107 protein-coding genes (2 of these 107 only partly in view) are annotated in these 113,990 nt (G+C 65.7%); 61 read left to right on the top strand and 46 right to left on the bottom strand.

What is annotated here, in order from left to right:
* The 6 genes from NV382_RS06850 to NV382_RS06825 all read left to right on the top strand — a co-directional run.
* Positions 1-871 carry the 3' portion of a glycosyltransferase family 4 protein gene (locus tag NV382_RS06850; RefSeq protein ID WP_260599763.1) on the top strand. 152 nt of this gene lie to the left of the window's left edge, so 871 of the gene's 1,023 nt are visible here — the last part of the coding sequence; its start codon lies beyond the left edge, outside the window; it ends in the stop codon at positions 869-871.
* Between the two features lie 119 nt (positions 872-990).
* Positions 991-1,674 carry a DUF1013 domain-containing protein gene (locus NV382_RS06845; RefSeq protein WP_260599762.1) on the top strand — a complete coding sequence of 228 codons (684 nt, stop codon included), beginning with the start codon at positions 991-993 and terminating at the stop codon, positions 1,672-1,674.
* Between the two features lie 59 nt (positions 1,675-1,733).
* Positions 1,734-2,024 (top strand): GIY-YIG nuclease family protein, encoded by a 291-nt coding sequence (locus NV382_RS06840; protein ID WP_260599761.1) that lies wholly within the window; start codon positions 1,734-1,736, stop codon positions 2,022-2,024.
* Between the two features lie 164 nt (positions 2,025-2,188).
* Complete coding sequence (locus tag NV382_RS06835) at positions 2,189-3,259, top strand: MBL fold metallo-hydrolase (protein WP_260599760.1); 1,071 nt, start codon at positions 2,189-2,191, stop codon at positions 3,257-3,259.
* Between the two features lie 198 nt (positions 3,260-3,457).
* Positions 3,458-4,318 carry a dienelactone hydrolase family protein gene (locus NV382_RS06830; RefSeq protein WP_260599759.1) on the top strand — a complete coding sequence of 287 codons (861 nt, stop codon included), beginning with the start codon at positions 3,458-3,460 and terminating at the stop codon, positions 4,316-4,318.
* Between the two features lie 68 nt (positions 4,319-4,386).
* Entirely contained in the window at positions 4,387-5,010 is a 624-nt protein-coding gene (locus tag NV382_RS06825; RefSeq protein WP_260599758.1) for a glutathione S-transferase family protein, read from the top strand.
* Between the two features lie 125 nt (positions 5,011-5,135).
* Here NV382_RS06825 and NV382_RS06820 read toward each other — a convergent pair whose 3' ends face one another.
* The 3 genes from NV382_RS06820 to NV382_RS06810 form a co-directional block, all read right to left on the bottom strand.
* The gene (locus NV382_RS06820) at positions 5,136-5,324 is read right to left on the bottom strand and encodes a DUF1289 domain-containing protein (RefSeq protein WP_260599757.1); all 189 of its coding nucleotides are present in this window, start codon (positions 5,322-5,324) and stop codon (positions 5,136-5,138) included.
* A gap of 2 nt (positions 5,325-5,326) precedes the next feature.
* Positions 5,327-6,844, bottom strand: coding sequence for a DEAD/DEAH box helicase (locus tag NV382_RS06815; RefSeq protein ID WP_260599756.1), 1,518 nt, complete (start codon positions 6,842-6,844; stop codon positions 5,327-5,329).
* A gap of 327 nt (positions 6,845-7,171) precedes the next feature.
* The gene (locus NV382_RS06810; RefSeq protein ID WP_260599755.1) at positions 7,172-7,627 is read right to left on the bottom strand and encodes a hypothetical protein; all 456 of its coding nucleotides are present in this window, start codon (positions 7,625-7,627) and stop codon (positions 7,172-7,174) included.
* A 102-nt stretch (positions 7,628-7,729) separates the two neighbouring features.
* Between NV382_RS06810 and NV382_RS06805 the strand changes: the two genes are divergently transcribed.
* Complete coding sequence (locus tag NV382_RS06805) at positions 7,730-9,178, top strand: FAD-binding oxidoreductase (RefSeq protein ID WP_260599754.1); 1,449 nt, start codon at positions 7,730-7,732, stop codon at positions 9,176-9,178.
* 55 nt (positions 9,179-9,233) lie between these two features.
* Entirely contained in the window at positions 9,234-10,019 is a 786-nt protein-coding gene (locus tag NV382_RS06800; protein ID WP_260599753.1) for a SapC family protein, read from the top strand.
* Between the two features lie 362 nt (positions 10,020-10,381).
* On the opposite strand, the gene NV382_RS06795 is transcribed toward NV382_RS06800, so the two are convergent.
* Positions 10,382-11,374, bottom strand: coding sequence for an alpha/beta fold hydrolase (locus NV382_RS06795; protein WP_260599752.1), 993 nt, complete (start codon positions 11,372-11,374; stop codon positions 10,382-10,384).
* Positions 11,375-11,463: 89 nt separating this feature from the next.
* On the opposite strand from NV382_RS06795, the gene NV382_RS06790 reads away from it, so the two are divergent.
* Positions 11,464-12,393, top strand: a complete 930-nt coding sequence (locus NV382_RS06790; protein WP_260599751.1) for a LysR family transcriptional regulator — start codon at positions 11,464-11,466, stop codon at positions 12,391-12,393.
* Between the two features lie 92 nt (positions 12,394-12,485).
* Positions 12,486-15,419: an excinuclease ABC subunit UvrA gene (gene uvrA / locus NV382_RS06785; RefSeq protein WP_260599750.1), complete on the top strand. Its 2,934-nt coding sequence runs from the start codon at positions 12,486-12,488 to the stop codon at positions 15,417-15,419.
* A gap of 15 nt (positions 15,420-15,434) precedes the next feature.
* Here uvrA and NV382_RS06780 read toward each other — a convergent pair whose 3' ends face one another.
* Complete coding sequence (locus NV382_RS06780; protein WP_260599749.1) at positions 15,435-15,860, bottom strand: hypothetical protein; 426 nt, start codon at positions 15,858-15,860, stop codon at positions 15,435-15,437.
* Between the two features lie 133 nt (positions 15,861-15,993).
* Here NV382_RS06780 and NV382_RS06775 point away from each other — a divergent pair, with 133 nt between their 5' ends.
* From NV382_RS06775 to NV382_RS06740, 8 genes are all read left to right on the top strand, one after another.
* Entirely contained in the window at positions 15,994-16,302 is a 309-nt protein-coding gene (locus NV382_RS06775) for a hypothetical protein (protein WP_260599748.1), read from the top strand.
* On the top strand, positions 16,299-17,411 hold the full coding sequence (locus tag NV382_RS06770) for a helix-turn-helix domain-containing protein (RefSeq protein ID WP_260599747.1): 1,113 nt from the start codon (positions 16,299-16,301) through the stop codon (positions 17,409-17,411). Before NV382_RS06775 ends, NV382_RS06770 begins: the two co-directional genes overlap by 4 nt.
* A 9-nt stretch (positions 17,412-17,420) precedes the next feature.
* Positions 17,421-17,900, top strand: coding sequence for a hypothetical protein (locus tag NV382_RS06765; protein WP_260599746.1), 480 nt, complete (start codon positions 17,421-17,423; stop codon positions 17,898-17,900).
* Between the two features lie 318 nt (positions 17,901-18,218).
* Entirely contained in the window at positions 18,219-19,370 is a 1,152-nt protein-coding gene (locus tag NV382_RS06760; RefSeq protein ID WP_260599745.1) for a hypothetical protein, read from the top strand.
* A 76-nt stretch (positions 19,371-19,446) separates the two neighbouring features.
* Entirely contained in the window at positions 19,447-19,905 is a 459-nt protein-coding gene (locus NV382_RS06755) for a hypothetical protein (RefSeq protein WP_260599744.1), read from the top strand.
* 11 nt (positions 19,906-19,916) lie between these two features.
* Complete coding sequence (locus NV382_RS06750) at positions 19,917-20,153, top strand: hypothetical protein (RefSeq protein WP_260599743.1); 237 nt, start codon at positions 19,917-19,919, stop codon at positions 20,151-20,153.
* Between the two features lie 42 nt (positions 20,154-20,195).
* Complete coding sequence (locus NV382_RS06745) at positions 20,196-20,648, top strand: hypothetical protein (RefSeq protein WP_260599742.1); 453 nt, start codon at positions 20,196-20,198, stop codon at positions 20,646-20,648.
* Positions 20,649-20,734: 86 nt separating this feature from the next.
* On the top strand, positions 20,735-23,275 hold the full coding sequence (locus NV382_RS06740) for a penicillin-binding protein 1A (protein WP_260599741.1): 2,541 nt from the start codon (positions 20,735-20,737) through the stop codon (positions 23,273-23,275).
* 77 nt (positions 23,276-23,352) lie between these two features.
* Here the strand turns inward: NV382_RS06740 and NV382_RS06735 are convergent, their stop codons facing one another.
* The 4 genes from NV382_RS06735 to NV382_RS06720 form a co-directional block, all read right to left on the bottom strand.
* Positions 23,353-24,279 carry a bifunctional riboflavin kinase/FAD synthetase gene (locus NV382_RS06735; RefSeq protein ID WP_260599740.1) on the bottom strand — a complete coding sequence of 309 codons (927 nt, stop codon included), beginning with the start codon at positions 24,277-24,279 and terminating at the stop codon, positions 23,353-23,355.
* Positions 24,280-24,319: 40 nt separating this feature from the next.
* On the bottom strand, positions 24,320-24,796 hold the full coding sequence (locus NV382_RS06730) for a dihydrofolate reductase (protein WP_260599739.1): 477 nt from the start codon (positions 24,794-24,796) through the stop codon (positions 24,320-24,322).
* Between the two features lie 209 nt (positions 24,797-25,005).
* A complete protein-coding gene (locus tag NV382_RS06725) occupies positions 25,006-25,911 on the bottom strand; it encodes an NmrA family NAD(P)-binding protein (protein ID WP_260599738.1) in 906 nt (301 codons plus the stop codon).
* Positions 25,908-26,342 carry a pyridoxamine 5'-phosphate oxidase family protein gene (locus NV382_RS06720; protein ID WP_260599737.1) on the bottom strand — a complete coding sequence of 145 codons (435 nt, stop codon included), beginning with the start codon at positions 26,340-26,342 and terminating at the stop codon, positions 25,908-25,910. Before NV382_RS06720 ends, NV382_RS06725 begins: the two co-directional genes overlap by 4 nt.
* A gap of 74 nt (positions 26,343-26,416) precedes the next feature.
* Here NV382_RS06720 and NV382_RS06715 point away from each other — a divergent pair, with 74 nt between their 5' ends.
* The gene (locus NV382_RS06715; RefSeq protein WP_260599736.1) at positions 26,417-27,088 is read left to right on the top strand and encodes a TetR/AcrR family transcriptional regulator; all 672 of its coding nucleotides are present in this window, start codon (positions 26,417-26,419) and stop codon (positions 27,086-27,088) included.
* Positions 27,089-27,226: 138 nt separating this feature from the next.
* Here the strand turns inward: NV382_RS06715 and NV382_RS06710 are convergent, their stop codons facing one another.
* Positions 27,227-29,497: a TonB-dependent receptor plug domain-containing protein gene (locus NV382_RS06710; RefSeq protein ID WP_260599735.1), complete on the bottom strand. Its 2,271-nt coding sequence runs from the start codon at positions 29,495-29,497 to the stop codon at positions 27,227-27,229.
* 90 nt (positions 29,498-29,587) lie between these two features.
* On the opposite strand from NV382_RS06710, the gene NV382_RS06705 reads away from it, so the two are divergent.
* A complete protein-coding gene (locus NV382_RS06705; protein WP_260599734.1) occupies positions 29,588-30,637 on the top strand; it encodes a phytase in 1,050 nt (349 codons plus the stop codon).
* A 51-nt stretch (positions 30,638-30,688) separates the two neighbouring features.
* On the opposite strand, the gene NV382_RS06700 is transcribed toward NV382_RS06705, so the two are convergent.
* Positions 30,689-31,585 carry a thymidylate synthase gene (locus tag NV382_RS06700; RefSeq protein ID WP_260599733.1) on the bottom strand — a complete coding sequence of 299 codons (897 nt, stop codon included), beginning with the start codon at positions 31,583-31,585 and terminating at the stop codon, positions 30,689-30,691.
* Between the two features lie 140 nt (positions 31,586-31,725).
* On the opposite strand from NV382_RS06700, the gene NV382_RS06695 reads away from it, so the two are divergent.
* On the top strand, positions 31,726-32,130 hold the full coding sequence (locus NV382_RS06695) for a JAB domain-containing protein (protein WP_260599732.1): 405 nt from the start codon (positions 31,726-31,728) through the stop codon (positions 32,128-32,130).
* A gap of 12 nt (positions 32,131-32,142) precedes the next feature.
* Here NV382_RS06695 and NV382_RS06690 read toward each other — a convergent pair whose 3' ends face one another.
* Both NV382_RS06690 and prfB read right to left on the bottom strand, forming a co-directional pair.
* Positions 32,143-32,874, bottom strand: a complete 732-nt coding sequence (locus NV382_RS06690) for a class I SAM-dependent methyltransferase (RefSeq protein ID WP_260599731.1) — start codon at positions 32,872-32,874, stop codon at positions 32,143-32,145.
* 5 nt (positions 32,875-32,879) lie between these two features.
* On the bottom strand, positions 32,880-34,007 hold the full coding sequence (prfB, locus tag NV382_RS06685) for a peptide chain release factor 2 (RefSeq protein WP_260599730.1): 1,128 nt from the start codon (positions 34,005-34,007) through the stop codon (positions 32,880-32,882).
* A gap of 541 nt (positions 34,008-34,548) precedes the next feature.
* Here prfB and ileS point away from each other — a divergent pair.
* The 3 genes from ileS to NV382_RS06670 are packed head-to-tail and all read left to right on the top strand — an operon-like array spanning position 34,549 to position 38,493.
* Complete coding sequence (gene ileS, locus NV382_RS06680) at positions 34,549-37,563, top strand: isoleucine--tRNA ligase (RefSeq protein WP_260599729.1); 3,015 nt, start codon at positions 34,549-34,551, stop codon at positions 37,561-37,563.
* Complete coding sequence (gene lspA / locus NV382_RS06675) at positions 37,560-38,087, top strand: signal peptidase II (protein WP_260599728.1); 528 nt, start codon at positions 37,560-37,562, stop codon at positions 38,085-38,087. The genes ileS and lspA overlap by 4 nt, the downstream gene beginning before the upstream one ends.
* Positions 38,080-38,493: a DUF3035 domain-containing protein gene (locus NV382_RS06670; protein WP_260599727.1), complete on the top strand. Its 414-nt coding sequence runs from the start codon at positions 38,080-38,082 to the stop codon at positions 38,491-38,493. Before lspA ends, NV382_RS06670 begins: the two co-directional genes overlap by 8 nt.
* A 64-nt stretch (positions 38,494-38,557) precedes the next feature.
* Here the strand turns inward: NV382_RS06670 and NV382_RS06665 are convergent, their stop codons facing one another.
* The 4 genes from NV382_RS06665 to NV382_RS06650 form a co-directional block, all read right to left on the bottom strand.
* A complete protein-coding gene (locus tag NV382_RS06665; protein ID WP_260599726.1) occupies positions 38,558-39,406 on the bottom strand; it encodes a TorF family putative porin in 849 nt (282 codons plus the stop codon).
* Between the two features lie 427 nt (positions 39,407-39,833).
* Positions 39,834-41,030: a cystathionine beta-lyase gene (gene metC / locus NV382_RS06660; RefSeq protein WP_260599725.1), complete on the bottom strand. Its 1,197-nt coding sequence runs from the start codon at positions 41,028-41,030 to the stop codon at positions 39,834-39,836.
* Positions 41,027-41,866, bottom strand: a complete 840-nt coding sequence (gene sseA, locus NV382_RS06655; protein ID WP_260599724.1) for a 3-mercaptopyruvate sulfurtransferase — start codon at positions 41,864-41,866, stop codon at positions 41,027-41,029. The genes metC and sseA overlap by 4 nt, the downstream gene beginning before the upstream one ends.
* Before the next feature lie 30 nt (positions 41,867-41,896).
* Entirely contained in the window at positions 41,897-43,438 is a 1,542-nt protein-coding gene (locus NV382_RS06650; RefSeq protein WP_260599723.1) for a cryptochrome/photolyase family protein, read from the bottom strand.
* A 134-nt stretch (positions 43,439-43,572) separates the two neighbouring features.
* On the opposite strand from NV382_RS06650, the gene queF reads away from it, so the two are divergent.
* From queF to NV382_RS06635, 3 genes are all read left to right on the top strand, one after another.
* Complete coding sequence (gene queF / locus NV382_RS06645) at positions 43,573-44,019, top strand: preQ(1) synthase (RefSeq protein WP_260599722.1); 447 nt, start codon at positions 43,573-43,575, stop codon at positions 44,017-44,019.
* 164 nt (positions 44,020-44,183) lie between these two features.
* Positions 44,184-46,457, top strand: coding sequence for a glycosyltransferase family 4 protein (locus NV382_RS06640; RefSeq protein ID WP_260599721.1), 2,274 nt, complete (start codon positions 44,184-44,186; stop codon positions 46,455-46,457).
* Positions 46,458-46,503: 46 nt separating this feature from the next.
* A complete protein-coding gene (locus NV382_RS06635) occupies positions 46,504-47,781 on the top strand; it encodes a glycoside hydrolase family 130 protein (protein ID WP_260599720.1) in 1,278 nt (425 codons plus the stop codon).
* Positions 47,782-47,791: 10 nt separating this feature from the next.
* Here the strand turns inward: NV382_RS06635 and NV382_RS06630 are convergent, their stop codons facing one another.
* Positions 47,792-49,738: an OPT family oligopeptide transporter gene (locus NV382_RS06630; protein WP_260599719.1), complete on the bottom strand. Its 1,947-nt coding sequence runs from the start codon at positions 49,736-49,738 to the stop codon at positions 47,792-47,794.
* A 42-nt stretch (positions 49,739-49,780) separates the two neighbouring features.
* Here NV382_RS06630 and NV382_RS06625 point away from each other — a divergent pair, with 42 nt between their 5' ends.
* Positions 49,781-49,957: a hypothetical protein gene (locus tag NV382_RS06625; RefSeq protein ID WP_260599718.1), complete on the top strand. Its 177-nt coding sequence runs from the start codon at positions 49,781-49,783 to the stop codon at positions 49,955-49,957.
* Between the two features lie 777 nt (positions 49,958-50,734).
* Here NV382_RS06625 and NV382_RS06620 read toward each other — a convergent pair.
* From NV382_RS06620 to hflK, 5 genes are all read right to left on the bottom strand, one after another.
* Entirely contained in the window at positions 50,735-51,946 is a 1,212-nt protein-coding gene (locus NV382_RS06620; protein WP_260599717.1) for a M20 metallopeptidase family protein, read from the bottom strand.
* Positions 51,947-52,116: 170 nt separating this feature from the next.
* Positions 52,117-53,796, bottom strand: coding sequence for a DUF853 domain-containing protein (locus NV382_RS06615; protein WP_260599716.1), 1,680 nt, complete (start codon positions 53,794-53,796; stop codon positions 52,117-52,119).
* Positions 53,797-54,005: 209 nt separating this feature from the next.
* A complete protein-coding gene (locus NV382_RS06610; RefSeq protein WP_260599715.1) occupies positions 54,006-55,547 on the bottom strand; it encodes a Do family serine endopeptidase in 1,542 nt (513 codons plus the stop codon).
* 111 nt (positions 55,548-55,658) lie between these two features.
* Positions 55,659-56,537: a protease modulator HflC gene (gene hflC, locus NV382_RS06605; protein ID WP_260599714.1), complete on the bottom strand. Its 879-nt coding sequence runs from the start codon at positions 56,535-56,537 to the stop codon at positions 55,659-55,661.
* Positions 56,534-57,709: a protease modulator HflK gene (gene hflK, locus NV382_RS06600; RefSeq protein ID WP_260599713.1), complete on the bottom strand. Its 1,176-nt coding sequence runs from the start codon at positions 57,707-57,709 to the stop codon at positions 56,534-56,536. The genes hflC and hflK overlap by 4 nt, the downstream gene beginning before the upstream one ends.
* Positions 57,710-57,780: 71 nt before the next feature.
* On the opposite strand from hflK, the gene NV382_RS06595 reads away from it, so the two are divergent.
* Genes NV382_RS06595 through NV382_RS06585 form a run of 3 tightly spaced genes read left to right on the top strand, consistent with a single transcriptional unit; the run spans position 57,781 to position 59,673 of the window.
* Positions 57,781-58,746 (top strand): Mrp/NBP35 family ATP-binding protein, encoded by a 966-nt coding sequence (locus NV382_RS06595; RefSeq protein WP_312026768.1) that lies wholly within the window; start codon positions 57,781-57,783, stop codon positions 58,744-58,746.
* A 21-nt stretch (positions 58,747-58,767) separates the two neighbouring features.
* Positions 58,768-59,199 carry a CoA-binding protein gene (locus tag NV382_RS06590; protein WP_260599712.1) on the top strand — a complete coding sequence of 144 codons (432 nt, stop codon included), beginning with the start codon at positions 58,768-58,770 and terminating at the stop codon, positions 59,197-59,199.
* A gap of 33 nt (positions 59,200-59,232) precedes the next feature.
* A complete protein-coding gene (locus NV382_RS06585) occupies positions 59,233-59,673 on the top strand; it encodes a hypothetical protein (protein ID WP_260599711.1) in 441 nt (146 codons plus the stop codon).
* A gap of 302 nt (positions 59,674-59,975) precedes the next feature.
* Here NV382_RS06585 and NV382_RS06580 read toward each other — a convergent pair whose 3' ends face one another.
* From NV382_RS06580 to NV382_RS06565, 4 genes are all read right to left on the bottom strand, one after another.
* A complete protein-coding gene (locus NV382_RS06580) occupies positions 59,976-61,265 on the bottom strand; it encodes a homoserine dehydrogenase (protein ID WP_260599710.1) in 1,290 nt (429 codons plus the stop codon).
* 183 nt (positions 61,266-61,448) lie between these two features.
* The gene (locus tag NV382_RS06575) at positions 61,449-62,402 is read right to left on the bottom strand and encodes an isopenicillin N synthase family dioxygenase (protein WP_260599709.1); all 954 of its coding nucleotides are present in this window, start codon (positions 62,400-62,402) and stop codon (positions 61,449-61,451) included.
* A gap of 64 nt (positions 62,403-62,466) precedes the next feature.
* Positions 62,467-62,976, bottom strand: coding sequence for a hypothetical protein (locus NV382_RS06570; RefSeq protein ID WP_260599708.1), 510 nt, complete (start codon positions 62,974-62,976; stop codon positions 62,467-62,469).
* Between the two features lie 62 nt (positions 62,977-63,038).
* Positions 63,039-63,425, bottom strand: coding sequence for a DUF3597 domain-containing protein (locus tag NV382_RS06565; RefSeq protein ID WP_260599707.1), 387 nt, complete (start codon positions 63,423-63,425; stop codon positions 63,039-63,041).
* A 121-nt stretch (positions 63,426-63,546) separates the two neighbouring features.
* Here NV382_RS06565 and NV382_RS06560 point away from each other — a divergent pair, with 121 nt between their 5' ends.
* Both NV382_RS06560 and NV382_RS06555 read left to right on the top strand, forming a co-directional pair.
* On the top strand, positions 63,547-64,797 hold the full coding sequence (locus NV382_RS06560) for a multidrug effflux MFS transporter (RefSeq protein WP_260599706.1): 1,251 nt from the start codon (positions 63,547-63,549) through the stop codon (positions 64,795-64,797).
* 99 nt (positions 64,798-64,896) lie between these two features.
* Positions 64,897-65,241 (top strand): DNA primase, encoded by a 345-nt coding sequence (locus tag NV382_RS06555; RefSeq protein ID WP_260600334.1) that lies wholly within the window; start codon positions 64,897-64,899, stop codon positions 65,239-65,241.
* A 173-nt stretch (positions 65,242-65,414) separates the two neighbouring features.
* On the opposite strand, the gene NV382_RS06550 is transcribed toward NV382_RS06555, so the two are convergent.
* Positions 65,415-65,939, bottom strand: a complete 525-nt coding sequence (locus tag NV382_RS06550) for a thermonuclease family protein (protein ID WP_260599705.1) — start codon at positions 65,937-65,939, stop codon at positions 65,415-65,417.
* A gap of 168 nt (positions 65,940-66,107) precedes the next feature.
* On the opposite strand from NV382_RS06550, the gene NV382_RS06545 reads away from it, so the two are divergent.
* Positions 66,108-66,275, top strand: a complete 168-nt coding sequence (locus NV382_RS06545; protein WP_260599704.1) for a hypothetical protein — start codon at positions 66,108-66,110, stop codon at positions 66,273-66,275.
* A gap of 6 nt (positions 66,276-66,281) precedes the next feature.
* Here NV382_RS06545 and NV382_RS06540 read toward each other — a convergent pair whose 3' ends face one another.
* Entirely contained in the window at positions 66,282-67,571 is a 1,290-nt protein-coding gene (locus NV382_RS06540; RefSeq protein WP_260599703.1) for an MFS transporter, read from the bottom strand.
* 148 nt (positions 67,572-67,719) lie between these two features.
* Here NV382_RS06540 and pgsA point away from each other — a divergent pair, with 148 nt between their 5' ends.
* Genes pgsA through NV382_RS06525 form a run of 3 tightly spaced genes read left to right on the top strand, consistent with a single transcriptional unit; the run spans position 67,720 to position 68,968 of the window.
* Positions 67,720-68,271 (top strand): CDP-diacylglycerol--glycerol-3-phosphate 3-phosphatidyltransferase, encoded by a 552-nt coding sequence (gene pgsA / locus NV382_RS06535; RefSeq protein ID WP_260599702.1) that lies wholly within the window; start codon positions 67,720-67,722, stop codon positions 68,269-68,271.
* Positions 68,272-68,273: 2 nt separating this feature from the next.
* The gene (gene moaD, locus NV382_RS06530) at positions 68,274-68,531 is read left to right on the top strand and encodes a molybdopterin converting factor subunit 1 (protein WP_260599701.1); all 258 of its coding nucleotides are present in this window, start codon (positions 68,274-68,276) and stop codon (positions 68,529-68,531) included.
* Positions 68,528-68,968, top strand: a complete 441-nt coding sequence (locus NV382_RS06525; RefSeq protein WP_260599700.1) for a molybdenum cofactor biosynthesis protein MoaE — start codon at positions 68,528-68,530, stop codon at positions 68,966-68,968. Before moaD ends, NV382_RS06525 begins: the two co-directional genes overlap by 4 nt.
* Positions 68,969-69,521: 553 nt before the next feature.
* Here NV382_RS06525 and NV382_RS06520 read toward each other — a convergent pair.
* On the bottom strand, positions 69,522-70,187 hold the full coding sequence (locus tag NV382_RS06520) for a fasciclin domain-containing protein (RefSeq protein WP_260599699.1): 666 nt from the start codon (positions 70,185-70,187) through the stop codon (positions 69,522-69,524).
* Positions 70,188-70,311: 124 nt separating this feature from the next.
* Positions 70,312-71,211: a hydrogen peroxide-inducible genes activator gene (locus tag NV382_RS06515; RefSeq protein WP_260599698.1), complete on the bottom strand. Its 900-nt coding sequence runs from the start codon at positions 71,209-71,211 to the stop codon at positions 70,312-70,314.
* Positions 71,212-71,359: 148 nt separating this feature from the next.
* Here NV382_RS06515 and NV382_RS06510 point away from each other — a divergent pair, with 148 nt between their 5' ends.
* Both NV382_RS06510 and ahpD read left to right on the top strand, forming a co-directional pair.
* Entirely contained in the window at positions 71,360-71,902 is a 543-nt protein-coding gene (locus NV382_RS06510) for a peroxiredoxin (RefSeq protein WP_242137481.1), read from the top strand.
* Between the two features lie 187 nt (positions 71,903-72,089).
* Positions 72,090-72,611, top strand: coding sequence for an alkylhydroperoxidase, AhpD family (gene ahpD / locus NV382_RS06505; RefSeq protein ID WP_260599697.1), 522 nt, complete (start codon positions 72,090-72,092; stop codon positions 72,609-72,611).
* 78 nt (positions 72,612-72,689) lie between these two features.
* On the opposite strand, the gene NV382_RS06500 is transcribed toward ahpD, so the two are convergent.
* Positions 72,690-74,114, bottom strand: coding sequence for a helix-turn-helix domain-containing protein (locus tag NV382_RS06500; RefSeq protein WP_260599696.1), 1,425 nt, complete (start codon positions 74,112-74,114; stop codon positions 72,690-72,692).
* A 105-nt stretch (positions 74,115-74,219) separates the two neighbouring features.
* Here NV382_RS06500 and NV382_RS06495 point away from each other — a divergent pair, with 105 nt between their 5' ends.
* The 12 genes from NV382_RS06495 (at position 74,220) to NV382_RS06440 (ending at position 88,745) form a co-directional block, all read left to right on the top strand.
* Complete coding sequence (locus tag NV382_RS06495; protein ID WP_260599695.1) at positions 74,220-75,746, top strand: acyl-CoA carboxylase subunit beta; 1,527 nt, start codon at positions 74,220-74,222, stop codon at positions 75,744-75,746.
* 45 nt (positions 75,747-75,791) lie between these two features.
* Positions 75,792-76,325: a hypothetical protein gene (locus NV382_RS06490; protein WP_260599694.1), complete on the top strand. Its 534-nt coding sequence runs from the start codon at positions 75,792-75,794 to the stop codon at positions 76,323-76,325.
* Entirely contained in the window at positions 76,322-76,756 is a 435-nt protein-coding gene (mce, locus tag NV382_RS06485) for a methylmalonyl-CoA epimerase (protein WP_260599693.1), read from the top strand. Before NV382_RS06490 ends, mce begins: the two co-directional genes overlap by 4 nt.
* Complete coding sequence (locus NV382_RS06480) at positions 76,757-77,539, top strand: enoyl-CoA hydratase-related protein (protein WP_260599692.1); 783 nt, start codon at positions 76,757-76,759, stop codon at positions 77,537-77,539.
* Positions 77,540-77,909: 370 nt separating this feature from the next.
* Complete coding sequence (gene scpA / locus NV382_RS06475) at positions 77,910-80,051, top strand: methylmalonyl-CoA mutase (RefSeq protein ID WP_260599691.1); 2,142 nt, start codon at positions 77,910-77,912, stop codon at positions 80,049-80,051.
* A gap of 2 nt (positions 80,052-80,053) precedes the next feature.
* Positions 80,054-81,166, top strand: a complete 1,113-nt coding sequence (bioB, locus tag NV382_RS06470) for a biotin synthase BioB (protein WP_260600333.1) — start codon at positions 80,054-80,056, stop codon at positions 81,164-81,166.
* 127 nt (positions 81,167-81,293) lie between these two features.
* Positions 81,294-81,656 (top strand): lysozyme inhibitor LprI family protein, encoded by a 363-nt coding sequence (locus tag NV382_RS06465; RefSeq protein ID WP_260599690.1) that lies wholly within the window; start codon positions 81,294-81,296, stop codon positions 81,654-81,656.
* Positions 81,653-83,749, top strand: a complete 2,097-nt coding sequence (locus NV382_RS06460) for an acetyl-CoA carboxylase biotin carboxylase subunit (protein WP_260599689.1) — start codon at positions 81,653-81,655, stop codon at positions 83,747-83,749. Before NV382_RS06465 ends, NV382_RS06460 begins: the two co-directional genes overlap by 4 nt.
* A gap of 188 nt (positions 83,750-83,937) precedes the next feature.
* Positions 83,938-85,392 carry an efflux transporter outer membrane subunit gene (locus NV382_RS06455; protein WP_260600332.1) on the top strand — a complete coding sequence of 485 codons (1,455 nt, stop codon included), beginning with the start codon at positions 83,938-83,940 and terminating at the stop codon, positions 85,390-85,392.
* Between the two features lie 5 nt (positions 85,393-85,397).
* On the top strand, positions 85,398-86,819 hold the full coding sequence (locus tag NV382_RS06450) for an efflux RND transporter periplasmic adaptor subunit (protein WP_260599688.1): 1,422 nt from the start codon (positions 85,398-85,400) through the stop codon (positions 86,817-86,819).
* 1 nt (position 86,820) lies between these two features.
* Complete coding sequence (locus tag NV382_RS06445; protein ID WP_260599687.1) at positions 86,821-87,537, top strand: ABC transporter ATP-binding protein; 717 nt, start codon at positions 86,821-86,823, stop codon at positions 87,535-87,537.
* Entirely contained in the window at positions 87,537-88,745 is a 1,209-nt protein-coding gene (locus NV382_RS06440) for an ABC transporter permease (RefSeq protein ID WP_260599686.1), read from the top strand. The genes NV382_RS06445 and NV382_RS06440 overlap by 1 nt, the downstream gene beginning before the upstream one ends.
* 152 nt (positions 88,746-88,897) lie before the next feature.
* On the opposite strand, the gene bfr is transcribed toward NV382_RS06440, so the two are convergent.
* The 6 genes from bfr to aroQ form a co-directional block, all read right to left on the bottom strand.
* On the bottom strand, positions 88,898-89,383 hold the full coding sequence (gene bfr, locus NV382_RS06435; RefSeq protein WP_260599685.1) for a bacterioferritin: 486 nt from the start codon (positions 89,381-89,383) through the stop codon (positions 88,898-88,900).
* Positions 89,384-89,479: 96 nt separating this feature from the next.
* Positions 89,480-89,650: a (2Fe-2S)-binding protein gene (locus NV382_RS06430; RefSeq protein ID WP_260599684.1), complete on the bottom strand. Its 171-nt coding sequence runs from the start codon at positions 89,648-89,650 to the stop codon at positions 89,480-89,482.
* Between the two features lie 260 nt (positions 89,651-89,910).
* Positions 89,911-92,130 carry a phosphoribosylformylglycinamidine synthase subunit PurL gene (purL, locus tag NV382_RS06425; RefSeq protein ID WP_260599683.1) on the bottom strand — a complete coding sequence of 740 codons (2,220 nt, stop codon included), beginning with the start codon at positions 92,128-92,130 and terminating at the stop codon, positions 89,911-89,913.
* Positions 92,131-92,199: 69 nt separating this feature from the next.
* Positions 92,200-93,549, bottom strand: coding sequence for an acetyl-CoA carboxylase biotin carboxylase subunit (gene accC, locus NV382_RS06420; protein WP_260599682.1), 1,350 nt, complete (start codon positions 93,547-93,549; stop codon positions 92,200-92,202).
* A 5-nt stretch (positions 93,550-93,554) separates the two neighbouring features.
* Entirely contained in the window at positions 93,555-94,037 is a 483-nt protein-coding gene (accB, locus tag NV382_RS06415; RefSeq protein WP_260599681.1) for an acetyl-CoA carboxylase biotin carboxyl carrier protein, read from the bottom strand.
* Between the two features lie 33 nt (positions 94,038-94,070).
* On the bottom strand, positions 94,071-94,505 hold the full coding sequence (aroQ, locus tag NV382_RS06410; RefSeq protein ID WP_260599680.1) for a type II 3-dehydroquinate dehydratase: 435 nt from the start codon (positions 94,503-94,505) through the stop codon (positions 94,071-94,073).
* Positions 94,506-94,667: 162 nt separating this feature from the next.
* Here aroQ and thiS point away from each other — a divergent pair, with 162 nt between their 5' ends.
* Both thiS and NV382_RS06395 read left to right on the top strand, forming a co-directional pair.
* Complete coding sequence (thiS, locus tag NV382_RS06400) at positions 94,668-95,672, top strand: sulfur carrier protein ThiS (protein WP_312026767.1); 1,005 nt, start codon at positions 94,668-94,670, stop codon at positions 95,670-95,672.
* 98 nt (positions 95,673-95,770) lie between these two features.
* A complete protein-coding gene (locus NV382_RS06395) occupies positions 95,771-95,941 on the top strand; it encodes a CsbD family protein (protein ID WP_260599679.1) in 171 nt (56 codons plus the stop codon).
* 75 nt (positions 95,942-96,016) lie between these two features.
* On the opposite strand, the gene NV382_RS06390 is transcribed toward NV382_RS06395, so the two are convergent.
* Positions 96,017-96,919 carry an SDR family oxidoreductase gene (locus NV382_RS06390; protein ID WP_260599678.1) on the bottom strand — a complete coding sequence of 301 codons (903 nt, stop codon included), beginning with the start codon at positions 96,917-96,919 and terminating at the stop codon, positions 96,017-96,019.
* 100 nt (positions 96,920-97,019) lie between these two features.
* Between NV382_RS06390 and NV382_RS06385 the strand changes: the two genes are divergently transcribed.
* Positions 97,020-97,838, top strand: a complete 819-nt coding sequence (locus NV382_RS06385; RefSeq protein WP_260599677.1) for a helix-turn-helix transcriptional regulator — start codon at positions 97,020-97,022, stop codon at positions 97,836-97,838.
* A gap of 3 nt (positions 97,839-97,841) precedes the next feature.
* Here NV382_RS06385 and NV382_RS06380 read toward each other — a convergent pair whose 3' ends face one another.
* The 4 genes from NV382_RS06380 to NV382_RS06365 form a co-directional block, all read right to left on the bottom strand.
* Positions 97,842-99,491 (bottom strand): thiamine pyrophosphate-binding protein, encoded by a 1,650-nt coding sequence (locus NV382_RS06380; protein WP_260599676.1) that lies wholly within the window; start codon positions 99,489-99,491, stop codon positions 97,842-97,844.
* Between the two features lie 242 nt (positions 99,492-99,733).
* A complete protein-coding gene (gene grxD, locus NV382_RS06375) occupies positions 99,734-100,069 on the bottom strand; it encodes a Grx4 family monothiol glutaredoxin (RefSeq protein ID WP_260599675.1) in 336 nt (111 codons plus the stop codon).
* 10 nt (positions 100,070-100,079) lie between these two features.
* Positions 100,080-100,313 (bottom strand): BolA/IbaG family iron-sulfur metabolism protein, encoded by a 234-nt coding sequence (locus NV382_RS06370; protein ID WP_418066764.1) that lies wholly within the window; start codon positions 100,311-100,313, stop codon positions 100,080-100,082.
* 4 nt (positions 100,314-100,317) lie between these two features.
* A complete protein-coding gene (locus NV382_RS06365) occupies positions 100,318-100,641 on the bottom strand; it encodes a DUF1476 domain-containing protein (RefSeq protein ID WP_260599673.1) in 324 nt (107 codons plus the stop codon).
* A 182-nt stretch (positions 100,642-100,823) separates the two neighbouring features.
* Here NV382_RS06365 and NV382_RS06360 point away from each other — a divergent pair, with 182 nt between their 5' ends.
* A complete protein-coding gene (locus tag NV382_RS06360; RefSeq protein ID WP_260599672.1) occupies positions 100,824-102,332 on the top strand; it encodes a CoA-acylating methylmalonate-semialdehyde dehydrogenase in 1,509 nt (502 codons plus the stop codon).
* A gap of 145 nt (positions 102,333-102,477) precedes the next feature.
* On the opposite strand, the gene NV382_RS06355 is transcribed toward NV382_RS06360, so the two are convergent.
* Positions 102,478-102,795 (bottom strand): GIY-YIG nuclease family protein, encoded by a 318-nt coding sequence (locus NV382_RS06355; protein WP_260599671.1) that lies wholly within the window; start codon positions 102,793-102,795, stop codon positions 102,478-102,480.
* A 113-nt stretch (positions 102,796-102,908) separates the two neighbouring features.
* On the opposite strand from NV382_RS06355, the gene NV382_RS06350 reads away from it, so the two are divergent.
* The 6 genes from NV382_RS06350 (at position 102,909) to alr (ending at position 110,187) form a co-directional block, all read left to right on the top strand.
* Positions 102,909-104,054, top strand: a complete 1,146-nt coding sequence (locus tag NV382_RS06350; RefSeq protein ID WP_260599670.1) for an acyl-CoA dehydrogenase family protein — start codon at positions 102,909-102,911, stop codon at positions 104,052-104,054.
* A 97-nt stretch (positions 104,055-104,151) separates the two neighbouring features.
* Complete coding sequence (locus tag NV382_RS06345; protein WP_260599669.1) at positions 104,152-105,195, top strand: enoyl-CoA hydratase/isomerase family protein; 1,044 nt, start codon at positions 104,152-104,154, stop codon at positions 105,193-105,195.
* 100 nt (positions 105,196-105,295) lie between these two features.
* Complete coding sequence (locus NV382_RS06340) at positions 105,296-106,072, top strand: enoyl-CoA hydratase (protein WP_260599668.1); 777 nt, start codon at positions 105,296-105,298, stop codon at positions 106,070-106,072.
* A 117-nt stretch (positions 106,073-106,189) separates the two neighbouring features.
* On the top strand, positions 106,190-107,083 hold the full coding sequence (gene mmsB / locus NV382_RS06335; RefSeq protein WP_260599667.1) for a 3-hydroxyisobutyrate dehydrogenase: 894 nt from the start codon (positions 106,190-106,192) through the stop codon (positions 107,081-107,083).
* Between the two features lie 385 nt (positions 107,084-107,468).
* Positions 107,469-109,106 carry an MFS transporter gene (locus NV382_RS06330; protein ID WP_260599666.1) on the top strand — a complete coding sequence of 546 codons (1,638 nt, stop codon included), beginning with the start codon at positions 107,469-107,471 and terminating at the stop codon, positions 109,104-109,106.
* A 58-nt stretch (positions 109,107-109,164) separates the two neighbouring features.
* Positions 109,165-110,187 carry an alanine racemase gene (gene alr / locus NV382_RS06325; protein WP_260600330.1) on the top strand — a complete coding sequence of 341 codons (1,023 nt, stop codon included), beginning with the start codon at positions 109,165-109,167 and terminating at the stop codon, positions 110,185-110,187.
* Positions 110,188-110,292: 105 nt separating this feature from the next.
* On the opposite strand, the gene NV382_RS06320 is transcribed toward alr, so the two are convergent.
* Together NV382_RS06320 and NV382_RS06315 are read right to left on the bottom strand one after the other, a co-directional pair.
* Positions 110,293-113,403 carry a TonB-dependent receptor domain-containing protein gene (locus NV382_RS06320; protein ID WP_260599665.1) on the bottom strand — a complete coding sequence of 1,037 codons (3,111 nt, stop codon included), beginning with the start codon at positions 113,401-113,403 and terminating at the stop codon, positions 110,293-110,295.
* A gap of 400 nt (positions 113,404-113,803) precedes the next feature.
* Positions 113,804-113,990 carry the final stretch of an acetyl-CoA C-acetyltransferase gene (locus NV382_RS06315; RefSeq protein WP_260599664.1) on the bottom strand. Its footprint extends 986 nt past the window's final position, so the window shows 187 of its 1,173 coding nt (coding positions 987-1,173); its start codon lies off the right edge, out of view — the gene reads right to left on this strand; the stop codon is at positions 113,804-113,806.

The raw sequence follows: 113,990 nt of genomic DNA, 5'->3' as shown, positions 1-113,990 counted from the left end.
CCCCGAGATCCGGCTGGCCTTTGCGCGCACCGCGGCGGTCGGGCGGATGCTGCAGGCGTTCGGGCCGCAGGCGGTGCATCTGGCGACCGAGGGCCCGGTGTGCATCGCCGCGCGCCGCTGGTGCCTGGCGCGCGCCTTTCCGTTCACCACCGCCTATCACACGCAATTCCCCGATTATGTCGCCGCGCGCACCGGCGTGAACCCGGAATGGATCTGGCGCTACATCCGCTGGTTCCACGCCCCCGCGCAAGCGATCCTCGCCTCCACCCCATCGATCGCGGCGACGCTCGAGCGGCACGGCCTGCACCGGGTGCGCCATTGGGGCAGGGGCGTCGACCTGGCGATCTTTTCGCCCGCGGTACCGCGCCATCCACGGCTTGCCGGCCTGCCTGGCCCAGTCCAGCTCTATGTCGGGCGTGTCGCGGTGGAGAAGAATATCGAGGCGTTCCTGGGATCCTCGCACCCCGGCACCAAGGTGATCGTCGGCGAAGGTCCGGCGCGCGCCGCGCTGGAGACGCAATATCCGCAGGCGATCTTCCTCGGGCCATTGTTCGGCGCCGATCTCGCTGGCGCCTATGCCGCTGCCGACGTGTTCGTCTTCCCCAGCCGCACCGATACGTTCGGGCTGGTGATGATCGAGGCGCTGGCCTGTGGCACGCCGGTCGCGGCCTACCCAGTCACCGGCCCGATCGACGTGCTGACCGAGCAGGTCGGCGCGATGCACGACGTCCTCGACCACGCCATCGCCGCCGCGCTGACCCGCGATCGCCAGGCCTGCGCCGCCTACGCCGCCGGCTTCACCTGGGAGGCCAGCGCCCACCAGTTCGTCAGCGCGCTGGTCCCGTTCGATGCGGCGATGCTGGCGGCCTGACCCCAGTCTGACGCCAACCCGACCCACCGCTTGCCACTCATCGCCAGAAGGGCTAGATCGTTCACCATCACGCGGCCGCTCCGAAAGGGGCGGCCCTTTCTGTTTCTGAGGAGTTCACCGTGGCCCAGCCGCTCATGCCCCATGCCACCGCCGCCTGGTTGGTCGACAACACCGCGCTCTCGTTCGAGCAGATCGCCGAGTTCTGCGGCCTGCACATCCTGGAGATCCAGGCCATTGCCGACGATACCGCCGCGACCAAGCTCACCGGCCGTGATCCGATCCGCGCGCACGAGCTGACGCAGGAGGAGATCGACAAGGGCCAGGCCGATCCCGATTACAGCCTGAAGATCATCAAGGGGCCCGAACAGGTCCGCCGCACCAAGGGCCCGCGCTACACGCCGGTGTCCAAGCGTTCGGACAAGCCCGACGGCATCGCCTGGATCATCCGCAACCATCCCGAGATCACCGACGGCGCGATCGGCAACCTTATCGGCACCACGCGCACGACGATCGCCGCGATCCGCGACCGCAGCCACTGGAACATCGCCAACATCACGCCGAAGGACCCGGTAACCTTGGGCCTCACCACCCAGCGCGAGCTCGACGCCGCCGTCGCCAAGGCGGGCAAGGCCGCGGGCCTCGAGCCGGTGGTCGACACCAAGCTCGACGGCGACCGCGAAGCCCTGATCACCGAACTGCGCGCCCAGCGTGCGCAAGCGGCACTGGATGCCGAAGCGGCAGAAGCCGGTGAAGGCGAAGCGGCCCCGATCGAGCGCACCGCGGAGAATTTGTTCAAGAGCTGAGCGTCTCGCGCTAGACTGATCCCCGGCCAAGGCCGGGGCCCAGTAGCGGAGGTCGGGCGGTGGAGAAGAACGGCTTCGTCTACATCCTGGCAAGTGCCCGCAACGGCACGATCTATATCGGGGTGACCAGCGACCTGCCGAAGCGCGTCTGGGAACACCGCACCCAGGCCGTCCCGGGCTTCACCCGCCAGCACCGTTGCCACACGCTCGTCTGGTACGAAGCGCACGACTCGCTCGAAGAAGCCCGCAAGCGCGAACTCCAGATGAAGGAGTGGCGCCGCGCCTGGAAGATCCGCGAGATCGAGGGGCTCAACCCCGAATGGGCGGATCTGTACGACACGATCTTGTAGCCGATAGTTGCGATACCCTACTTGTTCCCCGGCGAAGGCCGGGGCCCAGTCGGAAAGGTCGATGGTACCGGCGTAACGCCAGCAATCTTCTGTTCCACGACTGGACCCCGGCCTCCGCCGGGGAACGGGTGGCACTATTGGCAATCCGTTGCTACTCGCAACCTATGTCACCACCCCAGCCCCCATCCCCAACCCACCACAAGGGCCTGACCTATCCCTTCGGCACCGCCGAGCCCGCCCCCGGCACCATCACGCAAGTCGTCCCCGGAATCCGCTGGGCCCGCCTGCACATTCCCGGCCCGCTCAAACACGTCAATTGCTGGCTGATCGACGACCGCGACGGCCGCGGCGATGGTGTCGCCCTGGTCGATACCGGCATGAACACGCCCGAAGCGCGCGCCGCCTGGAAGGCCATCTTCGCCGGCCCGCTCGCCGGCGTGCGTGTGACCAAGATGATCGGCACGCACATGCACCCCGATCATATCGGCCTCGCCGGCTGGATGTGCGACCATCACGCCGCGCCCTTGATCATGGCGCGCGGCGAATGGCTCACCGCGCAGATGCTCATCGCCGATGCACGCGAAACGATCCCGCCGGAGGTCACCGCCTTCCGCATCGCCGCCGGCTGGAACGAGGAGCAGATCGCGCATGCCGCCGCGCGCGGCTGGGCCGGCTTCCGCCGCATCGTCGCGCCGCTGCCGCTTGGCTACACGCGGATCAAGCATGGCGACACGCTGGATCTCGGCGGCACGGCATGGCGGATCGTCGTCGGCTCCGGCCATAGTCCCGAACATGCCTGCCTGCTCAACGAACGCGACGGCGTGCTGATCGCCGGCGATCAGGTCCTGCCGCGGATCAGCCCCAACGTCTCGCTCGGCGTCACCGAACCGACCGCCGATCCGCTGGGCGAATGGTTCGCCTCGATCGCCAGGCTGAAGATGCTTCCCGCCGACCTGCTCGTCCTGCCGGGGCACGGCGACCCGTTCACCGGCCTGCACACGCGCCTCGACGCGATGGACCGCGAACATCGCGAGCGCCTGAACGAACTCCAAGCCTTCCTCGGCGACGGCAAGCGCGCCGTCGACGTGTTCGGCCGCCTGTTCCGCCGTGCGATCGGTCCCGACATGCTCGGCATGGCAACGGGCGAAGCACTGGCACATCTCCGCCGGCTGGAGATCGAGGGCAGGGCGGCCAAAGACGTCCGCGAGGGCGTCTGGTGGTACCGCGCGATCTAGGCGCAGCAGCCGCCCAACCTGCTCCCCGGCGAAGGCCGGGGCCCAGGAGCGAAGGTCCACGTAACGGCACGCACCAGCCGTTACCGACCGTTCCACAACTGGGCCCCGGCCTTCGCCGGGGAACAAGTTTCGCGACGGGCAGGTGACGTTCACCATCGCAGGCGCTAGCCTGCGGCTACTCAACCAGGAGAGACGCGCATGTGCGACGAACATACCGCCGAGGACAACGCCCAGCACCTCTCCCGCCGTCAGTTCGGCGCCGCCGCCGGCGCGGTCGGCATGGCCATGCTGCTGCCCAGCCCAGCTAACGCGATGGCCGTCACCGGCCGCGACGTCTCGATCAAGACCGCCGACGGCACCGCCGATTGCTGGTTCGTTGCCCCCACCAGCGGCAAGCATCCCGCGGTGTTGGTCTGGCCCGACATCATGGGTCTGCGGCCCGCATTCCAGCAGATGGGCCGCCGCCTGGCCGAATCCGGCTATGCCGTGCTGGTCGTCAATCAATTCTACCGCTCGACCAAGGCGCCGTTCCTGAAGGCGGGCGAATCTTTCGACCAGCCCGAGGTGCGCGGGCGTATCATGCCGTGGCGCGAACCGCTCACCACCGCGGCGACCCAGCGCGACGCGCAGGCGTTCACCGACTTCCTCGATGCGCAGCGCCAGGTTGATCGCAGCAAGGGCATGGCCTCCACCGGCTATTGCATGGGCGGGCCGATGACGATGATCACCGCCGCGCTCCGCCCCGATCGCGTGCGCGCCGGTGCCTCGTTCCACGGTGGCGGCCTCGTCACCGACAAGCCGGACAGCCCGCATCTGATGGTGCCGAAGATGAAGGCCGGCTATCTGTTCGCCATCGCCGAGAATGACGATGCGCGCAGCCCGACCGACAAGGATGCGCTGCGCACCGCCTTCGCCGCGGCCAAGCTGCCGGCCGAGATCGAGGTCTATCAGGGCACGATGCACGGCTGGTGCCCGCCCGACAGCAAGGTCTACAACGCGGCGCAGGCCGACCGCGCCTGGGCCCGGATGCTGGCGTTGTTTGAACGGACGTTGGCGTAACGACTTGACGCGCGGCCCAGCGCCGTTCCACAAATGTTCCCATAAAAAGCGAGTCGGAGGACGCCCCCATGAGCCTGACATTCTACACCAACCCGATGTCGCGCGGCCGCATCGCGCGCTGGATGCTCGAGGAGACGGGCGCGCCGTACGAAACGGTCGTGCTCGATTACGCCTCGACGATGAAGGGCGACGAGTATCGGCAGATCAACCCGATGGCGAAGGTCCCGGCGATCGTCCATGACGGCAAGGTGGTCACCGAAGGTGCGGCAATCTGCGCCTATCTCGCCGATGCCTTCCCCGAGGCAGGCCTCGCTCCGCCGACGACTGAGCGCGCCGATTACTATCGCTGGCTGTTCTTCGCCGCCGGCCCGGCCGAACAGGCGATCACCAACAAGTCGTTCGGCGTCGCGCCCGACGAACGCCAGCAGCGCATGGCCGGCTACGGCAATTTCGACCTGATGGTCGACGTGCTCGAAAGGGCCGTGTCACAGCACGACTATATCGCCGGCGACAGCTTCACCGCCGCCGACGTCTATGCCGGCTCGCAAGTCGCCTGGGGCAAGCAATTCGGCAGCCTGCCACAACGCGACGCCTTCGACACCTATCTCGCCCGCATCCTCGCCCGCCCCGCCTACAAGCGCGCCGCCCAGATAGACGACGCCTTGATCGCCGCGGCCCAGGCGGCGGCGTAGCGGTCTACCTAGATTGAACTGTTCCCCGGCGAAGGCCGGGGCCCAGGAGCGGAGGTCGAGGTAACCGGCACAGCATCAGTTACCAGGCGTCTCGCGACTAGGCCCCGGCCTCCGCCGGGGAACAGCTAAGACCGTCGCCCCGGCAACGCGGCCATCACCGCAGCGCGCCATTCGGGCGTGCCACCGCTCCACCCGCCAATCTCATCCAGCGTTCGCCAGCACCCGACGCACAGCCCGCACGCATCGATCTTGCAGATGTTGATGCACGGGCTGTCGATCTTCACCACCGGCACCGTCTCGACCAAATCGCGCAAGATCAGTCGACGATCAGCCGCGCGTTGAGGAAGTTGGGTAGCGGGCCGTTCCAGCCGCCGTCATCCACGTCCGCATCCTGCAGCGCACGCTGCGGGCGGGCAGGGCGATCGTCGCGCGCCGGGCGCTCACGCGACGGTCGGGCGGCGCGCTCCTCGCGCGGTACCCGCTCTTCGCGCTCCGGTCGCGCAGCGCGCTCGGGACGCGGCTCCCGCGCTGGACGTTCTTCCCGCGCCGGACGCGGCTCCCGTGCCGGACGTTCCTCCCGCGCCTCAAGCTCGGACGCCGCCTCCTCGACCGGCGCCGTCTCACGTGCAGCCGGCCGACGCCGCCCGCGCGGCGCCCGCTCGGCGCGCGGCGCTTCCGCCGTTGCGGTCGCCGGCACGTCTTCGGCTTCGGGCGCCGCCTCGATCGCGCCATAACGCTCGATCTTCATGCCGGTCAGCTTCTCGATATTCTGGATGTTCTCCGCATCCTCCGGCGTCACCAGGGTGAACGCCACGCCCGTCGCGCCCGCGCGCCCCGTGCGGCCGATGCGGTGCACGTAATCGTCCGGATGCCAGGGCGCGTCGAAGTTGAACACATGGCTCACGCCCTTCACGTCCAGCCCGCGCGCGGCGACATCGGACGCCACCAGGATGTTGACGTCGCCCGATTTGAACCGGTCAAGCTCGGCGATGCGCTGCGACTGTTCCATGTCGCCATGAATCTCCGACGAGCGGAAGCCCAGCCGCTGCAGCGACTTGTTGAGCTCGCGCACCGTCGTCTTGCGGTTGGAGAAGATGATCGCCGTCGTCACGTCTTCCGCGCGCAGCAGCTTGGTCAGCGTGTCGCGCTTCTTGGCGCCCGATACCGGCACCAGCCATTGCTTGATGTTGACGTTGGCCGTCGCCGGGCGCGCAACCTCGATCGTCTTGGGATTGCTCAGGAACTTGTCGGCCAGTTTCTTGATCGGCGGCGGCATCGTCGCCGAGAACAGCAGGGTCTGGCGGCTCTTGGGCAGCTTGGTGCAGATTTCCTCGATGTCCGGGATGAACCCCATGTCGAGCATCCGGTCCGCCTCGTCGATCACCAGCAGGTCGCAGCCGTTGAGCAGGATCTTGCCGCGCTGGAACAGGTCCATCAGCCGCCCCGGCGTCGCGATCAGCACGTCGACGCCTTTTTCCAGCGCCTTCTGCTGGTCGCCCATCGATACGCCACCGATCAGCAGCGCCATGCTCAGCTTGTGATACTTGCCGTATTTCTCGAAATTCTCCGCCACCTGCGCGGCGAGTTCGCGCGTCGGCTCCAGGATCAGCGAGCGCGGCATACGCGCGCGGCTGCGGCCTTCGCCCAGGATGTCGATCATCGGCAGCACGAAGGCGGCGGTCTTGCCCGTGCCGGTCTGCGCGATGGCGACCAGGTCCTTCATCATCAGGACGCTGGGGATCGCGCTCGCCTGGATCGGAGTCGGCTCGGTATAGCCGGACTCATCGATGGCTTTGAGCAGTTGATCGGAAAGGCCGAGATCGGCGAAGGTCATGCAGTGTCCGGAGCAAAAGGGGGGCAGGGTAAAGGGCCGCGCCGTCGGCACGTCTGCCGACCGTTGAGCGCTTGCCGATCGAGCCTCAAAAGTCAAGGTAAAGGGGTCAAGAGAGCCCGGCAATCCGACCGGATCCAGCATTCAGGGCGTCGCAAACGCTGCCGTTCGTCCTGAGTAGGCGTCGAGTAGCGCGACGCGCGTATCGAGAGGCCGTATCGAAGGACAGGCACTTCGCGCTCCAACGGTGCTTCGATACGAGCCCTCGATACGGCCTGTGGCCTACTCGGTCTCTACTCAGCACGAACGGGCGGAGGAAAGGTCCATGCTCTAATCGTGCCGCTTCAGCTTCTTGAACGACGATATCGGGCACGCCCGGCCGGAACGCGCGCGGATCGTGTCGCGGTCGGCGCACAACATGCCGTCCGGCGTCGGCTTCAGGTACAATCCGGCATAGAAATCCAGCGCCGGGCAATCGTCGCCCAGTTTCGCGCGCATCATGCTGCCGTCGCTCAGCAGCAGGTCGACGCTGCTCTTGCGCGCCACGCCCGATCCGGCGAGCTTGGTGATCGGCACGCATTTCGGGCCCTTCTTCTCGTCCAGCTTCACCGGCGGCGGCTGCGGCACGGGCGAGGCGGCGCTGCGGCTCGGCTGCGGCACGCGGATGATGATGCGCTGCCGGATCGTCAGCTGCGCCACTTCCACCCCGTCCGGCTCGGGCGCAGCGGCAACGGCAGGGGGCGCGGCAAGCGCAAGCATCAGCATGGGGGTGAGGGGATTCGGCATGAACATCGATGCGTTACGCTAAAGGTTTGAACGCCCGATGAATTGGGTAATCGACCGGCGCCGAATTGGCGCGTGGCCCGCACCATGATAGCGGGGGCCGCCATGACCCCCGCGCAAGACCGCTTCATCCATGCCGTCCGCATGGCACTCGGCGACAAGGCCGTCATCACCGATCCCGCCGATATCGATCCCTGGCTGCACGATTGGCGCGGCCGCTATCACGGGCGCAGTCCGGCGATCCTCGCCCCCGCCGACACTGCCGGCGTCGCCACGATCGTCACGCTCGCCGGGGAGCATCATGTGCCGCTGGTGCCGCAGGGCGGCAACACCTCGATGGTCGGCGGTGCCACGCCGCCTGACGACGGATCGGCGCTGGTCCTGTCGCTGCGCCGCATGAACCGCATCCGCCGCCTGTCCGCCGAGGAGAATCTGGTCGTCGCCGAAGCCGGCGTGATCCTCGCCGATCTGCACGCCGCCGCGCTTAGTGCCGGCCGCCGCTTTCCGCTGACACTCGGCAGCCGCGGCAGCGCCACGATCGGCGGTCTCGCCGCGACCAATGCCGGCGGCACGCAGGTGCTGCGCTTCGGCACGATGCGCGCGCTGATCGCCGGGGTCGAGGCAGTGCTCCCCGATGGGCAGGTGCACGATGGCCTGTCGGCGCTGAAGAAGGACAATCGCGGCTACGATCTCGATCATCTGCTCGTCGGTGCCGAGGGCACGCTCGGCATCATCACCGCCGTCACCCTGCGCCTGGTTCCCCAGATCGCTGCACGCGCCGTCGCCTGGGTCGGCCTGGCCAGCCCGCAAGACGCGCTGACCCTGCTGCGACGGATGGAGGTGACCACCCAAACGATCGAGAGCTTCGAGCTCCTGCCGCACGAATCGCTCGCCGCGGTGCTGCGCCACATCCCGGGCACCCGCGCGCCGCTCGGGCAGGACCAGCCATGGCACGTGCTGATCGAGGCGGTCGCGACCGATCCGGCCGCCGAGCCGCCAGCAGTCTTGCTCGAACGCCTGCTCGCCCCCGCGCTGGCCGACGGCCTCGTCGCCGATGCGGTGATCGGCGCCAGCGAAACGCAGGCCGAGGAATTCTGGCGCATCCGCGATTCGATCTCGGCCGCCGAACGCGCCTCCGGTCCCGCCGCACAGCACGACATCTCGGTCCCCGTCGCTGCCATGCCGCGCTTCATGGTCGAGGCGGCGGCGGCGTGCGACGCGGCGTTCCCCGGCACCCATGCCAGCGGCTATGGCCATCTCGGCGACGGCAACGTGCATTTCCACGTCCGCGCCGCGCCCGGCGCCGATGCCGCTTATTGGTATGCCGAGGATGCGCCACGCGTCACCCGCTTCGTGCATGATCTGGTGACGGCGGCGGGCGGCTCGATCTCCGCCGAACACGGCATCGGCCAGATGAAGCGTGCCGAGCTCGAACGCCTGTCGCCGCCCGCCCGCCTCGCCGCGCTCCGCGCGATCAGGGCCGCGCTCGATCCACAGGGCCTGATGAACCCGGGCAAGCTCGTTACGCTTGCGCCCGTCGCGCCCACGCCATAGAGCCAGCGACCATCCGGCCCGTGCGAGGCCGCGACACGTTTCGATGGAGATACCCATGGCCAGCGCGCCGCAACAGTCGCAGCTTCCCCTGTTCTACAACGCGCTCGAACCTTTGTCGTCGGAGGCGCACGCCAATTTCAAGGTCCGCCAGTCGGATCGCGCACCGTTCCTCGCCGGCCAGCATGCCGTGCCGGTCACGGTCGACGAATTCACCATGGTGCAGCGCCACATGCCGATCGTGTTCACCGTCGGCGACGCGCCGGTGCCGATCGCGCTGATGGGCATGAACGAGGGCGTCAACGTGTTCATCGGTGATGACGGCGCGCTGATCGAACAGTCGCTGTACATTCCGGCCTATATCCGCCGCTATCCCTACATGCTCGCGCGCCTGACGCCCGACGCGCAGGAATTGTCGCTGTGCTTCGATCCGACGACCGACACGATCGGCGCGTTCGAGGATGGCGAGCCGATGTTCGAGAACGGCCAGCCGAGCGAACTCGTCCGCAACATCCTGGCGTTCAACGAATCGTTCGAACAGGCCGGCGCCCGCACGGCGAGCTTCATGACCGAATTGCAGGAACTGGGCCTGCTGATGGACGGCGAAATCACCATCCAGCCCGATGGCGCCGAACAGCCGTTCATCTATCGCGGCTTCCAGATGGTCAACGAAGAGAAGTTGAACGACCTGCGCGGCGATCAGCTGCGCAAGATCCACAAGAACGGCATGCTGCCCCTGCTCTACGCCCACCTCTTCTCGCTCTCCCTGATGCGCGACATCTTCGCCCGCCAGATGCAGCTCGGCAAGGTGCCCGCCAACGTGCCCGAACTGTCGCTGCAATAACGAGGGCGGCAGTAGCCGACCCCCGATCCCGCTCGTCCCCCGGACTAGTTCCGGGGTCCACGGTGCCGCACTCTTCAGGGCGTCTGAGTTCGCGGCACCGCAGATCCCGGAACAAGTTGTCAGTCATGCCGACTCAAAAAATACTATCGTCATCCTGAACTTGTTTCAGGATCCAGGCGCGGTCAGCGACCACAAAGACGGTGTCCGTTAGGCGCGCGACCGCGCCTGGATGCTGAAACAAGTTCAGCATGACGGTACTTGCTTGGCGGGCTAGGCCCCCGAACAAGTCCGGGGTGACGGCGATGGTACGCCGCCACCCCGCACCGCGCGCGCAGCGACCAACGGATGGGGCAAAGACCCCGCTACCCCGCTACCCGCCGAGCCAGGAAGTCCCGCATCAACCCGGCCACCTCCGCACAATGCGTCTCCAGCACGAAATGCCCGGCATCGAGCAGATGCACCTCGGCATCCGGATTATCCCGCCGATAGGCCATTGCCCCGGGCGGAATGAAGAACGCATCGTTCTTCCCCCATACCGCCAGCACCGGCGGCCGATGCGCACGAAAATACGCCTGAAAGGCCGGATACAGCGCCACGTTGGTCCGGTAACTCAGAATCAGATCGAGCTGGATCTCCTCCGCCCCCGCGCGGTGCATGTAGAAGGTGTCGAGCAGATACCCGTCGGGCGACACCGATCCCGCCGGCGCGCCATGCTCGTGCTGGAAGCGGATCGCCGCGTCGCTCAGCGACACGCGCGTCGCCGCGCGGTGCGCCGGCGTCGGCTCGCGCCAATAGGTTTCCCACGCCCCCCAATCCTTGCTGAACCCCTCGACATAGGCGTTGCCGTTCTGCGTGATGATCGCGCTCACCCGTTCTGGATGCTGCATGGCCAGGCGCAGCCCGACCGGCGCACCATAATCGAAGATGTAGAGTGCATAGCGCACCAGCCCGATCGCCTCGACGAACCCGCCGATCACCGCTGCCAGCGCATCGAAACTATAGTCGAACGTGCCGCGCGGTGGCGCCTTGGTCTGGCCGAACCCCGGCAGGTCAGGCGCGATCACGTGATATGTGTCCGCCAGCGCCGGGATCAGGTCGCGGAACATGTGGCTCGAGGTCGGGAAGCCGTGCAACAGCAGGATGACGGGCGCGCCCACTGACCCTGCCTCGCGGTAGAAGACGTCCACGTCCCCAACGCGCTGGGTGCGATAGCGGACGGCGGACATTGCGGCTTCCTTTGAGATGGAGGGCAGGCCGCGCGCCTCGGCGATGCGCGGCGTGGCCATGACGGCCGATCCCGCGGCGAGCGTGGTCAGGAGCGTGCGGCGTGACGGCGTAGCGGTGGCAGGTGACATGGCTTTTCCTTCGTTGCCACCAAGATAGACCTTTCTGGATCCGGCAGAACGCTTGCATTCCGGTCGGCTCGGTTGCAGCAATCGCAACGATGGATCGGCTCGAGGCAATGGCGCTGTTCGTGGCGGCGGTGGACGATGGCTCGCTCGCCGCCGCCGCCCGGCGCCATGGCCGCTCCGCCGCCACCGTCACGCGCGCAGTCGCGCTGCTGGAAGGGCTTGCCGGCGAAACCCTGCTGCTGCGCTCGACGCGCCGCCTGAGCCTGACCGCCGCGGGCGACCGTCATGTGACGATCTGGCGCGAGGTGCTCGCCAGGCTCGCAGAGATCGCGCCGTCAGCCGCTGCTGGCCCGCTCCGAGGCGGCATCGTCCTGACCGCCCCCGAACTGTTCGGCCGCCTGAAGGTGATGCCGGTGCTCGAACCCTTCCTGCGCCGCGAGCCGCTGGTGTCCGCCCGCATCGTGTTGGTGAACCGGCTCGTCGATCTGGTTGGGGAGGGGATCGATCTGGCGGTCCGGCTCGCCCCGCTGCCGGATTCCACGATGACCGCGATCAAGCTCGGCGAGCTGCGCATCCTGGTCTGCGCCGCACCCGATTATCTCGCCCGGGCCGGCGCGCCCGCAAGCCCGCAGGAGCTGGCGCAGCACGATTGCATCGGTCTGAACGCGGAGGGCGATGGCGAGCTCTGGCCGTTCGGCGCGGCGCAGGCCGGCGCGCGCGTGCGCTCCGTCCGGGTGCCGACACGGCTCAGCCTCAACAATGCCGGGGCGGCCATCGATGCGGCATTGCGCGGGCATGGGCTGATCCGAGCCCGGGCGTATCAGGTGGCGGAGGATGTCGCGGCGGGGCGCCTCGTTGCTATCCTCGACGCCTTCGAGCCGCCGCCGGTGCCCGTTCACTTGGTGTTCCACCCGGAGCGCGGCAGGGGTGGGCCCGTCCGCGCCTTTGTCGACCATGCCGTGCCGGCGTTGCGCATGGAGCTACGCCGCATCGCTTCGATCCTGCACCGCACGCCCCAATAGCCGCGCGCCGTTCGCGGCCGCTGGCAACCGCAGCCCCGGCGCCCTATCTTCAACACTGGCATCCCGATCAGAACAGAAGTAGAACTCCCCGCATGCTGACTCATATCTCCGTGCGCGGTGCGCGCGAACATAACCTCAAGGATGTCTCGATCGACATCCCGCGCGATACGCTGACGGTGATCACCGGCCTGTCGGGCTCGGGCAAATCGAGCCTGGCCTTCGACACGATCTATGCCGAGGGCCAGCGCCGCTACGTCGAATCGCTCTCGGCCTATGCCCGCCAGTTCCTGGAGTTGATGCAGAAGCCCGACGTCGATCATATCGAGGGCCTGTCGCCCGCCATCTCGATCGAGCAGAAGACCACCAGCCGCAACCCGCGCTCCACCGTTGCGACGGTCACCGAAATCTACGATTACATGCGCCTGCTGTGGGCGCGCGTCGGCATCCCGTACTCGCCCGCGACCGGGCTGCCGATCGCCGCGCAGACCGTCAGCCAGATGGTCGATCGCGTCATGGCGCTGCCCGAGGGCACGCGGCTGTATTTGCTGGCGCCGGTCGTGCGCGGGCGCAAGGGCGAGTATAAGAAGGAACTGCTTGAGTGGCAGAAAGCCGGCTTCACCCGCGTCCGCATCGACGGCGAGATCTACGAGATCGACGAAGCGCCGGCGATCGACAAGAAGTACAAGCATGACATCGAAGTCGTGGTCGATCGCCTGGTCGTCGGCGAGGGCGTCGCCACGCGTCTCGCGGAATCGTTCGAAGCCGCGCTGAAGCTCGCCGAAGGCCTGGCCTATGTCGATCCCGCCGATCCGGTCGAGGCGCACACGCCCAAGCAGGAAATCCTCGGCGACAACGCGCCCCCGGGCCGCATCGTGTTCAGCGAAAAGTTCGCCTGCCCGATCAGCGGCTTCACCATCGCCGAGATCGAGCCGCGGCTGTTCTCGTTCAACGCCCCGCAAGGCGCGTGCCCGGCCTGCGATGGCCTCGGTGAAAAGATGCTGTTCGACGCCGATCTCGTCGTCCCCAACCACGCGCTCAGCATCAAGAAGGGCGCGGTCGTCCCCTGGGCCAAGTCCAACCCGCCCAGCCCCTATTACATGCAGGTGCTCGGCAGCCTCGCGCGAGAATTCAAGTTCGACGTCGACACCGCCTGGGCCGACCTGCCGCCGGAGATCCAGGACACGATCCTCTACGGCACCCAGGGCAAGCCCGTCACGCTCACCTTCATCGACGGCAAGAAGTCGTACGACGTCAAGAAGCCGTTCGAAGGCGTGATCGGCAACCTCAACCGCCGCCTGATGCAGACCGAATCCGCCTGGATGCGCGAGGAACTGAGCAAGTACCAGTCCAGCGCCCCGTGCGAGGTCTGCCACGGCGCCCGCCTCAAGCCCGAGGCGCTGGCGGTCAAGATCGGCATGCGTGACATTTCCTCGGTCACCCGCCTGTCGGTGGTCGACGCGCTCGCCTGGTTCGAACAAGTCCCGAGCCAGCTCGGCGACCAGCAGAACGCCATCGCCGAACGCATCCTCAAGGAAATCCTCGAGCGTATCGGCTTCCTCAACAATGTCGGCCTCGATTACCTCAACCTCAACCGCACCAGCGGCACGCTCAGCGGCGGCGAATCGCAGCGCATCCGCCTAGCGTCGCAGATCGGCTCGGGGCTCAGCGGCGTGCTCTACGTGCTCGACGAGCCCAGCATCGGCCTGCACCAGCGCGACAACGACATGCTGCTCAAGACGCTCCGCCGCCTGCGCGATCTCGGCAACACCGTGCTCGTCGTCGAGCATGACGAGGACGCGATCCGCACCGCCGACTACGTCATCGATATGGGCCCCGGCGCCGGCGTCCATGGCGGCGAAGTCGTCGCCCAGGGCACGCTGGAGGAAGTGCTGGGCACCGAAGGCAGCATCACCGCCGATTACCTGATGGGCCGCCGCGAAGTCGCCGTGCCCACCACCCGGCGCAAGGGCAACGGCAAGAAGATCACCGTCCACAATGCCGTCGCCAACAACCTGCGCGGCGTCACCGCGTCGCTCCCGCTCGGCACCTTCACCTGCATCACCGGCGTCTCCGGCTCGGGCAAGTCGAGTTTCACCATCGACACGCTCTATGCCGCCGCCGCGCGCGAGCTGAACGGCGCGCGCATCGTGCAGGGCAAGCACGACAAGATCACCGGTCTGCAATATCTCGATAAGGTGATCGACATCGATCAGTCGCCGATCGGCCGCACCCCGCGCAGCAACCCCGCCACCTATACCGGCGCCTTCACGCAGATCCGCGACTGGTTCGCCGGCCTCCCCGAATCCGCCGCGCGCGGCTACAAGCCCGGCCGCTTCAGCTTCAACGTCAAGGGCGGCCGCTGCGAGGCATGCCAGGGCGACGGCCTGCTCAAGATCGAGATGCACTTCCTCCCCGACGTCTACGTCACCTGCGACGTGTGCCACGGCGCGCGCTACAATCGCGAGACGCTGGAGGTGAAGTTCAAGGGCAAGAGCATCGCCGACGTGCTCGACATGACGGTCGAGGATGCGGTCGAATTCTTCAAGGCGGTGCCGCCGATCCGCGACAAGATGGCGATGCTGGTCGAGGTCGGTCTCGGCTACGTCAAGGTCGGCCAGCAGGCGACGACCCTGTCGGGCGGCGAAGCGCAGCGCGTCAAGCTCGCCAAGGAACTGTCCCGCCGCGCCACCGGCCAGACGCTCTACATCCTCGACGAACCCACCACCGGCCTGCATTTCGAGGACGTGCGCAAGCTGCTCGAAGTGCTCCACCAACTGGTCGAGCAGGGCAACACGGTGGTCGTCATCGAACACAATCTCGATGTCATCAAGACCGCGGACTGGGTGCTCGATCTCGGCCCCGAGGGCGGCGTGAAGGGCGGCGAGATCGTCGCGCAGGGCACGCCCGAGCAAGTGGTGAAGGTCGCGGCGAGCTTTACCGGGCGGTATTTGAAGCCGTTGCTGGAGCCGCGCGCGGCGATCCCCGCCCCCGCCAAACCCCCCAAGGCACGCGCGGCGGCGAAGTGACCCCAAGCCGGCGCGCTACGGCGCGTCGGCCGGGTCGAGTTCCTCGAACGGCGGGGCAGGGCAGGCGGTGCAGACCATATAGCGGTGTGATCCGTCACGCCGCACCAGCACGCCCCGCCGCGCCCGGTCGATCGACCACGTGCCGCCTTCCCCACCGGGCAGGCGAACCGTACCGGTAGCGTAGCAGCGCGACATATTGAGATCATGGTTATACGCCCGGTCATCGACCGTCGTTGCCTTCATGAAATAGCCCCGCACCTGTCGCGCGGTCAGGCGAAACCTCGCACAGGACGCGACCGTTTCGTCGCCTGACACGCTGTCGGAACGCAGGCCGTTGCCGGTGACGGTCACTGTGATCTTGTCGCTACGCCCCTCGGCCAGTGCCGGGGCGAGCGGCGCTTGCGCCATGAGGGCCAGAAAAAAAGGAGCGGATAATGCCATTGCTGATCTTCCTGCCTTGTACCGGAACGTACTGTCGCACGCACTCAAAGTCACTGGCGCCGTAAAACGCTACTTAACGCCTTCCGTTAAGTAGCGTCTTGCAAAAGGCTCGGGGAGCGGCTACACGGCGAGGATGGAAGTTAGCTTTGCCGATCCGCAGCTTGAGCTGATTGAAACGCATCGGGCGGCTGAAACGTCTCTGCCCTTCGCCGTTATAAGCACCGCGCGCGCGCGCTTGAGTATTATTCGAGCTTCTCCAGACTTGGTGACCCTTAGACAATGGCGAAGTTTTGGGCTGGCGCCAAACGCCGAACTGCCGGGCCAGCACTCGGTACCCATCACCGATAAATGGCTGATGACCGTCCGATTTGATAATTTGGAGGGTCCTCGGACCGTCGTGATCGCTATCAAGAAAATTGAACCTTCCGGGGAAGTGTTATGAAGACCAGCAAATCTGTAGAGCTACGAGCTCCAGGTGAGTTTATTAAAGATGAGTTGAATGCTCGCCAATGGTCACAGCGTGATCTGGCGTTCATCCTAGGTCAGACTGAGCAACAACTTAACCCTCTGTTGTCGGGTAAGCGTGCGATTAGTGCAGATATGGCAAAGTTGCTCGGAGATGCCTTTGGTGTAGATGCCCAGTTTTTTGCCAACCTTCAGAGTCAGTATGACATCAGTCGTGCCAAAGAGCCCGATCCTGGGGTGAGGACGAGAGCGGTTCTTCAAGGGGCCTTCCCAATTCGCGATATGATCCGACGGGGATGGATAGCGGATGCTGAGGGATCGTTGCTTGAGCTTCAGGTGAATCGGTTCTTTGAAAATGCGAATGATAACGGCAGTGCGAAGGTAGCATTTGCCGCAAAGCGTACTCATTATGACGAAAATACGCCAAGTCAGATAGCTTGGGTTTTTCGAGTTAGGCAGATCGCGCGTGTTGTCACGGTGGCCAAATTCGATCCAGCCAAGTTACGAGCTGATTTACACCGGCTGAGAGCTCTAATGATTCAGCCCGAGGCAGTTTCCGAGGCCATCGAATTGCTGGCTGAGTGCGGTGTGCGGGTAGTGGTTGTGGAGGCTCTACCAGGAGCTAAGATCGACGGGGTTTGCACTTGGCTTGCGGATGATGAGCCGGTGATTGGCCTTTCTAATCTTCACGACAGGCTTGATAATTTCTGGTTCGTCGTGAGGCACGAGATTGAGCATGTTTTGCTTGGTCATGGAAAAGGTACGATCGGAATCATCGACAATCTCTCAGAGATGAACGATGGTATAGAAGAAGAGGTCCTTGCGAACGACGCTGCTGCAGAATTCTGTGTCCCTAAGAAAAGTATGAACTCCTTTTACGCAAGAAAAGCCCCTTACTTTTCTGAGAAAGATGTTGTTGGATTTGCTAGTATTAACAACGTACATCCGGCGATTGTAGTCGGACAGCTGCAGAAAAGAATGGGACGATATGATTATCTAAGAAAGTATCAGGTTTCGGTTAGACGCTACCTGCTCGCGGATGCTCCCGCTGACGGATGGGGCATTGTTCCAGAAATTCATTTGTAGAGGTACGTGGTGGCAAATTATAAAGAGCAAATGCAACATATTTTTGGTGCATATATGGACAAAGTCGGGTCCGAACCAGTGTCGCTGGACGCAGTAGCGGAGTGGGCGATAACGGAAGGAATGTTCTCTCCTACTCCCCGTAGTGTCCTCAAGTTGTGCAGAGAGGCGCTTGCAGACAGTCTGCGCGAGGAAAAGAGGCTCGATAGCGACGGCCGTCTTTATAGAGCCAAACATTCGGTTCGGCAAAGCATCGGAGGTGTGCAACTAGTCCTTTGGGCAGATATCGACAGCGCGCCACGGGTCTTCATGGAGAAGTCGTTCTCTCAACGTCGCAAAGCAATCGCTAACGATTGCTATCAGGTGAAGCAGGACGTTGATCATTTTAATTCTGCTCGAGCGGCGGGTAGGCCAATCCAGATGATCTTGGACTTCACCGATGACGTAGCTGAAATGGAAGCTGCCAGAGACCTGGATGACAAGGCAGCCTAACACCGTCACCAGCCCGCAGAGCCTCCGCGCAAAGGACAGGGATTTTCGATGGGCGGCAAAGGAAAGCCGGCGGCCAAGTCTACTTCGACCAACCTTGGAAAGCCGTGAGTAATCTCAGCGAGGGTCGCCCGCCCTGCCAATACCAAACATCCGTTCTCGCGCACATAGCCGCGCCGTCGGTCGTCGCCCGAGCGACCCCGGCCGGCCCCGCCTAATCCGTGCGGATTAGCTGCCGCTAAATCCAACACCGGCGGGGCTGTCCTACAAGCCCCATCCTGACATACATAGTTCGCCTTCTGTTCCCATGAGGAGGCACGCATGACCGTCCACATCCCCACCGCCACCTTCGCCGCCGCCGCCCCCAACCCGGCCGACGCCACGCCCGACGACACCATTCCGCTCACCGCGTCGCGCCGCCAGGACGGCTGGTCCGCCGCCGCGCAGCGCATGTTCCTGGAGGCGATCGCCGAGGGGCTCGGCGTCGAGGTCGCCTGCGCCTGTGTCGGCCTGTCCACCTCCTCCGCCTACGCGTTCCGCCGCAGCCCCAGGGGCGCCGCCTTCGCGCTCGGCTGGCGCGCCGCCACCTTGCTCGCGCGCGAAGCCGTCGCCGAACGATTGATGGTTCGCGCGCTCCACGGACAGGTCGATACCATCACCCGCGACGACGGCAGCACCATCACTCGCCACCGCCTCGACAATCGCCTCGGCATGAGCCTGCTCGCGCGGCTCGATCGCCAGGTCGAACAGGCGCCCGATGCCGATGTGAAGGCAGCGCGGCTCGTCGCGCAGGAATTCGACGCCTTCCTGGGGCTGGTCGATCAGGATGACGGGCCCGCCCGCGCCGGCCTGTTCCTCGCCCGCCGCTGCCAGGATTTCGCCGAGGACCAGCGCGATCTCGCGCCGATCTATGCGCTGGCCGCTGCCGATCGCCTCGTCCGCACCGGCGTCGCCACGGCAGGGGAGGTGGCCATCGCCGATCTCGATCCCGCCGCCCGCGCAGACTGGACCGCCGAGCAATGGGCCCGCGCCGAAGCCGCCGGCCTCGTCGCCTTTGCCGAGGCGCCGCCCGAGCAAGAGGAAGACGCGCCGGACACACAAGAGTCTCAACATTCGGAGCTGCTCGACCCGGCACAGGCCGGTGCCGACCACATCTGGTGGGAGCGCCGGGCCAATGAATGGCGCACCGATTTCCCGCCGCCGGCCGATTTCTGCGGCATCGAGGATGGCGTGTTCGGCATGGAGACCTACGAACGCCAGTTGAGCTTCTACGAACAGGAGCTGTACGGCGATCCCGAGGACGAACCCACCCCCGAGGAGGCCTATATGGCCGAGGTGCGCGACGCCTTCTTCGACCTGCTCCTCGCCGAGCGCCGCCGCGAACATGCCGAGGCCGCGGCCACGCTGGCGGCGGAGGCGGATGCCGAGGAAGCGGCCCATGCCGCGGAGCAGGCGGCGCTCGCCCCCGCCTGATCGATGCGCAGGCGATACGGAACGGCCACGCGTCCCGCCCGTTGAACGCCCTGTCATCATTAAAGGGAGCCGCCGCATGGCCACCACGCCCACCACCCGCAAACCTCGCCAGCCGGCCGCCGGCAGAACCACCGCCGCCAAATCGGCTGCCGCCAAGTCCGCCGCCGCCAAGCCGGCCACGCGCACGCGCAAGCCTGCGGCGAAGGCGGCGCCGGCGCGGACGTTCGACACCACGACGGTTCTGTCGATTGGCGGGGCGTTGGTCGCGGTCGGTGCCGCAGTCGCCGGTTTCCTCGCCCGTCGTCAGATCTCCGCCTGGGTCGCCCCCGGCTCGGCCGAGCATGCCGCGCCGGATCTCGCCGCCGACAAGCCGCATCCCGGCCCGGACGATCGCGCGCCCGTCGCCTTCCGTCCCGACATGGACGCGCCGATGTCCCCCGCCGAGCGCGAGGCGCTGCGCCCCGCCACTGGCCCGGCGCCCAGCCTCGTCGCCGAAGCGGGCACGATGAACAGCCAGACCGGCGCCTCCAACTGAAGGACGTGATCATGACCGACGACGCGACCCGGCCGACGCCGACCGAAACGCAACCGGCGCCCAACCTCTCTACCGAGCAGGAAAAGACCGCGGGCGCCAACACGCCGACCGAGACGCAGCCCGCGCCGAACATCTCGACCGAGCATCAGGAGGCGGGCGGCGCCCGTTTCCCCGGCAGCAGCCTCGATCGCGGGCAGGAGGACGAGGGGGACGTCGCGCGCAAATCGTCACTGACGCGGAACGAATAGCCTCGGGGCGGCATTGGCTAGTCATTCAACAGGAGAATGATGATGCGCGCTCTGACTCTCGGCCTCGCCGCCGCTGCCTCGACCCTGGTCGCCGGCTGCAGCACCTATGACAATGGTGGTCGTCCCGGCTATTCCAGCGACTATAGCCGCTACGATTACAACAATCCGGATCCCGCCTACGGTGGCTACGATGCCGGCCGTTACTACCGCGAAGATAACCGCCGCTACCGCGAGCGTGAATTGTCCTCCAACGACCGCGTCTATCGCGGCAATGACGGCCGCTATTACTGCCGCCGCCAGGACGGCACGACCGGCCTGATCGTCGGCGGTGTCGCCGGTGGTGCCCTGGGTGCCGCGATCGCGCCCGGCGGTTCGGGCCTGCTCGGCGCGATCATCGGTGCCGCCGGCGGTGCGCTGGCCGGCCAGGCGATCGACAAGAGCGACGACAATCGCGGCCGCCGTGGCCGCAACGGCAACGGCACCCGCTGCCGCTAATCGCCGAAGTGCACGGGCGGCATCGCGCCGCCCGTGCGCCTTGGGCTGGCATGCCCCGGTAAAGTTGCTAGAGGCTTGGGGTTCATATGGCCGCAAGCGAATCCGATACCGTCAATTTCCGCCTCCGCCGCGATGTCGGCGGCTTCCGCGGTGCCGTGCAGCGTATCTGGGGGCGGTGGTGGGTCCGCTGGCCGATCTATCTGGCGCTGCTGGCGGCGATCGGCCTGCTCGCCCTCTGGCTGCTCGTCGCCCGTGATCTCCCCTCGGTCGACAAACTCCGCGCCTACGAACCGCCACTCCCCACCAACGTCCGTGGCATCGATGGCGTCCCGATCCACAGCTATGCCCGCGAACGCCGCGTCGAACTCAGCTACGCCGAATATCCGCCCTTGCTGGTCCGCGCCTTCCTCGCCGCCGAGGACCGTACCTTCTTCGAGCATCACGGCGTCGACTATCCCGGCATCGCCGCCGCCATCGTCAGCAACATGCGCAGCAACCGCCGCCCGGTCGGCGCCTCGACGATCACGCAGCAGGTCGCCAAAAACCTGCTGATCGGCAACGAGACGAGCTATATGCGCAAGGCCAAGGAAGCGATCCTGGCCTACCGCATCGAGGATGCGCTGACCAAGCAGCAGATCCTGGAGCTTTACCTCAACCAGATCGCTTTGGGCCGCAACGCCTTCGGCGTCGCCGCCGCTAGCTACGCCTATTTCGGCAAGGATCTGAACGACCTCGATCTGGCACAGATGGCCTATCTCGCCATCCTGCCCAAGGGCCCGTCCAACTACGATCCGATCCGCAACACGCAAAAGGCGTTGGACCGCCGCAACTATGTGCTGAGCGAGATGGTCAAGAACGGCTTCATCACCGCCAGCCAGTACCAGACCGCCAATGCCGAACCGCTCGGCACCGTCCCCCGCCAGTCACCCAAGCAGCAGGTCGCCGGTTCCGGCTATTTCGTCGAGGAAGTCCGCCGCCAGCTGATCGACAAGTTCGGTGAGGACGGCAAGGTCGGACCGTACAGCGTCTATGCCGGCGGCCTGTGGGTGCGCACTTCGTTCGACGTCAAGCAGCAGCAATATGCGCAGGAAGCATTGCGCGACGGCCTGCTCCGCTTCGACCGCGGTCGCGGCTGGTCCGGCCCGCTGCGGCATGTCGAGATCGACGGCGACAATTGGCAGAGCGTCCTGCTCAACACCAATATCGGTCTCGATTACCGCGACTGGCGCGCAGCGATCGTCACCTCGACCGGTGGCAGTGCGGCGACGATCGGGTTCAGCAACGGCCAGACGGCGGAACTGCCGCGTTCGGCGGCGCAGATGCCGGTGCGTGGCGAGGGGGGCAATGCCTTCAACGCGCTGAAGGTCGGCGATATCATCGCGGTCGCACCCGAAGGTGGCACGTTCTCCTTGCGCAGCGTGCCCAAGATATCGGGCGGCTTCGTGGTGGAGGAACCCGCCACCGGGCGGGTGCTGGCGATGCAAGGCGGCTTCGACGCGCGGCTCCAGTCTTTCAACCGCGCCACCCAGGCGCAGCGCCAGCCTGGATCGACGATCAAGCCCATCGTCTATGCAGCCGCGCTGGCGAACGGCATGACGCCGGCCTCGATCGTCGTCGACGGTCCGTTCTGCGTCTATCAGGGCGCCCGGCTGGGGCAGAAATGCTTCCGCAATTTCGGCAACATGCGCGGTGCGGGGCCGCACACCATGCGCTGGGGTCTGGAACAGTCGCGCAACCTGATGACGGTCAAGATCGCCAACCAGACCGGCATGGACAAGGTCGTTGGGCTGATGGACCGGATCGGCGTGGGCAAGTACCCGTCCTATCTGTCGTTCGCACTCGGCGCCGGGGAGACGACCGTGTCGCGCATGGTCAACGCCTATACGATCCTGGCCAACCAGGGCCGCGCGCACCCGGCGACGCTGATCGATTTCGCCCAGGACCGCCATGGCAAGGTGGTGTGGCCCACCAACTGGCGCGCCTGCGACGGCTGCAACGCGCCCGACTGGAACGGCAAGGCGATGCCGCGCCCGATGATCCGCGGCAAGCAGGTGCTGGACGCGATCAGCGCCTATCAGATGGTCCACATCGCCGAGGGCGTGATCCAGCGCGGCACGGCGACGGTGCTGCGCGATCTCGATCGTCCGATGTTCGGCAAGACCGGCACCAATTCGGGGCCGACCGACGTGTGGTTCATCGGCGGGACGCCGCAGATGATCGCCGGCGTCTATATCGGCTACGACACGCCGCGGAAATTGGGCGGTGCGGCACAGGGCGGCACGGTCGCCGCGCCGATCTTCAAGCAATGGGCGATCAAGGCCTATGAAGGCATGGAAAAGCTGCCTTTCCGCGGCCCCCCTGGCGTGCGCATGGTGCGCGTCGATCGTGCCAGCGGCAAACCGGTCTACGGCGCCTGGCCCGGCAACGATCCTAAGGCCGGCGTGATCTGGGAAGCGTTCAAGCCGGAAAGCGAACCGCGCCGCGCGATCCGTCGCGCCGGCGTAATGGCCGACCCAGCACTCGCCGCCGCCGTCGCCCGTGCCCGCGCCGACAAGGCCGCCGCCGCCAGCCGCGCCGAACAGCGTCGCGACACGGACTTCCTGCAACGCGAAGAAGGCATCTATTAAGCGGCGCTGCCGCGACCGACCTCTTGCTCAAGTCACGCCCATCCGTTTGTGTCGAGCGAAGGGTCGATGTAAGCAGCCTAGCCCGCCAGGATCATCCGCGCCCGCGCGCAATCCAAGTCCATCTGCGCGGTCAGCGCGTCCAAGCTGTCGAACTTGGCCTCGGCGCGCAGGAAGTCGATCAACTCGACCTCGATCGTCTGGCCGTAAAGATCCTCGGCAAAGTCGAAGAAGAACGGCTCGAGCAGCTCCTTGGGCGGGTCGAAGGTCGGGCGGATACCGAGATTCGCCGCCCCGGCCAACACGCGTCCATCCGCCAGCCGGCCGCGCACGGCGTAGATGCCGTACGCAGGGCGCAGGTAATTGGCCATGTCGACATTGGCGGTGGGGTAGCCGATCGTCCGCCCCAGCTTGTCGCCATGCTGCACCGTGCCCCGGATGGCATACGGACGGGTCAGCAGCCGCGCCGCGCCGCGCGGGTCGCCGGCGATCAACGCATCGCGGATGCGGCTCGACGACACGATCTCGCCGTCCAGTGTCACCGGAGCAACGGTCTCGACCGAGAAGCCAAGCCGGTCGCCTGCCTCGGCCAAGGTAGCGATCGTGCCGCTTTTACCCTTGCCGAAGGTGAAGTCCTCGCCCGTGACCACGCCCTTGATGTCCAGCGCACCGATCAGACGTTCGGAAATAAATTCAGCCGCAGTCAGGCTCGCCAAGGCCTGGTCGAAGCCGAACACGACCATCGCGTCCGCGCCCGCCGCGGCAAACAGGGCCTCGCGCTGGTCGAGCGTGGTCAGCCGGAATGGTGGACTATCGGGCCGGAAGTACCGCACCGGATGCGGATCGAACGTGGCGACGAGCGCAGGGCGCCCCTCGGCCCGCGCACGCGCGATCGCCGCACCGACCACCGCCTGGTGACCGAGGTGGAACCCGTCGAAATTGCCGAGCGCCACGATGCCGCCTGCCAGATGCGAGGGGACCGCCGCGCTGCCGTCCAGCCGCTGCATGGCACGGGCTATAGGGTCGCGCCGCCCGCGGCGCTAGGCCTCAGGCCGAGGATCGTTCGAGCGTCACGAAGCTGTATGCAGGGCGATCGCCCTCGGCGGCATGATCTTCCCGCGCCACTTCACGCCATCCCGTAAAAGCGGGCACCGCTACATCACCTTTCGGGGCGGCATGCACCTCGGTCAGTTCGATCCGGTCGGCCTGCTCGATCAACAGCGCGTACACCTCCGCCCCCCCGATCACCGCGATGTCGCCCGCACCGGCCAGCGCCAAGGCGGCCGCCGGCGAATGCGCCACCTCCGCTCCATCGGCGGCCCACGCCGGATCGCGCGTCAGCACGATATGGCGGCGCCCAGGCAGCGGTGCCGGAAAGCTTTCGAACGTCCTGCGGCCCATGATCATCGGCTTGCCCATGGTCCGCTGCTTGAAGCGTTTCATGTCCGCGGGCAGGCGCCAGGGCAGCGCCCCGTCGCGACCGATCACGCCATTGTCGGCCCGCGCCAGATGCAGCGTGATCATACCGCCGCTTTACTCGCCATGGTCATCATACATCCTCTTGCGACCCTGTCGTGCTGAGCAGCGACAACGGTCGCCTTCTTAGTCGAACCAAGACCATCACCGCCAGCGCCCCGCAATCCGCGTGCCAACGCGTTAGCCGATCGCAGATTCCGCGCCCTCGATCGGGAAGACAGTAACGGCGTCGCTCGTGCAGGCGCCGGGTTCGAGGATCACACGGTGGCAGCAAGGATGTCCTCGGCGCGCGTCCAGTCGGTCTTGCCGTACCGCTCATTGTCGAGCGGGAAGAGCTTGCCGCGCCCACTCGACATGTCGCGGAGATATTGCATCCCCTGCCAGGCCGGGAAAGGCGCGTCGCTCTTGGGCGACAGCGCTCGGGCGATCCGGATCACCCCGCTCAGGCGACCGATCCCACCGGCGTGCAGCGGCTTCCACGGGCGGCTGTCGAGCCGCGTCATCAGCGCGCTCAGCTCGCGCGGGCTGACCTCGTCGCCTGCAATGCGCAGGAAGCGCGGCGCCTCGGGATCGAGCGCCGCGTCGGCGGCATAGTCGGCGACATCGTCCTTGGTGGTGAAGTCGAACGCCTGGTTCGCATCGCCCCAATACAGCACGCGGCGGAACTTGTGCAGGATGATCGGCGCCTCGCCCGTTAGCAGGTCGGCAAAAGCGCCGTTGAGGATCGAGGTCATGCGGATCGGCGCCGCATCGACGCGCGCCATGAAGGCGCGCCGCAAATCCATGTTGCGATTGTCGCCAGGCCGGGTGTGGGTGAAATCGAGCGAGAAATCGGACGGGATGAAGCGCGGCACGCCCGCTGCCACCGCCGCATCCAGCACCCGCCCCTGCAAGTCGAGCATGATCGGGGCAAGCCCGTTTAGCGCCGAGACGACGCACGCCGCCCCCGCCAATGCGCGCGTCAATGCCGCGGCATCATCGAAGTCCACGGGCAGCGGCGTCGCACCGGCAGCACGCAAGGCATCCTGCCTGGCGGCAGGCGTGCCGATGCGGATCGGTGCCCGGACCTCGACCCCGCGCCGTGCCAGCGCGGCGGCGATACGACCACCCAGATCGCCGGTCGCGCCGACCAAGGCGACCGTCCGGCCAATGCCGTCCGTCACAATGCGACCTCGCCTTCGTCGCTGCCATTCCAGTAATGGATGCGGTCGGCATGCACCTGAATCAGCACGATGCCGGGTGTATCGACGCCCTGTTCGAACCAGCGATCGAGCCCGTCCGTCCAATGTGCGGCGAACGCCGCCTTGTCGCGGATCAGGGCGGCATGGCCTTCTACGGCGATGAACAAGGGCGGCCCGCCAAGCAGGCCGGCCGCGCCGGTGAAGGTCAGGCCGACCTGCGCATCGCCCTCGATATCGGCGACCGTGCGCGCCTCCTCGTAGGTGAAGAAGAAGCTGTCACCCTGAAACGCCACCTCACCGTTATTGCTCATCGGTCGGCTGGCAATGGTGCCGCCTGCGGTGCGGGTCGATAGCATGGCGAAATCGATCTTGCCCATGCGCGTTGCCAGCGCGCTCAACGTCATCTCACTCATATGAACCTCCCGGGATTTACTGAACTACGCCGTTCAGTTCCTATAGACGGCGCGATGGCCTATATGGTTGCGTCATGCAAGCTCTCCCCGATCCCGCCTCCCGGGCAAGCACGCGCCGCAGCCGCGGCGGCCGCCCGCCCGCCGAGCAGGCCGGCGAAGTCGACCGCCGCATTCTGGATGCCGCCACGGCGTTGTTCTTGCAGCGCGGCTTCGATGCCACGAGCTGCGATCAGGTCGTGGTGCAGGCGGGGGCGGGCAAGGCGAGCCTCTATGCGCGCTATGCAAATAAGGAAGAGCTGTTCGCCGCCGTGGTACGCCGCATGGTCGATCGCACGCTCGTGCCATCGGGCGACGTGCCCTGGCACCTGCCGCTCAAGGACCGCATGCGCGTCGTCGGGCACAATCTGCTGTCTTATGCGCTCGCCCCCGAAGCGATCGCGCTGATGCGCGTGGTGGTGACCACCGCGCACCGGATGCCCGACCTCGCCTGCCTGTTCGACGGCATCGGACGAGATGGCGGCGTGCGCTGCGTCGCCCTGGCGATGGCGGGCAAGGATGCCGCACCCGAGGCAGTCGAGCATGCCTCGACCGTGGCGGGCAAGTTCATCGACCTGGTCTTCATCCCCCAACAGATGCGCGCCCTGATCGGCGACGATCAGCCGACGCTTGCCGCGGACGCACCACGCCGGATCGACGAGGCGATCGAGATGCTGGACGGCGCGGGGTGGCTCGCCGACTGGAGATAGCGGCGCAGACACAACCTCCACCGCAAGACGAGCCGGAGTCATGCCCTGTTCGTAATGACCTGCGCGCGCCGGATTTGCCCGTCCGGCAGCTACAATTCGCAACGATCTCCGAACCGCAGGCCCCCGCTACGGCAATCCTCAAAAAGCCGCGCGCAACGTCACCTGATAGAGCGGGCCGGCATTCTCGCGCTCCAGCTCATATTCGTCGATATCGCCGGCGCGTCGGTTGGCGAGCACCTCCTCGACGGAGTCCCCGTCATATTTACGGAATGTCTCGGACTTGGTCCGGCGCAGGATATCCTGCACCGAGAAACGCAGCACGAAATTCTTGCCGATGCGCTTCTCGACGAACGCCTCCAGATCGGGATCGTACTTCAGCGCAACCGTCTCGTCGAAATTGGATTCGAGAGACTTGCTACGCCCGGAGATCGTGGCACCAAAGCTCGCATCGGCCACGCGCACCGTCTGGATGAAGCCGACATTGTAGACGTGGTGCGGCTGGTTGTTGAAGCGACGCTTCTCCCCCGTGAAGGGATCGCGGATCGAGCTGTCGAGATAGGTATAGTTGGCAAACAACCCGGTGTCCGGCATGCCGACCACGTCGAGCGGCGCGGAGAAATCCACCTCGATGCCCCATACCTTGCCGTCCCCGACGTTGCGCGGCTCCAGGATACGCAGCCCGTCGTCGGTTTCCTCGCCAATCGAGACCAGCTCGGTGACATCGGTGATGTCGCGGTAGAACAGGTTGGCGCCGATGATGCCACGGCGGCCGAGCTTGCGCTCATAGCCGACGTCCACGCCCCAGGCACGTTCGTTGCGCAGTGCCGGATTGCCTTGCGTGGCATTTTCGTCCGCGGGTTCTTCTTCCTGCAGATAGGGCGTGATCAGATCGTAATCGGGTCGCCGCACGGTGCGCGCGATCGAGGCGCGGAACTGATCGACGCCGGTTGGTTCGTAGCGCAGGTGCAGCGAGGGATTGAGCGATTCCGTCTTGTACTTGGCGCTTTGCGTCAGCGCATTTTCGTCGGCCTCGTTGCTGCGTACGGTGCGGCGCGTGATCTCGTAGCGTAGCCCGGCATCCAGCGTGAACTCAGGCGATGGCTTGAAGGTCAGCCGGGCATAGGGATCGTAGCGCTTCTCGCGGATGCGGAACACGGCGCCGGGCAGCAGATCGTCCGCTTCGCCTTCGTCGTCGAACGCCAGGTTGGCGCCATTGCGCGTCTTGTTGAGCAGATCCACGCCGACCTTGAGGCGAAGCGCATCAGCGCCGATCGCATAATAAACGGTGCCGGAATATTCATCGTCCTTGATGTCCAGCGTCTCGGTGCCGGCGAGTTCCGCCTCGGCCACCGTGTCACCTTCGTCGGAGCGGACATCGCTATTCTCGCGATAACCCGACCAGCTGGCAGCCAGGCCAAGCTGCCCGCTGCCGACTGGAATCACGCCATCGGCGTTGATCGCATAAGTCTTCTGGTGAATGTCCTCGTGCTGGATTTCGACCCCGTCACCATCCAGATCCGGCCCTTCGAACGTCAGCGAGGTCTCGTCCTCGTCGCGATTGGTGTCGACGAAGAAGCCCTGCAGCCGGATGAAGCCATCGCCATGGAAATCGTGGCGGATCTCCGCGCTGCCAGAGAGATCGCTGCCGTCGCGCGTGTCGGATTGCAGCTCGGTATTGTTGAACACGTCGTTGGTTTCGTCGAGCGGCCCGCTGGCCACGTCATCGAAGCGCAGCGACACCTTCTTCTTCGGGTTGCGGCGCTCCTGATAGTTGAGCGCGCCCCAATAGGAGGTGTCCTCGCCGATCCGCCCGGCATAGGCCGCGGCAAGCGATGGGCGAACCTTGCCGTCCTTGTTGATCAGCGCGCCCGCCTTGGCGAACCCACCCTCGAACGTCGCGGCTTCCTTGGTGACGATGTTGAGCGAGCCGGCCACGCCTTCGCTCGGCTGGTCGGCGCGGGGGCTGCGCACGATTTCGATTTTCTCGACCAATTCGGCCGGAATGCGATCGACGAAGAAGCTGCGATCGGACTCGCCACCGGGCGCGCGGCGACCGTTGATCAGCACCTGCGTATAGCCGGCCGGAAGCCCTCGGAACTGCACACCGTCATATTCGAGCACGTCCGACGTGAAGGTGACTCCCGGCACGCGCTTCAGCATTTCGCCGACCGATACCGGCTCGAAACGCTGGAAATAGTCGAGATCGTAGGACAGCACCGGGTTGACGTCTTCGGTACGGTTGCGAAACGCGATCGTGCCGGTGACGATGATGTCGCTCGCTTCTTCCGGTGCGGCGGCCTCGGTGGCCGGTACCGATGGATCCGCCGGTATGGTCTGGCCGATCGCCGCGAGCGGCAGCGTCAAGGCCGCGACTGCGCAGCCGCAAAGAAGTGTGCGTACGTTGCTCATAGGAGCCCCCCAAAGATCTTTTTCGATATTTGACCGCCGGCTGCTCTGCTGCCACGGCCCCCCGATGAGGTGGGCAGGTAGGGTTCAATTATGACGCGTTGGCGCAAGCTCCGTTTCAATCTGATGACAGCGGTGCTACTTCCCGGGGCTCTCCCGGCCTGCAGCCGGAGCGAAATCCCGCTCGAAACGCGCATCGCCAATGCGTTGCCGGCCCAGACCGTTCACGCCTCGGGCGAGACAATCGCCGTAGCGACCGCCAATGCCGATGCAGCGGACGATCCCGCGATCTGGCGCAACGCCGCTGATCCGGCGCAGAGCCTGATCGTCGGTACCGACAAGAAGGCCGGGCTGTACGTCTACGGGCTGGACGGCAAGGTGCGCGACTTCACCGATGCCGGGCGCGTCAACAATGTCGATCTCGCCGAGCATGACGGTCGCATCATCGTCGCGGCCAGCGACCGCAACGATCCGCTGAACGCGCATGTCGCACTATATGCACTCGACAAGGCGACCGCGAAGCTCAGCCCGATCGGCCGTGTGCCAAGCGGCGCTGGCGAGGCCTATGGCATCTGCCTGTATCGCGACGCCGCCACGCTCTATGCCTTCATGGTGATCAAGGACGGCACGATCCGCCAGGTCGCGCTGGATCTCACCGGCGGCACGCCCACCGGCCGCATCGTGCGCACGATGAAGCTCGGCACCCAGTCGGAGGGCTGTGCATTCGATCCCGTCAGCGCCCGGCTATACGTCGCCGAGGAAGATGTCGGGCTGTGGCGCTTCGATGCGCGTGCCGGCGGCGCGGTCGATCCGGTCAAAGTCGCGGCCGCCGATGGCAAGGCGATCGTCGCCGATGCCGAGGGCGTGGCGGTCGCCGACGGTTACGTCGTCGTCTCCAGCCAGGGCGACAATGCCTATGCGGTGTTTCGCTTGTCGGACGAGGCCTATGTCGGCCGCTTTCGCATCGCCGCGGGTACCCTCGGCGCGACCGAGGAAACCGACGGCATCGAGATCGCTGCCGGCGATTTCGGCCCCGCCTATCCAGATGGCCTGATGATCGCGCAGGACGGCGCCAATCCCCCGCGCGCGCAGAACTTCAAGCTGGTACGCTGGGGAGAGATCAAGGCGGCGCTCGGCTTGTAAGATACGCGGTATCGTTGGTCCGGGCGCGATCCGCTCCCCGCGGCCTGGCGATCAGACGGCCACGTCACCGTGGATCGAGGGGTGAGGCGTATAATCGCTCACCTCGAAGTCCTCGATCCGATACGCGTCGATCGAGCTCGGCTGTCGCGTCAGCCGCATCGTCGGGAAGGGGCGGGGCGCCCGCGAAGTCTGTTCGCGGACCTGTTCCTGATGGTTGAGGTAGACGTGGACGTCACCACCGACCCACACCAGCTCGCCGGGCGTCAGGCCAGCCTGTTGCGCCAGCATCACCAGCAAGGCGGCACCGCCGGTGAAGTTGAACGCCGCTCCCAGGAAGAGGTCGCACGAGCGCTGGAAGATCAGGCAGTTGAGCTCGCGGCGTGAGTTTACGTGAAACTGATAGACCATGTGGCATGGCGGCAGCGCCATCTGGTCCAGCTCGCCGACGTTCCACGCATGGAACAGCATCCTCCGGCTCGACGGATTGTGCTTCAATGTGTCGACCAGGGTCGCGATCTGGTCGTGCTCGGCACCTGAGCTGTCCACCCATCTGCGCCACTGCTTGCCATAGACCGGGCCAAGGTCGCCCCATTGCTGCGCGAAACCGTCGTCACCCAGCACGCGCGCCTCGAACTCGGCCTGGGTGATGTCGTCACCCGTTTCCCGCTTGTAGCGGGCATGCGGCCAGTCGCTCCAGATATGCACATTGTCCTGCAGCAACTCCCGGATGTTGGTGCCGCCCTTCAGGAACCACAGCATCTCCTTGACCGCCGTCTTCCAATAGACCCGCTTGGTGGTGATGATCGGCACCTGGCCGCCACTCAGATCGAAGCGCAGCAATTCACCGAACAGCGATCTGGTCCCGATACCCGTCCGGTCCATCCGCTCGTCGCCTTTGTCGAGCACGCGTCCGAGCAGATCCAGATATTGTTGTTCGGGGTGAGCCACGCCAATCTCCACTACGTCACGATTCCCCTTGTACCGCGTCGCGGTGCGATCGCCAGCATCGCCGTGCGCTCCGCCCGAAACCGCCGCAATGGAGCCGCCCGCGCTTTACGACCGTGTCGTTGCCCGCGCAGCGTGAGGCCATGAACCCCGCCGCCACCGCCAGCCGCGACACGCGCCATGTGCCCGATCTCGCCGCGGCGCTGGCGCTGTTCGAACCGCTGGCGCACCAGCCGCACGAGATGCTCGCCTTTGCCTATCTTGATCCGGAACGGAGGGTTCTCGGCATGCGCCATACGCATCCCGGCGGCACGGCGGCTGTGCTCGTGCCAGTGCGCGACGTGGTTGCCGACGCGATCGCGTTCGACACCGTTGCCGTGGTGATGGCGCATAATCATCCAAGCGGCGATCCGACGCCCAGCGAAGCGGATCGCGCCGTCACCCGGCGGCTGGCCCAGGCGCTGAATGCGATCGGCGTATCCCTGGTCGACCACGTCATCCTCGCGCGCGATCGATCGGCGAGTTTCCGCATGCTGGAATTGCTGTAGGCCCGCGCCCGCTCAGCTCTTGGCCATCTTGCACGCACGGATCGTCTTGGGCGCAGGCCGCGGCCCCTCGGCCCGGAACGTCGCCAGATAGCCGCCGGCCGAGGGCATGTCGTACATGCCGACCTGGGTATAGCCGACGCGCGCGAACTCGCATTTCAGCAGGGCAGGCGGCGTGCCATGGTCCTGCGTGGGGCGATGGGCATCCACCACCACCACCTGTCCGCCCGCGCGCAGCGCCGGGCGCAAGCGCCACAGGAATTCGTACGGCTGCTCGATCTCATGGTACATATGCACCAGCAGCACGCGGTCGAAACTATTGTCGGGCAGCTTGGGATCGGCCGGCGCGCCCAGCTTCACGCTGACATTGTCGAGCCGCTCGCGCGCCACGCGCTCGGCCAGTGCATCGCGCACCTCGCCGACGATATCCTCGGCCAGCACACGCCCCTCCTTGCCGACGCGCTGCGCCAGGCGGATCGTGTAATAGCCTTCGCCGGCGCCGATATCGGCGACGGTCATGCCCGGCGTGATGCCGGACTTGGCCATCACCTGGCCCGCCTCGTTCATCCGGTCGCGCGCTTCCTCGGTCGACCAGCGCGACGACACGATGTGCGCGACCGGGCGGTCGGCGGTGGGGAAGGGGCCGATCTTGTCCTTCGTCACCTTGGGGGCGGAAGGCGCGACCTCGCAGGCGGCGAGCGCGATCAGCCCTAGCGCCGCCAAGCCGGCCAAGCGAAGGTTGGGCATCACGCTCAATCCACGTCCTCGATCTCGACGGCCTCGCCGGTTACCCGCTGCGACAGCGCCGCCGCCATGAACGCGTCGAGATCGCCGTCCAGCACGTCCGATGGCGCAGTCGACGTTACGCCGGTGCGCAAATCCTTCACCATCTGGTACGGCTGCAGCACATAGGACCGGATCTGGTGGCCCCACCCGATATCGGTCTTGCCGGCATTCTCGGCATTGGCCGCTGCCTCGCGGATCGACAATTCGCGCTCATACAGCCGCGCGCGCAGCTGATTGTACGCCTCGGCCTTGTTCTTGTGCTGCGATCGCTGGTTCTGGCACTGCACCACGATGCCGGTCGGGATATGCGTGATGCGCACCGCGGAATCGGTCGTGTTGATGTGCTGGCCGCCGGCACCGGATGCGCGGTACGTGTCGATGCGCAGGTCGCTCTCGTTATACTCGACCTCGATATTGTCATCGACCACCGGATAGACCCAGACGGAGGCGAACGACGTATGCCGCCGCGCCGCGCTGTCATACGGGCTGATCCGCACCAGCCGGTGCACGCCGCTCTCGGTCTTGGCATAGCCGTAAGCGTTCTCGCCCTTCAGCAGCAATGTCGCCGATTTGATGCCGGCCTGCTCGCCCGAATGCTGGTCGATCAGCTCGACCTTCAGCCCGTGGCGCTCGCCCCAGCGCGAATACATCCGGCTGAGCATCCCGGCCCAATCCTGGCTCTCGGTCCCGCCGGCACCGGCATTGACCTCGATATAGGTGTCGTTGCCATCGGCCTCGCCCGCCAGCAGCGCCTTCACCTTGTCCTTGTCGGCCCGCGCCGCCAGTTCGGCGAGCGCCGCCACGCCGTCCGCCTCCATCGCAGCGTCGCCCTCGGCCTCGGCCATTTCGATCAGCTCGGACGTGTCGCTGAGCTCGCTCTCGATCGCGCGCGTCGCGGTGATCGCTTCCTCCAGCCGCCGCCGCTCGCGCATCACTGCCTGCGCCGCCTTGGGGTCGTTCCACAACGCCTGGTCCTCGACGCGCGCATTCAGCTCGTCCAGGCGGCGCAGCGCGCGATCCCAGTCGAGGAAACGGCGCAGCAATTCGAGCGCCTCGTTGATCGTGTCGGCATGTGCCTGCGCTTCGGCGCGCATGGGGTAACTCCGGGTCAGTGCATGGACCGGTACGGCCAGCGCCGTCCGATAGATGTCATATAGGGTGTCCGTCCCGTATCAGCAGGGCGCCCGGTTAGGAAGTCCCGTTGCCAAGCACGCCGGCGTGATGCCGTCGCTATCCGCTGGCGCGCAACTGGCGCAACAAGTGTAACAAGCACAGCAGGTACAACCCGCGCAACCAGTTCCCCGGCGAACGCCGGGGCCCAGTCGCGATGTCAGTAGTTACCGGCGCGGCGCCAACCAACATCTGCCCGGCGACTGGACCCCGGCCTTCGCCGGGGAACAAGCGCAATCCAACGATCCACGAGCAAGCGGGGGAAACGCTGTCCTACACGCCACCCGCCAATTACATCTCATCGATGATGCACTTCCGCTTCCCTCCCCACGACGTTCAACCAACCGGTTCAACGTCACACGAGAAAACGCGCCGAGCGTCCACATCCTCAACATTCGCGCCCGCCATTGGCCCGCGCCATTTGCTTTGCGCGCCTCCCCCGATGGCGCTAGAGCCTGCGCCCTCATGAGCGACACTCCAGATACCTCCGCCCACAGCGCCCAGACTGACTGGCGCGATACCGTCTTCCTGCCGAAGACCGACTTTCCGATGAAAGCCGGCCTCGCCGCGAAGGAACCGGCGATCCTGGAACGCTGGGAAAAGATCGGCCTGTACGCGTCGTTGCGCGAGCAACGCGCTGGCCGCGAGCGCTTCATCCTGCATGATGGCCCGCCCTACGCCAATGGCGACATCCATATGGGCCATGCGATGAACAAGGTGCTAAAGGACATCATCGTCCGCAGCCAGTCGCTGATGGGCAAGGATGCGCCATACGTGCCGGGCTGGGACTGCCACGGTTTGCCGATCGAGTGGAAGGTCGAGGAAGCGTATCGCGCCAAGAAGCTCAACAAGGACGAGGTGCCGGTCGCGCAATTCCGCGCCGAATGCCGCGCCTATGCCGAGAAATGGGTCGCGGTGCAGCGCGCGCAGTTCGAGCGCCTGGGCGTGATGGGTGACTGGGCCGATCCGTATCTGACGATGAAGTTCGAGGCAGAAGCGTCGATCGTCGGCGAATTGCTCAAATTCGCGACAAGCGGCCAGCTGTATCGCGGCGCCAAGCCGGTGATGTGGAGCCCGGTCGAGAAGACCGCGCTCGCCGAGGCCGAGGTCGAATATGAGGACGTGGTCTCGACGCAGATCGACGTCGCCTTCGAGATCATCGACGCGCCGAACGCGCCCGAACTGGTCGGCGCGCACGCGGTGATCTGGACGACCACGCCGTGGACGATCCCGGTCAACCAGGCGCTGAGCTATGGGCCAGAGATCGAGTATTCGCTTGTCAATGTGATCTGGAATCCGAGCACGATCGGCAACTACTATTTAGTCGCAGCCGATCTAATCGAAAGCTTTGTCGCCCGGCTCAACGCCGCGCCGACGGCGATGGATAGCAACGATAAGTCGGTCGAGTATTCGATTGGGCGAACCTTCAAGGGCTCGCAGCTCGAAGGCGCCACCGCCCGCCACCCGATCTACAACTTCCTCCGTCATTCCCGCGAAGGCGGGAATCCATGTTCCGAGACGTCCGCGACTATGGATCCCCGCCTCCGCGGGGATGACGAAGAAGCGGACAAGCGGTTGGCCTTCTTCGCCAAGCCTCGCCCATTCCTGCCCGGCGATTTCGTCACCACCGATGCCGGCACCGGCCTCGTCCACATGTCGCCGGACCATGGCGAGGACGATTTCCTGCTGTGCAAGCAGTACGGCATCGATCCGGTGTTCGCGGTCGATGGCGCCGGCATGTACCGCGCCGACTGGGCGTGGCTCGGCGGGCAGGGCAGTGTGATCAACAAGAAGTTCGTGAGCGCCGACGGCCCCATCTGCGCGGACCTGCGCGCAGCCGGCGCCTTGCTCGCGGCCAGCGACGACTACCAGCATAGCTACCCACATTCATGGCGCTCCAAGGCCAAGGTCATCTTCCGCGCCACGCCGCAATGGTTCATCCCGATGGATCGCAGCGCGTCGGACGGTTTCTCGACTTCGCTCGAAACGAGCGGAGGAGGGGATGACACGATCCCCAAACCGTTCGCTTCGAGCGACGTCAAGAAGCCCCTCTCCAATGGCGCAACCCTGCGTGAGACGGCCCTGGACGCCATCGCCCGCACCCGCTGGGTTCCCGCCCGCAGCGAAAACCGTATCCGCGCCATGGTCGAAGGCCGCCCCGACTGGGTGATCAGCCGCCAGCGCGCCTGGGGCGTCCCCATCGCGCTCTACGTCAACCGCGCCACCGGCGAGTATCTCAACGACCCGGCCGTCAACGCCCGCATCACAGCCGCGTTCAAGGAAGGCGGCGCCGACGCCTGGTTTGCCGCCGATCACCAGACGCTGCTCGGCCCCGACTACGACCTCGCCGACTATGAGGTCATCACCGACATCCTCGACGTCTGGTTCGACAGCGGCAGCACGCACGCCTTCGTGATCGAGGCGCGCTACGGCGAAGGCACGCGCGCCAATTTGTACCTCGAAGGCTCCGACCAGCATCGCGGCTGGTTCCAGTCCTCGCTGCTGGAATCCAGCGGCACCCGCGGCCGCGCGCCGTACGACGCCGTCCTCACCCACGGCTTCGCGCTCGACGGGCAGGGCCGGAAAATGTCCAAGTCGCTCGGCAACGTCGTCGATCCGCTCAAGATCATCCAGGAATCCGGCGCCGACATCCTGCGCATGTGGGTCGCCTCGACCGACTATTTCGACGATGTGAAGATCGGCAAGGAAGTGCTCGGCACGGCGAGCGACGCCTATCGCAAGCTGCGCAACACCTTCCGCTATCTCCTCGGCGCGCTCGACGGCTTCGACGAGGCCGAGCGCGTTGCGGTCAAGGACATGCCGGCACTGGAGAAATACGTCCTCCACCGGCTGGGCATGATCGATCTCGAACTGAAGACGGCGGCCGAAGGCTATGAGTTCAACAAATACCTGCGCCTGCTGACCGATTTCGCGCAGGACGATCTCTCGGCCTTCTTCTTCGATATCCGCAAGGATTCGCTGTATTGCGACGCGCCGGGCGACATCAAACGCCGCAGCTACCGCACCGTGCTCGACATCCTGTTCCATGCGTTGGTGCGCTATGCCGCGCCGATCCTGTGCTTCACGGCCGAGGAAGTATGGCAGGCGCGCTATCCGTCGGAAGACGGTTCGGTCCATTATCTCGAATGGCCCGAACTGCCGGCGCTTCCCGGCGACGATGCCGTCTCCACGCAGTGGAGCGATGTCCGCCGCCTGCGCGAACAGGTGACCGAGGCGATCGAACCGCTCCGCCGCGAGAAGCGCGTGCGCTCCAGCCTCGAGGCCGAGGTCACCGTGCCCGAGCCCATCCTGTCGCCCGCGGCACTGGCCGAATTGTTCATCGTCGCCAAGGTGACCCAGGGCGATGCGATCAGCGTCGTGCCGAGCGACTATCATAAATGCGGTCGCTGCTGGCGCCTCCTGCCCGAAGTCACCGAAGACGGCACGTTGTGCGCGCGCTGCGATGAGGTGGTGGCATGAACCGTCCGGCAGGTCTCGTCGCCGCAGCGCTCGTGTTCGCGGCCGATCAGGCGATCAAGCTGTGGGTCACCGGCCCGCTCGGCATCGACCAACTGGGTGCCTACCGCGAGATCGCGTCCTTCTTCGATCTGCGCTTCGTGCCCAATATCGGCGTGTCGCTCGGGCTGCTGCCGGCCGGCAGCAATGCCATGCGCTGGGGCATCGTCGCGCTCACCGCTGCGATCGCTGTCGGCGTGCTGGTGTGGATGCTGCGCGAGGAGAAGCGTCCGGATCGTATCGCGCTCGGGCTGGTGCTCGGCGGGGCGATCGGCAACATCCTCGATCGCATCCGCTTCGGCTATGTCGTCGATTTCGCCGATCTGCATTTCTGGACGCCCTGGAATCCCGCGTGGCGGCCGTTTTTGGTATTCAATGTCGCCGATGCGGCGATTACGATAGGGGTGGTCGTGCTGCTTGTGCGCGCGCTCCTGGTGCGCGACAAGCCGCGCGAGGCACCGGCTTCAGTGGAGAATCAGAATGCGTAAAGTGGCGTCGATCGCAACCGGCCTCGGCCTGGCGGTCCTTCTCGCAGGGTGCGGTGCCAACCAGCGCGTCCGTCCCGACGAATTCGCCGTCGCGCGCCAGGCGCCGCTGGTGATCCCGCCCGATTTCGCGCTCGTGCCGCCGGCCCCCGGCGCTGCTCCCTCGACCGCGGGCAGCCCGAATGCCGTCGCGCTCGACGCGCTGTTCGGCGGCACCGCCACCCGCAGTGCTTCGGAAAGCGCCGCCGTCAGCGCCGCCGGTGGTGACGCCGCGGCCGACGGCATCCGCTCCGATGCCGGCGATCCCGGCACCACGGTGGTCGACAAGGCCGGCACCACGCGCGACATCGTCGCCGCCCCCGAAGGCGACGGCCAGGACGCGCGCGCCGTCACCCCGGCACCGCAATAACGAAAAAGGGAGCGGGGCCGCGCGCGGTCCCGCTCCCGTGTTGGTCGCCGCTCGAAAGATCAGGTCAGAACGACACCCCGACATACCCCAGCACCGTGGCACCGCGCCCGCGCGCCTGGGCGAAACCCTTGGGCGCCGTGCCGAGATACTGCCCGTCGCTGATGTCGGTATCGACATAGCTGACCCCGACCTTGAACGGCCCGCCCACCGCCTCGGCAGTCAGCGACCAGTCGAAGTAAGTGTTGTCGTTCGTCCCCGGCGCGTTGAGCGACCCCAATGCCCCGTCCGAATAGCCGAGATGGCCCTTTAGCGTCACGGGCGTGGTCGGAACACCCAGCGCCGCTTCGCCATAAACGTAGATATTGTCGTCATTGCCGCCCTTGACGTCGAAGCCGGCCAGACCCTTCTGCCCGCCCCAGGCATAGGCCGCGCCGAGCTTGGTCGACACCGGCCCCAGCGTGTAGCTGACCGAGGCATACGGCTCGAAGAAGTCGGTATTGAGCCCCTTGGCCTCGTCGATCGTGTACAGATAATAGAGCAGGCCGACATCCACGCCCAAGCCATTGGACAGCGTCTTGGTGAAGCCGCCGTACAGGTCGATCTCGGCCTTGCCATACCCTGTCAGCGCCGGCGTATCGCCGTCACCGTCGATCGTCGAGGCCCAGGTGCCGACATAGAAGCCGGAGGAATGGTTGATGTTGACCGTGCCCTGGATCGCCCCCTGTTCATCGGTCTGCGTCGTGCCGCGGAAGCGATAGTCGCTCACCAGCGTGACGCCACCGGTCACCTTGAACGCCGGGGTCGAGGTATCGACCTCAGGCGGCGGACCGGCCGGTTCGTCCTGCGCAAAGGCGGGGGTGGCGGTAGCGAGCAGCAGCAGCGTGCTCAGCGTAAGTGTGGAAATGCGCATCATGTCCCTTTCGACGTTCGAATGCGTGCCGTTCCCTCACCTGCGGTTGCCGGATGCAGCATCTGACGAATGCAAGGATGCACCCCGCGCCACTGACCGTCGACGCAAGAGGATTGCCGAAACGCGCTGCGCTGCACAACTTAATTCTGTAATGCTTCCGGATCATTGCTGAAGTGTTGCTGACGCGCCACATGCCGGCTGGAGTGAGAGCATGATGACGTCACGTCCACCCGTTCGTGCTGAGTAAAGACTGAGTAGGCCAAAGGCCGTACCGGGGGATCGTATCGAAGCACCTTGGAGCGCGGCACGCCTGCCGTTCGATACGCCCTGCGGGCCACTCGACGCCTGTCCGGAGCGCCTGCCCTTGCAGGCAGTCAAAGGGCTACTCAGGACGAACGGGGGCGCAGTCGTCCGTACAAGTCATCACACTCTAGGCTTTCGCCCGTTCGAAACGATCCAGGCCTGCCGCGAGATCGGCGATCAGGTCATCGGGATCTTCCAGCCCGATCTGCAGCCGCACCACCGGCCCGGCATCGTCCCGCGTCGTGACGCTGCGATAGCGTTGCGGATCGACCGGCAGCGCCAGGCTCTCGAACCCACCCCAGCTATAACCGATCCCGAACAGCTCGAGTCCGTCGATCAGCGCCGAGCGCGCCGCATCGTCCCCGCCCTCCAGCACGAACGAGAACAGCCCCGATGCGCCCTTGAAGTCGCGCAGGAAGACCTCGTGCCCCGGATGCCCGGGCAAGGCAGGGTGCAGCACCCGCGCCACCTGCGGCTGCTCGGCCAGCCAGCGGGCGATCTTCAGCGCGCTGGCCTCATGCTGCTTCAGCCGCATCGCCATGGTGCGCAGCCCGCGCGATCCCAGCCAGCAATCGTCCGCGCTGGCGACCTGCCCGAGCTGGAAGCTGGTATCCCGCAGCCGGGCAAAATGACCCGGCGCCGCGGTCACCGATCCCAGCATCGCATCGGAATGGCCCACGACATATTTGGTGCAGGCGAGGATCGTCAGGTCGACGCCATGCGCGATCGCCGGGAACAGCAACGGCGTCGCCCAGGTATTGTCGATCAGCGTCGTCACGCCGCGTGCCTTGGCCGCCGCGACGATCGCCGGCACGTCCTGCACCTCCATCGTCAGGCTGCCCGGGCTTTCCATCAGGATGGCGCGGGTGTCCTCGCCGATCAGCTCGGCAATGCCGCCCCCGATCAACGGATCGTAGAAGCGCGTGCCGATCCCCATGCGCTTGAGCAGGCCGGTGGCCAGCGACCGGGTGGGATCATAGGCGCTGTCCACCAGCAGCAATTCGTCGCCCGGCGACAGTACCGACAGTAAGGCCGCGGCCAGCGCTGCTACGCCCGAGCAATACAAAAACGTGCCCTCCGCACCCGGCTCCAGCTCGGTTAGCGCATCCGCCAGCGCCCATTGCGTCGGCGTGCCGCGCCGGCCGTAGAACAGGCGGTGATGCGTGTCGTTCACCCGCCCGCGTAATTCGGCGACGGAATCGTACAGGATCGTCGACGCGCGCCATACCGGCGGGTTGACGATCCCCTGCGTCCACTCCGCGCGCCGGCCGGCGGAGACGACACGCGTGGCATGGTCCAGCGGCCGTCCATCGTCTCTCTTCATGCGGCGCCGGTCGCCTTCGGCGTGTCGCTGGCCGCACCCCATTCGGACCAGCTGCCGTCATATACCGCGGCATCGTTGCCCAGCAGATGCGCCCCGAACGCCAGCACGGAGGCGGTGATGCCCGATCCGCAGGTGGTGACGAGCGGCTTGGCCAGATCGATCCCGGCGCCTTCGAACACGGCCCGCAACGTCTCGCCCGTCTTGTACGTGCCGTCGGCGTTGAACAATTGCCCGACCGGCAGGTTCTTCGAACCCGGAATATGCCCGGCATGGGTGGCGGGGCGCGGGTCTGGTTCCTCGCCGGTGAAGCGGGCCGCCGAACGCGCATCCAGCACCTGCTCGGCCTTGCTGTCGAGATTGGCCTTCATCTGGTCCTTGGTACGCACGCCCTTGTCGTCGGCCCAGACGGTGAAATGGCGGTGCCGCAATTGCTCCTTGCCGGATGCTATTTCGCGGCCTTCCGCCCGCCACTTGGCCAGTCCGCCATCCAGGATCGCGACATCGTGCGCGCCGAACGTGCGCAGCATGAACCACGCGCGGGCGGCAGTGTGGTAGGGCGAATTGTCGTATAGCACGATGCGGCTGCCATCGCCCAGGCCGAGCGACTGCATGCGGCTGGCGAACTTCTCGGGTGCCGGCAGCATCGAGGGCAGGTCGCTGGACGTATCGGCGATCTCGCTCAGATCCATGAACACGGCGCCGGGAATATGTGCTGCTTCAAACTCCGCCGCAGCGTCGCGTGATCCAAAGCCGGCAAAGAAGGTGGCATCGACGATCCTGAGATCGCTCGCGCCCAATTCACCTGCCAGCCATTCGGTCGTTACCAGCGAGTCCATGCTGCCTCTCCCTATTAGTTCCCGCTGATCCTAGCCATAGCCCGGCGCGTCGTCGAGCGACGCGAGATGTGCCGCCGCCTGGCCGCGCAGCGCGCCCTGCGTCGCATCATCCATTCGTGCCCAATTGCGGTACGGCATCGACAGACGGGGGTTGCGGGCCAATTTGTCTTCATTGCGCGCCATGAAATCCCAATACAGCGCGTTGAACGGGCAGGCGTCCGGCCCGACGCGTTGCTTCACGTCGTACCGACAATGCTGGCAATAATCCGACATGCGGTTGATGTACGCGCCCGACGCCGCATAGGGTTTCGAACCCAGCAGCCCGCCGTCGCCGAACTGGCTCATGCCCAGCGTGTTGGGCAATTCCACCCATTCATAGGCATCCAGATACACTTCCAGATACCATCGATGCACCTGCTTCGGATCGGCACCGATCAGCAGCGCGTAATTGCCGGTCACCATCAGCCGCTGGATATGATGCGCATGCGCGGTCGCCAGCGTCTGCCCGATCGCTTCCTTCAGGCAATGCATGTCCGTCTCGCCGGTCCAGTAGAAGGCGGGTAGGTCGCGCCTGGCATCCAGGAAATTGCGGTTCACATAATCCGGGCCCTGCGACCAGTAGATCCCGCGCATATATTCGCGCCAGCCGATGATCTGGCGAATGAAGCCCTCGGTGGAGTTCAACGGCGCTCGGCCCGCGCGGTATTCCGCTTCCGCCGCGTGGCACAAGACAAGCGGATCGAGCAGCCCCGAATTGATGTAGGGCGACAGGATCGAGTGCCACAGGAAGCGCTCGCCCGTCAGCATCGCATCCTGGTAATCGCCGAATTGCGGCAGAGCATGGCGCAGGAAATAACCCTGCTGACGCAAGGCATCGTCGGCGGTCACCGCATAATCGAAGCCGTCCAACGACCCCGGATGATCGCCGAACCGCGCCGCGACCAGCGCCAGCACCTCCTGCGTGATCGCATCCGGCGCGAACGACAGCGGCCGCGGCATCAGCAGGTCGCCGCGTGCCGGCTTGCGGTTGTCGGCATCGAAATTCCACTGCCCGCCTTCGGGCTTGCCGCCATCCATCAGCAACCCGGTCTTCTGCCGCATCTCGCGGTAGAAGAACTCCATGCGCAGCTGCTTGCGATCCTCGATCCATTGGCCGAACTCGGCATGGCTGGCGATGAAGCGATCGTCCGTTCGTATCTCGACCGGGATGCCGAACAACGTCTCCCAGGCATCCAGCATCGCCGCGACACGCCATTCGCCGGCCTCGGTGACGACGATCCGGTCTGGGCGGTGGCGATCGATCGCGCGCGCTATCTCGCCGGTGAAGCTGCCGCTATTCTCGGGATCGTCGAGCGTGACATAGTCGACATGCCATCCCGCGCTCCGCAATGCCTCGGCATGATGCCGCATCGCGGCAAAGATATAGGCGATCTTTGTCTTGTGGTGGCGGACATAGCGCGTCTCCTCGGCCACCTCCATCATCAGCAGGCGAGTGGTCGCCTGGTCGGCGTGGCGCAGGGCGGAGAGATCGCGGCTGAGCTGGTCGCCGAGGATAGGAATGAGCGTGGTCACCTCCGCTCTACCCCCGCCACCCCGGACTTGTTCCGGCGCTCGCCTCGGCGGACAATGGCGGAGCCGCGCAGCCGGCGCATCGATCCGGCATGGCGCGGGGTGACGGTCGGGTGTCGTGCCCCTATATCGCGCGCATGACCCCAACCCATCTCGGCCAGCCCAGCGCGCTTCCTGCATCTCCCGAAGACGCGATCCTCGATTATGTCCCCAATCCGCGCACCGGCCGGCCTTATCTGGTGCGGTTCACGGTTCCAGAATTCACGTCGCTCTGCCCGGTCACCGCGCAGCCCGATTTCGCGCATCTCGTCATCGATTATGCGCCGGCCGCCACCATCGTCGAGTCCAAGTCGCTCAAGCTGTTCCTCGGTTCCTTCCGCAACCACCAGGCGTTCCATGAGGATTGCACGGTCGGGATCGGCGAGCGCCTGGTGGCCGAGATGCAGCCGATCTGGCTGCGCATCGGCGGCTATTGGTACCCGCGTGGCGGCATCCCGATCGACGTCTTCTGGCAGTCGGGCGAGCCGCCGCAAGGCCTGTGGCTTCCATCACAGGACGTGCCGAGCTATCGCGGGCGCGGCTGATCGCGCCAACGGTTGGTCGCAGAATCTCGTTCATCCGACGTAAATATCGGCTGATCGAGCGTGATCGCCATATTGCGCTGCAACATTACCGCAACCATATTGGGGTGAAGCCGTTTCACGGCGGTTGGAGTTCCAAGCTCCAGTTCACACTTTAAGGTAGTCGTATGGAGAAGGTCGCAGAGTTGATTTCGGGCATCGATCACATCGCGCTGGTCGGTAACTTCTTGCCCCGAAAATGCGGCTTGGCAACTTTCACCACCGACACCTTCACCGCCCTTAAGGGTCGGTATCGGGATCTGACGGTCGATGTCTATGCGATGGACGATCATCCGGGGATGTACGAATATCCGCCCGAGGTGACGATGAGCATCGCGGAGCAGGATAAGTCCGCCTATGTCGCGGCCGCCCGTGCGATCGAGGCGAGCGGCGCCAAGGCGGTTTGGCTGCAGCATGAATATGGCATTTTCGGCGGTGCCGCGGGCGAGCACATTCTGGCGCTGCTGGATCGTCTTACCGTGCCGATCATCGTCACGCTGCACACGATCCTCGAAAAGCCCAACACCGATCAACGTCGCGTGATGGAAGGCCTGCTGCGCTGCGCGTCGCGCGTCGTCGTCATGGCGGAACGGGGTCGTGAGATCCTCGAGCGTGTCTATGGCGCCAGTAGCCGGTCGATCGTGATGATCCCGCACGGCGTGCCGGACCGCGACTTCGTCGATCCGGACAGCCTCAAGGCCCGTTTCGGCTGGGAAGGGCGCAAGGTCGTGCTGACCTTCGGCCTGCTCGCGCCCAACAAGGGCATCGAGACGCTGATCGAAGCGATGCCGGCGATCGTCGAGGCCAATCCCAACGTGCTCTACGCCGTGCTCGGCGCGACGCACCCGAACCTCGTCGCGCGCGAAGGCGAGAAGTATCGCGATCGGTTGAAGGCGCTGGCCGACAGCCTCGGCGTCGGCGCCAATGTCGAGTTCATCGACGCGTTCCTCGAACATGACGAGCTGATCGACTATCTGCAGGCCGCGGACGTCTATGCCACGCCCTACAGCAATCCCGCGCAAATCACTTCCGGCACGCTTTCCTATGCGGTGGGTGTCGGCAAGGCCGTGGTCTCCACCCCGTATGTCCATGCGACCGAGATCCTGGCCGATGGGCACGGCGTGCTCGTCGATTTCGGCGACAGCGCCGCCTTCGCACGCGAGATAAACCTGCTGCTCGGCAGCGATCGCAATCGCACGCGCTTGTCGGAGCGAGCCTATGCGCGTGGCCGGACGATGATCTGGCCGGTGCTCGCCGAGACGGCGATGCGCGAGATCGCGACGATGGTGTCGGCCAAGCCATTGCGTCTCGCCAAATCTGGCGCCGCCTTTCCGATCCTGAGGCCGGATTTCGCCGCCGTCGAGCGGATGAGCGACTCCACCGGCATGTTGCAGCATTCGATCTACTCGGTACCGGACCGGCGCCACGGCTATTGCATCGACGACAATGTCCGCGCGCTGATGTTACTCACCCGTATGCACGAACTTGATGAAGTTACGCGCGACAAATGGATGACGATCTACCAGTCGTTCATCCAATATGCGTGGAACCCGGATGTCCGCCGCTTCCGCAACTTCATGAACTTCGATCGCTCGTGGTGCGAAGAATTCGGCTCCGAAGATTCGAACGGTCGAACCTTGTGGGCGCTCGGTGTCACGGCGCGCGATGCGCGTCAGAGCAAGCACCGCGACTGGGCGATGGCGATGTTCGACATGACGGCATCGCTCGCGCTGGAACTCGGATCGCCGCGCGCCCATGCCTTCTGCATGCTCGGTGCGGCAGCGGTGCTCGACGCGCATCCGGGGCACGCGCTCGCGCGCCAGATCCTGGCGCGTTTCTCGGACGAACTGCTGGCGCTGCTCGCCAAGGCACGCCGGCCGGAGTGGCAGTGGTTCGAGATCGTGCTCGCTTATGACAATGCGCGGTTGCCGGAGGCGATGATCCGGGCGGGGCTGTCCTTGCAGCGCGACGATCTCGTCGCTTGCGGGCTGGAAACGCTCGACTGGATCGTCGACCGGCAGACCTCGCCCGAGGGTCGCTTCCGCGCAGTGGGTACCGAAAGCTTCGGTCGCGTTTATCAGGAGCCGCTGCCATTCGATCAACAGCCGCTGGAAGCTCAGGCCACGGTCGATGCCTGCGTCGCAGCCTATGATGCCACATCCGACCAGCGCTGGTTCGACGAAGCCAATCGCGCCTATCGCTGGTATCTCGGCCAGAACGATCTCGACCTGCCGCTGGCGACGATGGCGGACGGCGGCTGCTTTGACGGCCTGATGCCCGCCGGTCTTAACCGCAATCAAGGTGCGGAGTCGATTTTGGCGCTGCAACTCGCCTCTTGTGCGATTTCAGGGCTATCAAAGCGCGTCGAAAGCGTGGCAGGGCCGTCGAGCGCTGTCGCATAGCCTCGCTTGCGACGCGCAGGTAGCGGGTCGTAAACGAGGCTTTTCGGTGACACAGCTGTTCCATCACGCACTGCGGCTGCATGCCGATCCGTCGCGCGTCGTCGTGCGACCATTCCATCTCGCCTGGTCCGGCAATGGCGGCAGCCGTACCGAGCGCCTGGTGCGCGAGGTGCTCAAGATGAGCCCGCAGCAGACGCGCGCCGAGCTGGAGATCGTGCTCAAGGATTTCGAGGCGCGGCACTGGCAGACCCGCCGCGTGTTCATGACGCGCTATGACGAGATCGAGGCCATGATGGGTCTCGACGGCAGCGAGATCGGCGACGAGAAGCGGCAGCTGATCGGCGCCTATTTCTGCCACGAATATAGCTATGCCGCGGCCGCGCTTATGAACCCATCGGCGACGCCGCATTTCGATCAATCGGGCATGCCGAGCGGATCGCTGCGCATCCTGATGAGCTTGCGGGCGGTGGGCGAGGGGCACATCTCCTCGGTCGCGTTCCGCGAGGGGATCATCACCGATCACAACCAGCTGAAGCTTGCGCCCGAGCCGCCCTTTGCCACCGCGACTGACGCGATCGGCAAGGAAGAGGAGGAACTGCCGGTCGGCCCGATCACTGTCTACCGCCATCGCGATTCGACGCTGTCGGGCACGGTGATCTTCCCGATCACCGCGGCGCAATCCAAGGGGCTGGAGGATCTGCGCCTCGTCCGGTTCACGCATGACGATGACAGCGTGGAGTGGCTCGGGACGTACACCGCCTATAACGGCTCGGTGATCCAGTCGGAGCTGATGCGCACCCGCGATTTCCGGGCGTTCGATCTGGTGCCGATGTCGGGGCCGGCGAGCCGCAACAAGGGCATGGCGCTGTTCCCGCGCAAGATTGCGGGCAAATACATGATGATGGGCCGGCAGGACGGCGAGAACCTGTTCCTGCTGCAATCCGACACGCTGACGCATTGGGAAGAGGGCGAGCGGCTGCTGGAGCCGAAATTCCCGTGGGAGCTGGTGCAGATCGGCAATTGCGGGCCGCCGATCGAAATCGACGAAGGCTGGCTGCTGCTGACCCATGGCGTGGGGGCGATGCGCAAATATTCGATCGGCGCGGTGCTGCTCGACAAGGACGATCCCTCCAAGGTGCTCGGCCGGACCGTCCACCCGATCCTGGCCGCCGCCGACCAGGACCGCGAGGGCTATGTGCCCAACGTCGTCTACACCTGCGGCGCGATCCGGCATGGCGAGACGTTGTTCGTGCCGTATGGCGTCGCCGACAGTTCGGTGGCTTTTGCGTTCATTCCGATCAAGGCGCTGCTTGCGGACATGTGAGTGCTGGCGCCTATTTCGCCAGCGCTGTCGTCTGGCGGTATAGCCAGACGATCAGCGCCACGAAGACGGTCGGGGCGGCGAGCTCCGCCCATTGCGCGACGCTGTCGCCGAAGCCTTCGGGTACCTGGCCGCCGCGCGCGGCGATGACGCCGGCGAAGCCGACCCCGAACAGGCTTTCGCCGACGATCAGCCCGGTCGCGGCCAGCACGCCCATGCGCTGCGCGAATTCGGGATTGCTCGCGCGGGCGGCGCGGCGTTCGTACCAATGGCCGATCAAGGCGCCGATCGGGATCAGCAAGGTCAGCGACATCGGCAGGTAGATCCCCATGCCGACCGCAAGCGGCGGCATGCGCAATTTGCCGGTACGGCCGAGCAGCTCGTCCACGGCGATGACGATCGCCCCGATCAGCGCGCCGGCGCCGATCAGGTTCCAGTTGAGATCGCCGCCCAGCACGCCCTTGGCCAGGCTGGAGATCAATGCCGCCTGCGGGGCGGACAGTGCGTTCGGCCCGGCGCCGGGCATGCCGACGAAGCCGAACGATTCCTTCAGCAGGTTGAGCACCAGCGGGATGACGAGCGAGCCGAACAGCACGCCCAGGATCAATGCCACCTGCTGCTTCCACGGGGTGGCGCCGACCAGCTGCCCGGTCTTCAGATCCTGCAGATTGTCGTTGGAGATGGTCGCGATCGAGAAGATGATCGCAGTGGTGAACAAGGCATAGGCGATCAGCGCATTGGTGCGCGCAGGATCGGTGTCGTGCCCGAACACGGCGACCAGCAGCAGCGACGCGCCGAGCACGGCGAGGATGCCGACCCCCGAGACGGGTGAGTTGGACGCGCCGATCAGCCCCGCCATGTACCCGCACACCGCAGCGATCAGCACGCCGATGACGAGGATGTAGATCAACGTGCCCGCAATCACCGCGACGGGGCTTTCATGCACCGGTCCGCCGGCCGAGAAGCTGTAGAGCAGCCAGGCGATCGGCGGCAGCGTGAGCAGGACGGACAGTCCGACGATGCCGATCGGCAGGTCGCGCTCGGTCAGCTCCAATTCCGAACCGCCGGCGCGTGCCCGCGATGCGGCAAGCGCCGAGCGGATGCCGCCGACGATCGGGCCGAGGATGCGCACCAGCGACCAGAGTGCCGCGATGCCGATCGTGCCCGCGCCGATGAAGCGTACGTCGCTGCGGAACACCGTGCCGACGATCGTGTCGACATCGCCGGGCAGCCCGGCGGTGAGATAGGGCATCATCCCGGCCCAGGCGATCAGCATGCCGACGAACATCGCCGCGCCGACCGAGATGCCGACGAGATGCCCGACGCCGATCAGCGCCATCGAATAGCTCGCCGACACACCGGTCGCGCTGGCGCCGATCTTGAAGTTCTTGGCCGCTTCCGCCGCGGCTAGCTTGGCGGCGGCGAGCAACGCGAACCCGGCCGAGACCAGCGAGCCCAACACGATGACGCGCAGGCCGCGGGCATTCTCCGTGTCGCCGTCGCTGCTCTCGGTGCCGACCTTCAACACTTCCGCCGCTGCGACGCCTTCCGGGTAGGGCAGGTCCGATCCGGTGACGAGCGCACGGCGCAGCGGCACGGAGAACATCACCCCCAGGACGCCGCCCAGCGCGCAGACGAAGGCGGTGGTCCAGAACGGAAAGCCCTGCCACCAACCGACCAGGATCAGCCCCGGCAGCACGAAGATGATCGCCGCCAGCGTCCCTGCTGCGCTGGCGATCGTCTGGACGATATTGTTCTCCAGGATGTTGGCACCCTTGAAGAAGCGCAGGATCGCCATCGAGATCACCGCCGCCGGTATTGAGGTGGCAAAGGTGAGGCCGATCTTGAGCCCGAGATAGACGTTGGCCGCGGTGAACAGGATCGTGATCAGCGCGCCGAGCACGATGCCGCGGAGCGTCAGTTCGGCGAGCGGCCGGGCAGGTTGGGGGGCGAGGGCCATCTCTATCTCCGGCGGGTCGCAGCCCGGCGGGCCGCGGCGATCATGTTCGGGTGGGGTTTAGCGTGCATTGCCGACGGCGGGGCGACCAACAAGGCGGAAATCGCCGACGGTGAAGATGCTACCGATTGGTTGAATGTTTTTTGGCGTAGTTTCAGCATGGTGGCCGGAGATCGAGGCGGCGTGCTGGTGGCGAATGTTGAGATTTTTGTGCGGTTTTGACGTTTGCCGTGGGCGTTCGCGGTTGGATTGCGGCAGGTGGCCGCCGGGCGATCGGGGACGGCTGGCCGAATGGCGGTGCGGCGCCGGCACGCGCGCGAATGTTGCGAACGTTGAGCTGCGGGTGTGTTTCGCCCGTGGCGCCTCGACATTCGTCGGAGGTGGCCGGGTGGGCGATGTCGGGGCACCGGGTGGAGGAGAGCGGCGAGGCATCGGGTGATCCTGGCACAAAGCGGTGTTGTAGGACAGGCCGCCGCCGCATTGTGATGGAAGTGCCTGCGGGGGGCTCGGTGAGGGGGCGGTTGGGGGCGCGATGCGAGATGGATGGAGGTTCTGGACTGGCGTTCTGAAGCTACATCGTTCCCCGGCGAAGGCCGGGGCCCAGTCGCGAGACGGCTATGGCGGAGCGCAGCGCCTGCCAATCCGCGTTTCGCGACTGGGCCCCGGCCTTCGCCGGGGAGCTGTGGGTTTGTGAGCTTTGCACTTGAGGGTGGGGGTGGGGCGGCGTTTACGTTCTTCCACGCTGAGCGGCGGTTCTTTGTGCGTTTGCATCCACCGAAACCGTCACCCCGGACTTGTTCCGGGGTCCACTCCTCCTCCCGCAATGCCCTTGCTTGTGGCGCGGTGGACCCCGGAACAAGTCCGGGGTGACGGGGGGCTTTGGCGGGTGCGCGTACCTGGTGGGGAAGGCAGCGGTCGCGAAGGCGGCGCTTGCCAACCTTCGTTCCGCTACTGGACTCCGGCCTCCGCCGGGGAGCAGTAGACTCCGCCTCGCAGAGCTTAGTCGAACCCTTGGTTCAGGAAGCGCTCGGCCAGCGCGCAGTGCATGGCGATGCCGCGGGCCATCACGTCCTCGCGGATCGTCATCTTGGTGTTGTGCAGCGGAGGGTTGGTGGCGGGGTCGGTGCCTTCGGGCGCGACGCCGACAAAGGCCATGGCGCCGGGAATGTCGCGCAGGACGTAGGAGAAATCTTCCCCGCCCATCATCGGCGCGGGCATCGTCTGGTAGCCGCGCTCGCCGCCGAGTTGCTCGGCGATGTCGCGGATCAGGGCGACGGCGCGGGGATCGTTGTTGGTCACGGGATAGCCTTCGTCGATGCGCAGCTCGGCGGTGCAGCCGTGCGCGAGCGCGACATGCTCGACGATGCGCGCGATGCCGGCGTGGGCCTGCTCTCGCGTGGCATGCGACAGCGTGCGCAACGTGCCCTTCATCTCCACGCATTCGGGCACGATGTTGTAGGCCGAACCGGCATCGATCTTCGTGATCGACAGCACGGCCGGATCGGTGACCGCGATCTGCCGCGCGACGAAGGTGCTGAGCGCGGTGACGATCTCGCACGCGACGGGGATCGGATCGAGGCAATCGTGCGGCATGGCGGCGTGGCCGCCGCGGCCGCGCACGGTGATGTTGATCGCGTCGGTGGAGGCGAGCAGCGGGCCGGCGCGGCTGACGAAGGTGCCGGCGGGCATGTTGGGCGAAATGTGCAGCGCGAAGGCGGCTTCCGGCGCCGGATCGGCGAGCAGGCCGTCTGCGATCATGTAGCGTGCGCCGTGATAGCCTTCCTCGCCCGGTTGGAACATGAAGACGATCGTGCCGGGCAGGTCATCCTTGCGCGCGCTGAGTGCGCGGGCGGCGCCGACCAGCATGGCGGTGTGCGAATCGTGGCCGCAGGCGTGCATTGCGCCGGGCACCTGGCTGGCGAAGGGCAGGCCGGTTTCCTCCTGCATCGGCAGCGCATCGTGATCGCCGCGCAGCAGCACGGTGCGGCCATTGTCGCGCCCGCCGCGCAGGATCGCGATCAGCCCGGTGGTGGAGGTGCTTTCGCGGATCTCGAGCGGCAGTCCGGCGAGCGCCGCGCGAATCTTGTCGGCGGTGCGCGGGCAGTGGAGGCCGACCTCGGGATCGGCGTGGATCGCGCGGCGCAGGGTGATGACGTCGGCAAGCTCGGCTTCGCCTGCGGCGGTCCAGTCGGTGGGGGAGTCGAAGGTCATTATGCCGATTCCTTGAGATTTCGAGGCACCATACACCTCTCCCATTGGGAGAGGGAGGGGCCCGCCGCGTTAGCGGTGGGAGGGTGAGGGTGAGGAGTGTTCTGGACGTCACCCTCACCCTTCCGTCGCTTCGCTCCTCCCTCCCTCTCCCAAGGGGAGAGGGAATTGGCTCAGCGTCCGCGGAACAGCCCGCCGAGCACACCGCGCACCAGGCCGCCCACGATCCCGGCGCCAGCACCCCGCGACGAGCCGAACACCGCCTTCGACACTTCGTTGGCGACGCTGCGGCCGACGGCGGAGGAGGCGCTGCGGGTGGCGGAGGTGACGGCGCGGTTCCACGGGCTGTTGGCCGCGTCGCGCTCGGCGGCCTTTTGTGCCTGGGCGGCCAGGCGGGCCTGGCGGTCTACCTCGCGCTGCTCGGCGAGGCGCTGGCGCTCGGCCTCGCGCGCCGCCTTGGCATCTTCCTTGGCCCGTAGCGCCGCCGCCTTGTCGGCTTCGGTCTTCGCTTTGGCCTCGGCGGCGGCGGCGCTGGCTTCGCTGGTCTTGGCGGCGAGCAGTTCCTCGGCGGACTGGCGGTCGACCAGCACATCGTATTTGTCGCCGATCGGGTCGGTCTGGATCAGGACGGTGCGCTCGGCCGGCGTGACCGGACCGACGCGGCTGCGCGGCGGCTTGATCAGCGTGCGCTCGACCGGCGCGGGCGCGCCGTCGGGCAGCAACAACGAGACCAATGCCTCGCCGACCTTGAGCTCGGCGATCGCGGTCTCGACATCGACGCCAGGATTGGTGCGGAACGTCGTGGCGGCCGAGCGCACCGCGGCCTGATCGCGCGGGGTGAAGGCGCGCAGCGCATGCTGCACGCGGTTGCCGAGCTGCCCGGCGACGGTATCGGGAATGTCGATCGGGTTTTGCGTGATGAAATAGATGCCGACGCCCTTCGATCGGATCAGCCGCACGACCTGTTCGATCTTGTCGAGCAGTGCCTTGGGCGCGGCATCGAACAGCAGGTGCGCTTCGTCGAAGAAGAAGCACAAGGTCGGCTTGTCGGGGTCGCCGATCTCGGGGAGATGCTCGAACAGCTCGCTCATCAGCCACAGCAGGAAGGTGGAATAGAGTTTCGGGCTGGCCATGAGCTTGTCGGCCGCGAGGATGTTGACGATGCCGCGGCCGCGATCGTCGACGCCGATGAAGTCGTCGAGATCGAGCGCCGGCTCGCCGAAGAAATGCTCGCCGCCCTGCGCGCGCAATTGCAGCAAAGCGCGCTGGATCGCGCCGATGCTGGCCTTGCTGACATTGCCGTAGCTGGTGGTGAGTTCGGCGGCGCGCTCACCGCAATGGACCAGCATGGATTGCAGATCGTCGAGGTCGAGCAGCAGCAGCCCGTCCTGATCGGCGACGTGGAAGGCGATGGTCAGCACGCCTTCCTGCACCTCGTTGAGGTCGAGCAAGCGGGCGAGCAGCAGCGGGCCCATCTCGCTGATCGTGGTGCGGATGGGATGGCCCTGCTCGCCGTACAGATCCCAGAATTGCACCGGATTGTCGGCATAGGACCAGTCGGTCATGCCGAGCTCCGCGGCGCGCGCGGCGAAGATGGCATGGCTCTTGGCGAGCGGCGAGCCGGGCATGGCGAGGCCGGCGAGATCGCCCTTCACGTCGGCGACGAAGCACGGCACGCCGGCCTCAGAGAAGCCCTCGATGATGCCTTGCAGCGTGACCGTCTTGCCGGTGCCGGTGGCGCCCGCGATCAGGCCGTGGCGGTTGGCGCGCTTGAGCTCGAGATTTTGCGGATTGGCGCCGCCGGGCGCGCTGCCGATGAAGATTGCGCCGCTGAGAGTGGGTCCGTCCGCCATAATCGCTCCTGTGTGTCGCAGGACGCTTACTGCGCGCGGGACCAGAGCGGAAGAGATCCTCCCCGGCACGGGGAGGTGGCATGCGAAGCATGACGGAGGGGGTGGGGGGGGGGGGGGGCCGCGGGGGGGGGGGGGGGGGCCCCCCCACCCTCCACCACTCGGCTGAAGAAGCCGAGCGGTCCCCCTCCCCGTGCCGGGGAGGATCGTTACTACTTGATCTTGACCGGCACGAACGCCTTTACCGGGCTGGCGCGCTGCACCAGCAGCAGCACTTGCGGGCGGCCGGCGGCCTTGGCGGCGTTGACCGCGGCGGTGAGTTCGGCCTGGGTGCGGACCGGGGTGCTGTTCACCGCGCTGACCACGTCGCCGCGCTTCAGCTTCTGCGCGGCATCGCTGCCCGGGTCGACCGCGGCGATCACCACGCCCTGCGTCTGCGCATCCACGCCGACCGCGCGGGCGATGCCGGGCGTCAGTGGCTGCACGACCAGGCCGAGCACGTTGCCGGTCGCCGGGGTGATCGCGGCGGGGCTGTCGTCATCGTCGCCGTCCTTGCCGAAGCCGCCATCGTCGCTGCCGCCATTGACCAGGGCCGCGAGCTTGTCCGCTGCCGGACGGGCCACCACCGTGGCGCTGAGCGTCGTCGGGCGGCCGTTGCGCAGCACGTCGAGCCGCGCCGTCTGGCCGGGCTTCACGTTGGAGACGAGGTAGGAGAGGGTCGAGTCCGGGGTCACGGCCACGCCGTTGACCTTGGTCACCACGTCGCCGGCGCGCAGGCCGGCCTTAGCGGCCGGGCCGCTCGGCTCGACTCCGGCGATCAGCTCGCCCTGGTTCTTGGCTATGCCGAGTGCCGCGGCCTGATCGTCGCCGATCGCACCGCCCAGCGTCACGCCGAGATAGCCGCGGCTGATCGTGCCGCCCTTCATGAACGTCTCGATGATCGGCTTGGCAGTGGCCGCCGGAATGGCGAAGCCGATGCCGATATTGCCGCCCGATTGCGAGAAGATCTGGCTGTTCACGCCGATCACGTTGCCGTTGAGATCGAACATCGGGCCACCGGAATTGCCCTGGTTGATCGACGCATCGGTCTGGATGAAGCGGTCATAGGCGCCGCCCTGGCCGGTGACGCGGTTGATCGCCGAGATGATCCCGGCGGTCACCGTACCGCCGAGGCCGAACGGCTCGCCGATCGCCAGTACCCAATCGCCGACGCGGGCGCCGCCCGAATCGCCGAAGCGCACGAACGGCAGGCCGGTCGCGTCGATCTTGAGCAGGGCCAGATCGGATTCACGATCCTGGCCGATTACGCGGGCGACATATTCCTTGTTGTTCGACAGCGTCACCGCGATTGAGTTGACCGTCGCACCGCGCGCGCCGGGGCTGATCACGTGCGCGTTGGTGACGACATAGCCGTCATGCGAGATCAGGAAGCCCGACCCCAGCGAAGCGCCTTCACGCTTGACCGGGGCGCCGCCCTGCGCGCCGCCGAACAGATCGCCGAATGGCGTGCCCTGGAACGGGTTCGCCTGCTGCGGCTGGACGATCGTCTGCTTGGTCGAGATGTTGACGACGGCCGGCTGCAGCTTGGCGACCATGTCGGCAAAGCTCATCGGCGCGCCGGCCTTGGGCGCGGCGGCCTGGATCGCGCCGGGCTCGTTCTGCGCGGTCTGCGCACTGGCCTGGGGCTGATAGATCATGGTGGCGGCGGTACCGCTCAGCAGCAGGGCACCGGTGATGGCGTAGGCATAACGCACGTGGGGTATTTCCTCTCGATTGCCGGACAGCAACGCTGCTAGTTTTGCAGTGAATTGCTGAACGGCGATTGAATATGAACGGACCGGTCGCTCCGCTTTGTTACTTGGCTATCAGCGACCACGCCCCTGGAATTCACGAAGATAGGCGTTGTTCGGCGACAATACCAACGATGTGCTGCCACGCGGCTTGCCGTCGCCATTCGCCCCGAAGGTGAAGCGGTAGGACTGCATCGCGCGGTAGAAATCGTAGAAATCGGCATCCTTGTTGAACGCCTCGGCATAGATCTTCGCCGCATTGGCATCGGCCTCGGCGCGGATGATCTGCGCCTGCTGCTGCCCGCGGGCGGTGATCGTCGCCGATTCCTGCTGCCGTGCGGTCCGCATGCGTTGCAGTGCGGATTCCAGCGGGCTGCCGTCCGGCAGATCGGCACGCTTGATGCGCACGTCGACGATCTGCACGCCATACTGGCTCGCCTGGCGCTGCAGCCCGGCCTGGATATTGTCCATCACCTGGCCACGCTCGGGGCTGAGCAAGGCGGCGAACGGGCGCTTGCCGAGTTCGTTGCGCAGCGCCGAGCCGAGCAATGGGCTCAGCTGGTTGATCACGCGCTGCTCGGTGTCGCTGGCGCTGCCGGTCGAGACGACTGCCTTCAAGGGATCGACCACGCGGAAGCGGGCGAACGCATCGACCGACAGGCGCAGCTGATCGGTCGAGAGCACTTGCGTGTTCTCGAGCTCGACGTCGAGCACGCGCTTGTCGATCCATACCAGGCGGTCGGCAAAGGGCAGGCGGGCGATCAGCCCGGCGCCGGTGCGGCCGAACGGCTGGTCGGGCTGCCAGCGGTTGATCGTGCGATAGGGCTGTTCGAAGCGCAAGATCACCGCCTGCTTCGTCTCGGGCACGATCGAGACGATGCTGGTCAGCAGGATCAGCAGGACGAGCGCGATGATGCCGACGGCGATCGGGTTGCGGAACAGGGCGCGGTTCATTGGCCGGCTCCCGGTATGGGGGCGGGTTGCCGGGCGGGCGCCGGGGTCTCCGGCGTGACGTCGGGCAGACGGCGGCCACCGCTCGGCAGCGGCAGGTAGGGAACGACCCCGGGCGCCTCGACGATCGTCTTGTCGGTCTTGGCCAATACGGCTTCCATCGTCTCGTAATACATGCGGCGACGCGTCACGTCGGGCGCCAGGCGATATTGCTCGTAGACCTTGTCGAACGACGTCGCCTCGCCCTGGGCATAAGCCAGCGTCTGCTGGGCGTAGCCGCGCGCCAGGTTGATGTTGCTCTGCGCCGCCTGCTGCGCGGCGGACACCGCCTTGAAGTCGTCGACCACAGCAGCCGGCGGCTGCGCCTGCTTGATCGCCACGCCCTGGATGCGGACGCCGGCATTATAGCTGTTGAGGATCTGCTGCATCAATTCCTGCACGCGGCCCTCAATCACGCCGCGGCCGGAACCGATCGCATCGTCGAGCGAGGTGGTGGCAACGACGGCGCGCATCGCGCTCTCGGCAGTCGCCCGGACCGTTTCGTGCGGATCGGCGATCTGGAAGATGTAATCCTGCGGGTTGGAAATGTCCCAGCGCACCGAATAGGCCAGATCGATGATGTTCTGGTCCGATGTCAGCACGAGATTCTCGCCGCCTGAGCCGGCCGGGAAATCGTCGGTGCTGATCTTCTGCACGTCGACCTTGGTGACGGTCGAGATCGGCGCCGGCAGCGTCAGGCGGATGCCCGGCTCCAGCGTATTGAGGTAGCGCCCGAACCAGGTGACCACGCCGCGCTGCTGCGGGCCGATCTGATGCACGCTGGTGAACAGGATCCACAGCACGAGGATCAGGCCGACGCCGATGCTCCACAGCGTCCTGGCATTGGGCGATCCGGGCATGTTGAACCCGCCGCCGCCACCGCTGCTGCTGCCCGGGCCACCGCCGCCATTGCCCTTGGCACGACGCAGGAATTCGTCGAGCGCAGTCGGCTTGGCGCCACCGCGCGGCGTGCCGGGGGGCACCGCCCAGGGATTGCGCGGGCCGCCATCGCCGCCGCCGCCACTACCGCTGCCGCCGCCATTGCCGCCCCCACTGCCGCCGGTGCCCCAGGGGCTTTTCGGCGCGTCGGAATTGAGGATATGGAAACGCTGGAGCCAGCCGGTGAGGATCGTCATCCTATCTTTATAGGCGTGGGGCGGCGTGAAAAACAGTGGCAAGCGCCCCTAACGCCCCTATCTCGGCAACAATGACACAAGATATTACATTGGACGCGGTTCTGGCGCCAATTGCCGGTACGCGCGCGACCGCCCGGATCGAGGGCGATCGCGCCAGCATCATCCTCGACGTGACCGGCCTGGCGCCGGCGGCGGCCGACGCGATGGAGGCAGCGGTGCGCGCCGCCGTGCTCCGAGTGCCGGGCATCGCCACCGTACGCATCGCGCAGACCGCCGAGCGCGCCGCCAGCGAGCGGATGATGCGGCGCATCATCGCGGTGGCCAGCGGCAAGGGCGGGGTGGGCAAATCCACCGTGGCCAGCAACCTGGCGCTCGGCCTGCACGCGCTGGGGCGCCGCGTCGGGCTGGTCGATGCCGACATTTACGGCCCGTCGCAGCCCAAGCTGATGGGCGTCGAAGGCACGCGGCCGGAGGCGACCGACAAGTTGCTCGATCCGGTGCCGACGCCGCATGGCATTGGCCTGTTGTCGATCGGGCAATTGGTGCCGCCCGACCAGGCGATCGCCTGGCGCGGGCCGATGGCGGCGAACGCACTGACGCAGCTGATCGTCGCCAATTGGCACGACGTGGACACGCTGGTGATCGATCTGCCGCCCGGCACCGGCGACGTGCAACTGACCATGGTGCAGAAGCACAAGCCGGCCGGTGCGGTGATCGTCTCCACCCCGCAGGACCTGTCGCTGATCGATGCCAAGCGCGCGATCGACTTCTTCGTCAAAGCCGGCGTGCCGATCATCGGGCTCATCGAGAACATGGCGGGCTATGCCTGCCCGCATTGCGGCGAGATCTCCGATCCGTTCGGACGCGGCGGGGCGGAGGCGGCGGCGGCGCAGCTCGGCATCCCGTTCCTCGGCCGCATCCCGCTCGATATCGCCATCCGCACCGCCTCGGATGCCGGGAACGCGGCCGAGGTGGGGGCGTTCGGGCAAGTGGCGACCCATGTCGATGCCTGGATGAACACGGCCCGTTCGTCCTGAGCTGATAGTGAAAGGACGATCATGCCCCTGACCACCGATGCCGAGATCAAGGCCTTGCTGGAAAACGCCCGGACCATCGCGCTGGTCGGCGCCTCCGACCGCCCGGACCGCCCGAGCAACCGCGTGATGAAGACGCTGCAGGATCATGGCTACCGCGTGATCCCGGTCAATCCGCAGATCACCGGCGAGCATGTGCATGGCGAGTTCGTGTTCCGCGAGCTGTCGCAGCTCGGCGACCCGATCGACATCGTCGATATCTTCCGCAATTCGGCCGTCGCGGGCGAGGCGGTCGATCAGGCGATCGCGATCGGCGCCAAGGCGGTGTGGATGCAATTGGGCGTGATCGACGTGAAGGCCGCGGCGCGCGCCGAGGCGGCGGGGCTGCAGGTGGTGATGGATCGCTGCCCGGCGATCGACATACCGCGGCTTGGCGTGGCGAAGATCACCGCCTGATTGTCGCCACGTTTCGGGCGCAGTCTTCGCTCCATGATCCTGCTGCTCCTGCTGGCGCAAGCCGCACCCGCCGCCCCGGCCAAGCCCCAGTCCTGGTCGATCCTGCAGCCCGTGGCGAGCGAGCCCTGCGTGCCGGCGCGGACCGAAGGCGAGAAGGACAAGGGAGAACAGGGCGACGTGGTCGTTTGCGCACGACCGTTGCCGTCGCAGAAATTGCCTTATCCCAACGAGGCCGTGCCGAAGGGCCCCAAGCCGTCCAACCCGGAAATGATCGCGCGCGGTGCGCTCGACGCCGAGGCAGCGCCGTGCGCGACGCGCATGGGCGGCTGCCAGGTTGGGTTCGGGCCACCGATCGTACCGATGATCAAGGGTGCGGTGGACGTGGCCAAGCGCGCCTTCGCCAAGAAGCCGGACAAGACCGGGCGGGTGGCGATCGAGCTGGATCAGGAGCCGACGGGGCGGTTGTTGCCTTAGTTTTCAACGATTGAATCGGTTAGTGCCGTCTTTAGCTTCGCTGTTCCCCGGCGAAGGCCGGGGCCCAGTCGCGGAACATCGGTGGTGAGCGCTGCGCCCCGTTACATCCACCTGTCCGCCTGGGCCCCGGCCTGCGCCGGGGAGCAGTGAAGGCCGCAAGCCGTCACCCCGGACTTGTTCCGGGGTCCACCAAGCGGCTTTCGACGAGCTTTGTGGCTAGAAGGCAAAGCGTGCGGCACGATGGACCCCGGAACAAGTCCGGGGTGACGTTGCGGGCGGGCTGCCCCGCAACGTTGCGCAAACTAAAGAATGTGCATCCACATCGGCTGCCCGACCAGACTCTGCGATCCGCGCAGACGCTCCAGCGCTTGCGCCACCGACCGTTCGGGGGCTTCGTGCGTGACGATCGCGACCAGCACGTTGCCGTCCTCGTTGCCCGTGCCGCGCTGGATCAGGCTTTCGATCGACACGCCGGCATCGCGCATCGCCGCGGCGATCTCGGCCAGCACGCCGACCCGGTCCTCGACCATGAAGCGGACATAGGCACGCGCGCGGCGCTCGCCGGTGTCGGCGGATTGCTGTTCGGCGAGCGCCTCGGCCGGCATGGCGAAGGCCGGGCCGTATTCGCCGCGCGCGATGTCGATCAGGTCGGCGACGACGGCGCTCGCCGTCGGACCGTCACCTGCGCCTGCGCCCTGGAACAGCAGGCGGCCGACGAAATTGCCCTCCGCCACCACCGCGTTGGTCGCGCCGGTGACATAAGCGAGCGGGTGGCTGACCGGCACGAGATGCGGGTGGACGCGCTGGAACAGGCCGTGCGGCCCGTTCTCGGCAATGCCGAGCAGGCGGATGCGGTAGCCGAGTGCGGCGGCCTCGGCGATGTCGGCGGCGATGACGTGGCGGATACCGCTCGCCACCACGCCGGCAAAGGCCGGCTGCGTGCCGAAGGCGATGCTCGCCAGGATCGACAATTTGTGCGCGGCATCGATCCCGTCGATGTCGAAGCTCGGATCGCTCTCGGCAAAGCCCAGTGCCTGCGCCTCGGCCAGCACGTCGGCGAAGTCGCGGCCTTCCGCTTCCATCTTCGACAGGATGAAATTGCACGTGCCGTTGAGGATGCCGTAGACGCGCGCAATCTCGTTGGCGGCCATGCCCTCCCGCAGGCCCTTGATCACCGGGATGCCGCCGGCGACCGCCGCCTCGAACTTGAGCGCGACATTGGCCTGTTCCGCGGCGCGCGCGAGTTCCAGCCCGTGATGCGCGATCATCGCCTTGTTGGCGGTGACGAAGCCCTTGCCTGCCTTCAACGTCGCCCGGGCAAGCGTCAGCGCCGGGCCGTCGGATCCGCCGACCAGTTCGACCACCACGTCGGCGCCCGCGTGGCTGGCGAGTGATGTCGTGTCGTCGATCCAGTCGAAGCGCAACAGATCGACGCCGCGATCCTTGCTGCGGTCGCGCGCGGAGATGGCGACGATCTCGATCGGACGCCCCGCACGACGGGCGATCAGCGCGCCGTTCGCCTCGAGCAACCGGACGACGCCAGCGCCGACGGTACCAAGGCCGGCCAGCGCGATGCGGAGTGGTTCGGTCATGGAAAGCCCCCTTTGGCGGCCGGGTAACCGCAACCTCGCCAGCAACGCAATGCAAATCCTCCCCGGGACGGGGAGGGGGACCACGAAGTGGTGGAGGGGGTGGGCCGGCAGCGTGGCGCTTGGGGAAGCCCCCCTCCGTCAGCCTTCGGCTGCCACCTCCCCTTACCGAGGAGGATCGAGCGGCTATTTCTTCACCAGTCCGATCTCGACCAGGCGTTCGTGCAGATAATCGTGGGCGGTGATCGGCGCCGGATAGCGGTTCGGGTTTTCAGCCGTGATCGTCTGCGGCAGCGTCTCGATCAGGAAATCGGGCGCGGGATGCAGGAAGAAGGGCATCGAGTAGCGCGAATGGCCGCGCCGCTCGGGCGGTGGGTTGACCACGCGGTGGGTGGTCGAGGGCAGAACGTGGTTGGTGAGGCGCTGCAGCATGTCGCCGACATTGACCACCATTGCGCCCTCGGGTGGCTTGATCGCCAGCCACTGCCCGTCGCTGCCGAGCAGTTCGAGCCCGGCTTCCTCCGCGCCGAGCAGCAGCGTGATCAGGTTGATGTCCTCATGCGCCCCGGCGCGTACCCCTTCCGCATCGGCGGGGATCGGCGGATAGTGCAGCAGGCGCAGGATCGAATTGCCGTCCTTGACCGCCGGATCGAACCAATGCGCATCGAGCCCGAGATGGCGGGCGATTGCCGACAGCAGCCGGTCGCCGGCCGTGTCGAACGCGGCGAACAATTCCTCGAAGACCGGGCGGAAGCCCTCGGGGCGCGCCGGCCAGATGTTGGGCGGCATGACGTTGGCATTCTTGTGGCCGGCGGGCAATGCACGCCCGACATGCCAGAATTCCTTGAGATCGACGGCGCTGGCGCCCTTGGCAATCTCGGTCTTGAACGGCGTGTAGCCGCGCTGCCCGCCGCCCGCCGGCGTGTAATAGCTGCGCTTCTCCTCGTCGGGCAGGTCGAACAGCAGCTTGGTTTCGGCCCAGGCGCGCGCGATCAGATCGTCGGGGATGCCGTGATCGGCGACGACCGCGAAGCCGAACCGTTCGAATGAACCGCCCAGCGCCGCGGCGAAGCCGGCCGGATCGGCGGCCTCGTCGTTCAGCGATAGAGCGGGGACTTGGGCAGCGGGGGAGTCGAGCATGAAGGGGTGTCCGTCTGGGATGGTCGGGCGATCATATCGCGTTCGCCCGCCCACGAACAGGCGGTTAGCCGCCGATGGCGATCGTCCCGCGCGACGTGTCCGCGCCGTCGGGCGTGAGTTCGAGGCGGAACGGCTGCTTTTCGTCGGTCGTGCCGATCAGGCTATTGCCGCTCGCTTTGATCGTGAAGCCCGCTTCCTTCGACAATTTGTCGAGGAACCAGTCGCGAACCTTGCTGGGTGCGGCCGGGCTCTGGAAGCTGATGCGGACGAGGCCACTATCCTTGCCCTGCTTCTGGCTGGCATCGACGTTCATGCCGCTGATCGTCGAGCCGGGGTAGAGATGCACCCCGTTCATGTCGAAATCGTCGGCATCGAGCTTCAGCTTGGGCAGCTTGATACTGCCGGCAAAGCCGCCCGGCAGATTGATCGCCAATTGTCCGTTGCCATCGACGCCGGCCACCATGTTGCCCTCGGCGGTGCTGGCGTTGATCGCTATGCTGGTGCCGTCGCCTTTGTCGCCGCATGCGGCAAGGGCAAGGGCTGCGGCGATCATGGCAATGGTCTTGGCGGACATGGGCGGCTCCAATGTGTATTGCGATAATAACACACTAGGGCCGCCCGATGCCGCGCGTCAAGTCAGCGTAGCAGGCGCTCCATGGTCTTTTCGTGCAGCCAGACGTTCATCGTCGCGCTGTCGTTCTGGTCGCCGGTATAGCCGAGCTCGGTGGCCAGTTTCTTGCGATTGTCGAGGCTGGAATCCATGCCCAGCGCCTTCATCAGGTCGACGATCGAGCTCTTGTAGTTGAGCGTCTCGCCGCGTGCCTGCGCGCGATCCTCGAGCACGGCCTCGATCGCTTCGCGGGTCGGCGCGGGCTTTGCCGCGGCGGCAGGCGCCGGGGCAGCGGCGGCTGGCGCGGCATGCGGGGCAGGGGTGGCAGTCGCAGGCGCCGGCGTCGCCGTGGTGGCGGCGGGCGCCTCCTTGTGGCCGAAAATCGCGTCCTTGATCGCGCCGAAAACGCTCATCGTCTGTCTCCTGGTGGTGAAGCCTTGTGAATGGCCGGCCCCGCTTTTCGTTCCGTTGGCGCGGGCGGCTGCCGCAGGGCTTTGGGGGTGACGCATGGTGCTGCATCTGCGAAGAGCGCACATGAATTCTCCCGCTCCGCACATTGCCGGCCGATCCGCTGCAGGCGCCGCCAACGCGCCGCCGCTCGGTTTCCGCGAATTCGTCGCGCTGATCGCCGGGCTGATGGCGCTGACCGCGCTCGGCATCGATTCGATGCTGCCCGCTCTGCCCGCAATCGGCGAGGCGCTCGGCGTGGCAAGCGCCAACGAGCGGCAATATGTCATCACCGCCTTCCTGATCGGCTTCGGGGTGGCGCAATTGGTGCACGGGCCGCTGGCCGATCGCTTCGGGCGCAAGCCGATCCTGGGACTGGCGCTTGCCGCTTATGTGATCGCCAACGTCGTCGCGGCATTCTCGGGCAGCTTCACGTTGCTGCTCGTCGCACGTTTCGTCGGTGGCTGCGCGATCGCCGCATCGCGCGTGGTGACGGTGGCGCTGGTGCGCGATTGCTATGCCGGGCGCGAGATGGCGCGCGTGATGAGCCTGGCGTTCATCGTCTTCATGGCCGCCCCGGTGATCGCGCCGACCTTCGGCCAGGCGGTATTGCTGGTCGGCGACTGGCGGGTGATCTTCTGGGGCATCGCCGCGGTCAGTGCCGCGATCCTGGTGTGGTTCTGGATCCGCATGCCCGAGACGCAGCATCCCGAGGATCGCCTGCCGCTGTCACCCGCGCGGCTGGGCAGCGGCTACAAGCTGGCGCTGACCGACCGCTGGTCGATCGGCTACACCCTGGCGTCGACCGCGTTGCTCGGCGCGCTGTACGGCTATATCAACTCGATCCAGCAGATCCTGGCCGATACCTTCCATCGCGCCGACCTGCTGGTGCCGGTGTTCGCGGCGACCGCCGGCACGATGGCGGTCGCCAACCTGCTCAATTCCTCGATCGTCGTGCGCGTCGGCACGCGGCGCATCTCGCACACCGCGGTGGTGGTGCTGATCCTGCTTGCCGGCGCGCATCTGGCGCTCGCCTGGGCGGGGTTCGAAACGCTGCTGACCTTCGCCATCCTGCAGGCCCTGATGATGGCCTGCTTCGGTCTGGCGACCTCGAACTTCGGGGCGATGGCGATGGAGAATATGGGGCATATCGCCGGTACCGCGTCCAGCATCCAAGGCTTCATCACCGTCACGGGCGGGGCGCTGATCGGTGCGCTGATCGGGCAGAGCTTCGACGGCACGACCGTGCCAATGTATGTCGGCTTCTTCGCCGCCGGGCTGGTCGCGCTGGCGATCGTCGCGGTTGCCGAGCGCGGGCGCCTGTTCCGCCCCACCTGATCTGCCGTTCGTCGCAGCGGCGCGGAACCCGCGCGGCGTGCCCGGTGTTCGACCATTCGAGACCTGCACCCCTGCAGGCACCGGAGAAGCGACATGACGATGGGTGGCTACCAGATTCCCGGCGAAGGCACGGGCGACGACGGCTTCGACGAAGACGGCTATGACGAAAGCCAGCGCGCCGAGATCCTCGAGGTGACGCGCGACGGCCCGACCGACGGCACCATCCTTACCGATCTCGCCCCTGACATGGGCGATGACGAGGAAGATGACGACGAGAACGAAGACGAGATCGAGATGACCACCGACGAAGTCGGCGAAGAAGACGATGAGTCCGAAACGGATGAAGACGATGACGACGAAGACGATCTCCAGGAGGATTTCGAGGACGACGACGTCGACGACGCGGAAATCACCGACCGCGACGACGCGGCGATCCGGCCGTAAGTTTGTCCGTTTCTAGGTAACTGCTCCCCGGCGAACGCCGCGGCCCAGTCCGACATTACCCGTTCGTGTCGAGCGAAGTCGAGACACCGATCCTTAGCGCAGGTGTCTCGACCGCGCTCGACCCGAAAGGTTGCGACTGAACTGAACCTAGGTAACAGTACTTAGAGGGTTCGCTACACGCACCATGGCCGGCGTCGCCCCGCCCAAGGCCGCGCCAGCCCTTCGGCGACCAATGTGTCGCCCAGCGACTCCCCACCGCGTTCGACGATGCGCAGCTTGCGACCATAACGATCCGTATCGCGGTCCGCTGAGGCCAGCGTCACCGGCCCGGCATTGAGCAGCGCCTGCAGCCGGAGCGTCGCCTTGCCGCCAAGATCCGCCTCCAGCGCACAACGCGAGGGATGCGTCTCGGGCGTGTCGATGTCAGCGATGCGGATCTTCTCGCCCGCCATCCAGAACGTGTCGCCATCAACCACGCAATTCTGCCCGCCCCCCGTGAAGCACAGCCCGAACCGCGTGCCGACGACGCCGGGCGGCTGGCGGGAGAATGGCAGATCCGGCACCGCGCGCTCGATCACGAGCCCTGCGAACACGCCGGCGAGCAGCATCAAGGCGATCCCGCCGCCACCCCTGCGTCGCTGCTGCCCGAATGTCGCTTGTCGGCCACGCTGCCGGTGGAATTGATAATCGTACCGCATGCGCTGCGCGTAGCGGACAGGATGTTACCGAAGCGCCAACGGGTGCATCCGTCATGGTGTCACCTCGGCCACGTCACCAAATTCGTCGGCGCGATTGTCCCGCGACAAGACAGGCTTAACCAAGCTTCGTGATTGGCGGAATCGTAAACGACGCATTAACTGTTCGGCATGCGTAGCCAGACACTCCTCACCGCCGCCACGCCGCGACACCCGTTCCGCGCCCGCATCGCGCCGGCGCCCAAGGTGAAGACGGCGCACCCCGACGACAGCGACCTGAAGCTGTTCGCGCTCAGCTTCACCGCCTTCTTCGTCTGCATCTACACGCTGATCTTCTAGCGCCGCTCAGTCGCAGGCGAGATGCAGCTTCTGCGCCAGCCAGGCCGCGACCAGGCACATCGCCGCGACCAGCAGCAACATGTTCTCGGGCGTCACGCCTAGCGAAGTGATGAAGATCACGGCGATCGCGCCCACCGTCATCGCCGCGGAATTGACCACGTTGTTGGCCGCCACGGTGCGCGCGGTCTGGTCCTTGGTCACGGTGGTGGTCAGGAACGCGTAGAGCGGCACGACGAACATGCCCCCGGTGATCGCGATCGCCAGCAGCGACAGCACCACCGGAATGGCGCGCGGCTGGGCGATGAATTCGCGCCAGTCGTAGAAATGCCCCGCTTCCGCAGGCACCCACATCCGCACCAGGACCGAAAACGCCACCACGCTCACCCCCATGGCGATCACCGATGCCGGCCCGTATTTGGCCGAGATCTTGCCCTTCAACAGGCTGTTGATCACCACCGATCCGATCGCGATGCCGATCGACAGGGTCGCGGTGAACAGGCTGGCGACCTCCTGCGTGGTGGTCAGCACGTTCTTCACCAGCGGCGGAAAGATGATGATCAGCACGGCACCGATCGTCCAGAAGAAGCTGATCGCGCAGATCGCCAGGAACAGGCGCGGCACGTGCATGGTCGAGCTGATCAGCCGCCAGGACGAGGTGAACGGATTGTAGTTGATCGCCAGCGCCGCGCCCTCGCGCGGGGCGGCGGGCACTTGCCGGCCGCTGAACCAGCCGATCCCGGCGACGATCAGCACCGCGATCGCCGCCGTCTCGATCGAGATATAGCCCGCCAGGATCGTGCCCATCAGGATCGCCATATAGGTGCCGGCCTCGACCAGCCCGGTGCCGGCGAGCACCTGATGACCCTCCAGATGCTGCGGCAGGATGGCGTATTTGATCGGCCCGAAGAACGTGGAGTGCACCCCGAGCAGGAATACCGCCGCCAGCATGAAGACGATCCCGGCCTGGGTATGCCCGCTCTTGGCCAGGATCAGCCCGGCCGCGCCCACCAGCATGATCAGGATTTCCGCCGTCTTGACGATGCGGATGATCTTCGCCTTGTCGTGGCTGTCCGCCAGTTGCCCGGCAAGCGCGGAGAACAGGATGAAGGGCAGCGTCGACAGCCCGGTGGCGAGCGCGTTGAAGCCCTGCTCGGCCGCGGAATCGTTGAAGATGCTGTACGTCGCGAACAGCACCATCGATTGCTTGAACAGATTGTCGTTGAACGCGCCCAGGAACTGGGTGGTGAACAACGGCAGAAATCGGCGCTCCTTGAGTAGTCCGAGCGCGTTCAGCATGGTCGGGAGCGGCTTTCGAAATTGGCACCAGGTAGGCAGGCGGCATAGCCGAGCGGCGGGTGGAGCGGCAACCGCTTATCGGCGTGCCTTAACCACGTGCCGCACGCGATGGGTTTCGCCCGTCCGCGCGTCGGTCTAGAGCAAGCCGATGTGGACGTTGCCAAACCTGCTGACCCTGTCGCGGATCGTCGCCGTCCCGCTGTTGATCGGCTTCCTGTGGTGGCCGAGCTGGGCGGCCGGCTACGGCATCGCCTTCGTGCTGTACTGCCTGATGGGCATCACCGATTATTTCGACGGCTATCTGGCGCGCGCGCAGGGGGCGGTATCGAAACTCGGCATCTTCCTGGATCCGATCGCCGACAAGATCATGGTTGCGGCGGTCGTGCTGATGCTGGTGGCGACGCGCGATATCGCGGGCTGGTCGCTGGTCGCGGGCATGATCATCCTGCTGCGCGAGATCGCGGTCTCGGGCCTGCGCGAATTCCTGGCGCAATTGCAGGTATCGGTGCCGGTGTCGAAGCTCGCCAAGTGGAAGACGACGCTGCAGCTCGTGTCGCTCGGCGGGCTGATCCTGGCCGGCGCGCTGCCGCATTGGCATTGGGTGCAGACCGTGTCGCTCGCCGCTTTGTGGGGTGCCGCGGTGCTGACGCTGGTGACGGGTTGGGATTATCTGCGCGTCGGCCTGAAGCACATGGACTGACCATGGCGGTCGACATCCTGTACTTCGCCTGGGTGCGCGAGGCGGTCGGCATCGGGCAGGAGCGGATCGATCCGCCGGCCGAGATCGCGACCGTGGCCGCCCTGATCGACTGGCTGGCCGCCCGCAGCGAGGATCACGCCCGCGCCTTTGCCGATCGCGGCCGGCTACGCGCCGCGGTGGACCAAGTGTTCGTGCCGCTCGACGCCTCGATCGTCGGCGCGCGCGAAGTGGCGATCTTCCCGCCGGTGACCGGCGGATGATCCGCATCCTGGTCGACGCCGCGGCGATCGACGTCGCCGTGGAGATGGCGACGATCGAAGCGGCCGGGGCAGGGGCGGTGGCGACCTTCACCGGGTTGGTCCGCGCCGACGATGGCGTCGGCACGCTGGAACTGGAACATTATCCCGGCGCGACCGAAGCGGCGTTGCATGCCGTGGCGGCATCGGCGGTCGAGCGCTGGTCCTTGCTGGCGGCGACGATCGTGCACCGGGTGGGCGTGATGCAGCCGGGCGAACGCATCGTGTTCGTCGGCACGAGCGCGGCGCACCGCAGCGCGGCGCTGGAAGCATGCGCGTTCCTGATCGACCGGCTGAAGACCGACGCCCCGTTCTGGAAACGCGAAACCCGCGGCAGCGACACCCGCTGGGTGGAACCACGCGGCACGGACGATGCCGCCGCCAAGCGTTGGGAAGGCTGACGTCGGGCGGGTGGCGGGTGGCTCGCGGGCAATACAGCGTCACAATTTCGACCTGATCCATCCCATCCGCTCGTGTCGAGCGAAGTCGAGACACCTGCGCTTGGGTCGGTGTCTCGACTGCGCTCGACACGACCGGAATGATGTGAGCGATCGCAGCCTGAAGCTTGACCGCTTAACCCCCCCCGTTCGTGCTGAGTAGAGACCGAGTAGGCCGAAGGCCGTATCGAGGGCTCGTATCGAAGCACCGGTGGAGCGTGCATTGCCTGTCCTTCGATACGCCCTCTCGATACGCCCTGCGGGCTACTCGATGGCTACTCAGGAAGAACGGAGGGGTGGGTGACCGAACGCCTCCAGCAACCGTCACCCCGGACTTGTTCCGGGGTCCACCAAGCGGCTTGCGGTGCGGATAGTGCCCTTAGCGTTCAGTGTGCGGCACGGTGGACCCCGGAAGAAGTCCGGGGTGACGGCTGCCGGTTTGCTAACCCAGCTCACCCACCCCGCGCACAAGCACCCGGGATCCGATCCGCAAAAGGCGCCCGGATCCCGGTCCCACTCAGTTCAGCTTGGGCAGCAGCACGCCGTTCACGACATGGACGATGCCGTTGGACTGGCGCACGTCCGGCGTCTCGACATAGCTCTTGTTGCCATTGACGTCGGTCAGCACGACGGCCTGCACTTCCTTGGTGACGATCAGCGGCGAACCCTCGACCGTGGTCAGCGTCAGCTTGCCGCCGCCCTGCTCGATCCGCGCGAGCAATTGCGCCGCGGTGATCGTGCCCGGCACGACGTGATAGGTCAGTGCCTTGGTCAGCAGCGCCTTGTTGGCGGGCTGGAGCAAGGTATCGACGGTGCCCGGCGCCAGGCGGCCGAAGGCGTCGTTGGTCGGCGCGAACACCGTGAACGGGCCGGGGCCGGAAAGCGTGGGCACGAGACCGGCGGCCGTCACGGCCTTGACCAGCGTCGACAAATTGGTCGCTGCCGAGGCGTTGGCAACGATCGTCTTGCTGGCATCCATCGCGGCGCCGCCGACCATCGGGTTCGGGGCGACGGCAGCGGGCGCGGCAGGGGTGCCGGGTGCCGCCTGGGCCGGAGCTGCCGTCGGGGCAGCGGTCGATGCCGGTGCCGCGGGCGTCTGCGGGGCGGTCTGTGCCGATACGGCGGCGGCGGTGGTGGCCAGCGCGCCAGCCAGCGCGATCAGCGGGAGCTTGTGGTTGGTCATGGACTTCTCCAATTGGTTCCGGTGCTTCGTTTCGGGCGAACACTCCCGTAAGATACGATCCACCGCCGGAATGGTTTCGCAGCCGACACTTTCTCGGCCCTCCGTGGCAGCGGTCCGCCTCTGCTCACTGCGCCTCGGCCAGCACCTCGGCGAGCAGGCGGAAATCCTTCTCCCGCGGCGAGGCGCGGCGCCATACCAGGGCGATCGAGCGCGACGGGCTCTCGGCCTCCAGCGGCCGCGCGGTGAGCCCAGTGTGATCCAGGATGCCGGCCTTCAGCGCCATTTCCGGCAGCATCGTCACCCCCAGGCCGTTATCGACCATCTGTACGATGGTATGCAGCGAGGTGCCGAGCATCGTCGCCTCGGCGCGCATTTCCGGCCGGTTGCACGCCGCCAGCGCATGTTCCTTCAGGCAATGGCCGTCCTCCAACAGCAACAGCCGGGTCTCGTCGATGTCCTTGGCGCCGATCGTCGGCGATGCATGGCCCAGCTCCGCCTCCGTGCCGGCGACGAACAGGCGATCCTCGAACAGCACCTGGCTGGTCACCTCGCCGCACGCATAAGGCAGCGCCAGCAGCACGCAGTCGGTGCGGCCGTTCTGCAGCCCCTCGCACGCCGCGCCGCTCGGCTCCTCGCGCAGGAACAGCTTCAGGTCGGGATAATTCTCGCGCAGCCGCGGCAGGATGCGCGGCAGCATGAACGGGGCGATCGTCGGGATCACGCTCATCCGCATGTCGCCCGACAGCGGGCGCCCGGCGGCGCGCGCCATGTCGCCCAGTTCGTCCGCCTCGCGCAGTACGATCCGCGCCTTGTCGGCGATGCGGTCGCCCAGCGGGGTGAAGCGCACCACGCGGCGGGTGCGTTCGACCAGCACCACGCCGATTAGCGTCTCCAGTTCGCGGATGCCCGCCGACAAGGTGGATTGCGTGACGAAGCACGCCTCGGCCGCGCGGCTGAAATGGCCCGCATCCTTCAGCGCGACGAGATATTGCAGCTGCTTCAGCGTCGGTAGATAGGTGGCCATCATCGTTCCAATCGATCAACTGTAGCTAAATAACCTGTTGGCTCGATCAAAAGCCACCTTATATGTGATCGTGCAACGAGACGGTGCGCCAAAGCGCCGCTGTGAGGATGTGTTCGGAAGGCCGACTATTTTCAGGAGGCCACATTCCATGCTTACCATCGGCGACAAGCTCCCCGACTTCACCGTTCCCGTCCAGCAGGGCACCAGCGCACTTCCGGCCGGCGAGACGCTCAGCCAGGATGCGTTCCCGGGCAAGTGGAAGGTGCTGTTCTACTGGCCGAAGGATTTCACCTTCGTCTGCCCGACCGAGATCGTCGGCTATGCCGGCCTCAAGGGCGATTTCGAGGATCGCGATGCCGTGCTGATCGGCGCCTCGACCGACACCGCGCACGTCCACCTCGCCTGGCGCAAGTCGGACCCGGATCTGGCGGCTGCCGATTTCCCGTGGCTGGCCGATAACGGTGGCGTGCTCGCCTCGCAGCTCGGCATCCTCGACAAGAACGAACATGTCGCGTTCCGTGCGACCTTCATCATCGATCCGGACAACGTCATCCAGGCGGTCCAGGTCAATGGCCTGAACGTCGGCCGCAACCCGGCCGAGACGCTCCGCGTGCTCGACGCGCTGCAGACCGACGAGCTGTGCCCGTGCAACTGGAACAAGGGCGACGACGTCCTCCAGCTGGCGGCGTAAACCGTTCGAACCGGGCGCGGAGACCTCAGGGTTTCCGCGCCCTTTCTTTGCCTGCTTTATCCCCGCTCCCAGCCGTCACCCCGGACTTGTTCCCGGGGTCCACCGTACCCTCGTCCTTCGGCCCGAGCGGACGAGTGGACCGCGGAACAAGTCCGGGGTGACGCGGGGGCTGAATATTGGAAATATCATGTCGCTCAAGGATTTTGCCGGAACCCTCCCGGACTATGCCAAGGACATCCGTCTCAATGTCGGCTCGCTGCTCAACGAGGCGCATCTGCCCGACCAGCAGAAGTTCGGCCTGCTGCTGACCTGCGCCCATGCCTCCGGCTACAAGCCGCTGGTCGATGCGGCCGAGGCCGAATGCGCGCCCAAGCTGACGCCGGAAGCGGCCACCGCAGCCCGTGCGGCGGCCGCCGTTATGGCGATGAACAACGTCTATTACCGCTTCACGCACCTCGCCGGTAACGACGAGTACCAGCGCATGCCGGCCAAGCTGCGCATGAACGTGATCGGTCAGCCGGGCATCGACAAGGTCGATTTCGAGCTGTTCAGCCTCGCCGTTTCGGCGATGAACGGCTGCGGCATGTGCATCGACAGCCACGAGCAGATCCTGAAGAAGGCGGGCGTCACCGCCGAGGCGATCCAGACCTCGGTCCGCATCGGCGCGGTGATGAAGGCCGTCGCCACGGTCCACGCGTCGGTGAACTGAGCTTCCGGTCCCCTTCCTGACGGAAGGGGACCGCCTTTGGTAGAATGTGCGGGCGAACAAGAACCAAGTGGTCGGTGCTCACACCACCCGGTACGGCACCGTCCCGCGCATGTCCGGATCGACCGAGATCCCCCGGTCCGCCGGCGGGAACGCGCGCTGGTCGCAATCGACGCGCGGGCAGAGGCGGCACGAAATGCCGATCGGCGTCGGCTGCGCCCGCCCGTCCAGCGCATCGGCATAGACGAAGTCCCCGGCATGTTCCGCCTCGCACCCCAGTGTCACGGCATAACGCCGCGGGCTGCGCGTGAAGCTGCCCGAGGGTTTCACGAGTCCCTTGGCCATCGACACATAGCGTACGCCGTCGGGCGTCGCTGCCTGCTGCACCAGGATACGATCGGGGATCGCCACTGCCTCGTGCACGATCCATAACGGGCAGGCGCCGCCGAAGCGTGCGAACTGGAAGCGCGTCGCCGAGTGCCGCTTGGTGATGTTGCCGGCCATGTCGACCCGGCAGAAATAGAACGGAATGCCCTCCGCGCCTGGCCGCTGCAGCGTCGACAGCCGGTGGCACGCCTGTTCGAAACTCACCCCGAAGCGGCGACACAAGCGATCGATGTCATGCCGTGTCGCGCGCGCGGCGGCGCGGAACGCGGTGTAGGGCATGGTCAGCGCGCCCGCCGCGTAATTGGCGAGACCGATGCGCAGCAGGTTGCGCGCGGCGTCCCCCTCGAGTTCGGCGGTCGCAACGATCGCGTCGATCTCGCTCGCAAAGGCGATCGCCGCCAGGCGGTGCGCGATCTGGAAGCGGCGGCTTTCGGCCGGCATCGTGGCGTCCAACGTCAGCGTGTGGCCGTCGAACGCTGCTATGGGATCGCTGGCCCGATCGGTGGCCCGGATGGACACGCCGTGGCGCGTCAACGCCACCGCCAGCGCATCCTGTTCTCCCGTGAAGGCGGGAGCCCAGACTGGACTCCCGCCTTCGCGGGAGGACAATGCGTCGCCGGAGGCCAGCGTTTCCGCTGCCCTGTCCAGCGCATCGACATAATTGCCGGCATTGTGAAACCAGTCGCGCACCGCTTCCCACGGCTTGCGCCCGCCACCGCCGGACGCCTGCTCCTCGACCATCTGCAGCCGTTCCTCGCCCGCCCGCAGCGCGGCGTGCAGCGCGATGAAGCGGTCGGCGATTTCCGGTCGCTCGGCGGCTAGTCGCGCGATCGCCTCGGGCGCGGGCGGCGCGGGCAGCAGCGGATCGGCCAGCGCATCGCTGAGCGCGGCCAGGCGCAGCGTCGGCGCAGCATCCTCGATCGAGGCCAGCGCGCCGGGATGATGCCGCCGCAACGCCGCGCTGACGCTCGGCGTCAGCGGCCGCACCCCGCCTTCCAGCTGCGAGAGGTAGCTGACCGACACGCCGAGCCGCGCGGCCATCGCCGCTTGATTGAGGCCGGCATTCTGGCGCAGCGTGCGGAGTTGGTCTCCGGCGAACAGGCGGGCGGGGCGGGGCATGCTTGCGCCACTACTTTGCAAGATGATCCTTCGCAACTTCGCAAGTTCACATTTGCAAAAGCCGCGGCGACCGGGAAAAGAGGCGGCGCACCACCGGAGACCTGCATGTCCTCGACCATCGCCGAACTCGAACGCAAGCGCGACGCGGCACGGATGGGCGGCGGGAAGAAGCGCATCGCCGCGCAGCACGCCAAGGGCAAGCTCACCGCGCGCGAACGGCTCGACGTGTTGCTCGACGAGCATTCGTTCGAGGAGCTCGACATGTATGTCGAGCATAATTGCATCGACTTCGGCATGCAGGACCAGATCATCCCCGGCGATGGCGTGGTCACCGGATCGGGCACGATCAACGGCCGCCTGGTCTTCGTCTTCAGTCAGGATTTCACCGTGTTCGGCGGCTCGCTCAGCGAACGTCACGCGCAGAAGATCTGCAAGATCATGGACATGGCGCTGAAGGTCGGCGCGCCCGTGATCGGGCTCAACGACAGCGGTGGCGCGCGCATCCAAGAGGGCGTGGCCTCCCTCGGCGGCTATGCCGAAGTATTCCAGCGCAACGTGCTGGCCAGCGGCGTCGTGCCGCAGATTTCCTTGATCATGGGGCCCTGCGCCGGTGGCGCAGTCTATTCCCCCGCGATGACGGACTTCATCTTCATGGTGAAGGATTCGTCATACATGTTCGTCACCGGCCCAGATGTAGTGAAGACCGTTACAAACGAGATCGTCACGCAGGAGGAACTGGGTGGAGCGGTGACGCATACCACGAAGTCGGGGGTCGCTGATGTGGCCTTCGAGAACGATATCGAGGCGCTGCTCGCAGCCCGCGACTTCGTGGACTTCCTTCCCGCCAGCAACCGCGAAGGCACGCCCGAGCGGCCCTCGTCCGACCCGTGGGACCGGATCGAGGACAGTCTCGACACGCTGATCCCGGCCAGCGCCAACCAGCCGTATGACATGCACGAGCTGATCCGCAAAACGGTCGACGAGGGCGATTTCTTCGAGGTGCAGCCGACGCATGCCGGCAACATCATCATCGGCTTCGGCCGGATCGAGGGTCGCACCGTCGGCTTTGTCGCCAACCAGCCGATGGTGCTGGCCGGGTGCCTCGACATCAATTCGTCGAAGAAGGCCGCGCGATTCGTGCGCTTCTGCGATGCGTTCGACATCCCGATCGTCACCTTCGTCGATGTGCCGGGCTTTCTGCCGGGGACGGCCCAGGAACTGAACGGCATCATCAAGCACGGCGCGAAACTGCTGTTCGCCTATGCCGAGGCAACCGTGCCCAAGATCACCGTCATTACGCGCAAGGCCTATGGCGGCGCCTATGACGTGATGGCCTCCAAGCATCTGCGCGGCGACCTGAATTACGCCTGGCCGACCGCCGAGATCGCGGTGATGGGCGCCAAGGGCGCGGTCGAGATCATCTTCCGCGGCCGTACGCCCGCCGAGATTGCCGAGCAGACCGCGGTCTACGAAGCGCGCTTCGCCAACCCGTTCGTGGCAGCCGCAAAAGGCTTTATCGACGAGGTGATCCAGCCCCATGCCACACGCCGGCGCATCGCGCTCGGCCTGCGCAAGCTGCGCGGCAAGGCGCTGGAAAATCCGTGGAAGAAGCATGACAATATCCCGCTATAAGCGTGGCGATGGCCCGGCATCGGCCATCGTTTCGGAGCTGAGGTCATGATCCTGTTTCTGGTACTTGCGCAGGCAGCCGCTCCCGCTCCTGCGCCTGCGACGCCACCGGCGCCCTGGGTGCCGCGCGAGCGCGCCAATGCCGGTGGCGGCAGTTCGCTCACCGCCAGCACGACGGCGAGCGACGGCTCCTCGCGGCTGGTCGTGAAATGCGATCGCGGCGCGGAGCCGGTGGTGTCGGTGCAGTTCATCGCCAAGCAGCCGCTGCAGGTCGCGGGCGACGATGGCAGCTATCCCGACAAGGTCGTCGCATTGCGCTTCGATAACGGGCCGGCGATCGGCTATACCTGGCAGCTGCGCGGCAATGCCGCGTACGACGCCGCGCCTGCCGACGTCACGGCGCTCACCATGTTCCTCGTCAAGGCCAAGTCGGTCCGGGTCGAGACGACCAACGGCGCCGGCTTCGCGTTCAATGCGACATTCGCCGCGCCGCCGAGCGATGCGCCGGTGCGTCAGGTGCTGAGCGCGTGCGGCTATACGCTGGGCACTGTGCCCGCGCCGCTGGCGGCCAAGCCGAAATGAGCGCCTCTGCGACGGGCCTCGGCCGGCTCAACCATGTCGGCGTGGCCACCCCGTCGATCGCGGCATCGATCGAGACCTATCGCACGTTGCTCGGCGCAACTGCGATCGGCGAGCCGTTCGATCTGCCGGTTCAGGGCGTGAAGGTGTGCTTCATCGATGCGCCCAACGCGCAGATCGAGCTGATCGAGCCGTATGACGACAGCTCGCCGATCGCCGGGTTCCTGCGCAAGAACCCGGCCGGCGGACAGCATCATGTCTGTTTCGAGGTGCCCGACATCGCGGTCGCGGTCGCCGATCTGCGCGCCAAGGGCGCGACGGTGCTCGGCGAGCCGCGGATCGGCGCGCACGGCACGCCAATCGTGTTCGTCCACCCGAAGGATTTCGGCGGGCTGCTCGTCGAACTGATGGAAACGCCGAAGGGGGATCATTGAATGACCTATGAGATGATCCTGTCCGAGCGCCGCGGCGACGTGCTGGTGCTCACGCTCAACCGCCCCGAGCGGCTCAACGCCGCCCCGCCGCAGCTGTTCGACGAACTGCGCGCGGCGATCGGCGCGCTGGCTGGCGCGCGCGCGGTGCTGGTGACCGGGGCCGGGCGGGGCTTCTGCTCGGGCGCGGACGTTGCCGGCGGCGCGCTCGGCGCCGACGATCCCGGCAACGCGACGTTCGTCGCGCTGACCGAGCATTACAATGCGACGATGGCGGCGTTTGCCGAGCTGGCGGTGCCGGTGGTGAGCGCGGTGCGCGGGCCGGCGGCGGGGATCGGCTGCTCGCTGGCACTGGCGGCGGATTTCTGCGTGGCGAGCGACACGGCCTATTTCCTCCAGGCGTTCGTCAATATCGGGCTGGTGCCGGATGGCGGCGCAAGCTGGATGGTGCCCAGGCTGATCGGCCGCGCGCGCGCGACCGAGATGATGATGCTGGGCGAAAAGGTGCCGGCGGCCAAGGCGCTCGACTGGGGCATGATCCACCAAATGGTGGCGGACGAGGCGCTGGATGCCGCCGCCTTCGCGCTGGCCGAGCGGCTGGCGGCGGGGCCGACCGTCGCGCTCGGGCTGATGAAGCGCGGCCTGAACCACGCGCTGGAGGTCGATTATCCGACCGCCATGCTGCGCGAGGCCGAGAACCAGCGCGCGGCGCGCGGCTCGGCGGATTCGATGGAAGGCGGCATCGCGTTCCTGCAGAAGCGCAAACCCGCGTTCAAGGGCGCGTGATGCTTGCCCTAAACTACCTCCCCGGCGAACGCCGGGGTCCAGTCGCGAAGGTTGGAGTAACAGCGCGCAGCATCCGTCAAGCGATCGCTTTCAGCTGCACCTCGCTCGTCGCGAAACCACCCGGAAAGTCGCGGCAGCTTATCTTTATCCGTCACCCCGGACTTGTTTCGGGGTCCACCGTTCCGCAGCCTCTCAGGCCGTTGATTTGGCGGCACAGTGGACCCCGGAACAAGTCCGGGGTGACGGTGAAGGCGATGCCGGCGCTCAGTCACGCAGGGGTGTTACGAACGCTGGGATCTGATGCGGGCGGCGTTGGACGAGTGCATCCTGGGACTCCGGCCTTCGCCGGGGAATTGCCTGGAAGCGAAGCGTGACCGACAAACCAACCCTCGACCAATGGGCCGCTGCCGCCGCCAAGGAAGTGAAGGGCCGCGACCTCATCTGGCCGACGCCCGAGGGGATCGATGTCAAGCCGCTCTACACCGCTGAAGACACGGCCGATATCGATCCCGGCCTGCCCGGCTTCGCACCCTTCACCCGCGGCGTCCGCGCGTCGATGTATGCCGGCCGTCCCTGGACGATCCGCCAATATGCCGGCTTCTCGACGGCGGAAGCCTCCAACGCCTTCTACCGCCGCAATCTCGCCGCGGGCCAGAAGGGCCTGTCGGTCGCGTTCGATCTCGCCACCCACCGCGGCTATGACAGCGATCACCCGCGCGTAACCGGCGATGTCGGCAAGGCCGGCGTGGCGATCGACACGATCGACGACATGAAGATCCTGTTCGACGGTATTCCGCTCGATCAGATGTCGGTCAGCATGACGATGAACGGCGCGGTGATCCCGATCCTCGCTTTCTTCATCGTCGCGGGTGAGGAGCAGGGCGTGCCGCAGCATCTGCTCGACGGCACGATCCAGAACGACATCCTCAAGGAGTTCATGGTCCGCAACACCTATATCTACCCGCCCGAACCGAGCATGCGGATCATCTCGGACATTATCGGCTACACCTCGGCGCACATGCCGAAGTTCAACAGCATCTCGATCTCCGGCTATCACATGCAGGAAGCCGGCGCGACGCAGTTGCAGGAGCTCGCCTTCACGATCGCCGACGGGCGCGAATATGCCAAGGCGGCGATGGCGAGCGGGCTTGATCTCGATGCGTTTGCCGGGCGGCTGAGCTTCTTCTTCGCGATCGGCATGAACTTCTTCATGGAGATCGCCAAGCTGCGCGCGGCGCGCAAATTGTGGCACCGGGTGATGACCGATCTTGGCGCCAAGGACGAGCGCTCGAAGATGCTGCGCACGCATTGCCAGACGTCGGGCGTGTCGCTGACCGAGCAGGATCCGTACAACAATGTGATCCGCACGACGATCGAGGCGATGGCGGCGATGCTCGGTGGCACGCAGAGCTTGCACACCAATGCGCTCGACGAAGCGATCGCGCTGCCGACAGATTTCTCCGCCCGCATCGCGCGCAACACGCAGATCGTCATCCAGGAAGAGACCGGGATGACCAAGGTCGTCGATCCGCTCGGCGGCTCCTATTATATCGAGAGCCTGACCGAGGAACTGGTCGACAAGGCGTGGGAGATCATCCAGCGCGTCGAAGTCGATGGCGGCATGGCCAAGGCGGTCGCGCATGGCTGGCCCAAGGCGATGATCGAGGAAGCCGCGGCCGGGCAGGCGGCACGCGTCGACAAGGGCGAGCAGGTCATCGTCGGGGTCAACAAGTACAAATTGGCCGAACAGGATGCGATCGACATCCTCGATGTCGACAATGTCGCCGTGCGCGAATCGCAGATCGCGCGGATCAAGGCCTCCAAGGCCGGGCGCGACGAGGCGAAGTGCATTGCCGCACTCGATGCCTTGCGAGAGGGCGCGCGGGGCACGGATAACGTGCTCGGCCTCGCGGTCGAATGCGCGCGGCAGCGGGCTACGCTGGGCGAAATCTCCTCGGCGATGGAGGATGTGTTCGGCCGCTACGGCACCAACCCGACGCCCGTCTCGGGCATCTATGGCGGCGCGCACGAATTCGACGCCAAGTGGCTTGGCCTCAAGGAAGGCGTCGAATCGATTGGCCAGCGTAAAGGGCGCAAACCCCGGCTGTTCGTCGCCAAGATGGGCCAGGACGGGCATGACCGCGGCGCCAATCTGGTAAGCTCGGCGTTCGGCGATCTCGGCTTCGAGGTGGTGCCGGGGCCGCTGTTCCAGACGCCCAGGGAAGCCGCGGCATTGGCCGTCGAGAAGGACGTCGATGTCGTCGGCGCATCGTCGCTCGCCGCCGGGCACAAGACGCTGATTCCCGAGCTGATCGGCCATCTGCGCGATGCCGGCCGCAGCGACATCAAGGTGATCGCCGGCGGCGTGATCCCGGCGCAGGACTATCAATACCTGCGCGATGCCGGCGTGCAGGGTATCTTCGGCCCCGGCACCAATCTGGTCGAGGCCGCGGGCGAGGTTTTGAAATTGCTGGGGCACAACATGCCGCCAGTCGAGGAAACAGTTGAGTGACCATGACAATGACCACCGTTCGTCCTGAGCTTGTCGAAGGACCTGTTACGAGCGAGACACTGGCGACACGTGCTTCGACAGGCTCAGCACGAGCGGGGGAGGGTGTTGCGCTCACGCCCGACCTTCGCACCGACTGGTCCCGCGCAGAAATTGCCGCTCTGTTCGATCTCCCGTTCCACGAACTGATGTTCCGCGCGCAGACCATCCACCGCGCGCACCATGCCGCAGGCGAAGTGCAGCTCTGCACCCTTCTGTCGATCAAGACCGGCGGCTGCCCGGAGGATTGCGGCTATTGCAACCAGTCCGTCCATGCCGAGACCGAGCTCAAGGCGACCAAGCTGATGGACGTGCGCGCCGTGCTGCAATCGGCGGCACAGGCCAAGGACGCCGGCAGCCAGCGTTTCTGCATGGGGGCCGCCTGGCGCAACCCCAAGGATCGCGACATGCCCGCGATCATCGAGATGGTGCGCGGCGTGCGCCAGATGGGGCTGGAGACGTGCATGACGCTCGGCATGCTCGAGCCGCACCAGGCGCAGCAACTCGCCGATGCCGGGCTGGACTATTACAATCACAACATCGATACCTCGCCCGAAAAGTATGCCGAGGTAATCACCACGAGAAGTTTCGCTAACCGATTGGAAACATTGGAGAATGTACGCCAGGCCGGGATCAATGTCTGCTGCGGCGGCATCGTCGGTATGGGCGAGGTTCGAGAAGATAGGGTAGGTTTCATCCACGCCCTCGCCACCCTCCCGCGCCACCCCGAAAGCGTGCCCGTCAACGCCCTGGTCCCGGTCAAGGGCACCGTGCTCGGCAACATGCTGGCCGATACCCCGCTCGCCAAGATCGACGATATCGAGTTCGTCCGCACCGTCGCCGTCGCGCGCATCACCATGCCGCTGTCGATGGTGCGCCTGTCCGCCGGACGCGAGAGCATGTCGGAAGCGACGCAGGCGCTGTGCTTCATGGCCGGTGCCAACTCGATCTTCACCGGCGACAAATTGCTCACCACCGGCAATGCCGGCGATGATCAGGATGCCGCGCTAATGGCCAAGCTCGGGCTGCGGCCGATGCTCGGCGAAGAGCCGATGCGCAAAAGCTGCTCGTCATGCTGAACTTGTTTCAGCATCCAGGCGCGGTCGCCTGCCTCACTGACACCGTCCTTGGATCGGCCGACCGCGCCTGGATCCTGAAACGAGTTCAGGATGACGCGTTTGTGGTGAATTCAGGGGAGGTTTCGAGATGTTACTGATCGCGCTCTTCCTCGCCGCGGCGGCACCGGTGCAGACGCAGGCCGACATGAACCGTTCCGCCGGCGCGTCCTATGTGCAGGCCGATGCGGCGATGACGGCGCAGTGGCAGCGGACCTATGCGCATATGAAGAGCCTCGACGCGCAGGACGGATCGCGCGGCGGCGGGTTCGGTTATGCCGCGGCGTTGCTGGCGAGCCAGCGCGCCTGGCTCAAGTTTCGCGATACGCAGTGCGTGATTCAGGGCGGTGAATTTGCCGGGGGCTCCGCGCAGTCGATGCTGGTCGCGCAGTGCCGCAGCCAATTGACCAGGGCACGCACGCAGCAACTGAAAACCCTGATCTGGAACCATTGATGTTCAAGAAAATCCTGGTCGCCAATCGCGGCGAAATCGCCTGCCGCGTGATGCGCACCGCCAAGAAGATGGGCATCGCGACGGTTGCGGTCTATTCCGATGCCGATGCGCGCAGCCCGCATGTGCTGATGGCCGATGAAAGCGTGCGGCTCGGACCGCCGCCGGCGGGGGAGAGCTACCTGCTCGCCGACCTGATCCTGCTCGCCGCCAAGGAGACGGGCGCCGATTGCATCCATCCCGGCTACGGCTTTCTTAGTGAGCGCGAGAGCTTCGCGCGCGCCTGCGCTGAGGCGGGGATCGCCTTCGTCGGGCCACCGCCGCACGCGATCGCGGCGATGGGCGACAAGATCGAGTCCAAGAAGCTCGCCAAGGCGGCTGGCGTCAATGTCGTGCCGGGGTTCCTGGGCGAGATCGCCGATACCGAGGATGCGGTGCGCATCGCGGGCGAGATCGGTTATCCGGTGATGATGAAGGCCTCGGCCGGCGGCGGCGGCAAGGGCATGCGGCTGGCCTATTCCGAGCAGGACGTGCGCGAGGGCTTCGAGGCGACCAAGCGCGAGGGGCTGGCGTCGTTCGGCGACGACCGCGTGTTCATCGAGAAGTTCATCGAGAGCCCGCGGCATATCGAGATCCAGGTGATGGGCGATCAACACGGCAATATCGTCTATCTCGGCGAGCGCGAATGCTCGATCCAGCGGCGGCACCAGAAAGTCGTCGAAGAAGCGCCGTCGCCGTTCGTCACGCCGAAGATGCGCCAGGCGATGGGCGAGCAGGCCGTCGCGCTGGCGCGCGCGGTGGGGTATTTCAGCGCAGGCACGGTCGAACTGATCGTGTCGGGCGCGGATACCAGCGGCGAGGGCTTCTACTTTCTCGAGATGAACACGCGGCTGCAGGTCGAGCATCCGGTGACCGAGGCGGTGACCGGGCTCGATCTCGTCGAACTGATGATCCGCGTCGCGGCGGGGGAGCCGTTGGGCTTCACGCAGGACGATGTGACGCTGACCGGCTGGGCGATCGAGAACCGGGTCTATGCCGAGGATCCGTATCGCGGGTTCCTGCCGAGCATCGGGCGGTTGGTACGCTATGCGCCGCCGGCGAGCAGCGAAACGCCGTACAAACCGTTGGTGCCGAGCGCGGTCGAGGGACAAGCCGCAGGCGCTGCGCAGGGTGGTTCGCGCGACACGAACGGTCGGGAACGTGGGACGATGGCGGAAGCCTATGTCCGCGTCGACGATGGCGTACGTGAAGGTGGCGAGGTCAGCATGTTCTATGACCCCATGATCGCCAAGCTGATCACCTGGGCGCCGACTCGCGAGGAAGCGGTGGACTTGCAGATTACCGCGCTCGACCAGTTCGAGATCGATGGCCCCGGCAACAACATCGATTTCCTGTCCGCGCTGATGCAGCATCCACGCTTCCGCTCCGGCGAGATCACCACCGGTTTCATCGGCGAGGAATATCCCGACGGCTTCCATGGCGCCCCGGCGACGGCGGGCGTGATCCGCAGCCTGGCCGCCATCGCCGCCTTTGCCGCCACCGCGGAAGCGGATCGCGCGCGGCGCGTGGACGGGCAACTCGGCAAGCGCCTGCGTCCGCCGTCCGAATGGTCGGTCACGATCGGCGACCTGTCGCACGAGGTGTCGATCTCGACCGATGGCATCATCGTCGATGGCGCGGCATTGGAGATCGCGCTGGAATATACGCCAGGCGACCGCGTGGTACATGCCGAACTGGCGGACGACGAGCTGGCGGTGCGCATCGCCAAAACGCGCGGCGGCTTCAAGCTCACCACGCGCGGGGCGTCGCATCTGGCGCGCGTGCTGCCGGCGCATGTCGCGCCGCTCGCTAGCCATATGATCACCAAGATCCCACCCGATCTCTCCAAGTTCCTGCTCTGCCCGATGCCGGGGCTGCTCATGCGCCTGGACGTGAGCGAAGGTGACAAGGTCGAGGCCGGACAGCCGCTCGCCGTGGTCGAGGCGATGAAGATGGAGAACATCCTGCGCGCCGAGAAAGCGGGCGTGGTGAAGAAGGTGAATGCGGCGCCTGGCGACAGCCTGGCAGTGGATGCGGTGATCCTGGAGATGGAGTAGAGCAGGTCGGGTATGCCGTCCGTCCGTGCTGAGCTGTCGAAGCACGTGCGGCGAGCGGATCGCCTGTGACACGCCCTTCGACAGGCTCAGGGCGAAGGGTTTTCGAGATTGGCTTGCCTAGAACCCCCGCGACAAGTTGCGACAATGTTTCGGTGGACGCACTGCGCCGCGCTCGCCATCTGTACCTGATGGTACGGTCACGCTTCCTCCTTGCGCTGAGCGCTTCGCTGCCGATCGCGGCGTGCAGTGTCGGGCCGGATTATCGCCCCGCATCGCCGTCCGCGCTGGGGGCGCCCGAGCGCTATTCGGTGGCGGCCGATGCTGCTCCGGCTGCTGATCTCACGGCATGGTGGACCAATTTCGACGATCCGCTGCTGGCGCGGATCGTCGAGCGCGCACGCGCCGGCAATCTCGACATCGTACAAGCCGCGGCGCGGCTGCGTCAAGCGCGTGAGGGTCTGATCCAGTCACGCGCCAACCTGTTGCCGACGATCAGCGGCTCGGGCGGCTATACCCGCTCGTTCGACCTGGCAGGCGCGAGCACGGTCACGCTGCCCGATGGCACGATCACCACGATCTCGCGCGGCGCCGACGATAGCTTCTCGATCGGCGGCGACGTATCTTACCAAGTGGGCTTGTTCGGCGAGATACGTCGCACGGTGGAGGCGAGCCGCGCGCAATATGCCGCCGCCGGCTATGATCTCGCGACCATACAATTGTCCGCACAGGCGGAGGCGGCGCGCAACTATGTGCTGGCCCGGCTGTACCAGCAGCAATTGGCCAATGCGCGGAGCTCGCTCGCCATTCAGGACGACAATCTGGAAATTGCCGGCTTCCGCGTGCAGGCGGGTCTCGTCTCCTCGCTCGACAGCGAACAGGCCCGCGCGCAGCGCGCGCAGACCGCAGCGACGATTCCGACGATCGAGCAGAACTATAATGCCGCGGTGTCGCGGATCGGCGTGCTGACGGGACAGGCTCCCGGTGCGCTCAAAGCCGAGCTTCAGGCGGTGCGGCCGATCCCACGGGGGCCGGCGCGCGTGGCGGTCGGCGTTCCCGCCGATACGCTGCGCAACAGGCCGGACGTGCGCGCGGCCGAGCGCAACCTGGCATCGGCGACGGCGCAGATCGGTGTGGCCAAGGCCGCGCTGTATCCCGCGCTGGCGATCAGCGGATCGATTAGCACGGATGCGACCGCGGTCGGCGGCTTGTTCGATCAGATTGCCGGGCGGCTGTTCGCCGGCCTGACGCAGGCGATCTTCAATGGCGGGCGGCTGCGCTCCCAGGTGCGCGTCAACGAGGCGGCGGCGGATGCCTCGTTCGCGGCGTATCGCGGCACCGTGCTGACGGGGCTTGAGGATGTCGAGAACGCGGTCGTCGCACTGGATGCATCACAGCGCCGCGCGCGCGAATTCGCCATTGCCCTGGATGCGGCGAACAATTCCGCGATCCTGTCGCGCAGCCAATATCGTGCCGGTCTGACCGATTTCACGACGCTCAACACGACCGAAAGCAGTTTGCTCTCGGCGCGCAACGGCCTGTCCCAGGCGCAGGCCGATCAGGCGCAGGCGTTGATCCAGCTTTATCTCGCATTGGGCGGCGGCTGGGATGCCGCGGCTGGTGCGCCGCAAGCCCCGCAGGGATGACCGCCATGGCCGAAAGCAACATCGACGATTTCCTGGGCACCAAGCCCGTGCCGGCATGGCGGCGCTACCTGAAATGGGTGCTGGTGGCGATCGGCGTCATTTTGCTGCTGCTTGCCGGCAAGAGCTATTTCGCCGGCACGAAGGCAGTGCAATATTCGACCGAGAATGTCGCCCGCGGATCGTTCCAGGTGACTGTCTCCGCCACCGGCAAGCTCGCCCCGACCAACCAGGTCGAGGTCGGATCGGAATTGTCAGGTCTGGTCACCAAGGTGGTGGTCGACGTCAACGATCGCGTCACGGCGGGCCAGCCGCTGGCGCTGGTCGATCCATCGCGGTTCCAGGATACGGTCAACCAGAGCAAGGCGGCGCTCGCCGCCAACCAGGCTGCGGTCGCGCAGGCACAAGCGACGCTGTCGCAATCCAATGCCACGCTGGCGCGCTTCCGGGAGGTCAGTCGGTTGTCGAACGGCCGCGTGCCGGCAAAGACCGAACTGGACCAGGCCGTGGCCGAACAGGCGCGCTCGGTCGCCAATTTGCGCGCGGCCGAGGCGAACGTGCAAGCGGCGCGCGCGACGCTGTCGTCCAATGCCACGCAGTTGGTGAAGACGGTGATCCGCTCGCCCGTCAACGGCGTGGTGCTGGCGCGGCAGATCGAGCCGGGACAGACGGTCGCCGCCTCGTTCAGCACGCCGACCCTGTTCGTCATTGCCGAGGATCTGTCGGCGATGAAGCTGGAAGTGGCGATCGACGAAGCCGATGTCGGCTCGGTCAAGCAGGGGCAGAGCGCCAGCTTCACGGTCGATGCATTCCCGGGCAAGACCTTTCCGGCGCAGATCACGCGCGTCGATCTCGGATCTAACCTGAGTGCGCAAAGCAGCACGGCGGCATCCACGGCCACGACAGCACAGGTCGTATCCTATGCGGCAACGCTCAGCGTCGCCAATCCAGGACAGCAGTTGCGCCCGGGCATGACTGCCACTGCCGACATCGTGACCACTGCCAGGAACAATGTGCTGCTGGTGCCGAGTGCGGCGTTGCGCTTCAAGCCGGCCGATCCCAGCACGGCCGGCGCAGCAGGTGGCGGCGGGGGCATCGCCGGGGCTATCGTACCCAGCCGACCGCGGCGTGGCGGCAGCGGTGGCGGCGGCGGCGGCGGTGGCACTGGCGCCGGGCGGAGCGCGACGATTGGCCGGGGCGGGCACCAGACCGTCTACGTCAAGGACGAGGCCGGTCAGCCCAAGGCGGTGAGCGTCGTCACCGGCGACACCAACGGATCGGTCACCGAAGTGACCGGCGGCGACCTGAAGCCCGGCATGGAGGTGATCACTGGGCAATTGTCCGGGAACACGGCCACGGGCGGTGGCCAGCGGCGGCGTTCGGGCGGCGGTGCTGGTGGCGGTAGTAGAGGCCAGCGCAGTGGCGGTTGACTTGTCCGAACCGCTCATCCGACTGCGCGGGGTCACCAAGACCTATGGTCAGGGCGGAACCGCGTTCCAGGCATTGAAGGGCGTCGATCTCGACATTCAGGCCGGCGACTTCATCGCCGTGATGGGGGCGAGCGGATCGGGCAAGTCGACGACGATGAACATCCTCGGTTGCCTCGACGTGCCGACCGGCGGGACGTTCGAGTTTCGCGGTCATCATGTCGAGAACCTGGATCGCGACCAGCGGGCCTTGCTGCGGCGCAAATATCTGGGCTTCGTGTTCCAGGGCTTCAACCTGCTGGCGAGGACCTCCGCGCTGGAGAATGTGGAGCTGCCCTTGCTCTATCGCGGCGATGCCAAGCAGGCACGGCGTGAGGCGGCAATGGCGGCGCTCGACAAGGTCGGTTTGAAGGATTGGTGGGATCATACGCCGGCAGAATTGTCGGGCGGACAGCAGCAGCGTGTCGCGATCGCGCGCGCCATCGTGACCTCTCCGCAAGTGCTGCTGGCGGACGAGCCGACGGGCAACCTCGATTCCGAACGTTCGGTGGAGATTATGGAATTGCTGGCAGGACTTAACCGCGAGAACAACATTACCGTGCTAATGGTGACGCACGAGCCGGACATGGCGGCGTTCGCGCGCACGGTGGTGCATTTCAAAGACGGGCTGGTCGAACGCATCGAGACGCAACACGCCCAAGGCACCGAGGCTCAGGCCTGATGTTCGGCACCACGCTCACCCTCGCGCTGCGATCGATCCTGCGCCACAAGTTGCGTTCGGTATTGACGGCGCTCGGCATCATCATCGGCGTTGCGGCAGTGGTCACCATGGTCACGCTCGGCCGCGCGACCACGGCGGCGGTGCAGAGTTCGATCTCCAGCCTGGGCAGCAACATCCTGCAGATCCGTCCAGGCCAGGGGTTCGGCCGGGGCGGCGGCGGGCCGCGGCCGCCGGATTTCGAGCAGGAGGATGTCGATGCGATCCGGCGGCAGATCGCCGGCGTGTCGGCCGTCGCGCCGCAAGCGCAGGCGACCAGCACGGCGATCTACGAAGGCGCCAATTGGTCGACGACGATCAACGGCACCACCAGCGCCTATTTCGACGTGCAACCCTGGCCACTGGCTGATGGGCGGCTGTTCACGCGCGCCGAGGAGCAAGCGGGCCGGGCGGTGTGCATCATCGGCAATACCGTAGCGCAAAACCTCTTTCGTGGCGGCCAGGCGATCGGCACCCGTATCCGGCTCGGCCAAGTGTCGTGCGACGTGATCGGGACATTGTCCGCGCGGGGGCAGGCAGGCTTTGGCGGCGATCAGGACGACGTGGTGATCATGCCGATCAAGGCGGTGCAGCGCCGCTTCACCGGCAATCGCGACATTCGCCTGATGCTCGTCGGGGTCGATCCGGCCTATTCGACCACGACGGTACAGGCATCGATCAGCGATCTGCTGCGCGAGCGCCGCAACATCACCGGATCGAAGGAAGACGATTTCAACATCTTCGATACCAAACAGATTTCCGACACGCTGACGACGACCACGACATTGCTGACCAGCATCGTCACCTCGGTCGCGGCGATCAGCCTGATCGTCGGCGGGATCGGCATCATGAACATCATGCTTGTATCGGTGACCGAGCGCACGCGCGAGATCGGCATTCGCCTGGCGATCGGCGCGGTGGCGCGCGAGGTGCTGATGCAGTTCCTGGTGGAGGCGGTGGCTTTGTCGTGCTTGGGCGGGCTGATCGGGCTCGTCATCGCACAGGTCGCGATCGTCGCGCTCGTGCCGCTGCTGAAGGTGCAATATCTGTTCGTGCCGGAGATCAACGTGATTGCGTTCGGCATCTCGGCGGTGATTGGCGTGGTGTTCGGGTATTTTCCTGCGCGCCGTGCCGCGGCGCTCAATCCGATCGATGCGCTCAGGCATGAGTGATTCTTGCGGCGCTTTGGCCTGCCGAGGACAAGCAGTTCCCCGGCGAAGGCCGGGGCCCAGGAGTGGAACATCTGTGGCGCGCGTTGCGCTCCACTACATCTACCTGTCCGCCTGGACCCCGGCCTTCGCCGGGGAACAGGTTAGCTAGCCGATCAGCCTTCTTCGGTCGCCGGCTTGCTCTGCAGGTGGACGTAATTCTCGATGCCCATGCGCTGGATCATCTCGAACTGGCGCTCCAGCGTGTCGACATGCTCTTCCTCGCTATCGAGGATACGGCGGAACAGGTCGCGGCTGACATAATCGCGCACCTTCTCGCAATGCTCGATCGCATCGCGAAGCGGCGGCAGTGCCTCCATCTCCAGTGCAAGATCGGCCTTCAGCACTTCCTCCACCGTCTCGCCGATGCGCAGGCGGCCGAGTAGCTGGAAATTGGGCAGGCCATCGAGGAACAGGATCCGCTCGGCGACCCAGTCGGCATGCTTCATTTCGTCGATCGATTCATGCCGCTCGAATTCGGCGAGCTTGCGCACGCCCCAATGGTCATACAGCCGGTAATGCAGCCAATATTGGTTGATCGCGGTCAGCTCGTTCTTGAGCACCTCGTTCAGATAGTCGATGACCTTGGGGTCGCCACGCATGTTGGTATCTCCGCTGTTGCGCGAGACTAAACCAAGGCGGCATGCGGGAACAGTCAAAAAATGGCGGTTTTCCGCGGATTTCAGCGCTTGCGAATGCTACGCAGCAGCACGCTCGGAGTCGATAATGGATCGCGCGAACGGCACGCACTGACCGCATTTGGGCTGCCGGCCGAGCGCGCGATATGCCTGGCAAGCACTGGTGGCACCACCGCGTGCCGCTTCGCGGACCTGGTTTTCCCGAATTGCATTGCAGACGCAGACGACCATGTGATGCTCCACCGACAGGCAGTATCGATAGGGCTAATGCGAACTACTCGCAAGCGCTTTTGCGGATGATTCGCAATATTGATGCGTTTCGGGTTGATGATCTTCACCCCGTTCGGTCTGAGTAGCCCCATAGGGGAATAGCGATAGGGCGTATCGAAGGGTACGCGCTACCGCGTTCCAAGGTGCTTCGATACGAGCCCGCGATACGGCCTTAGGCCTACTCGGTCTCTACTCAGCACGAACGGATAGAAGTGAACGTCTCAGGCCAGCACGTCTTCAGCCCCCATTAGGTTGGGGAAGAAGCCCTCATGCACCATACGCAGATCGGCGACGGCCACGGTCCAGTCGCCTTCGTCCAGCTCGAAGATGATGCGGTCCTTGATCACGCGGCCGATCGGGTCGGCAGGCACATCGGCGGCATTGGCGGCGACCATGAAGTCGGCCAGGCACGTATCGCAGACCGTGACGACATAGACGCCCTGATCTTCGCCGAACAGGCTGCCGGCAATGCCGAACGGTTGCGGTTCGTTGACCAACACGCCCAGGTTCGACGCCAGTGCCATTTCGGCGAGCGTGACGGCGAGCCCGCCATCGGACACGTCGTGGCAGGCGGTGATCGCGCCGTTCAGGATCTGCGCGCGGACGAAGTCACCGGTGCGGCGTTCGGCGGTGAGATCGACCGGCGGTGGTGGGCCTTCCTCACGGCCGTGCAATTCGCGCAGCCACAGCGACTGGCCGAGATCGCCGCCGCGCTCGCCGATCGCCAGCACGGTATCGCCGGCGCCCTTGAACGCGATCGTGCAGCTCTTCGACCAATCGGCGAGCAGCCCGAGCCCGCCGATCGCCGGCGTCGGCAGGATCGCCGAGCCGCCGCCGGTTGCCTTGCTTTCATTGTACAGGCTGACGTTGCCCGACACGATCGGGAAGTCGAGCGCGATGCAAGCTTCGCTCATGCCCTCCAGGCAGCCGACGATCTGGCCCATGATCTCGGGCCGCTGCGGATTGGCGAAGTTGAGGCAGTTGGTCACGGCAAGCGGCGTCGCGCCGACTGCCGTGAGGTTGCGCCATGCCTCGGCGATCGCTTGACGCCCGCCTTCGACCGGATCGGCGAAGCAGTAACGCGGCGTGCAGTCCGTGGTCATCGCCAGACCCTTGGGCGTGCCGTGGACACGGACCACCGCGGCATCGCCGCCTGGACGCTGCACCGTGTCGCCGCCGACCATGTGATCATATTGCTCCCAGATCCAGCGGCGGCTGGCGATATCGGGCGAGCCCATCAACGTGACGAGATCGGCCGCCGGATCACTGCTTTCCGGCACGTCGACCAGATCCGCGGGCTTGGGGGTGGGGAGGTGCGGACGGTCGTACAGCGGCGCGTCATCGGCGAGCGGCCCGAGCGGAATGTCGGCGACGACGTCGCCTTTCCACGTCAGCACCATGCGGCCCGTATCGGTAACATGACCGATCACCGCGAAGTCCAGTTCCCACTTGCGGAAGATGGCTTCGGCGAAATCCTCGCGGCCGGGCTTCAGCACCATGAGCATGCGCTCCTGGCTTTCGCTGAGCATCATCTCGTACGGGGTCATGCCCGTCTCACGCTGTGGCACGTCGTCCATCACCAGCTCGATGCCGACCCCGCCCTTGCTGGCCATCTCGACGCTCGACGAGGTCAGGCCGGCCGCGCCCATGTCCTGGATCGCGACGATCGCATCGGAGGCCATCAGTTCGAGACACGCCTCGATTAGCAGTTTCTCGGTAAACGGATCGCCGACCTGCACGGTCGGGCGCTTCTCGTCCGAATCCTCGCCGAAATCCGCCGAGGCCATCGTTGCGCCGTGGATGCCGTCGCGCCCGGTCTTGCTACCGACATAGACGATCGAATTGCCGATACCGCTGGCGGCTGAATAGAATATCTTTTCCTGCTCGGCGACGCCGACGGTCATCGCATTGACCAGGATGTTGCCGTCATAGGCCGGGTGGAAATTCACCTCGCCACCGACCGTCGGCACGCCGACGCAATTGCCGTAGCCGCCGATGCCGTGGACGACGCCCGCGATCAGGTGCCGCATCTTGGGGTGGTCGGGCGATCCGAAGCGCAGCGCGTTGAGATTGGCAACCGGCCGTGCGCCCATCGTGAACACGTCGCGCAGGATGCCGCCGACCCCCGTCGCCGCGCCCTGATAGGGCTCGATGTACGACGGGTGGTTGTGGCTCTCCATCTTGAAGATCGCCGCCTGGCCGTCGCCGATATCGACCACGCCGGCATTTTCGCCAGGGCCACAGATCACTTGCGGGCCTTCGGTCGGCAGCTTCTTCAGGTGGATGCGCGAGCTTTTGTAGCTGCAATGCTCCGACCACATGACCGAGAAGATGCCGAGTTCGGTGATGTTCGGCTCGCGCCCCAGTGCCGCGAGCACGCGATCATATTCTTCCGGGGACAAGCCGTGTTCGGCGACGATCTGCGGGGTGATGGCGGTCATGTCCCGGGCTTTAGCGGGGCAGGTCGCCCGCGTCACCCCGGAGTTGTTCGAGTGGCGCAGCGGCGCGCCTCACCCCTGCTTGGCCAACCAATCCTCAAGCCACTTGATCGTGTAATCGCCGGCCTGGAAGTCGGGATCGTCGAGCAGCGCCTGGTGCAACGGGATCGTCGTCGTCGGTCCTTCGATGACGAACTCTTCGAGCGCGCGCCGCAGCCGCCGCAGCGCGCCGTTGCGAGTGGTGCCGTAGACGATCAGCTTGGCGATCATCGAATCATAGTAAGGCGGCACGCGGTACCCGGTGTAGAGGCCGCTATCGACGCGGACGTGCATGCCGCCCGGCGCATGGAACATCGTCACCAATCCGGGCGAGGGGGCGAAGGTGCGTGGGTCTTCTGCATTGATGCGGCACTCGATCGCGTGGCCACGGAACACCACGTCCTGCTGGCGCAGCGTCAGCGGGCGCCCTTCGGCGATCTGGATCTGCTCGCGCACCAAATCGAGTCCGGTAATCATCTCGGTGACGGGATGCTCGACCTGCAGCCGCGTGTTCATCTCGATGAAGTAGAATTCGCCGTCTTCCCACAGGAATTCGATCGTGCCCGCACCGCGATAGGCCATGTCGGCCATCGCCTTGCTGCAGATCGCGCCCATGCGGTTGCGGTCTTCCTCGCCGAGCACGGGGGAGGGGGCTTCCTCGAGCACTTTCTGGTGGCGACGCTGCAGGCTGCAATCGCGCTCGCCGAGATGGATCGCATTGCCGTTCCCGTCGCCGAACACCTGAAATTCGATGTGCCGCGGGTTGCCGAGATACTTTTCCATGTACACGGTGGCATCGCCGAACGCGGCCTTGGCCTCGCTGCCGGCCTGGCTCATCAAAGTCTCGAGCTGGTCCTCGGACGTGCAGACCTTCATGCCGCGACCGCCGCCGCCCGACGCCGCCTTGATGATCACCGGATAGCCGATACGCGCGGCGATTTCCTTGGCTTCGGTAATGTCGCTGATCGCACCGTCCGAGCCCGGGACGAGCGGCAGGCCGAGCCGGCCGGCGGTGCGCTTGGCCTCGACCTTGTCGCCCATCGTGACGATATGTTCGGGCTTGGGGCCGACGAAGATGATGCCGTGGGCCTCGACGATCTCGGCGAACTTGGCGTTTTCGCTCAGGAAGCCATAGCCCGGGTGGATCGCATCGGCGCCACTGATTTCCGCCGCCGAAATGATGTTGGCGATGTTGAGATAGCTTTCCGCCGCCGCCGGCGGGCCGATGCAGATCGCCTGGTCGGCCAGCCGCACGTGCATCGCATCGGCATCCGCCGTGCTGTGCACCGCGACCGTCTCGATGCCCATTTCGTGGCACGCGCGGTGAATGCGGAGCGCAATCTCTCCGCGATTGGCGATCAGCAGTTTCTTGATCTTGGGCATAAGGGTTACGCGACCACCACGAGCGGCTGGTCGAACTCGACCGGCTGCTTGTCCTGCACGAGGATCGCGGTGACGGTGCCGGCGCTGGGCGCGAGGATCGGGTTCATCACCTTCATGGCTTCCACGATCAGCAAGGTGTCGCCGGCAGCGACCTTGTCGCCGATCGAGACGAACGGCTTGGCAGTCGGGTCGGACGAGAGATAGGCGGTGCCCACCATCGGCGACTTGACGGCGTCGGTCGGGATCGCTGCCGGAACGGGATCGTTGGCGACGGGCGTGCTGGTGCCCGCGAGCGGCGTCGGCGCAGGCGCGTAGTGGACCGGCGCAGCGACCGGTGCCGCAGCGGGCGCCTTGCGCGCGATGCGGATCTTGCGCCCGCCATCCTCGACCTCGATCTCGGTCAGGCTGGTATCGTCGAGCAGTTGCGCGAGTTGACGGACGAGATCGACATCGATCCGCATCGCATCGGTTTCATTGGTATCGGTCATTCGACCTGTTCTCCCTGTTTGCGCCGCCTCCTGTCAGAGACGCGCAGCCGCTTCAAGCGCAAGCACGTAGGAAAGCGCGCCGAAGCCGGCGATGGTTCCGCGCGCAGCCTTGCTGACCAGGCTGCGGTGGCGGAAGCTTTCGCGTGCATGCGGGTTGGATAGGTGCACCTCGATCACCGGCGTGGTGATCGCCTTCATCGCATCGAGAATCGCGACCGACGTGTGCGTATAGGCGCCTGCATTCAGGATCACCGCCCGTGCGCCCTCTGCCTGCGCCTCATGCAGCCAATCGACCAGATGGCCCTCGTGATTCGATTGGCGCATGTCGATCCTGAGATCCAGTTCGCGCGCACGATCCTCCAGCATGCCGGCAATGTCGTCGAGCGTATCGTCGCTGTAGATGTCGGGCTCGCGCAGGCCCAGCAGGTTGAGGTTCGGGCCGTTAAGGACGTAGATGGTGTCGGACAAATCGAGCACTTTCGGTTGCGGGTGGCGGCCAGCGCTCCCTATATCTTGCATCCCTTCTACCCGTTTGTGTCGAGTGAAGTCGAGACACGGGTTCCAGGGGCAGGCTTCTCGACGTCGCTCGACGCGAACGGGCGAGGGGCTGGGTCACGCGAAAGGGTTGGAATGCACAGCGACGGAACGGTATCGATCACGGTCAATGGCGAGCACAAGCGTGTCCGCAGCGGCCTGTCCATCGCGCAACTGGCCGCCGAGCTCGGCCTCGTGCCGGAGAAGGTGGCGGTCGAGCGCAACGCCGAGATCGTGCCGCGCTCGACACTGGGCGATGTGATGGTCGAGGATGCCGATGAGTTGGAGATCGTGCATTTCGTCGGCGGCGGCGATCATGCGAGCGCATTGAAGCCGGATAGCTGGACGGTGGCGGGCAAGACCTTCACCTCGCGGCTGATCGTCGGCACGGGCAAGTACAAGGATTTCGCGCAGAATGCGGCCGCCGTCGCCGCCTCGGGTGCGGAGATCGTCACCGTGGCCGTGCGGCGCGTGAACATCAGCGACCGCAACGCGCCGATGCTGACCGACTTCATCGATCCCAAGAAGGTCACCTATCTGCCCAACACGGCCGGCTGCTTCGACGCCGAATCCGCGATCCGCACGCTGCGCCTGGCGCGCGAGGCAGGCGGCTGGGAACTGGTCAAGCTCGAGGTGCTGGGCGAGGCCAAGACGCTGTATCCCGACATGGTCGAGACGCTGCGCGCGTGCGAGATCCTGTCGAACGAAGGCTTCAAGCCGATGGTGTATTGCGTCGACGATCCGATCGCGGCGAAGCGTCTGGAAAATGTCGGTGCCGTGGCGATCATGCCGCTGGGCGCGCCGATCGGCTCGGGGCTGGGCATCCAGAACAAGGTGACGATCCGGCTGATCGTCGAAGGTGCCAGCGTGCCCGTACTGGTCGATGCCGGCGTCGGCACTGCGTCAGACGCGGCGGCGGCAATGGAGCTTGGCTGCGACGGCGTGCTGATGAACACCGCGATTGCCGAAGCCAAGGATCCGATACTGATGGCCGCGGCGATGAAGGCCGGCGTGGAAAGCGGGCGGATGGCCTATCTTGCGGGGCGGATGGGCAAGCGCATGTATGCTGACCCGTCGAGCCCGCTCGCCGGTCTCATCTAAAAGGCATCTTAACGCAGGTTAGGGGAACGCGTGGCCCGCTGATTCGTTTACACTTCAACTGTTCGCGTTGGTGCGACAGTGATCGAAGGATATTGGTCATGGGCGAACTCACCGACAAGATCAAAGGCAATGTCAACGAAGCCATCGGCAAGGTGAAGCAGCACAGCGACGATCCCGCAACGCGCGATGAAGGCGCTGCGCAGGAAGTCGAAGGCAAGGGCGAGCAGGTCAAGGGGAAGATCAAGGGCATGCTCGGCGACGATATCTGATCGCTGCGTCGGATTGAAAAAAAGGCCGTCCTGGGGAACCAGGGCGGCCTTTTTGCTCGTCTTGGCAGGCTGGATTTACGGCGCCGCTGCCGTGGTATAATCCATCGCTTCCAGATCGGCGATCAATCCCGGGCCGCTAGGCTCCCAGCCAAGCTCGGCGCGGGTCCATGCGCTGGATGCCGCCATGTCGAGCCCGGCGAAGATCGCCAGCCAGCCAAGATGTCCCTCTGCCTCCGCAGGCGACAAGGAGATGCTCGGCACGCCCAATCCGGCAGCAACGACCTCCGCGATCTTGCGCCCCGCAATCCCTTCTTCGTCGACAGCATGGTAGCGTGCACCGCGTTGCCCCTTGTCGAGCGCGAGCACATAGAGCTTCGCCACGTCGAGCACGTGCGCCGCCGACCAGCGGTTGGTGCCCTCGCCAATATAGGCGGCAGCACGGCGTTCCCGTGCAATGTCGATGTAAGGGGAGATCAGCCCCTGCTTGACCGTATCATGCACCTGCGGCAACCGCACGACACGGACGTCGACGCCCGCGTCCAGCAACGCATTGCCGGCTCGCTCGGAGGCGATACGCGGATTGGGATGATCCTGGTTGAACAGGTCCTCGCGCGCAAGCTGGCCCGGGCCGGCATCACCAATCCCCACACCCGAGGTGATGATCAGCGGCTTGGCGGTTCCCGTCAGCGGCGCGCCCAAGGCCTCGATCACCCGCCGGTCGTTGTCGCAATTGGCGACGAAGTTGCTGAACGTATGATCGAACGCGGTGTGGATCACGGCATCGGCCTCCGCCGCGCCCGCGCCGAGGCTGCTGGGATCCTCCAGCGTGCCGCGATACACATCTGCGCCCGCCGCGACCAGCGCGGCCGCGCCCGCATCCGATCTTGTCAGGCCCAGCACCTGGTGCCCAGCCGCCAGCAATTCGGGAACGATCCGCGATCCGATGAAGCCGGTCGCACCCGTCAGAAATACACGCATCGAAACTCTCCGTGATTGTTCGAGGCGTCATCTCGGGCTATCTCCGATCCTGTTAAAGTAGTGACTTTATCATGGTATAAAACGTAACAGGACGGCACCGATGGCCAGCAATGCTTTGGGCGTGTTCCTTCGCGATCGGCGATCGCGCATGGATGCAGCGACGTTCGGCTTTGCCGGTGGCCGCCGACGGACGCCCGGCCTGCGCCGCGAGGAGGTTGCGCAACGCGCCAACATCTCGCCCACCTGGTACACCTGGCTCGAGCAAGGCCGGGGCGGGGCGCCTTCCGCCGACGTGCTGAACCGCATTGCCGCCGGTTTGATGCTGACCGAGCCAGAGCGCGAGCATCTCTTCATCCTTGGCCTCGGCCGGCCACCAGAAGCGCAGTACACGGTGGTCGACGAAGTCACGCCGCGGCTGCAACGCGTGCTCGACGCGCTGCCCGTGAGCCCGGCGATCATCAAGACCGCGACGTGGGACGTGGTGGCGTGGAACGCCGCGGCGGCGATGCTGCTGACCGATTACAGCAAGCTGCCACGGGAAGGGCGCAACATCCTGCGCCTGATCTTCTCGAATTCGCCGGTCAAAGTGGCGCAGGCCGATTGGGTCAGCGTGGCGCGCTATGTCGTCGGCGCCTTTCGCGCCGATGCCGCGCGCGCCGGGGCGGGCGCGGAGATCGAGCAATTGGTCGACGAGCTTTCCCGCAGCAGCCCCGAGTTCGCGGCGCTGTGGCGGGAGAACGACGTGGCCCGCCAATCGGAAGGCCTGAAGCGCATCCACCACGCCGAACTCGGGCTGGTCGAGCTGGAATTTTCCGCTTTCTCGATCGACGGGCGGCCCGATCTCGGCATGATCGTCTACAATCCGGCGACCCCGGACACTGCGGAGCGCATCCGCATAGCGATGGCCGCGCGGGGATGAATTCTAGCGTCCCCTGACCGCGCTCAGCGTAGTCCCGGCCGTGATCGCCTCGACATCGGTCTTGAGGTGCAGCAATCGCACGCCCTGCTCCGCCATCGCGCGATCGAGCGCTGGGGCGAAATCGGTGGTCGCTTCTATTGTTTCGGCCCAGCAGCCGTAAGCGCGGGCCAGGGCCGCAAAGTCCGGATTGTGCAATTTGGTGCCGGTGATGCGGCCTGGAAATTCTCTTTCTTGGTGCATACGGATGGTGCCGTACCAGCCATTGTCGATCACCAGGACCAGCATGTCGACACCCTGGGCGACGGCGGTGGCGAGTTCCTGGCCGTTCATCAAGAAGCAGCCGTCGCCAGCCAAGGCCACGACGGTGCGGTCGGGCTGGCGTAGCGCGGCGGCGATCGCGGCGGGGAGGCCGTAGCCCATCGCGCCGGCGGTCGGGGCCAGTTGGGTGCCATAGCCGCCATAGCGCCAGTAACGGTGCCACCAGCCGCTGTAATTGCCGGCGCCATTGCAGATGATGGTGTCGTCCGGCAGCCGCTCGCGCATCGTCGCCACGCAGGGGCCGAGATCCAACGCCAGGTCGCGCGGTGCGGAGGTGGACCAGGCGAGATAGTCGGCATGCGCCTCGGCACCGGCGGCGATCGCCGGTTGGTCGGCGGCCAACATTTCCATCAGATTGGCGAAACGCTCGGGGTCGGCGCAGATCGCCAGATCGGCGCGGTAGGTGCTGTTCAGCTCGGTGGGATCGGGGTGGACGTGGATCAGCGACTGTCCGGGGTGATCCGGCGTGACCAGCGCATAGCCATCGGTGGTCGCTTCGCCCAGCCGCGCGCCCAGCACGAGGATCAGGTCGGCATGCCGCACGCGCGCCGCCAGCTTTGGGTTGGGGCCATAGCCGAGATTGCCGGCATAGACCGGGCAGTCATTGCCCACCGCATCCTGCCGCCGAAACGCCGCGACCAGCGGCACGCCGGTGGCGACGCCGAACGCCTCGACGATCTCGGCGGTATTGCCGTTCCAGCCCGCACCGCCGATGATCGCCACGGGGCGCCTGGCCGCGCGCAGCATGTCGTTGGCGGTGCTGGCCGCCTCGATCAGCGCATCCTGCTCGACGCGGTTGACGCGCGGGCGGTCCAGCGCCTCGGCCACATCAAGCAACATATCCTCCGGCAGGGCCAGCACCACCGGGCCCGGGCGGCCGTTCATCGCCGTGGCATAGGCACGCGCGACATATTCCGGGATGCGCGCGGCATCGTCGATCTTCGCGGCCCATTTGCAGAGCGGCGCGAACATCGCGGGAAAATCGACTTCCTGGAAGCCTTCGCGGTCCTTCATGCCGCGGTCGACATCGCCGATGAACAGGATCATCGGCTGGCTGTCCTGCATCGCGACATGGACGCCGATCGACGCATTGGTCGCGCCCGGGCCGCGCGTGACGAAGGCAATGCCGGGACGGCCGGTCAGCGCACCATCGGCGCAGGCCATGAGGCCGACCCCGCCCTCCTGCCGGCAGACGACGAGATCGATGGCCGGCGTGTCATGCAGCGCATCCAGCACGGCGAGGAAGCTTTCGCCGGGGACGGTGAAGATGCGGTCGCAACCCTGGGCGACCAATTGATCGACCAGGATGCGGCCGCCGGTACGATTGATGTTCATGCACCAAGTCTAACGCGACGGCGCCAGCTTGGGTAGAGCGCGGTAAGTGTCGATAAAACTTACAATCGACACAGAGGCGTTTCGGCCATTAACCAATCGCGGCGGCAGAAATGCGCCGCTGCTAAGAAGTGGCACGCCGCCTGCATAGTAACCGGCAGCCGAGCGTTTCACGCTTCAGCAGGGCGGACCATAAGGCGCTGTTTCCGTGTCGCGCCGGTCCGCCCGCACCCGGCTCCCCAATATCAGGAAGCGGCGCGCACCACGCCTTGATCCACCAGCAGCTGCTGCAGCTCGCCGGATTCGTACATCTCCATCATGATGTCCGAACCGCCGACGAACTCGCCCTTGACGTAAAGCTGCGGGATGGTCGGCCAGTCGGAGAATTCCTTGATCCCCTGGCGCACGCCCTGATCCTGCAGCACGTCGACGCTCTCGAACTCGGCACCCAGGTGATTGAGGATGGCGATCGCGCGGCTGGAAAAGCCGCATTGCGGGAATAACGGACTGCCCTTCATGAACAGCAGGACGTCGCTCTTGGCGACCATATCGGCGATGCGTGCCTGTGCGTCTTCGGTCATGTTCGGCTCCTCATTCGGGAATTGCGGTGGTCAGTTGCAGCGCGTGGAGCACGCCGCCCATGCGGCCGCCGAGCGCGGCATAGACTGCCTGGTGTTGCTTGATGCGGGCTAGCCCACGGAAACTCTCCGACACCACGCGCGCGGCATAATGATCGCCGTCGCCCGCCAGATCGGTGATCACCACCTGCGCGTCGGGAATGCCGCCGACGATCAGCGCCTCGATCTCGCTTGCCGCCATCGCCACGGTCTTATTCCGCCTGCATCAGCTGGCGGCGGGCCTCGACGAACTTGTCGTTGATCGCCTCGCGCACCACGACCTCGTCGATCTCGACGCCCGCCGCGGTCAGATCGCTGACCAGCTTGCGGATCACGTCTTCGTCGCCGGCTTCCTCGAAATCGGCCTGGACGACCGCCTTGGCATAGGCGTCGGTCTCTTCCGCGGTCAGCTTCATCTGTTCCGCGGCCCATTGGCCGAGCAGGCGGTTGCGCCGCGCGGTGACACGAAACTGCATTTCCTCGTCGCGCGCGTACTTCGTCTCGAATGCGCGTTCGCGATCGTCGAACATGGTCATGCGGCTCGTCCCCAGGGTAAATCGATAAGCGATCGAGATAGGGGCGCGGGCCGTGCGGCGCAACCTAAACGCCATGCTAACCGTGGCTTGCGGGATGCAAATGGGGGCTCCCCGCAGCGCTGCTGCGGCTTGCCTGCGCAAAGGCGGAGTGAGATAGGGGCGACAAAATACGGAGAGAGAGAATGCGCAGCATCGACCATTTCATCGCCAGCCACTCTGGCGGTGGCGCTGGGGCGGGGGCACGGACCGGCGACGTGTTCGATCCCAATACCGGGCAGGTGCAGGCGACCGTACAGCTCGGCGACCAGGCATTGCTCGACCAGGCGGTGGCCGCTGCTCTCAAGGCGCAGCCGGGCTGGGCCGCAACCAATCCGCAGCGCCGCGCCCGCGTGATTTTCAATTTCAAGGCGCTGGTCGAGGCGCATATGGACGAGCTGGCGCACCTGCTCAGCTCCGAACACGGCAAGGTGATCGCCGACAGCAAGGGCGATATCCAGCGCGGGCTGGAAGTGATCGAGTTCTGCTGCGGCATCCCGCACGTGTTGAAGGGCGAATATACCCAGGGCGCGGGTCCGGGGATCGACGTCTATTCGATGCGCCAGCCGCTCGGCATTGGTGCCGGGATCACGCCGTTCAACTTCCCCGGCATGATTCCGTTGTGGATGTCGGGCGTGGCGATCGCCACCGGCAACGCCTTCATCCTGAAGCCGTCGGAGCGCGACCCGTCGGTGCCGGTGCGGCTGGCGGAATTGTTCATCGAGGCGGGGCTTCCCGAGGGCGTCCTGCAGGTGGTGCACGGCGACAAGGAGATGGTCGACGCGATCCTGGATCATCCGGCGATCAGCGCGGTCAGCTTCGTCGGCTCGTCCGACATCGCGCATTATGTCTATCGTCGCGGTGTCGCGGCGGGCAAGCGCGTGCAGGCGATGGGCGGGGCGAAGAACCACGGCATCGTCATGCCGGACGCCGATCTCGACCAAGTCGTCGCCGATCTGTCGGGTGCCGCCTTCGGCTCGGCCGGCGAGCGCTGCATGGCGCTGCCGGTGGTCGTGCCGGTGGGCGAGAAGACCGCGATCGCCCTGCGCGAGAAGCTGCTGCCCGCGATCGCAGCACTTCGTGTGGGGGTCAGCACCGACAATGACGCGCATTATGGCCCGGTGGTCAACGCCGCGCACAAGGCGCGCGTCGAAGGCTGGATCCAGAAGGGCGTCGACGAAGGCGCCGAACTGGTCGTCGATGGTCGCGGCTTCGAGCTGCAGGGGCATGAGAAGGGCTTCTTCATTGGCCCGTCGCTGTTCGACCATGTCACGACCGACATGGAGAGCTACAAGGAGGAGATTTTCGGCCCCGTGCTGCAGATCGTCCGGGCGGACGATTTCGAGCATGCCGTGCGCCTGCCCAGCGAGCATCAATATGGCAATGGCGTGGCGATCTTCACGCGCAACGGGCATGCGGCGCGTGAGTTTGCGGCGCGTGTCAATGTCGGCATGGTCGGCATCAACGTGCCGATCCCGGTGCCGGTGGCTTACCACACCTTTGGTGGGTGGAAGCGCTCGGCCTTTGGCGACACCAACCAGCACGGCATGGAAGGCGTGAAGTTCTGGACCAAGGTCAAGACGATCACGCAGCGCTGGCCGGATGGTGGCGTTGGGGATGGGGCCAATGCGTTTGTCATTCCGACGATGGGGTGAGGGGGGTGGTTGTTTTTTACCACGTCATCCTGGACTTGATCCAGGATCCAGAGCGGCGGGCGGGGGCGTTTGTGGCTCTGGATCCTGACTTTCGTCAGGATGACGGGGTTGGTGGGCGGCTGGGTTTTTGGCATTCTGACGTTCGTCAGGATGACGGTGTGGGGAGTGGGGGGAAGGCTAGGTCTTCGGCTAGGTCGCGCCAGGTGGGCTTCTCGGATTCGATCAGGTCCAGCTTCCATGCGCGGCGCCAGACCTTTAGTTGCTTTTCGCGGGTGATCGCTGCTTCCATCGTGTCGGCCATCTGGAACCAGACCAGGCGTTTGACGCCATGTCGTTTGGTGAAGCCGTCTAGCGTGCCCTCGCGGTGTTGAACGATGCGTGCCATCAGGTTGGACGTGACCCCGACATAAAGCGTGCCGTTGCGGGCGCTCGCCATTATGTAGATCGCCGGCTCACGTTGCACCCTACGTCTCCCGTTGTCCTGACGAACGTCAGGATCCAGAGTCACGATGGGCATTGCCAGCGGCTCTGGATCCCGGATCAAGTCCGGGATGACGAATACGGAAAGACTTTCCAATGACCAACCAGTTCGACCTTACCGACGACCAGCGCGAGATCCAGGATCTGGCGCGGCGGTTCACTGCCGATCGCATCACGCCGCATGCCGCGGAATGGGACGAGCACCACATCTTTCCGCGCGATACGATCCGTGCGGCGGCGGAACTCGGCTTCGCCTCGATCTACGTGTCGGAGGAGAGCGGCGGGATCAATCTCGGGCGGCTGGAGGCGGCGCTGATCATGGAGCAGATGGCCTATGGTTGTCCCTCGACCTCGGCGTTCATCAGCATCCACAACATGGCCAGCTGGATGATCGACCGGTTCGGCGCGCAGCCGGTGAAGGACAAATATCTGCCCGATCTGGTGACGATGGACCGGATCGCGAGCTATTGCCTGACCGAACCCGGTTCGGGATCGGACGCCGCGGCGCTCAAGACCAAGGCGGTGAAGGATGGCGACGACTGGATCGTCAGCGGCACCAAGCAGTTCATCAGCGGCGCCGGCGAGAACGAAGTCTATGTCACGATGGTCCGCACCGGCGAGGAAGGCCCCAAGGGCATTTCCTGCCTGGTGATCGAGAAGGACATGCCCGGCGTCAGCTTCGGCGCGAACGAGAAGAAGCTCGGCTGGCATTCGCAGCCGACGCGGCAGGTGATGTTCGATGCGGTGCGCGTGCCGGGCGAGAACCTGGTCGGCGGGCTGGGCGAGGGCTTCCGCATCGCGATGATGGGGCTGGACGGCGGGCGGCTCAATATCGGCGCCTGTTCGCTGGGCGGTGCGCAGCGCTGCATCGACGAAGCGGTACGCTACACCAAGGATCGCAAGCAGTTCGGCCAGGCGGTGGCGGATTTCCAGAACACGCAGTTCATGCTCGCCGACATGGCGACCGAGCTCGAGGCGGCGCGTGCCTTGCTGTATATCGCGGCGGCCAAGGTGACCGCGAATGCGCCCGACAAGACCAAGTTCGCGGCGATGGCCAAGCGGCTTGCCACCGATACCGGCTCCAGCGTCGTCGATCGTGCGCTGCAACTGCATGGCGGGTACGGCTATCTGCAGGATTATCCGATCGAGCGCTTCTGGCGCGACCTGCGCGTGCATTCGATCCTGGAGGGCACCAACCAGGTGATGCGGATGATCGTCGGGCGGGAGATGACGCGGCAATGATGTCGGCATGCAACCGTGTTCCTGCGAACGCAGGAACCCAGAGCCCCGAGGCATACCTTTGTTACCCTGGGCTCCTGCCTGCGCAGGAGCACGGAATGTGACGCAGGACGTTCTCACCACCACCGAAGGCGCGCTCGGCCGCATCAGGCTCAACCGGCCCAAGGCGCTCCACGCGCTCAATACCGGCATGTGCACGGCGATGCTGGCCGCGCTCGACGGCTGGGCGACCGACCCGGCGATCGAGGCGATCCTGATCAATCACGCGGACGGCCGCGGCTTCTGCGCGGGCGGCGACATCCGCATGCTGGCCGAATCCGGCGCGGCGGACGGCGTGGAGGCGCGCGCCTTCTTCCACGTCGAATACCGGCTCAACCACCGCCTGTTCAGCTATGCCAAGCCGACGGTGGCGTTCATGGACGGGATCACGATGGGCGGCGGTGTCGGGCTGTCGCTACCGTGCGATTTCCGTGTCGCGACGGAGAATACCAAGTTCGCCATGCCCGAGACGGGGATCGGGCTGTTCCCCGATGTCGGCGGCGGCTGGTATCTCTCGCGGCTGTCGGGGCGCACCGGACAGTATCTCGCGCTGACCGGGCACCGGCTGGACGGCGCCGAGTGTCTCGCGCTGGGCCTGGCCACGCACTATCTCGCCAGCGAGGCGCTGGCGGAGGCGAAGCGGCGCATCGCGGCCGATCCGCAGGCCATTGCCGCGATCCTGGACGCGCTCGCCACGCCGACGCCCGATGCGCGGATCCTCGCGCAGCGTGACGCGATCGACCTCTTGTTTGCTTCGGACGAGCTGGAGGTAATCTACCGGGTGCTGGAGGCGGATGGCGGTGAATGGGCCGGGCAGCAGCTCGCCACGCTGCGCACCAAATCGCCGCAGACGATGAAAGTGTCGCTGCGCCTGCTCCACGAGGGGCGCCAGATGGCGACGTTCGAGGATGAGATGCGGCAGGAATATGCGGTCGGCGCGCATGTCGTGCAGCGGCACGATTTCATCGAAGGCGTGCGCGCGGTGATCGTCGACAAGGACAATGCACCGCGCTGGCAGCCGGCGACGCCGGAGGGCGTGACCGACCATGTGATCGACCAGATTTTCGCCCCGCTGCCGGACGGCGAGGCGTGGACGCCCCATTGATCCGTCATCCTGACGATGGTCGGGATCCAGAGCGGTGAACGTTGACGTTCGTGGCTCTGGATCCCGGATCGAGGCCGGGATGACGAAGAAGGAGAAGACGATGCCGACCTACGAAACCATCCTCGTCGAACAGCGCGGGCCCGTCACGCTGATCACGCTCAACCGGCCGCAGGCGCTCAACGCGCTGAACGGGCAGGTGCTGGCCGATCTGCTTGCCGCGCTGGCCGTCTATGATGCCGACGAAAGCCAGGGCTGCGCGGTGCTCACTGGCAGCGAAAAGGCCTTTGCCGCCGGCGCCGACATCAAGGAGATGCAGGCGCAGGGCTTTGCCGAGATGTACGGCAGCAACCATTTCTCGGGCTACGAGACGCTGACCCGCACGCGCAAGCCGATCATCGCCGCGGTCGCCGGCTATGCGCTGGGTGGCGGTTGCGAGCTGGCGATGATGTGCGATTTCATCCTCGCGGCCGACAGCGCGAAGTTCGGGCAGCCCGAGATCAAGCTGGCGGTGTCGCCCGGCATGGGCGGATCGCAGCGGCTGACCCGCGCGGTGGGCAAGGCCAAGGCGATGGAGATGTGCCTGACCGGGCGCATGATGGACGCCGCCGAAGCGGAGCGTGCTGGTCTCGTCAGCCGCGTGATCCCCGCCGCGGAATTGATCGAGGAGGCAGTGAAGACCGCCACAACGATCGCCGGCATGGCACCGCTCGCGGTCAAGGCGAACAAGGAAATGGTCGACGCGGCGTTTGAGACCGGCCTGACCATGGGCGTGCAGTTCGAGCGCCGATTGTTCCACGGGCTGTTTGGCACTGCCGACCAGAAGGAAGGCATGGCCGCCTTTGTCGAGAAGCGGTCGGGGGCATGGACGGGGAAGTAGCTTACCAGAGTAATCGTCATCCCGGGCTCGACGCGGGATTCAGAGCCGGCAGCACAGCGCGCGCGGCCCTGGATCCCGGCTCGAGGCCGGGATGACGAAGAGGATTAGGAGAGAGAAATGGCACGCGTCGCATTCATCGGTCTGGGTAATATGGGCGGCGGCATGGCTGCGAACCTCGCAAAGAAGGGACATGACGTCCGCGCCTTCGATCTCTCGCCCGAGGCGCTCGCCAAGGCCGAGAAAGCGGGCTGCCTGGCCGCTGCCAGCGCCGCCGAAGCCTTGGACGGCGCCGAGGCCGTCATCACCATGCTGCCCGCCGGCAGCCATGTCGAAACGGTCTATGCCGACGCGGTCTTCGCCGCCGCACCGGTCAGCGCGATCCTGATCGATTGCTCGACGATCGACGTCGCCACGGCCAGGCGCGTCGCCGAAGCGGCGCAGGCCAAGGGGTTCACGATGGTCGACGCGCCCGTTTCGGGCGGTATCGCCGCGGCCAGTGCCGGCACGCTGACCTTCATGGTCGGCGGCAGCGCGGAAGGGTTCGAGCGCGCGCAGCCGTTCCTGGCCGATATGGGCAAGGCAGTGATCCATGCCGGCGTCGGCGGCAGCGGACAGGCAGCCAAGATCGTCAACAACATGCTCCTGGGCGTCACCATGGTCGGCACGTGCGAGGCGTTCCTGCTGGCCCAGAAATTGGGGCTCGATCCGCAAAAGTTCTTCGACATTTCCAGCGTATCGTCTGGCCAGAGCTGGTCGATGACGTCCTATGCGCCGCTGGCCGGTGTCGGCCCCGACACGCCGGCCGACCACGATTATCAGGGCGGCTTCGCCACCGCGCTGATGCTGAAGGACCTGCGGCTGGCGATGGAAGCCGCATCCGGTGCCGATGCGGACACCCCGATGGGCGCCAAGGCGGCGGAATTGTACGAGCGGTTCAACGCGCAAGGGCAGGGCGGCACCGACTTTTCGGGCATCATCCGGATGCTGGATGAGAGGCATTCTGGATCTTGACCTCGCGCGCCCCGGAATTGGTCGGCGGCTATCCGGCACGAGCATGATTCGTCATCCCGGCGCAGCTAAGCAAGCCGGTATGGATCCCCGCCTGCGCGGACATGACGAGGTGGACCATGTCCAAGCGGTACGATCACCGCCTTGGCGCGGGGTCCACCCAGCGGCTGGCGATGCGGATAGTGGATCGAGAGCATAGTTGTGCGGCACGTTGGACCCCGGAACAGGTCCGGGGTGACGGTCTGGTGATGCCTTCCTGCTGTCCTACAAGCATCAAACCCGCTAATCCGCGGCGTCGGTGCACCGCAGCGGACACCGGCAATGTTGAAAAGTTCCCGCGGCTCAACATATTCAACATTCGCGCTGCATTGGCGCACGGGAGGGGAATATGGCCGTCACCGGCGCTGATGATCTTGCGGGTCTGCCCGGCGACCCGCCGACCGCCGCCTGCCCGGCGCCGAGCCGCAAGGAAATCCAGCTCGTCATCAGTGCCTCGTCGCTCGGCACCGTGTTCGAATGGTATGATTTCTTCATCTACGGCACGCTGGCGGCATCGGGCATCATCGGTCGCACTTTCTTCCCTGGCGGCTCGGAATTGCTGCAGACGCTGTTCGCCTGGGCCGGCTTTGCGGTCGGGTTCGGCTTCCGCCCGCTGGGCGCCGTGCTGTTCGGCTTTCTCGGCGATCGGTGGGGGCGGAAATACACTTTCCTCGTCACGATCACGCTGATGGGCATCGCCACTGCCGGCATGGGGCTGGTGCCCTCGGCCGCCTCGATCGGCGTCGCCGCACCGCTGATCCTGATCCTTCTGCGCATCCTGCAGGGCCTGGCGCTGGGCGGCGAATATGGCGGCGCGGCGATCTACGTCGCGGAGCATTCCCCGCCCGGCCGATCGGGCTATTTCACCAGCTTCATCCAGGCCAGCGTGGTCGGGGGCTTTATCCTCAGCCTGGTCGTGGTGCTTTCCACCAAGGCGGTGTTGCCGACCGACATCTGGGACGATTGGGGCTGGCGCCTGCCGTTCCTGTTCTCGCTGCTGCTGCTCGCCGTATCGCTCTACATGCGGCTGAAACTGTCCGAGAGCCCGGTGTTCAAATCGATGAAGGAAGCGGGCGAAACCGCGCGCAATCCCTTCACCGAAAGCTTCACCTATCCCGGCAACCTCAAGCGCCTATTCGTGGCGCTGTTCGGCATCGCCGCCGGGCTGACCGTGATCTGGTACACCGCGATGTTCACCGTTCTGTCGTTCCTGCAGACGACGATGCGCGTGGAGGAAACCGCCGCGCAATTGATCGTCGGGGTGGGGGCGGCATCGGGATTGTTCTGGTTCGTGTTCTTCGGCCGCCTGTCGGACCGGATCGGGCGCAAGAAGCCGATCGTGGTCGGCTATGCCGCGACCTTGCTGCTGCTGTTCCCGGTATTCTGGGTGATGGGCAGCGCCGCCAACCCAGGGCTGTCCGCCGCCGCGCGCCGCGCACCGGTGATCGTCTCTGGGCCTTCCTGCGCCTATGATCCGTTCGCCGCCCAGCAGGTCGACCAATGCGGCAAGCTGCTCGACTATTTTTCCAAGAAGGGCGTCGAATATACCAAGGAGCACACGCCGGCGACGGTCGTCAGGATCGGCGGCGAGGGCGTGGCGGACATGACGCCGGCCGGCCTCGACAAGGCATTGGTCGCGGCGGGCTACAATCTGGACAAGGTCGTGCCGCCGGCCGGCAATATCGTCGTCATCCTGTTCTCCATCCTGGTCTTGGGTGCGTTATCCGGCGTCACCTATGGCCCGGTGGCGGCGCTGCTGGCGGAGATGTTCCCGCCGCGCATCCGCTACAGCTCGATGTCGATCCCCTATCATATCGGCACCGGCTATTTCGGCGGGTTCTTGCCGTTCATCAGCCAGTACATCGTCGCGCGCAGCGGCGATCCCTATGCCGGTCTGTGGTACACGTGGTGCGTGGTGGCGATGGCCTTGGTGGTGACGGTGATCGGCCTGCAGGAGCCCAAGCACGTGCCGCCCGCCGCCGCCTGACCAATCGCGGACCTTGTGCGCGCAGGGCGGCGGGCATACGGCAGCCGACGTGATTGACATTAGCGCTCCCCTCCGCCTCCGCCTCGACACCCAGGCCCTGATCGACAATTGGCGCACGCTGGACCGGATGAGCGGCACCGCCGCATGCGGCGCGGCGGTGAAGGCCAACGGCTATGGCCTGGGCGCCATCGAGGTGGCCGAGCGCCTCGCCGGCGCCGGCTGCCGCGACTTCTTCGTCGCCAATTGGGCCGAGGCCCAGGCGCTGGCACCGATCGGCCTGCCGGTATCGGTGCTGCACGGCGTGCGCGCGGAGGACATGCCGGCCGCCTTGTCCGGCTTCGCCCGCCCCGTGCTCAACACTGCGCAACAAGTGGCGCGCTGGAAGGCAGCGGGCGGGGGCGCGTGCGACGTGATGATCGATACGGGCATGAACCGGCTGGGCTTGTCGGTCGATGAACTCGATCTGCTGGCGGGGCTGCAGATCGAAACGCTGATGAGCCATCTGGCTTGTGCGGATGAAGACAGCCCGATGAACGAGCGCCAGCGGGTGGCGTTTGCGGTGCTGGCGGGACGGACGGGAGCGCGGCGGATGAGCTTGGCTAATTCGGCTGGGATTGCGCTGGGAAGCGACTATCATTTCGATCTGACACGGCCGGGACTAGCGCTGTATGGCGGCGTACCGCGGAGTGAGTTCAAGGGCACCGTTCGCCAAGTGGTCGCGCCCGAAGCGCAGCTGCTCCAGCGGCGGCGTGTCGCGGCGGGGGCGACGGTAGGATATGGCGCCACCTGGTGCGCGGATCAGCACGCCGAGGTTGCGATTATCAACCTTGGTTATGCCGACGGCTATTTTCGCAGCTTTTCGGATCGGGGCAGTGCCTGCTTTGGCAGCACCATGCTTCCCGTCATCGGTCGAGTGTCGATGGATCTCGTCGCACTTGATGTATCGGCCGCAGCCACGCTCGGGGAGGGTGATTGGATCGCGATTGACTTCGGATTGCCCGAAGCGTCGGCCCAATCTGGAATGAGCGAGTATGAATTACTAACCAGCCTGAGCGCCCGCTTCGCGCGCTACTGGGGGTAAAGCGCCTACGAACTCCGCTGTCGGAATCGCTGACTGGATGTAGTTTATTGTGCGCAAAAATGGGGCGAGGCCACAGCCTCGCCCCCACAAGCTTATTGCGCCCGGTTAGAACTTTCCACGGAAGCCCGCGAAGAAGTTGCGACCGCGAGCATTGAAGATACCTGACGAACTCGTCGCAGCGCTCGCACCCAATGGTGGGATTCGATTGGTCAGGTTGTCAACGCCAGCAAAGAAGTTGAAACCATCGCCATCACCATCGCCACTGACCTTAAAGTCGAAGCGAATGCTGTGATACAGGACGCTCGGATAATATGGGATGTCGAATACGTCGGCGTTGAGCGGCGGCTGGCCGTTGAGCGGGTTCAGGTTCTCGTACGTCGTCGCCGCCGTTGGCCCGAGCACCAGCTGTGGGCTGATGTAGCGCATCGTATAGCCGACCGTCAGCGGTCCGAAGCCGACATCCACCAGCCAGCGGAACTCGTTCTTTGGATCGCCTACCTCGGTTAGAAGCCGGTTTTCGAGGTTAGGATTGGTCGCGTCTTCGAAATTGCTGTTCTGGAAGATGTGCGACAGGTTCAGGCGCGTATCGAGCCGGATGTTGTCGGTCAGGTTGGTGCGATACGCCGCTTCGATATCCAGGCCGCGACGAACACGGCTCGCAAAGTTCTGCGGGCCCTGAACAACGGTGTAGTTCAGGATCTGGCCAGGGAGTTCGCCCGCAGCACCGGCACCACCGGTGAGGTTGCGACTGAACGTGGCGCAAAGTGGGCTGCTTAGTGAAACCGAGTCATAGCAGGCATCCACGATCTGCTGCGCCGTAAGCGAAACGATCACGTTCTTGACCTTGATGTCGAAATAGTCGGCACTGAGGGAGAAGCCCGGCAGGAACCTTGGCGTGATGACGGCGCCGAGCGTGTAGGAGTCCGACGATTCCTCGATCAGGTTTGGGTTGCTGCCGCTGATGACGCCGAGCGAGTAACCCGCCGGTGCAATGTTCGCAAGCTGTGCCGCGGAGAGCTGCGACGCGCAATTCGTGCCGCGATTCGGATTGTTGCCGATCGCATTGACGTTGCACGGATCGACAAAGCTGTTCGCGAAGTTGTTTACGTTCGGGAAGCCATTTTCCGACACGTTCGGCGCCCGCACAGCGCGAGCGTAATTGCCACGGAATCGGATATCCCGGATCGGTGCCCATTCGACACCACCATTGTAGGTGTAAACCGTACCGACCGCACTGTTATAGTCGGAGATGCGGCCGGCGCCGGTTACCGTCAGTTCCTCGAAGAACGGCGTATCGCGGAGGATGGGGAACTGAAGTTCACCGAATGCTTCCTTCACCTTCGTCGCGCCAGGCGCGGCATCGCCCAGGAACACGTTGTTCGAGATGCCATTGTCGGCGGCGTCATCACTGTCGTTGAACGCCTTTTCACGACGATATTCACCGCCGACCACGAAGCGGACCGGCCCGCCTGGTAACGAGAACAACTGGCTGGAGTCGCCCGAGACGAAGCCCTGGAAATCGAGCTGATCGATCGAAGAGCGATTGTGGGCAACGTAGCTGAAGTATGAGATCGCTGCCTGGTTATTGGGTGCGCCGAACGCGTTGTACGGAACGCAGGCGGCGATGTCCGTCGCCAGCGCCGCCGCCGAGCCGCTGAACGCCGCCAGCCCGGTAGCTGCGGCTGGGTCAAATTGCGAGCGGCACTGGATCGCACCGGTGACCGGGTTGCGGCCGGCGTCCAGCGAAAGGAGGAAACGCTGACGGTTTACATAACCGGTCAGCTCGTCGGTCTCCTTGAACTTGCCGTAGTTCGCCGAAAATTCGTAATGCCAGTCGTCGTTGAAATCACCGCGGACGCCACCAACGAACCTGTAGGTCTCCCGGTCGAAATATTCGTCGCGCGGGCCCAGATCGGTCAGCGTGCGGGCGAAAAGGAAGCGGTAGGTGCCATTTGCGATCGCCAGGTTGCGAGCGGCCAAAGCAGCCGCTCGCGTGGCTTCCTGCGCCGGAGTCGCGCCAGCCTGGCCGGGTGTGTTGTTTACGCACGACACGGCACCGATGGATGTTCCCAGGGGGAAAGTGCAATTGTTCGCAAGGTAACCGCTGGCAATCGTCGCGCGATCTGCCGCATTCAGGAACGGATTGTCGAGCCGCGGATTAAGACGGGCATCGTTGCCCAAGGATGCGGTGGTGTTGTTGAGGAACGTCGGGCCGGCGTTGTTGCCCACGGTCTTGATGCGCGAGTATTTTCCTTCGAAGAACAGATCGAATGCGCGGCTGAACTCATAATGCGCGAGCAGGTTGATGTTGTAGCGTTCGTTGCGTGGGAATAGCGAACCCTGATTGTCCTCGCGTCCGGTCTGGCCATTGCCGCCGATGACGGAGCCGCCAGGGCCCGTGCCGACGCGCGTGCCGGTCAGCGGGGTAAGGCGGCCACCTGGCGTGAAGAGGAAAGAGCAAGTGTAGGCAGTGCCCGCCGTATTGGGGGCACCATTGTTGGCGAGCGTACCAGTGCCGCATGCTCCGGAGCCATTTTGCTGCGGAATGCCAACCACACCGAAACGGTTGGTCAGCGGTTGGCGGATGTCGCGTAGGAAAACGTTATCCGGGAAGCCGTCGCTGCCCTGCGGCAGCCCGGTGCTATCCGCGTCGACTGCGACAAAGCCGTTGACCTGGCGCAGATGCGGAACGTCCGAGTAAAATACCCGTTTGGACTTCGAATATTCACCTTGCACGGTCACGTTGCCGCGGTCGTCGGCGAAGTTGAAGCCTCCCAGCGCCGAAATGAACTGGTTGCCGCCATAGCCTGCTTCGGCAACCCCGGTGTTACCGCGGATCTGAAGGCCGTTGAAATTGTCGCGCAGGATGAAGTTGACCACACCCGCGATCGCGTCCGAACCATAGACCGCCGAACTGCCGCCGGTGATGATTTCTACGCGCTCGATCAGGTCGGTAGAGATCGAGCCGACATCCACCGAAGCAGCGTTGTTCAGGATGTCGGCCGGGACATGGCGACGGCCGTTGACCAAAACCAGGGTGCGGATCGTCCCAAGGCCACGCAGATCGAGCAGGTTGAGGCCGGCAACGCCGACGCCCGCGCCTACGGTCTGCTGAGCAACCGACGTGCGCAACTGCGGCAACTCGTTGAGTGCGTCTCCGACGCTAGTCTGACCCTGTCTGAAGAACTCTTCGCCACCGAAGGTGGCGATGGGCACAGCCGATTCGACGTTGGGCCTACGGATGCGCGAGCCGGTGACCACGACAGTCCCCTCGGCATCAGATCCATCGGCGCTAGTTTCAGTCTGCTGAACGTCGGCAGCCCCGACTGGCTGCGCTATTTCAGAATCGGATGGTGTCGTCTGTGAGAAAGCGGGAGTGGCAACGATCAGTGAGCTTGCAAGCGCCGTAGCGCCTAGCAGATGGCACATTTTCATAGATTTGACCCCCTAAAATGAAGAACCTGTTAGTTCTGTTCATCAAGGAGCAAGGTTTGCCCAAGGTCCGCAACCCTTTTTCACTGGAGCAAACACGAATTGTCCCAAAGGCCCTCAATCTGTTGCAATGATGCTACAGATTGAAAACGAGCGTATTACAACAGCATAGCAGTCGAGCGCCTCACTCGCGCGCCACGCACATCGCGATTCCCATGCCGCCGCCGATGCAGAGCGTCGCCAGTCCCTTCTTCGCGTCGCGCTTGTGCATTTCGTAGATCAGCGTGGTGAGCACCCGGGCTCCGCTGGCGCCGATCGGGTGGCCGATGGCGATCGCGCCGCCGTTGACGTTGACCTTGTCCGCATCCCAG

The sequence above is a fragment of the Sphingomonas endolithica genome, assembly GCF_025231525.1.
GTDB classification, from domain to species: domain Bacteria; phylum Pseudomonadota; class Alphaproteobacteria; order Sphingomonadales; family Sphingomonadaceae; genus Sphingomonas; species Sphingomonas endolithica.
This window is presented reverse-complemented; position numbering and strand designations above follow the sequence as displayed.

What these genes read in the sequence shown, in the direction of transcription:
- NV382_RS06595 (WP_312026768.1), top strand. Translation starts at nt 57,781, where the DNA reads ATGACACAAGATATTACATTGGACGCGGTTCTGGCGCCAATTGCCGGT.
- NV382_RS06815 (WP_260599756.1), bottom strand. Translation starts at nt 6,844, where the DNA reads ATGACCTTCGCCGATCTCGGCCTTTCCGATCAACTGCTCAAAGCCATC.
- moaD (WP_260599701.1), top strand. Translation starts at nt 68,274, where the DNA reads ATGGCGGTCGACATCCTGTACTTCGCCTGGGTGCGCGAGGCGGTCGGC.
- NV382_RS06780 (WP_260599749.1), bottom strand. Translation starts at nt 15,860, where the DNA reads ATGGCATTATCCGCTCCTTTTTTTCTGGCCCTCATGGCGCAAGCGCCG.
- NV382_RS06585 (WP_260599711.1), top strand. Translation starts at nt 59,233, where the DNA reads ATGATCCTGCTGCTCCTGCTGGCGCAAGCCGCACCCGCCGCCCCGGCC.
- lspA (WP_260599728.1), top strand. Translation starts at nt 37,560, where the DNA reads ATGAACCGTCCGGCAGGTCTCGTCGCCGCAGCGCTCGTGTTCGCGGCC.
- NV382_RS06735 (WP_260599740.1), bottom strand. Translation starts at nt 24,279, where the DNA reads ATGCAGCGGCTGGACGGCAGCGCGGCGGTCCCCTCGCATCTGGCAGGC.
- thiS (WP_312026767.1), top strand. Translation starts at nt 94,668, where the DNA reads ATGCACAGCGACGGAACGGTATCGATCACGGTCAATGGCGAGCACAAG.
- NV382_RS06515 (WP_260599698.1), bottom strand. Translation starts at nt 71,211, where the DNA reads ATGGCCACCTATCTACCGACGCTGAAGCAGCTGCAATATCTCGTCGCG.
- queF (WP_260599722.1), top strand. Translation starts at nt 43,573, where the DNA reads ATGACCCCAACCCATCTCGGCCAGCCCAGCGCGCTTCCTGCATCTCCC.
- NV382_RS06350 (WP_260599670.1), top strand. Translation starts at nt 102,909, where the DNA reads ATGACCAACCAGTTCGACCTTACCGACGACCAGCGCGAGATCCAGGAT.
- hflC (WP_260599714.1), bottom strand. Translation starts at nt 56,537, where the DNA reads ATGAACCGCGCCCTGTTCCGCAACCCGATCGCCGTCGGCATCATCGCG.
- NV382_RS06755 (WP_260599744.1), top strand. Translation starts at nt 19,447, where the DNA reads ATGGCCACCACGCCCACCACCCGCAAACCTCGCCAGCCGGCCGCCGGC.
- NV382_RS06500 (WP_260599696.1), bottom strand. Translation starts at nt 74,114, where the DNA reads ATGCCCCGCCCCGCCCGCCTGTTCGCCGGAGACCAACTCCGCACGCTG.
- accC (WP_260599682.1), bottom strand. Translation starts at nt 93,549, where the DNA reads ATGCCCAAGATCAAGAAACTGCTGATCGCCAATCGCGGAGAGATTGCG.
- purL (WP_260599683.1), bottom strand. Translation starts at nt 92,130, where the DNA reads ATGACCGCCATCACCCCGCAGATCGTCGCCGAACACGGCTTGTCCCCG.
- NV382_RS06770 (WP_260599747.1), top strand. Translation starts at nt 16,299, where the DNA reads ATGAAGACCAGCAAATCTGTAGAGCTACGAGCTCCAGGTGAGTTTATT.
- NV382_RS06580 (WP_260599710.1), bottom strand. Translation starts at nt 61,265, where the DNA reads ATGACCGAACCACTCCGCATCGCGCTGGCCGGCCTTGGTACCGTCGGC.
- NV382_RS06385 (WP_260599677.1), top strand. Translation starts at nt 97,020, where the DNA reads ATGGCCAGCAATGCTTTGGGCGTGTTCCTTCGCGATCGGCGATCGCGC.
- NV382_RS06495 (WP_260599695.1), top strand. Translation starts at nt 74,220, where the DNA reads ATGTCCTCGACCATCGCCGAACTCGAACGCAAGCGCGACGCGGCACGG.
- NV382_RS06800 (WP_260599753.1), top strand. Translation starts at nt 9,234, where the DNA reads ATGGCCAGCGCGCCGCAACAGTCGCAGCTTCCCCTGTTCTACAACGCG.
- pgsA (WP_260599702.1), top strand. Translation starts at nt 67,720, where the DNA reads ATGTGGACGTTGCCAAACCTGCTGACCCTGTCGCGGATCGTCGCCGTC.
- NV382_RS06360 (WP_260599672.1), top strand. Translation starts at nt 100,824, where the DNA reads ATGCGCAGCATCGACCATTTCATCGCCAGCCACTCTGGCGGTGGCGCT.
- NV382_RS06590 (WP_260599712.1), top strand. Translation starts at nt 58,768, where the DNA reads ATGCCCCTGACCACCGATGCCGAGATCAAGGCCTTGCTGGAAAACGCC.
- NV382_RS06710 (WP_260599735.1), bottom strand. Translation starts at nt 29,497, where the DNA reads ATGAGCAACGTACGCACACTTCTTTGCGGCTGCGCAGTCGCGGCCTTG.
- NV382_RS06825 (WP_260599758.1), top strand. Translation starts at nt 4,387, where the DNA reads ATGAGCCTGACATTCTACACCAACCCGATGTCGCGCGGCCGCATCGCG.
- NV382_RS06570 (WP_260599708.1), bottom strand. Translation starts at nt 62,976, where the DNA reads ATGTCCGCCAAGACCATTGCCATGATCGCCGCAGCCCTTGCCCTTGCC.
- NV382_RS06480 (WP_260599692.1), top strand. Translation starts at nt 76,757, where the DNA reads ATGACCTATGAGATGATCCTGTCCGAGCGCCGCGGCGACGTGCTGGTG.
- NV382_RS06630 (WP_260599719.1), bottom strand. Translation starts at nt 49,738, where the DNA reads ATGGCCCTCGCCCCCCAACCTGCCCGGCCGCTCGCCGAACTGACGCTC.
- NV382_RS06835 (WP_260599760.1), top strand. Translation starts at nt 2,189, where the DNA reads ATGTCACCACCCCAGCCCCCATCCCCAACCCACCACAAGGGCCTGACC.
- NV382_RS06730 (WP_260599739.1), bottom strand. Translation starts at nt 24,796, where the DNA reads ATGATCACGCTGCATCTGGCGCGGGCCGACAATGGCGTGATCGGTCGC.
- NV382_RS06705 (WP_260599734.1), top strand. Translation starts at nt 29,588, where the DNA reads ATGACGCGTTGGCGCAAGCTCCGTTTCAATCTGATGACAGCGGTGCTA.
- NV382_RS06520 (WP_260599699.1), bottom strand. Translation starts at nt 70,187, where the DNA reads ATGACCAACCACAAGCTCCCGCTGATCGCGCTGGCTGGCGCGCTGGCC.
- NV382_RS06565 (WP_260599707.1), bottom strand. Translation starts at nt 63,425, where the DNA reads ATGAGCGTTTTCGGCGCGATCAAGGACGCGATTTTCGGCCACAAGGAG.
- NV382_RS06625 (WP_260599718.1), top strand. Translation starts at nt 49,781, where the DNA reads ATGTTCGGGTGGGGTTTAGCGTGCATTGCCGACGGCGGGGCGACCAAC.
- NV382_RS06550 (WP_260599705.1), bottom strand. Translation starts at nt 65,939, where the DNA reads ATGCGGTACGATTATCAATTCCACCGGCAGCGTGGCCGACAAGCGACA.
- NV382_RS06510 (WP_242137481.1), top strand. Translation starts at nt 71,360, where the DNA reads ATGCTTACCATCGGCGACAAGCTCCCCGACTTCACCGTTCCCGTCCAG.
- NV382_RS06830 (WP_260599759.1), top strand. Translation starts at nt 3,458, where the DNA reads ATGTGCGACGAACATACCGCCGAGGACAACGCCCAGCACCTCTCCCGC.
- NV382_RS06775 (WP_260599748.1), top strand. Translation starts at nt 15,994, where the DNA reads ATGGAAGTTAGCTTTGCCGATCCGCAGCTTGAGCTGATTGAAACGCAT.
- NV382_RS06640 (WP_260599721.1), top strand. Translation starts at nt 44,184, where the DNA reads ATGGAGAAGGTCGCAGAGTTGATTTCGGGCATCGATCACATCGCGCTG.
- NV382_RS06330 (WP_260599666.1), top strand. Translation starts at nt 107,469, where the DNA reads ATGGCCGTCACCGGCGCTGATGATCTTGCGGGTCTGCCCGGCGACCCG.
- NV382_RS06695 (WP_260599732.1), top strand. Translation starts at nt 31,726, where the DNA reads ATGAACCCCGCCGCCACCGCCAGCCGCGACACGCGCCATGTGCCCGAT.
- NV382_RS06365 (WP_260599673.1), bottom strand. Translation starts at nt 100,641, where the DNA reads ATGACCATGTTCGACGATCGCGAACGCGCATTCGAGACGAAGTACGCG.
- NV382_RS06750 (WP_260599743.1), top strand. Translation starts at nt 19,917, where the DNA reads ATGACCGACGACGCGACCCGGCCGACGCCGACCGAAACGCAACCGGCG.
- NV382_RS06760 (WP_260599745.1), top strand. Translation starts at nt 18,219, where the DNA reads ATGACCGTCCACATCCCCACCGCCACCTTCGCCGCCGCCGCCCCCAAC.
- prfB (WP_260599730.1), bottom strand. Translation starts at nt 34,007, where the DNA reads ATGCGCGCCGAAGCGCAGGCACATGCCGACACGATCAACGAGGCGCTC.
- NV382_RS06430 (WP_260599684.1), bottom strand. Translation starts at nt 89,650, where the DNA reads ATGGTCGTCTGCGTCTGCAATGCAATTCGGGAAAACCAGGTCCGCGAA.
- accB (WP_260599681.1), bottom strand. Translation starts at nt 94,037, where the DNA reads ATGACCGATACCAATGAAACCGATGCGATGCGGATCGATGTCGATCTC.
- hflK (WP_260599713.1), bottom strand. Translation starts at nt 57,709, where the DNA reads ATGACGATCCTCACCGGCTGGCTCCAGCGTTTCCATATCCTCAATTCC.
- NV382_RS06380 (WP_260599676.1), bottom strand. Translation starts at nt 99,491, where the DNA reads ATGAACATCAATCGTACCGGCGGCCGCATCCTGGTCGATCAATTGGTC.
- NV382_RS06465 (WP_260599690.1), top strand. Translation starts at nt 81,294, where the DNA reads ATGTTACTGATCGCGCTCTTCCTCGCCGCGGCGGCACCGGTGCAGACG.
- NV382_RS06670 (WP_260599727.1), top strand. Translation starts at nt 38,080, where the DNA reads ATGCGTAAAGTGGCGTCGATCGCAACCGGCCTCGGCCTGGCGGTCCTT.
- mmsB (WP_260599667.1), top strand. Translation starts at nt 106,190, where the DNA reads ATGGCACGCGTCGCATTCATCGGTCTGGGTAATATGGGCGGCGGCATG.
- NV382_RS06810 (WP_260599755.1), bottom strand. Translation starts at nt 7,627, where the DNA reads ATGCCGAATCCCCTCACCCCCATGCTGATGCTTGCGCTTGCCGCGCCC.
- NV382_RS06720 (WP_260599737.1), bottom strand. Translation starts at nt 26,342, where the DNA reads ATGAGTGAGATGACGTTGAGCGCGCTGGCAACGCGCATGGGCAAGATC.
- NV382_RS06620 (WP_260599717.1), bottom strand. Translation starts at nt 51,946, where the DNA reads ATGACCTTCGACTCCCCCACCGACTGGACCGCCGCAGGCGAAGCCGAG.
- NV382_RS06440 (WP_260599686.1), top strand. Translation starts at nt 87,537, where the DNA reads ATGTTCGGCACCACGCTCACCCTCGCGCTGCGATCGATCCTGCGCCAC.
- sseA (WP_260599724.1), bottom strand. Translation starts at nt 41,866, where the DNA reads ATGGACTCGCTGGTAACGACCGAATGGCTGGCAGGTGAATTGGGCGCG.
- NV382_RS06805 (WP_260599754.1), top strand. Translation starts at nt 7,730, where the DNA reads ATGACCCCCGCGCAAGACCGCTTCATCCATGCCGTCCGCATGGCACTC.
- NV382_RS06490 (WP_260599694.1), top strand. Translation starts at nt 75,792, where the DNA reads ATGATCCTGTTTCTGGTACTTGCGCAGGCAGCCGCTCCCGCTCCTGCG.
- bioB (WP_260600333.1), top strand. Translation starts at nt 80,054, where the DNA reads ATGACAATGACCACCGTTCGTCCTGAGCTTGTCGAAGGACCTGTTACG.
- NV382_RS06575 (WP_260599709.1), bottom strand. Translation starts at nt 62,402, where the DNA reads ATGCTCGACTCCCCCGCTGCCCAAGTCCCCGCTCTATCGCTGAACGAC.
- mce (WP_260599693.1), top strand. Translation starts at nt 76,322, where the DNA reads ATGAGCGCCTCTGCGACGGGCCTCGGCCGGCTCAACCATGTCGGCGTG.
- NV382_RS06665 (WP_260599726.1), bottom strand. Translation starts at nt 39,406, where the DNA reads ATGATGCGCATTTCCACACTTACGCTGAGCACGCTGCTGCTGCTCGCT.
- NV382_RS06540 (WP_260599703.1), bottom strand. Translation starts at nt 67,571, where the DNA reads ATGCTGAACGCGCTCGGACTACTCAAGGAGCGCCGATTTCTGCCGTTG.
- grxD (WP_260599675.1), bottom strand. Translation starts at nt 100,069, where the DNA reads ATGACCGAAGACGCACAGGCACGCATCGCCGATATGGTCGCCAAGAGC.
- NV382_RS06555 (WP_260600334.1), top strand. Translation starts at nt 64,897, where the DNA reads ATGGGTGGCTACCAGATTCCCGGCGAAGGCACGGGCGACGACGGCTTC.
- NV382_RS06340 (WP_260599668.1), top strand. Translation starts at nt 105,296, where the DNA reads ATGCCGACCTACGAAACCATCCTCGTCGAACAGCGCGGGCCCGTCACG.
- NV382_RS06615 (WP_260599716.1), bottom strand. Translation starts at nt 53,796, where the DNA reads ATGGCGGACGGACCCACTCTCAGCGGCGCAATCTTCATCGGCAGCGCG.
- NV382_RS06745 (WP_260599742.1), top strand. Translation starts at nt 20,196, where the DNA reads ATGCGCGCTCTGACTCTCGGCCTCGCCGCCGCTGCCTCGACCCTGGTC.
- NV382_RS06395 (WP_260599679.1), top strand. Translation starts at nt 95,771, where the DNA reads ATGGGCGAACTCACCGACAAGATCAAAGGCAATGTCAACGAAGCCATC.
- uvrA (WP_260599750.1), top strand. Translation starts at nt 12,486, where the DNA reads ATGCTGACTCATATCTCCGTGCGCGGTGCGCGCGAACATAACCTCAAG.
- NV382_RS06390 (WP_260599678.1), bottom strand. Translation starts at nt 96,919, where the DNA reads ATGCGTGTATTTCTGACGGGTGCGACCGGCTTCATCGGATCGCGGATC.
- NV382_RS06455 (WP_260600332.1), top strand. Translation starts at nt 83,938, where the DNA reads ATGGTACGGTCACGCTTCCTCCTTGCGCTGAGCGCTTCGCTGCCGATC.
- NV382_RS06790 (WP_260599751.1), top strand. Translation starts at nt 11,464, where the DNA reads ATGGATCGGCTCGAGGCAATGGCGCTGTTCGTGGCGGCGGTGGACGAT.
- NV382_RS06525 (WP_260599700.1), top strand. Translation starts at nt 68,528, where the DNA reads ATGATCCGCATCCTGGTCGACGCCGCGGCGATCGACGTCGCCGTGGAG.
- ileS (WP_260599729.1), top strand. Translation starts at nt 34,549, where the DNA reads ATGAGCGACACTCCAGATACCTCCGCCCACAGCGCCCAGACTGACTGG.
- ahpD (WP_260599697.1), top strand. Translation starts at nt 72,090, where the DNA reads ATGTCGCTCAAGGATTTTGCCGGAACCCTCCCGGACTATGCCAAGGAC.
- bfr (WP_260599685.1), bottom strand. Translation starts at nt 89,383, where the DNA reads ATGCGTGGCGACCCCAAGGTCATCGACTATCTGAACGAGGTGCTCAAG.
- metC (WP_260599725.1), bottom strand. Translation starts at nt 41,030, where the DNA reads ATGAAGAGAGACGATGGACGGCCGCTGGACCATGCCACGCGTGTCGTC.
- NV382_RS06715 (WP_260599736.1), top strand. Translation starts at nt 26,417, where the DNA reads ATGCAAGCTCTCCCCGATCCCGCCTCCCGGGCAAGCACGCGCCGCAGC.
- NV382_RS06560 (WP_260599706.1), top strand. Translation starts at nt 63,547, where the DNA reads ATGAATTCTCCCGCTCCGCACATTGCCGGCCGATCCGCTGCAGGCGCC.
- NV382_RS06450 (WP_260599688.1), top strand. Translation starts at nt 85,398, where the DNA reads ATGGCCGAAAGCAACATCGACGATTTCCTGGGCACCAAGCCCGTGCCG.
- NV382_RS06795 (WP_260599752.1), bottom strand. Translation starts at nt 11,374, where the DNA reads ATGTCACCTGCCACCGCTACGCCGTCACGCCGCACGCTCCTGACCACG.
- NV382_RS06690 (WP_260599731.1), bottom strand. Translation starts at nt 32,874, where the DNA reads ATGCCCAACCTTCGCTTGGCCGGCTTGGCGGCGCTAGGGCTGATCGCG.
- NV382_RS06545 (WP_260599704.1), top strand. Translation starts at nt 66,108, where the DNA reads ATGCGTAGCCAGACACTCCTCACCGCCGCCACGCCGCGACACCCGTTC.
- NV382_RS06740 (WP_260599741.1), top strand. Translation starts at nt 20,735, where the DNA reads ATGGCCGCAAGCGAATCCGATACCGTCAATTTCCGCCTCCGCCGCGAT.